Origin of the sequence: Sulfitobacter sediminivivens, assembly GCF_042611115.2 — a bacterium.
Taxonomy (GTDB): domain Bacteria; phylum Pseudomonadota; class Alphaproteobacteria; order Rhodobacterales; family Rhodobacteraceae; genus Sulfitobacter; species Sulfitobacter sediminivivens.
In genome coordinates this window covers 1-115,343 of record NZ_JBHGAR020000002.1, presented here as the reverse complement: position 1 = coordinate 115,343, position 115,343 = coordinate 1, and the positions used below count along the sequence as shown (strand labels likewise).

At 56.3% G+C, this 115,343-nt stretch carries 96 protein-coding genes (1 of these 96 running past the window's edge); 43 read left to right on the top strand and 53 right to left on the bottom strand.

Features of this window, described 5'->3' with window-relative positions; all coding sequences use genetic code 11:
- Together ACEWL3_RS02855 and ACEWL3_RS02850 are read right to left on the bottom strand one after the other, a co-directional pair.
- Window positions 1-669, bottom strand: partial view of a DUF3131 domain-containing protein gene (locus ACEWL3_RS02855; protein ID WP_386177518.1) — the start only. Its footprint begins 1,905 nt before the window's first position; the window shows 669 of its 2,574 coding nt (coding positions 1-669); its start codon is at window positions 667-669; its stop codon lies beyond the left edge, outside the window.
- On the bottom strand, window positions 666-3,587 hold the full coding sequence (locus ACEWL3_RS02850; protein ID WP_386177517.1) for a polysaccharide deacetylase family protein: 2,922 nt from the start codon (window positions 3,585-3,587) through the stop codon (window positions 666-668). Before ACEWL3_RS02850 ends, ACEWL3_RS02855 begins: the two co-directional genes overlap by 4 nt.
- Window positions 3,588-4,827: 1,240 nt before the next feature.
- Between ACEWL3_RS02850 and ACEWL3_RS02845 the strand changes: the two genes are divergently transcribed.
- On the top strand, window positions 4,828-5,361 hold the full coding sequence (locus ACEWL3_RS02845) for a hypothetical protein (protein ID WP_386177516.1): 534 nt from the start codon (window positions 4,828-4,830) through the stop codon (window positions 5,359-5,361).
- A gap of 29 nt (window positions 5,362-5,390) precedes the next feature.
- On the opposite strand, the gene araD is transcribed toward ACEWL3_RS02845, so the two are convergent.
- The 7 genes from araD to iolD all read right to left on the bottom strand — a co-directional run bounded on the left by araD (window position 5,391) and on the right by iolD (window position 13,580).
- Window positions 5,391-7,124, bottom strand: a complete 1,734-nt coding sequence (araD, locus tag ACEWL3_RS02840; RefSeq protein WP_435000525.1) for an L-arabinonate dehydratase — start codon at window positions 7,122-7,124, stop codon at window positions 5,391-5,393.
- An 80-nt stretch (window positions 7,125-7,204) separates the two neighbouring features.
- Window positions 7,205-8,191, bottom strand: a complete 987-nt coding sequence (iolG, locus tag ACEWL3_RS02835; RefSeq protein ID WP_386177515.1) for an inositol 2-dehydrogenase — start codon at window positions 8,189-8,191, stop codon at window positions 7,205-7,207.
- Window positions 8,192-9,034 (bottom strand): class II fructose-bisphosphate aldolase, encoded by an 843-nt coding sequence (locus ACEWL3_RS02830; RefSeq protein ID WP_386177514.1) that lies wholly within the window; start codon window positions 9,032-9,034, stop codon window positions 8,192-8,194.
- Window positions 9,031-9,885 (bottom strand): 5-deoxy-glucuronate isomerase, encoded by an 855-nt coding sequence (locus tag ACEWL3_RS02825; RefSeq protein WP_386177513.1) that lies wholly within the window; start codon window positions 9,883-9,885, stop codon window positions 9,031-9,033. The genes ACEWL3_RS02830 and ACEWL3_RS02825 overlap by 4 nt, the downstream gene beginning before the upstream one ends.
- Before the next feature lie 10 nt (window positions 9,886-9,895).
- The gene (gene iolC, locus ACEWL3_RS02820) at window positions 9,896-10,867 is read right to left on the bottom strand and encodes a 5-dehydro-2-deoxygluconokinase (RefSeq protein WP_386177512.1); all 972 of its coding nucleotides are present in this window, start codon (window positions 10,865-10,867) and stop codon (window positions 9,896-9,898) included.
- An 8-nt stretch (window positions 10,868-10,875) separates the two neighbouring features.
- On the bottom strand, window positions 10,876-11,715 hold the full coding sequence (locus ACEWL3_RS02815) for a phytanoyl-CoA dioxygenase family protein (RefSeq protein WP_386177511.1): 840 nt from the start codon (window positions 11,713-11,715) through the stop codon (window positions 10,876-10,878).
- Window positions 11,715-13,580 carry a 3D-(3,5/4)-trihydroxycyclohexane-1,2-dione acylhydrolase (decyclizing) gene (iolD, locus tag ACEWL3_RS02810; protein WP_386177510.1) on the bottom strand — a complete coding sequence of 622 codons (1,866 nt, stop codon included), beginning with the start codon at window positions 13,578-13,580 and terminating at the stop codon, window positions 11,715-11,717. Before iolD ends, ACEWL3_RS02815 begins: the two co-directional genes overlap by 1 nt.
- 117 nt (window positions 13,581-13,697) lie before the next feature.
- On the opposite strand from iolD, the gene ACEWL3_RS02805 reads away from it, so the two are divergent.
- The 3 genes from ACEWL3_RS02805 to ACEWL3_RS02795 are packed head-to-tail and all read left to right on the top strand — an operon-like array spanning window position 13,698 to window position 16,854.
- Window positions 13,698-14,795 (top strand): Gfo/Idh/MocA family protein, encoded by a 1,098-nt coding sequence (locus tag ACEWL3_RS02805; protein WP_386177509.1) that lies wholly within the window; start codon window positions 13,698-13,700, stop codon window positions 14,793-14,795.
- Between the two features lie 19 nt (window positions 14,796-14,814).
- Window positions 14,815-15,705: a sugar phosphate isomerase/epimerase family protein gene (locus ACEWL3_RS02800; protein WP_386177508.1), complete on the top strand. Its 891-nt coding sequence runs from the start codon at window positions 14,815-14,817 to the stop codon at window positions 15,703-15,705.
- 12 nt (window positions 15,706-15,717) lie between these two features.
- Window positions 15,718-16,854 carry a Gfo/Idh/MocA family protein gene (locus ACEWL3_RS02795; protein ID WP_386177507.1) on the top strand — a complete coding sequence of 379 codons (1,137 nt, stop codon included), beginning with the start codon at window positions 15,718-15,720 and terminating at the stop codon, window positions 16,852-16,854.
- 1 nt (window position 16,855) lies between these two features.
- Here ACEWL3_RS02795 and ACEWL3_RS02790 read toward each other — a convergent pair whose 3' ends face one another.
- The gene (locus ACEWL3_RS02790; protein ID WP_386177506.1) at window positions 16,856-17,854 is read right to left on the bottom strand and encodes a LacI family DNA-binding transcriptional regulator; all 999 of its coding nucleotides are present in this window, start codon (window positions 17,852-17,854) and stop codon (window positions 16,856-16,858) included.
- Window positions 17,855-18,040: 186 nt separating this feature from the next.
- On the opposite strand from ACEWL3_RS02790, the gene ACEWL3_RS02785 reads away from it, so the two are divergent.
- The 8 genes from ACEWL3_RS02785 to ACEWL3_RS02750 all read left to right on the top strand — a co-directional run bounded on the left by ACEWL3_RS02785 (window position 18,041) and on the right by ACEWL3_RS02750 (window position 27,067).
- A complete protein-coding gene (locus tag ACEWL3_RS02785) occupies window positions 18,041-18,991 on the top strand; it encodes a sugar ABC transporter substrate-binding protein (RefSeq protein ID WP_386177505.1) in 951 nt (316 codons plus the stop codon).
- Window positions 18,992-19,072: 81 nt separating this feature from the next.
- Window positions 19,073-20,185 (top strand): ABC transporter permease, encoded by a 1,113-nt coding sequence (locus tag ACEWL3_RS02780; protein WP_386177504.1) that lies wholly within the window; start codon window positions 19,073-19,075, stop codon window positions 20,183-20,185.
- Entirely contained in the window at window positions 20,185-20,961 is a 777-nt protein-coding gene (locus ACEWL3_RS02775) for an ATP-binding cassette domain-containing protein (protein WP_386177503.1), read from the top strand. Before ACEWL3_RS02780 ends, ACEWL3_RS02775 begins: the two co-directional genes overlap by 1 nt.
- A gap of 112 nt (window positions 20,962-21,073) precedes the next feature.
- Window positions 21,074-21,742 carry a cupin domain-containing protein gene (locus ACEWL3_RS02770; RefSeq protein ID WP_386177502.1) on the top strand — a complete coding sequence of 223 codons (669 nt, stop codon included), beginning with the start codon at window positions 21,074-21,076 and terminating at the stop codon, window positions 21,740-21,742.
- A 466-nt stretch (window positions 21,743-22,208) separates the two neighbouring features.
- On the top strand, window positions 22,209-24,665 hold the full coding sequence (locus ACEWL3_RS02765; protein WP_386177501.1) for a Lon protease family protein: 2,457 nt from the start codon (window positions 22,209-22,211) through the stop codon (window positions 24,663-24,665).
- Complete coding sequence (locus ACEWL3_RS02760) at window positions 24,665-25,462, top strand: hypothetical protein (protein WP_386177500.1); 798 nt, start codon at window positions 24,665-24,667, stop codon at window positions 25,460-25,462. Before ACEWL3_RS02765 ends, ACEWL3_RS02760 begins: the two co-directional genes overlap by 1 nt.
- 220 nt (window positions 25,463-25,682) lie before the next feature.
- Entirely contained in the window at window positions 25,683-26,111 is a 429-nt protein-coding gene (locus ACEWL3_RS02755) for a hypothetical protein (protein WP_435000492.1), read from the top strand.
- 32 nt (window positions 26,112-26,143) lie between these two features.
- Window positions 26,144-27,067 (top strand): helix-hairpin-helix domain-containing protein, encoded by a 924-nt coding sequence (locus ACEWL3_RS02750; RefSeq protein WP_435000491.1) that lies wholly within the window; start codon window positions 26,144-26,146, stop codon window positions 27,065-27,067.
- Between the two features lie 116 nt (window positions 27,068-27,183).
- Here the strand turns inward: ACEWL3_RS02750 and ACEWL3_RS02745 are convergent, their stop codons facing one another.
- Genes ACEWL3_RS02745 through ACEWL3_RS02700 form a run of 10 tightly spaced genes read right to left on the bottom strand, consistent with a single transcriptional unit; the run spans window position 27,184 to window position 34,695 of the window.
- The gene (locus tag ACEWL3_RS02745; protein WP_386177497.1) at window positions 27,184-28,077 is read right to left on the bottom strand and encodes a F0F1 ATP synthase subunit gamma; all 894 of its coding nucleotides are present in this window, start codon (window positions 28,075-28,077) and stop codon (window positions 27,184-27,186) included.
- A complete protein-coding gene (locus ACEWL3_RS02740) occupies window positions 28,061-29,599 on the bottom strand; it encodes a F0F1 ATP synthase subunit alpha (RefSeq protein WP_386177496.1) in 1,539 nt (512 codons plus the stop codon). The genes ACEWL3_RS02745 and ACEWL3_RS02740 overlap by 17 nt, the downstream gene beginning before the upstream one ends.
- A complete protein-coding gene (locus tag ACEWL3_RS02735; protein WP_386177495.1) occupies window positions 29,589-30,359 on the bottom strand; it encodes a F0F1 ATP synthase subunit B family protein in 771 nt (256 codons plus the stop codon). Before ACEWL3_RS02735 ends, ACEWL3_RS02740 begins: the two co-directional genes overlap by 11 nt.
- Before the next feature lie 3 nt (window positions 30,360-30,362).
- A complete protein-coding gene (locus tag ACEWL3_RS02730; protein ID WP_386177494.1) occupies window positions 30,363-30,650 on the bottom strand; it encodes a F0F1 ATP synthase subunit C in 288 nt (95 codons plus the stop codon).
- Window positions 30,647-31,342 carry a F0F1 ATP synthase subunit A gene (locus ACEWL3_RS02725; protein WP_386177493.1) on the bottom strand — a complete coding sequence of 232 codons (696 nt, stop codon included), beginning with the start codon at window positions 31,340-31,342 and terminating at the stop codon, window positions 30,647-30,649. Before ACEWL3_RS02725 ends, ACEWL3_RS02730 begins: the two co-directional genes overlap by 4 nt.
- Window positions 31,339-31,638, bottom strand: coding sequence for an ATP synthase subunit AtpR (locus ACEWL3_RS02720; protein WP_386177492.1), 300 nt, complete (start codon window positions 31,636-31,638; stop codon window positions 31,339-31,341). The genes ACEWL3_RS02725 and ACEWL3_RS02720 overlap by 4 nt, the downstream gene beginning before the upstream one ends.
- Entirely contained in the window at window positions 31,635-31,922 is a 288-nt protein-coding gene (locus ACEWL3_RS02715) for an AtpZ/AtpI family protein (RefSeq protein WP_386177491.1), read from the bottom strand. The genes ACEWL3_RS02720 and ACEWL3_RS02715 overlap by 4 nt, the downstream gene beginning before the upstream one ends.
- The gene (locus tag ACEWL3_RS02710) at window positions 31,919-32,329 is read right to left on the bottom strand and encodes an ATPase (protein WP_386177490.1); all 411 of its coding nucleotides are present in this window, start codon (window positions 32,327-32,329) and stop codon (window positions 31,919-31,921) included. The genes ACEWL3_RS02715 and ACEWL3_RS02710 overlap by 4 nt, the downstream gene beginning before the upstream one ends.
- On the bottom strand, window positions 32,326-33,720 hold the full coding sequence (atpD, locus tag ACEWL3_RS02705) for a F0F1 ATP synthase subunit beta (protein ID WP_435000490.1): 1,395 nt from the start codon (window positions 33,718-33,720) through the stop codon (window positions 32,326-32,328). The genes ACEWL3_RS02710 and atpD overlap by 4 nt, the downstream gene beginning before the upstream one ends.
- A gap of 9 nt (window positions 33,721-33,729) precedes the next feature.
- A complete protein-coding gene (locus tag ACEWL3_RS02700) occupies window positions 33,730-34,695 on the bottom strand; it encodes a carbamate kinase (RefSeq protein WP_435000489.1) in 966 nt (321 codons plus the stop codon).
- Window positions 34,696-35,142: 447 nt separating this feature from the next.
- On the opposite strand from ACEWL3_RS02700, the gene ACEWL3_RS02695 reads away from it, so the two are divergent.
- From ACEWL3_RS02695 to ACEWL3_RS02650, 10 genes are all read left to right on the top strand, one after another.
- The gene (locus tag ACEWL3_RS02695) at window positions 35,143-36,324 is read left to right on the top strand and encodes an acetate/propionate family kinase (protein ID WP_386177488.1); all 1,182 of its coding nucleotides are present in this window, start codon (window positions 35,143-35,145) and stop codon (window positions 36,322-36,324) included.
- 273 nt (window positions 36,325-36,597) lie between these two features.
- Complete coding sequence (locus ACEWL3_RS02690; RefSeq protein WP_386177487.1) at window positions 36,598-38,376, top strand: peroxidase family protein; 1,779 nt, start codon at window positions 36,598-36,600, stop codon at window positions 38,374-38,376.
- Window positions 38,377-38,412: 36 nt separating this feature from the next.
- Entirely contained in the window at window positions 38,413-40,080 is a 1,668-nt protein-coding gene (locus ACEWL3_RS02685; RefSeq protein WP_386177486.1) for an amidohydrolase family protein, read from the top strand.
- Between the two features lie 44 nt (window positions 40,081-40,124).
- On the top strand, window positions 40,125-41,369 hold the full coding sequence (locus ACEWL3_RS02680; protein ID WP_386177485.1) for a hypothetical protein: 1,245 nt from the start codon (window positions 40,125-40,127) through the stop codon (window positions 41,367-41,369).
- Between the two features lie 29 nt (window positions 41,370-41,398).
- Window positions 41,399-43,618, top strand: coding sequence for a S8 family serine peptidase (locus ACEWL3_RS02675; protein ID WP_386177484.1), 2,220 nt, complete (start codon window positions 41,399-41,401; stop codon window positions 43,616-43,618).
- A complete protein-coding gene (locus ACEWL3_RS02670) occupies window positions 43,615-44,748 on the top strand; it encodes a trypsin-like serine peptidase (protein WP_435000488.1) in 1,134 nt (377 codons plus the stop codon). Before ACEWL3_RS02675 ends, ACEWL3_RS02670 begins: the two co-directional genes overlap by 4 nt.
- A gap of 221 nt (window positions 44,749-44,969) precedes the next feature.
- Window positions 44,970-46,544: an inorganic phosphate transporter gene (locus ACEWL3_RS02665; protein WP_386177482.1), complete on the top strand. Its 1,575-nt coding sequence runs from the start codon at window positions 44,970-44,972 to the stop codon at window positions 46,542-46,544.
- A 13-nt stretch (window positions 46,545-46,557) separates the two neighbouring features.
- Window positions 46,558-48,390, top strand: coding sequence for a Na/Pi cotransporter family protein (locus ACEWL3_RS02660; RefSeq protein ID WP_386177481.1), 1,833 nt, complete (start codon window positions 46,558-46,560; stop codon window positions 48,388-48,390).
- Between the two features lie 65 nt (window positions 48,391-48,455).
- Entirely contained in the window at window positions 48,456-48,707 is a 252-nt protein-coding gene (locus tag ACEWL3_RS02655) for a hypothetical protein (protein WP_386177480.1), read from the top strand.
- Between the two features lie 393 nt (window positions 48,708-49,100).
- Window positions 49,101-50,048, top strand: a complete 948-nt coding sequence (locus tag ACEWL3_RS02650; protein WP_386177479.1) for a formylglycine-generating enzyme family protein — start codon at window positions 49,101-49,103, stop codon at window positions 50,046-50,048.
- A 4-nt stretch (window positions 50,049-50,052) separates the two neighbouring features.
- Here the strand turns inward: ACEWL3_RS02650 and ACEWL3_RS02645 are convergent, their stop codons facing one another.
- On the bottom strand, window positions 50,053-51,189 hold the full coding sequence (locus ACEWL3_RS02645; RefSeq protein WP_386177478.1) for a mandelate racemase/muconate lactonizing enzyme family protein: 1,137 nt from the start codon (window positions 51,187-51,189) through the stop codon (window positions 50,053-50,055).
- Window positions 51,186-51,914 (bottom strand): GntR family transcriptional regulator, encoded by a 729-nt coding sequence (locus ACEWL3_RS02640; RefSeq protein WP_386177477.1) that lies wholly within the window; start codon window positions 51,912-51,914, stop codon window positions 51,186-51,188. The genes ACEWL3_RS02645 and ACEWL3_RS02640 overlap by 4 nt, the downstream gene beginning before the upstream one ends.
- Before the next feature lie 104 nt (window positions 51,915-52,018).
- On the opposite strand from ACEWL3_RS02640, the gene ACEWL3_RS02635 reads away from it, so the two are divergent.
- The 7 genes from ACEWL3_RS02635 (at window position 52,019) to betC (ACEWL3_RS02605) (ending at window position 62,511) form a co-directional block, all read left to right on the top strand.
- Entirely contained in the window at window positions 52,019-53,650 is a 1,632-nt protein-coding gene (locus ACEWL3_RS02635; RefSeq protein WP_386177476.1) for a GMC family oxidoreductase, read from the top strand.
- Window positions 53,640-55,028 carry an aldehyde dehydrogenase family protein gene (locus ACEWL3_RS02630; RefSeq protein ID WP_386177475.1) on the top strand — a complete coding sequence of 463 codons (1,389 nt, stop codon included), beginning with the start codon at window positions 53,640-53,642 and terminating at the stop codon, window positions 55,026-55,028. Before ACEWL3_RS02635 ends, ACEWL3_RS02630 begins: the two co-directional genes overlap by 11 nt.
- A gap of 4 nt (window positions 55,029-55,032) precedes the next feature.
- Window positions 55,033-56,655 carry a choline-sulfatase gene (betC, locus tag ACEWL3_RS02625; RefSeq protein ID WP_386177474.1) on the top strand — a complete coding sequence of 541 codons (1,623 nt, stop codon included), beginning with the start codon at window positions 55,033-55,035 and terminating at the stop codon, window positions 56,653-56,655.
- 126 nt (window positions 56,656-56,781) lie between these two features.
- Window positions 56,782-57,981: an ROK family protein gene (locus ACEWL3_RS02620; protein ID WP_435000487.1), complete on the top strand. Its 1,200-nt coding sequence runs from the start codon at window positions 56,782-56,784 to the stop codon at window positions 57,979-57,981.
- Window positions 57,974-59,917, top strand: a complete 1,944-nt coding sequence (locus tag ACEWL3_RS02615) for a TRAP transporter permease (protein ID WP_386177472.1) — start codon at window positions 57,974-57,976, stop codon at window positions 59,915-59,917. Before ACEWL3_RS02620 ends, ACEWL3_RS02615 begins: the two co-directional genes overlap by 8 nt.
- On the top strand, window positions 59,914-60,885 hold the full coding sequence (locus ACEWL3_RS02610) for a TAXI family TRAP transporter solute-binding subunit (protein ID WP_386177471.1): 972 nt from the start codon (window positions 59,914-59,916) through the stop codon (window positions 60,883-60,885). Before ACEWL3_RS02615 ends, ACEWL3_RS02610 begins: the two co-directional genes overlap by 4 nt.
- A gap of 63 nt (window positions 60,886-60,948) precedes the next feature.
- Window positions 60,949-62,511, top strand: a complete 1,563-nt coding sequence (betC, locus tag ACEWL3_RS02605) for a choline-sulfatase (protein ID WP_386177470.1) — start codon at window positions 60,949-60,951, stop codon at window positions 62,509-62,511.
- 327 nt (window positions 62,512-62,838) lie between these two features.
- Here betC (ACEWL3_RS02605) and ACEWL3_RS02600 read toward each other — a convergent pair whose 3' ends face one another.
- Complete coding sequence (locus ACEWL3_RS02600; RefSeq protein ID WP_386177912.1) at window positions 62,839-63,297, bottom strand: Lrp/AsnC family transcriptional regulator; 459 nt, start codon at window positions 63,295-63,297, stop codon at window positions 62,839-62,841.
- Window positions 63,298-63,410: 113 nt separating this feature from the next.
- On the opposite strand from ACEWL3_RS02600, the gene ACEWL3_RS02595 reads away from it, so the two are divergent.
- The 4 genes from ACEWL3_RS02595 (at window position 63,411) to ACEWL3_RS02580 (ending at window position 69,415) form a co-directional block, all read left to right on the top strand.
- Complete coding sequence (locus ACEWL3_RS02595; RefSeq protein WP_386177469.1) at window positions 63,411-64,616, top strand: methionine gamma-lyase; 1,206 nt, start codon at window positions 63,411-63,413, stop codon at window positions 64,614-64,616.
- A gap of 11 nt (window positions 64,617-64,627) precedes the next feature.
- Window positions 64,628-67,003 (top strand): thiamine pyrophosphate-binding protein, encoded by a 2,376-nt coding sequence (locus tag ACEWL3_RS02590; protein ID WP_386177468.1) that lies wholly within the window; start codon window positions 64,628-64,630, stop codon window positions 67,001-67,003.
- A gap of 397 nt (window positions 67,004-67,400) precedes the next feature.
- The gene (gene yghU / locus ACEWL3_RS02585) at window positions 67,401-68,270 is read left to right on the top strand and encodes a glutathione-dependent disulfide-bond oxidoreductase (protein ID WP_386177467.1); all 870 of its coding nucleotides are present in this window, start codon (window positions 67,401-67,403) and stop codon (window positions 68,268-68,270) included.
- Window positions 68,271-68,398: 128 nt separating this feature from the next.
- Entirely contained in the window at window positions 68,399-69,415 is a 1,017-nt protein-coding gene (locus tag ACEWL3_RS02580) for a Fe(3+) ABC transporter substrate-binding protein (RefSeq protein WP_386177466.1), read from the top strand.
- Window positions 69,416-69,517: 102 nt separating this feature from the next.
- Here the strand turns inward: ACEWL3_RS02580 and ACEWL3_RS02575 are convergent, their stop codons facing one another.
- The 9 genes from ACEWL3_RS02575 to ACEWL3_RS02535 all read right to left on the bottom strand — a co-directional run bounded on the left by ACEWL3_RS02575 (window position 69,518) and on the right by ACEWL3_RS02535 (window position 80,370).
- The gene (locus tag ACEWL3_RS02575) at window positions 69,518-69,718 is read right to left on the bottom strand and encodes a hypothetical protein (protein ID WP_386177465.1); all 201 of its coding nucleotides are present in this window, start codon (window positions 69,716-69,718) and stop codon (window positions 69,518-69,520) included.
- 89 nt (window positions 69,719-69,807) lie between these two features.
- A complete protein-coding gene (locus ACEWL3_RS02570) occupies window positions 69,808-71,472 on the bottom strand; it encodes an ABC transporter permease (RefSeq protein WP_386177464.1) in 1,665 nt (554 codons plus the stop codon).
- A gap of 64 nt (window positions 71,473-71,536) precedes the next feature.
- The gene (locus ACEWL3_RS02565; RefSeq protein ID WP_386177463.1) at window positions 71,537-72,742 is read right to left on the bottom strand and encodes a phenylacetate--CoA ligase family protein; all 1,206 of its coding nucleotides are present in this window, start codon (window positions 72,740-72,742) and stop codon (window positions 71,537-71,539) included.
- Window positions 72,743-72,788: 46 nt separating this feature from the next.
- On the bottom strand, window positions 72,789-73,625 hold the full coding sequence (locus ACEWL3_RS02560) for an ABC transporter ATP-binding protein (protein WP_386177462.1): 837 nt from the start codon (window positions 73,623-73,625) through the stop codon (window positions 72,789-72,791).
- Between the two features lie 69 nt (window positions 73,626-73,694).
- The gene (locus tag ACEWL3_RS02555; protein ID WP_386177461.1) at window positions 73,695-74,978 is read right to left on the bottom strand and encodes an ABC transporter substrate-binding protein; all 1,284 of its coding nucleotides are present in this window, start codon (window positions 74,976-74,978) and stop codon (window positions 73,695-73,697) included.
- 76 nt (window positions 74,979-75,054) lie between these two features.
- Window positions 75,055-76,008: a branched-chain amino acid ABC transporter permease gene (locus ACEWL3_RS02550; protein ID WP_386177910.1), complete on the bottom strand. Its 954-nt coding sequence runs from the start codon at window positions 76,006-76,008 to the stop codon at window positions 75,055-75,057.
- Between the two features lie 496 nt (window positions 76,009-76,504).
- Window positions 76,505-77,512: a branched-chain amino acid ABC transporter permease gene (locus ACEWL3_RS02545; protein WP_386177460.1), complete on the bottom strand. Its 1,008-nt coding sequence runs from the start codon at window positions 77,510-77,512 to the stop codon at window positions 76,505-76,507.
- A gap of 48 nt (window positions 77,513-77,560) precedes the next feature.
- Window positions 77,561-78,379 carry an ABC transporter ATP-binding protein gene (locus ACEWL3_RS02540; RefSeq protein ID WP_386177908.1) on the bottom strand — a complete coding sequence of 273 codons (819 nt, stop codon included), beginning with the start codon at window positions 78,377-78,379 and terminating at the stop codon, window positions 77,561-77,563.
- Window positions 78,380-78,384: 5 nt separating this feature from the next.
- Window positions 78,385-80,370 carry an AMP-binding protein gene (locus tag ACEWL3_RS02535; protein ID WP_386177459.1) on the bottom strand — a complete coding sequence of 662 codons (1,986 nt, stop codon included), beginning with the start codon at window positions 80,368-80,370 and terminating at the stop codon, window positions 78,385-78,387.
- Window positions 80,371-80,538: 168 nt separating this feature from the next.
- Between ACEWL3_RS02535 and ACEWL3_RS02530 the strand changes: the two genes are divergently transcribed.
- Together ACEWL3_RS02530 and ACEWL3_RS02525 are read left to right on the top strand one after the other, a co-directional pair.
- The gene (locus tag ACEWL3_RS02530; RefSeq protein ID WP_386177458.1) at window positions 80,539-82,449 is read left to right on the top strand and encodes a PAS-domain containing protein; all 1,911 of its coding nucleotides are present in this window, start codon (window positions 80,539-80,541) and stop codon (window positions 82,447-82,449) included.
- The gene (locus ACEWL3_RS02525; RefSeq protein ID WP_114877062.1) at window positions 82,446-83,147 is read left to right on the top strand and encodes a response regulator transcription factor; all 702 of its coding nucleotides are present in this window, start codon (window positions 82,446-82,448) and stop codon (window positions 83,145-83,147) included. Before ACEWL3_RS02530 ends, ACEWL3_RS02525 begins: the two co-directional genes overlap by 4 nt.
- Here the strand turns inward: ACEWL3_RS02525 and ACEWL3_RS02520 are convergent.
- Window positions 83,144-84,334 carry a Zn-dependent hydrolase gene (locus tag ACEWL3_RS02520; protein ID WP_386177457.1) on the bottom strand — a complete coding sequence of 397 codons (1,191 nt, stop codon included), beginning with the start codon at window positions 84,332-84,334 and terminating at the stop codon, window positions 83,144-83,146. The genes ACEWL3_RS02525 and ACEWL3_RS02520 overlap by 4 nt on opposite strands.
- 115 nt (window positions 84,335-84,449) lie before the next feature.
- On the bottom strand, window positions 84,450-87,218 hold the full coding sequence (gene fdhF, locus ACEWL3_RS02515; RefSeq protein WP_386177456.1) for a formate dehydrogenase subunit alpha: 2,769 nt from the start codon (window positions 87,216-87,218) through the stop codon (window positions 84,450-84,452).
- A 207-nt stretch (window positions 87,219-87,425) separates the two neighbouring features.
- Between fdhF and ACEWL3_RS02510 the strand changes: the two genes are divergently transcribed.
- The 3 genes from ACEWL3_RS02510 to ACEWL3_RS02500 are packed head-to-tail and all read left to right on the top strand — an operon-like array spanning window position 87,426 to window position 89,769.
- Window positions 87,426-88,079 carry a histidine phosphatase family protein gene (locus ACEWL3_RS02510; RefSeq protein WP_386177455.1) on the top strand — a complete coding sequence of 218 codons (654 nt, stop codon included), beginning with the start codon at window positions 87,426-87,428 and terminating at the stop codon, window positions 88,077-88,079.
- Between the two features lie 11 nt (window positions 88,080-88,090).
- Window positions 88,091-88,711 carry a glutathione S-transferase family protein gene (locus tag ACEWL3_RS02505; RefSeq protein ID WP_386177454.1) on the top strand — a complete coding sequence of 207 codons (621 nt, stop codon included), beginning with the start codon at window positions 88,091-88,093 and terminating at the stop codon, window positions 88,709-88,711.
- A 2-nt stretch (window positions 88,712-88,713) separates the two neighbouring features.
- Complete coding sequence (locus ACEWL3_RS02500) at window positions 88,714-89,769, top strand: saccharopine dehydrogenase (RefSeq protein WP_386177453.1); 1,056 nt, start codon at window positions 88,714-88,716, stop codon at window positions 89,767-89,769.
- 4 nt (window positions 89,770-89,773) lie between these two features.
- Here the strand turns inward: ACEWL3_RS02500 and ACEWL3_RS02495 are convergent, their stop codons facing one another.
- The 5 genes from ACEWL3_RS02495 to ACEWL3_RS02475 are packed head-to-tail and all read right to left on the bottom strand — an operon-like array spanning window position 89,774 to window position 94,385.
- Entirely contained in the window at window positions 89,774-90,505 is a 732-nt protein-coding gene (locus ACEWL3_RS02495) for an SDR family NAD(P)-dependent oxidoreductase (protein ID WP_386177452.1), read from the bottom strand.
- Entirely contained in the window at window positions 90,505-91,065 is a 561-nt protein-coding gene (locus ACEWL3_RS02490) for a DUF3833 family protein (protein ID WP_386177451.1), read from the bottom strand. Before ACEWL3_RS02490 ends, ACEWL3_RS02495 begins: the two co-directional genes overlap by 1 nt.
- Window positions 91,065-92,300, bottom strand: coding sequence for an MFS transporter (locus tag ACEWL3_RS02485; RefSeq protein ID WP_386177450.1), 1,236 nt, complete (start codon window positions 92,298-92,300; stop codon window positions 91,065-91,067). Before ACEWL3_RS02485 ends, ACEWL3_RS02490 begins: the two co-directional genes overlap by 1 nt.
- Window positions 92,297-93,055, bottom strand: coding sequence for a DUF1365 domain-containing protein (locus ACEWL3_RS02480; RefSeq protein WP_386177449.1), 759 nt, complete (start codon window positions 93,053-93,055; stop codon window positions 92,297-92,299). The genes ACEWL3_RS02485 and ACEWL3_RS02480 overlap by 4 nt, the downstream gene beginning before the upstream one ends.
- A gap of 10 nt (window positions 93,056-93,065) precedes the next feature.
- Window positions 93,066-94,385: an NAD(P)/FAD-dependent oxidoreductase gene (locus tag ACEWL3_RS02475; RefSeq protein WP_386177448.1), complete on the bottom strand. Its 1,320-nt coding sequence runs from the start codon at window positions 94,383-94,385 to the stop codon at window positions 93,066-93,068.
- Between the two features lie 271 nt (window positions 94,386-94,656).
- On the opposite strand from ACEWL3_RS02475, the gene ACEWL3_RS02470 reads away from it, so the two are divergent.
- Together ACEWL3_RS02470 and ACEWL3_RS02465 are read left to right on the top strand one after the other, a co-directional pair.
- Window positions 94,657-95,163 carry a sigma-70 family RNA polymerase sigma factor gene (locus ACEWL3_RS02470; RefSeq protein WP_386177906.1) on the top strand — a complete coding sequence of 169 codons (507 nt, stop codon included), beginning with the start codon at window positions 94,657-94,659 and terminating at the stop codon, window positions 95,161-95,163.
- Between the two features lie 8 nt (window positions 95,164-95,171).
- Window positions 95,172-95,816: a ChrR family anti-sigma-E factor gene (locus tag ACEWL3_RS02465; RefSeq protein WP_386177447.1), complete on the top strand. Its 645-nt coding sequence runs from the start codon at window positions 95,172-95,174 to the stop codon at window positions 95,814-95,816.
- Here ACEWL3_RS02465 and ACEWL3_RS02460 read toward each other — a convergent pair.
- The 4 genes from ACEWL3_RS02460 to ACEWL3_RS02445 all read right to left on the bottom strand — a co-directional run bounded on the left by ACEWL3_RS02460 (window position 95,813) and on the right by ACEWL3_RS02445 (window position 100,665).
- Window positions 95,813-97,051 (bottom strand): DNA recombination protein RmuC, encoded by a 1,239-nt coding sequence (locus tag ACEWL3_RS02460; protein ID WP_386177446.1) that lies wholly within the window; start codon window positions 97,049-97,051, stop codon window positions 95,813-95,815. The two genes, ACEWL3_RS02465 and ACEWL3_RS02460, sit on opposite strands and share 4 nt — an antisense overlap.
- On the bottom strand, window positions 97,048-98,889 hold the full coding sequence (mutL, locus tag ACEWL3_RS02455; protein ID WP_386177445.1) for a DNA mismatch repair endonuclease MutL: 1,842 nt from the start codon (window positions 98,887-98,889) through the stop codon (window positions 97,048-97,050). Before mutL ends, ACEWL3_RS02460 begins: the two co-directional genes overlap by 4 nt.
- A 184-nt stretch (window positions 98,890-99,073) precedes the next feature.
- Complete coding sequence (locus ACEWL3_RS02450; RefSeq protein ID WP_386177444.1) at window positions 99,074-100,048, bottom strand: LysM peptidoglycan-binding domain-containing protein; 975 nt, start codon at window positions 100,046-100,048, stop codon at window positions 99,074-99,076.
- The gene (locus ACEWL3_RS02445; protein ID WP_386177443.1) at window positions 100,045-100,665 is read right to left on the bottom strand and encodes a rhodanese-like domain-containing protein; all 621 of its coding nucleotides are present in this window, start codon (window positions 100,663-100,665) and stop codon (window positions 100,045-100,047) included. Before ACEWL3_RS02445 ends, ACEWL3_RS02450 begins: the two co-directional genes overlap by 4 nt.
- Before the next feature lie 260 nt (window positions 100,666-100,925).
- Here ACEWL3_RS02445 and uraH point away from each other — a divergent pair, with 260 nt between their 5' ends.
- Window positions 100,926-101,285 carry a hydroxyisourate hydrolase gene (gene uraH / locus ACEWL3_RS02440; protein WP_386177442.1) on the top strand — a complete coding sequence of 120 codons (360 nt, stop codon included), beginning with the start codon at window positions 100,926-100,928 and terminating at the stop codon, window positions 101,283-101,285.
- Here the strand turns inward: uraH and ACEWL3_RS02435 are convergent.
- The 7 genes from ACEWL3_RS02435 to ACEWL3_RS02405 all read right to left on the bottom strand — a co-directional run bounded on the left by ACEWL3_RS02435 (window position 101,265) and on the right by ACEWL3_RS02405 (window position 108,359).
- Window positions 101,265-102,194 carry a metal ABC transporter permease gene (locus ACEWL3_RS02435; RefSeq protein WP_386177441.1) on the bottom strand — a complete coding sequence of 310 codons (930 nt, stop codon included), beginning with the start codon at window positions 102,192-102,194 and terminating at the stop codon, window positions 101,265-101,267. The two genes, uraH and ACEWL3_RS02435, sit on opposite strands and share 21 nt — an antisense overlap.
- Window positions 102,191-103,396, bottom strand: coding sequence for a metal ABC transporter permease (locus ACEWL3_RS02430; RefSeq protein ID WP_386177440.1), 1,206 nt, complete (start codon window positions 103,394-103,396; stop codon window positions 102,191-102,193). Before ACEWL3_RS02430 ends, ACEWL3_RS02435 begins: the two co-directional genes overlap by 4 nt.
- A complete protein-coding gene (locus ACEWL3_RS02425; RefSeq protein WP_386177439.1) occupies window positions 103,393-104,193 on the bottom strand; it encodes a metal ABC transporter ATP-binding protein in 801 nt (266 codons plus the stop codon). Before ACEWL3_RS02425 ends, ACEWL3_RS02430 begins: the two co-directional genes overlap by 4 nt.
- A gap of 3 nt (window positions 104,194-104,196) precedes the next feature.
- Window positions 104,197-105,177 (bottom strand): metal ABC transporter solute-binding protein, Zn/Mn family, encoded by a 981-nt coding sequence (locus tag ACEWL3_RS02420; RefSeq protein ID WP_386177438.1) that lies wholly within the window; start codon window positions 105,175-105,177, stop codon window positions 104,197-104,199.
- Between the two features lie 70 nt (window positions 105,178-105,247).
- Window positions 105,248-106,192, bottom strand: coding sequence for a sensor histidine kinase (locus ACEWL3_RS02415; RefSeq protein WP_386177437.1), 945 nt, complete (start codon window positions 106,190-106,192; stop codon window positions 105,248-105,250).
- Window positions 106,177-106,875 (bottom strand): response regulator transcription factor, encoded by a 699-nt coding sequence (locus ACEWL3_RS02410; RefSeq protein WP_386177436.1) that lies wholly within the window; start codon window positions 106,873-106,875, stop codon window positions 106,177-106,179. The genes ACEWL3_RS02415 and ACEWL3_RS02410 overlap by 16 nt, the downstream gene beginning before the upstream one ends.
- Window positions 106,872-108,359, bottom strand: a complete 1,488-nt coding sequence (locus ACEWL3_RS02405) for a DUF4153 domain-containing protein (protein ID WP_386177435.1) — start codon at window positions 108,357-108,359, stop codon at window positions 106,872-106,874. The genes ACEWL3_RS02410 and ACEWL3_RS02405 overlap by 4 nt, the downstream gene beginning before the upstream one ends.
- A gap of 178 nt (window positions 108,360-108,537) precedes the next feature.
- Here ACEWL3_RS02405 and deoC point away from each other — a divergent pair, with 178 nt between their 5' ends.
- Both deoC and ACEWL3_RS02395 read left to right on the top strand, forming a co-directional pair.
- Window positions 108,538-109,551 carry a deoxyribose-phosphate aldolase gene (gene deoC, locus ACEWL3_RS02400; protein WP_386177434.1) on the top strand — a complete coding sequence of 338 codons (1,014 nt, stop codon included), beginning with the start codon at window positions 108,538-108,540 and terminating at the stop codon, window positions 109,549-109,551.
- Window positions 109,552-109,561: 10 nt separating this feature from the next.
- Window positions 109,562-111,904 carry an aldehyde dehydrogenase family protein gene (locus tag ACEWL3_RS02395; RefSeq protein ID WP_386177433.1) on the top strand — a complete coding sequence of 781 codons (2,343 nt, stop codon included), beginning with the start codon at window positions 109,562-109,564 and terminating at the stop codon, window positions 111,902-111,904.
- A gap of 105 nt (window positions 111,905-112,009) precedes the next feature.
- On the opposite strand, the gene ACEWL3_RS02390 is transcribed toward ACEWL3_RS02395, so the two are convergent.
- The 3 genes from ACEWL3_RS02390 to ACEWL3_RS02380 form a co-directional block, all read right to left on the bottom strand.
- Window positions 112,010-113,326: a M16 family metallopeptidase gene (locus ACEWL3_RS02390; protein WP_386177432.1), complete on the bottom strand. Its 1,317-nt coding sequence runs from the start codon at window positions 113,324-113,326 to the stop codon at window positions 112,010-112,012.
- Window positions 113,323-114,636, bottom strand: a complete 1,314-nt coding sequence (locus tag ACEWL3_RS02385) for a M16 family metallopeptidase (protein WP_386177904.1) — start codon at window positions 114,634-114,636, stop codon at window positions 113,323-113,325. The genes ACEWL3_RS02390 and ACEWL3_RS02385 overlap by 4 nt, the downstream gene beginning before the upstream one ends.
- Before the next feature lie 135 nt (window positions 114,637-114,771).
- On the bottom strand, window positions 114,772-115,278 hold the full coding sequence (locus ACEWL3_RS02380) for a DUF3035 domain-containing protein (protein WP_386177431.1): 507 nt from the start codon (window positions 115,276-115,278) through the stop codon (window positions 114,772-114,774).
- Between the last annotated feature and the right edge of the window lie 65 nt (window positions 115,279-115,343).

The following is a 115,343-nucleotide window of genomic DNA, read 5'->3' as shown; positions in this document are numbered from 1 at the left end:
TTTTGCAGACAGGTACAAAACTTGTTCAACGCGACGCGGCTGCGCAGTACCCACGTTGCCCCTTGCTCGGCCAAGTGTCACGCGGCGGCCACCGATCATTCGCAGAACGCCGTCGTCCCATGCTTCTGGCCGTACCTCTTGAGTTTCAGACGGGCGCATCAGCACATTCCGAAAACCACCTGCCCGTATGCCAGACGGAGCGAGCGGGTCAGTTGCCATGTCACAGGCGATGGTGCGCAGATGCATGACATTTGCAATGCCTGCGCCGTCGCCCCAAATACTGGTGGCCAAATCAATCCGCGCTTGGTGGGCTGCGCGTGCCTGAAAGTAGGGGTTTAGAGTGGCCAGATCCTTTGCAACTGGCACAACCTCAAAAAGGCCCGGAAGCGTTTGAAGATGCGTGCGCAGCGCGCTTGCAACGAGACCTTGAGAATGGAGCCGGCCCGTCTTGTTCTTTGGCACCTCAATCAAACAGGTCAGCGGCACGCCAGCCTTGGCAAACGTATTAAGAACGATTGCCAATCGCTCTGCATCCGTGTCCGGACCGACTCCGTCCATAACCAAAACAGTGTTTTGTGTCAGTGATGTCGCACCAATGGCTTCACCTGATGCAGTAAGGAGGATCGGTGAGGCGCTGCCCCACTTCAGGAATGTGCGACGTGAAATCATGTCAGTCTTGAATGATCAAATTCGAAACCCAGTCGGTTCGCGCGACCCCATTTTGCCAATGAACCAGTGGCCGCACGCCAAAGGGCCCGGATGACGGAATAATAAAGCAGCTGGCGATAGAATATTCGCTGCAAGGGGATCAACCACATCAAACGACGATCTTCTCTGGGATCCATTCTAAAGGCGAGTGCCACAGTCAAGATTTCAAACATGGGTAACGCAAGATAAGCCAACAGCATTGAACCTGATGTTGATGCAGGGACGCCCTGTGTCGGTTGGTCTGAGCCGCTAAAGAAGTTGTAGATCAGGATAATCAGAAAAATATCAGCCAGAGGTGCCAAGAGCGGCATAAGATACCCAAAGATGGCCAAATCGGGCAGCGAAATCAGGCCAAGTTTGCGGCCCTCAATTATTGCGCCACGATGTTTCCAACCGGCCTGCATCATCCCCAATGACCAGCGTAAACGCTGCGCCAGCAAACCTTTGACGGTGCTCGGGGTTTCGGTCGTCGCGATCGCCCTTTCTTCGTAGGCGACGCGGTAATCCGTTCGGATGATTGCCATGGTCATGTCAGCATCCTCGGTCAGTGTTTCGGTCGAGAATATGCCCGCCTCCATCAAGGCTGTGGTCCGCCATGCCCCGATTGCACCGGGCACGACTGTGATGGCGTTAAGATATTCTTTCGCACGCCGCTCAATGCTCTGAGCTGTAATATACTCAAGCGCCTGAAGGCGCGTCAGGATATTGGTCCGATTGCCAACCACAACCCGTCCTGCAACGGCACCGATTGCAGGGTCTTTGAAATGCGCGGCCAAATATCCGACGGCCCGGCGGTGAATATGTGAATCAGCATCAATGCAGATCAACACGTCGCTGTCCGTTTCAAACAACGCCGCGTTTATCGCACTGGCCTTGCCCCTGTTTGGTTGCTTCAGAACTGTGATCAGCGAGTGATCCGCAAATGCCATCGCCGCTTCATAGGTGCCATCGGTTGACCCATCATCAATAATGATCACGTCAAAATCAGAATACTCTGTCGCCAGAACATTCTCGATGCATGCACCAATCACGTCCGCCTCGTTGAACGCGGGAATGACAATCGTGACAGATGGCGCATGGCCATTAGGTGGCAGGTGCCGCTGGCGCGCGGCAGTCAGGATCAAAAGGAACACCGACCGCAGCAAACCAATTGTCAGAACTGACCAAAAAATGATTTCAAGCACGGACCAGCTGTTGCCAACTGCCTGAAAAGAGAGCTTTTGAAATGTTGAATTCAGGCCGCCGGTATCATGCAGCAGGCTTTGTGGTGACGTCTCAAGAAAATCAGCTATGGACGTAAATACATATCCTTTGTCGCGCAGTGTCTTGATCACCATTGGCAAGGCTTTGACCATGTGAGTTTGATCACCGCCACCATCATGCAAGAGAATAATGCCACCTGCATTTTCTTCTACTTCGGCAACAATTTTTCTAACCAAAAGTTCGGGGGCTTGTGGCACCCAGTCATCAGGCACGATATCCATGCCCGCGATCACATATCCCAACTTCTCCAGCGGCAATAACGATGCGACCTGCTTGGAAGATACAGGTCCGCCGCTGACCATGTATGGCTCCCGGTACAGACGCATTTCCTTGCCCGTAAGACCGTTAACCAATTGTTGGACTGAGTTGATTTCGATCGTTGCCCGCCCGGCGGAAATGTCACCCATGCGAGGATGGGAATAGGTATGCGATCCTAATTCATGCCCCTCTGCCAGAATGCGCTCGACCAATTCCGGAGATTTCAAAACATTATTGCCCAACACAAAAAATGTTGCTGGCGTGTCCGTACTTTTAAGGATGTCCAGTGTCTTGGGCGTAAAGGCTGGATCAGGTCCATCATCGAAAGTCAGCACAACCTTGTTTGCCTGCCCCTGTCCATAAAGGCGAACGACACTGGCCTGTGGCATTTTGGGATAGCTGAGCGACACTATTTGGTTGCTCTGTGGATCAACAGACACGTCACGTTGGCCAACGATCGGCATTGAAATCGGCGATACAAACGCGCCATTTCCAAAACGTTCAACGTAGTTGGAAAAGACGACGTTACTCAAGCTGTCGGCGGACAGTGGTTGTGATTTCCGTTTTTGATCCAGCACTGCCCAAATTCCCGGATCTTCGTACCCCAAACCCCAAACTCCGATGGAAGCCACATCTTGGTCATTCAACAGCAAAAGCTGGTTATGCATCGTTACCGCATCCAGCATCCAGAGCCGGTGTTGAAATCCCTTGGCATCTACAAAGACGGCACGCGCATTGCCAACGGTCGGTTCAAACTGCGGCGCTTTCTCGGCCTGCGCCAAGGCGGACATGGCTTTGGCGTATGGAACGGTTTGCGGCTTTGGCGTGCCTGATACCCAATCGACCGTGAACGTGCCAAGCGCAATCACCAGCTTCTCTGGCACGACCGTCTTCTGCAACATTTCGACATGACGTTCGAACCAGTCGGTCGCCGCGAGCGGTTGTGGTGCCGATCCTATCCAGGGTTCGGCAAATGCCTTGGCCACAATGATATCAGCAAAGCGATCTGCTATCCTGAATAAACGACGGTCGGCCGCCCATGGCATTATGATGCAGGTTTGAAGTCCCTGTTCTCGCAGGCTCCGTCCGACCTGACTCAGCAGGGACGCAAACGCAGCCGTGCTTTGTTTGGATAAATTGGTCACATCCAGACACGCACCGGCCACATCGCTGTCAGGGTTCCATCGATCAAAGAAACGGGCCAGTGACACATTGATTTCAGCCTGCCCTGGCGCGGTAAGATATAGCCGTGCTGCGGTTTCCCCGAATGAGATCGCCGGCAAAACCTCTATCTGACGGGGATGGCGCGCCGCATCTTCAAGCAACGTCGCCCGCGCCTCAGCGTTGGGGTCGTGCATTGCAAGCCCCTGGGGACCGCCGCCCAATTCGTACCATTCAGGAACAAGAACATCGATCGTATCACAACTTTGGTCAAGCGCATCGCCGCTCCAGGAATGCGTGCTGGGAACAAAGCCATATATTTTTTTTACGGGTGCCGCCGCGCCCTCCTTTGCTTGCCCGTTGGTCGGCAGGCATCGATATTCTGCGGCAGCTTGTCGATGATACGTTTCGATTGCAGTAGTAAATCCATCAATTCGGTCTAGCGCATTTCGATCATTTTCTGATCCGGTTTGGGTGAACTGTCCCTTTATGTGGACAAGATCGTCTGGAAGAGCCGCTTCCAATTCGTGGGTCGACATGAGCCCCACTGAAAAAATTATCACCCATAAAAAAACGGCAACCAATAATGTTGCCCCGGAATACAAAATTCGCCCGCGCCGGCGATTGCTCGGATCGAAAAAAACTCGTTCAGACAAGCCGCGTTCGATCCTCGGATCGCGAAATGAATGTGACGTTTTGTGCAAACTTCACTCCGGAAAAACGTTAATAAAACAGTGAATTTCTCACTGCTGAGGGCATGAATTCCCAGGTACGATTTGGGCACACGAAGAATTCGAATGAAATTTTATAAAAATAGCCAACAATTAATCAGAAACAGCACCCCACCCAACAATTCACCAATCACCTAATTCCAGTACGGCGCGCTCAGCGCAGTTTCGCAGAAAATGGATCCGCCCAGAATTAACAACTTTAACCGGATTCAGCAGCCTCACAAATGCCTGCTGACCCAAAGTAGCCCCCAATAATATATGATGATATCCAATGTCGTGTCACGGATTGCGTTGCAATTTCCTACAATCTCAACCGACAGTAGAAAGGTTGTTCTAAAAAAGAACATGATCTTCATAGAAAACCGATATTGGTGCTCTTACGATCACCTTCAACGTGACTTCTTTCAATAAAGACAATTACAAGTTGAATAGATATCCAATTACCCTACCTGATTCTAAATTCTGCTTCTGTTGAATTTGGTTTCCTTGAGATCGCGCTGACTCAAGTTGATCCTGAGGGGCTGTAAAATCGACCGACTTCTCGATCCACTTCAGTGCAACCATAAGAACCTTCATATTTCTAACTGATTTTCGCCCCCACTTCTTAAGCATTCATCAACCATTTCTGTCCACCTTTGCATGATCGCTCGGCCTCTCGCACGTGGCGGCCAGACACGCGGTTTAATTTGAAAAGGGGACAATCGAGATGGAGTTTGGTCAGCACTTTCGGATTTTGGCATGTGCTGTTTTTGCGGCATGTGGTGCCAACATGGTATCGGCGGAACAGCAGTTTAATGCATTTCTGACAGGGTACAGTTATTGGGACAACACACCCAGAGGATCAAGCCAGATCGCGCGCCCAGTGGTACACCATCAGGCTGGTGGCTCCGGGACGTACCGCGATCCGGTCACGCTCGCCGTGGGTCATGTCAAACATGCGGGGCGCAGCGTGATGGACTTCCCGGCAGGCACTCGGTTTTACATTCCCCGCCTGCGAAAATATGCAATTGTCGAAGATCTCTGCGGGGACGGCAACACACCACAATATGGTCCTTGTCACAGTGGATATAATGGTCATGTCTGGCTTGATATCTATGTGGATGGCAAAAATGCAGGTGGACAGGCGGCCGATCAGTGTATGCGCAATCTGACGGGTATTCAAAGAGTGATTATTAATCCCGTTCCCGGCCGCCCTGTGCAACGCGGGCCAATCACTGAGAGTGGTTGCCGAATTTTCTAGCGGTTAAACCGGACCCTTACGCGAATCGGTCAATGGATGTCAGGTTCAGGAACAGGCGCACCAAATTCGGTCCCCAGAAAATCGAAATCACAGCCCTTGTCAGCCTGTTCGATATGTTTGGAAAATATCCAGCCATAGCCCCTTTCATATTTTGGCTCGGGCTGCTGCCACCGTTCCCGCCGCTGGGTCAGCTCATCTTCTGAAAGTTCGACTTCCAGACGGCGGTTCGGGACATCCAGCGAAATAATGTCTCCGGTTTCGATCAATGCCAAGGGTCCTCCGACAAACGCTTCCGGGGCAACATGAAGGATACAAGCGCCATAGCTTGTCCCGCTCATCCGTGCATCAGACAGCCGGACCATATCGCGATGACCTTCGTTCAAAAGCTTTTGCGGCATGGGGATCATGCCCCATTCCGGCATCCCCGGTCCCCCCTGTGGCCCCGCATTGCGCAAGATCAGCACGTGATCGGCTGTGATATGGGCCAGCGAATCATTGATGATTTTGGATAGTTCCGGGTAGGAATTCGCCACAATCGCCGGGCCACGGTGGGTCATGAATTTTGGGTCCATTGCAACCGGTTTGATCACCGCACCATCCGGGGCGAGATTGCCTTTCAGAACCGCCAGTGATCCTTCATGATAGACCGGATTGGTCAGGGGCCGGATCACATCCTCGTTGTAATTTCTTGCATCCTTCAGGCCTTCGCCTAGACATTCACCAGTCACCGTAAGCGTGGTTAAATCCAACTTCGGCCCCAGTTCTTTCATCAAGGCAGTAAGGCCACCCGCATAATAGAAATCTTCCATTAGGTATTGGGTGCCAGAGGGGCGAATGTTGGCGATCACCGGAGTTGTGCGGCCAATCGCATCCAGATCATCAAGGGTAAGGGCAATGCCGGCCCGTCGTGCCATGGCGACCAGATGAATGATGGCGTTGGTCGAACATCCCGTTGCCATGGCCACCGTGACGGCATTGCGGGTGCTGGCCGAGGTCATGATTTTGTCAGGGGTCAGATCCTCCCAAACCATATCAACGATCCGCCGCCCGCATGCAGCGCTCATGCGTTGATGGTTCGCATCTGCCGCTGGGATTGAAGAAGCACCCGGCAGGCACAGACCCCACGCATCAGCAAGAGCGGTCATCGTGCTGGCCGTGCCCATTGTCATGCAGTGGCCGTATGACCGCGCAATACCACCTTCGACACCTTGCCATTCTGATTTGGATATATTGCCAGCGCGCCGTTCATCCCAATATTTCCATACGTCGGCACCGGAACCCAAAGTTCGCCCCGCATAATTTCCGCGCAACATCGGTCCGGCTGGCAGATAGATAAACGGCAATCCCATCGACACCGCCCCCATAATCAATGCAGGTGTGGATTTGTCGCAGCCACCCATCAAAACAGCACCGTCAACGGGGTTAGACCGCAGAACTTCTTCGACCTCCATCGCGACCATGTTTCGATAAAGCATTGCAGTGGGTTTCAGCAGTTGTTCGCCCAGAGAATGCACTGGGATCTCCACAGGCATGCCGCCTGATTGTAAAATTCCCTTCTTCACAAACTCCACACGATCTCGAAAATGCATGTGACAAGGTTGAAGGTCGGACCAAGTATTCAATATCGCGATGATGGGTTTACCTTCCCAATCCTCGGCAGATAACCCCATTTGTAAAGTGCGAGAACGATGCCCAAAGGACCGCAGGTCATCAGGTGCGTACCATCGGGCAGAACGAAGATCTTTGCTGTCTTTCATGGCCATCTGGGTCAACCTCATTCCTCGGCAAATTGTATCATCGCTTCCGAGTTTGACCTAACTTCGTGGGATCCAAATTCAATCCGCTAGACAAAAACGGGTTGCCCTTTTTCAAGCGAAAGTGCTGCGGCATCTGCCAGCAATTGGGCCTTGAGCCCATCGTTGATCGAAGGATTTGGCGCTTCACCCTTGCTCACTGCCTCAACGAAATGAGTTATTTCAGCCAGATACGCTGCCTCATACCGTTCCAGGAAAAAGTGTTGCGCAGGTGCCCGGACGTATCCGGTCTCTGTGGCCTGCTCTACCGTGTTTTCAAGGATGTTATCAGCGCGCAGCATCCCCTTTGCACCGTGGACTTCGATCCGCTGGTCGTAGCCATAGGTGGCCCGGCGTGAATTGGATATTTGGCAGATTTTTCCGCCCGCCGTGGTCAATGTCACTGCCGCAGTATCCACATCCCCCGCCGCGCCTATTTCAGAATCAACCAAGGCCGATCCGACGGCATAGACGCTGGTCGGCTCCTCGCCCAAAAGGAAACGCGCCATGTCAAAATCGTGGATCATCATGTCGCGAAATATCCCGCCAGAGCTTTTGATATACGAGATTGGTGGTGGGTTTGGGTCTCTGGATTGGATGGTCACAATTTCGACCGCACCAATGGCACCTTCGGCAATGCGTGCCTGGACATTGGCAAAGTTCGGATCGAAGCGGCGGTTGAACGCAGTCATGAACGCCACGCCGCTGGTGCGCACAACGTCTATACAATCGCGAATACGCGCAGCAGACAGGTCTACAGGTTTTTCGCAAAAGATCGCCTTGCCAGCTTGTGCAGCCGCGTGAATCAGATCGTAATGTGTGTCGGTCGGAGTGCAGAGGATGACCGCGTCAATATCCTTTGATCCGATAATCGCCTGAGCGTCACGCACTTCGGCACCCGTTTGTTCTGCGAGTGATTGCGCTGCCTCGGGGAATGCATCTGCAACTGCGACCAGTGATGCATCGCGCAGCCGCATGAAGGAGCGGGCATGTACTTGACCAATTCGGCCACACCCCAATATTCCGATTCGCATCATTCACGCCCCTTTTTGATAATGGCCGAAGGCAGATAGAACAGTTCTTGCTGCCCTCACCATCGGTTCGTGGGTTTCTTTCAATATCGCAACGCGGTCAAACCGCTCGGGATCACTGTTAACAGCGTGGCGCAAAGCATCCCCAAACGCCATTCTTAGTTCTGTACCGATGTTGAACTTGCAAATTTTCGACCCCGTTGCCAGCGCCCTGCGCTGTGAGACGGGCACGCCAGAGCCGCCGTGAATGACAAGCGGGACATCTGACATCGCTTCAATTTCTGCGATGCGTGCAACATCCAAACCGCCTTGTTTATCTTGTTGCAGATGCACGTTTCCGACCGAGATTGCCATTGCATCCACACCGGTCTCACGTGCAAATTGCGCCGCTTCTTTTGGATCAGTTCCCGCCGAACTTTCGCCTTCGGCGTAGCCAACAAAGCCGATTTCACCTTCGCAAGAGATGCCAGCATCATGGGCCATCCTTGCAACCGTAGCGGTTTCGTCAATGTTTTGGGCCAACGGCTTGCGGGAACCATCGTACATCAAGGACGTAAATCCGGCGTCCAATGCGGCGCGGCATTCTTCGAGCGTATAGCCGTGATCCAGATGCGCCACCACCGGGACACTGGCCGTTTCCGCCAGATGGCGGAACATCTTGCCCAGTATCGGCAAAGGTGTATGGGCCCGGCAGGATGGCCCGGCCTGAAGTATCAGGGGGCACCCTTCGGCCTCAGCTGCTGCAACAAACGCGCGCATGTCTTCCCAGCCCAATGTCACCAGACCGGCAACCGCATAATTGCCTTTTAGAGCGGGCTGAAGAACCTCAGCAAGTGTGGCAAGTGTCATTTGAACTTGGCCACCATGTCTTTGATGCCGGGAATGGTTTCAACCTGATAGGCATGGGTTGGTTGGAAAAACTGGACCAGTGACCGCTGCGATAGGCCGCCAAGGATGGTGAAATAATACATCTCATATCCCGGCATAACGGCGCAGGGATGGTAGCCATTGTCGATACAGATGGTCGAACGGTCCATCAGTTGATAGGCGTCGCCTGGCTTTCCTTCTTCACGTTGAAGAATTTGCACGCCCGCCCCATGGTTTGGGCGAAACCGAAAATTGTAGGTTTCGTCATGGCGCGTTTCGATGATGTTGCCGTTTTCGTCTGTGCGGTCCGTGTCATGCTTGTGTGCAGGAAAACCCGACCAGCCACCTTGGCCGACCGTGTACAATTCCGACACCAGCAGACGCCCTACTTTGCCATGCTGCTTTTGGCCGAGGATATGTTTGATCTTGCGATGTGTTTTGGTGTCATCGCTGCCATATTGGACCTTGTCCAACTCGGCCACGCGCACATCAAAGGGGTCGAGCACTTTGTGATATTTGGCTCCGGCGACAAAGGTCTCTGTGTCCTTTGTGGCAACGATCGTGACCTTGGCACCGACGGGAACATAAACGCCTTCGGGTTCACCGTCCCAGACATCGCTGCCCCGCTTTCCAAGGGCGGCAAACGAGACCCCTTCAACAGACACATCAACGGTCCCTGTTGCAGGCACGATGCAGGTTTCATACCCTGGGACCTGATATTCAAAGGCGTCGCCCGCTTTTAATGTGACGATATTGAAGTAGTTTAGGGGGACCGTAGGGTCATTCGCATCAACGATGGCTTTGTTCTTGTTGTCGTGCGGCGCAATATGCATGGATTTTCCTTTAGGCAACGTCAGTTGGGCCGGGATGATCGGCAAGAAAGGTGTCGAGTTCGACCGGGTATGGCATCGCAGGCGCGCAGCCCGGCTTGGCCACAACAATGGCCGCGCAAGCAGAGCCGCGAAGGACGGCGGATTTTATCTGATCCCCGGCAGCCAGGCTCGTCAGAAAACCAGCCATAAAACTGTCGCCGGCACCTGTGGGTTTCAAAGCATTGACCGGGTAAATGCCGGTGCGCAGTTCCTGACCACCTGAGAATGTCACAGCGCCTTTTTCGCCCATTTTATAGACCACGATCCGTCCGCTATTGGCTGCCAACTCGCGGGCCTTGGCCATGCCATTTTCGATCCCGCCAGCCATGAATCCGAATTCCTCATCATTGCCGACGATTACGTCTGACAAATCCCCCGCCTTAGATAGAACTTCTTGTGCGACTTGAGATGAGGGCCAGCTATACGGTCGATAATCAACGTCGAAAATGATTGGCATTCCCGCTGCTCGGGCCAGCGCGAACGCGCGAAAAGCTGCCGTGCGGGAAGGCTCTGCCGCGAAAACGGTGCCTGCTGTGACCAACGCGCCAAATCGGCTGTAATCCACCGCCTCTACATCTGCTACTGTCATCTCAAAATCTGCAGCACCGTTTCGGTAAATCACCGACTGATGATCCTTAATCCGGCTTTCATACAGCGCGAGCGAATTGCGGGCCTCGCCGCCAACGGATTTCACGTAACTGGTATCGACACCATAGTGGCGCAGTTTATTGGTGCAAAATCGGCCCACGGCGTCGTCTGATACGCAGGTCACCAGCGATGCAGTGCCGCCTAGTTTGACAATGCCAGCAGCAATGTTCGCAGATGACCCGCCCATGTCGGCAGTAAAACTGTCGGCGTGTTCTGTCGCAACGCCGGGTGCGGGGTACAAATCCATGCCAACCCGTCCGACGACGACAAATGCGTTGCGCTTGATACCTGCCATGACATTGGTCATTTGCGTCCTTCGGTGTTTCCAGCCTTGGCCGCGTCCAGGACTTCTGGATAGGGATAGTTGAAGCCCATTAACTGGCGGATATCGTCGCTGGCACCATCGACGAACGACTGCGGCAGGGCGGCGGGAATATCCTCCATCGGTTTGACCCACTTGGGTAGATATTGAATCAGGATCGCGCTGCGGTCGTGATCAGAATTGTTAGGCATCGCACAATGCCAGGTCACGCCGTAAAACAGTGCCACATCTCCCGGCTCACCCGTCATCTGGGCACAATTGTCGTAAAACTTGTCCTCTGGCGTCGGGTAACGCAGCTTTTTCTGACTGCCGGGATAGTATCCAGTGGCACCGCTTTCGGCGGTGAATGGATCAAGGATTATGGAAACCTGTGCATTCATCGGAAACGATCCATTAAAGCCAACGGGGTGCGTTTCAGGTTTGTGAAAGTCCCAATAAGGATAGTCCACATGCGGTTCCTGACCCGGCCCACCGGGCAATATCCGGTTCGCAGCAATCGAGCCCATGATGAACTCGGTCCCCAGAAATTTGCGCAAGATATCCATCAGAACAGGATGGGCGGCCATCTGCGAAAACACCTCGCCCTTGGCGAGCAGGTTCCAGACACGGCGTTGGAGGTTAATTTTGCCTTCTTGTTCAGCAGCACCCTGGAAGTGCGTAACTTTCTCCGCGTTCTGTTCGGAATGTTCCATAATGATGGCGCGGGCTTCGGCGATTTGCTCGGGCGTAAACAGTCCAGAGATTTTGACGGCTCCACCACCATTCAGCAACTCATCAACGATGACATCAGGATTTGCTGTCTTTGCTGTGAAACTCTTCATCAAACACCCTTTCGTTGTTTGTTGCGTGTTGCTTCGATCTCTTTGTGTTTTTCGGTGACATTGTGATTGTCAGACAGATGCGGCGTGCCGACTTCCCACCACGTGTGCCCTTGGGTCGTCCAACCCTCGTAAGCGTCAACTTTCATGACGATAACGCTGGTTTTGTCGGCGGCCTTGGCACGTTTGAATGCCTCGCCAAATTCGCCCGGATTTGCGACAGTTTCGGCATGTGCACCCATCGATGCCGCGTGCGCCTCAAAGTCGACGGCGAAGGCATCGGGCACCGTCGGACAATCCGCGATCAGGTTGTTAAAGCTCTCATTGCCCGTATTGTTTTGCAGCTTGTTGATCACGGCAAATCCACCATTGTCGAGCACACAGATGATCAGCTTGCGACGCGTCAAGACGGATGAATAGATGTCTGAATTCATCAGCAGATAGGAACCGTCGCCAGTGAACACGATGGTATCCTTGTCGGGTTCCCGTTCAAATTGGGCAATGCGCGCACCCCATCCACCGGCAATTTCATATCCCATGCAGGAAAAGCCAAATTCGACGTCGACCGTGCCAATGTCCTTGGTTTGCCAATGTGCTGTGACTTCGGCAGGCAGGCCACCAGCGGCGGCCACAACACGGTCACGCGGATCACACAAATCATTCGCCACGCGGATCGCTTGGGCATATGAATTGGGTCCATTGCCCGGTGCGGTGACCTTATCAGTGTAGGCAACCCATTTGGACCGCGCGTTTTGGGCAAATCCCGTCCAGTCGCTCGGCGTTTTGTAGCCGCTCAGCGCCTTACCCAGCGCCGTTAACCCAAGTTTGGCGTCCCCCACAACCGGCAGTGACAAATGCTTCATGGCATCATGCCGCCCGACGTTTAGCCCAATGATCCGCGCATCTTTGGCAAACGCTGTCCATGACCCGGTCGTGAAGTCCTGAAGCCGCGTGCCGACTGCCAAGATCACATCCGCTTTTTCGGCCACCGCATTGGCGCTGTCTGACCCGGTGACGCCCACAGGGCCGATGTTAAGCAAGTGATTTTGAGTAAGGTTCGCGCGGCCCGCGATCGTTTCGAGCACGGGAATATCATGCGCCTCTGCAAAGGCCGTCAGTTTCGCAACCGCCCCGGAATACTGAACACCGCCGCCTGCAATGATGACCGGGCGTTTTGCACCTGCCAACAGCTTCGCCGCATCAGCAACCTCAGACGCATCCGCCGGCTGGCGTCTGATCCGGTGAACGCGCTTTGCAAAGAAACTTTCAGGATAATCAAAGGTCCATCCCTGCACATCCTGCGGCAATCCGATAAAAGCAGGGCCGCAATCGGCAGGGTCCAGCATCGTTGCAAGTGCGGCAGGCAGCGATTGAAGGATTTGAGCGGGATGGGTGATGCGGTCCCAAAAGCGGCTCACGGATCTAAAGGCATCGTTCACCCCCAACGTCGGATTTCCGAAATGCTCAAGCTGTTGCAGCACTGGATCAGGCAACCGCGTCAGAAAGGTATCGCCGCACAACATCAACATTGGCAGACGGTTGGCGTGCGCCAGTGCTGCTGCGGTCAAAAGGTTCGCTGTACCGGGTCCTGCGCTGGCAGTGCAAAACATAAACCGCTGGCGCAACCATTGCTTTGCATAGCCCGCAGCTGCAAATCCCATACTCTGTTCATTCTGACCCCGATAAAGCGGCAGCGCATCGCGGGCATCATAAAGCGCCTCACCCAGACAGGTGACATTGCCGTGACCAAAAATGCCGAAACCACCACCGCAGACGCGCCACTCTTGGCCATCAACCTCAATATACTGGTTCGCCAGGAACCGGATGATCGCCTGTGCGGTCGTCAGTCGAATTGTGCTGTCGGTCATTGCTGATGAAATCCCATTTTTGGCCACCTTGAGCGATTGCAGCTTGCGTGTTTTCGAATCTGACGATACTTATTTTGCAACCGGTTGCAAACCTAAATTCATGGAAAGCGCAGTGCAATGACTGAAATAGGCATTGGTATTATTGGCGGCGGCTATATGGGCAAGGCCCACGCGGTTGCTATGTCAGCCGTCGGCCCGATGTTTGACACAACGCTGCGTCCCCGTCTTGAAATGGTCTGTGCCCGCAGCGCCAAAAGTGCTGAAATATACCGTAAAGCCTTTGGCTTTGCCCGTGCAACAGACAATTGGGAAACGCTTGTTGCCGACCCAAAGGTCGAAGCGATCATTATCGCATCCCCGCAAGGAACCCATCGCGCAATTGCCGAGGCCGCGTTCGCCCTGAACAAACCGGTGTTTTGCGAAAAACCCCTTGGCGCATCACTTGCCGACAGCAGAGCCATGGTGAAAGCCGCCGCTGGCCAGATTAGCATGACGGGTTTCAATTACATCCGAACGCCTGCCAGCCAATTCGCGCGGCAGCTGATTTCCGATGGCACGATTGGCGATGTTACGTGGTTTCGCGGTGAACACACCGAAGATTTCCTGGCGGATCCCCAATCGCCTGCCAACTGGCGCACCGAGGGGGATGCAAACGGCACAATGGGCGATCTCGCCCCCCATATGGTGAACGCGGCACTGGCCCTGATCGGACCGATCAAGTCCCTGATTGCCGAAGTTGAAACGGTACATGACAAGCGACCGGGAGGCAATGTGACCAACGACGACCACGGTCAGATGATGTGCCGATTTCATAACGGTGCCATGGGACAAATGTATTTTAGCAGGATCAGTCATGGGCGCAAAATGGGCTATGCCTACGAAATAACCGGGACCAAAGGTGCCATTCGGTTTGATCAAGAAGATCAAAACGCACTTTGGCTCTATTCGATGGACGAGCCTGAAAAAACCCGTGGTTTTCGCAAGATCCTGACCGGCCCCGCACACCCGGACTATGAGGCGTTTTGCCAAGGCCCTGGGCATGGCACAGGGTATCAAGACCAGATCATCATTGAAGCGCGGGATTTTCTGCGCGCGATTGAGACCAAATCCCAGGTTTGGCCAACATTTCAGGATGGCATGGACGTGAACCAAATTATCGCTGCTGCAATGGCGTCGTCCCGCAGTAAAACATGGATCGACGTGGCCAGCGTCTAACTCTGCGAAAGGCATCAAAATGACAATAAGAATCGGCAATGCCCCTTGTTCTTGGGGCATCGAATTTCCCAGCGATCCTTCATATCCATCCTGGCAGTCTGTTTTGGATCAATGTGCGGCTGCCGGATATACAGGGATTGAACTGGGGCCGATTGGCTATATGCCCGAGGACCCCAATGTGTTGGCCCCCGAGCTGAACGCACGCGGTTTGGAAATCATCGGTGGCGTTGTCTTTCGCGCCTTTCATGATCCGGCAAAGTGGGATGATGTGATGGACGCCTCTGTGCGCACGTGCAAAGCGTTGTCTGCTCACGGCGCGCAGCATCTTGTCTTAATCGACAGCATTTCACCGCGCCGCGCGCCCACCGCAGGCCGCGCGCGCGAGGCCGAACAGATGGACAAAGCCGAATGGACAGCATTCCGGGACCGCATCGCCACCATCGCCAGACTGGGTACTGACGACTACGGGCTGACCGTTGGCATTCACGCACATGCGGCGGGCTTTATGGATTTTGAACCTGAGCTTGAAAGACTGCTGGATGAAGTTGACGACAGAATTCTGAAAATCTGCTTTGACACCGGCCACCATTCTTATGCGGGCTATGATCCCGTCGCATTCATGGATCGGCACATGGATCGGATTTCGTACATGCACTTCAAAGATATTGACCCGGCCATAAAGGCGGATGTGGTGGAAAACCGCACCGATTTTTATTCGGCCTGCGGTCAGGGAATTTTCTGCAATCTTGGTCAGGGCGATGTGGATTTCCCAGCCGTGCGTCAACGGCTGCTGGATGCGAATTTTGAAGGATGGTGTACCGTCGAGCAGGATTGCGACCCGGCGCTGCCCGGCAGTCCTCTGGAAGATGCGCGGGCTAACCGCGAATACCTTCAGTCAATTGGTTTCTAAGGATAAATTCATATGAAAAAGCTGAAATGGGGTATGATCGGCGGCGGCGAAGGCAGCCAGATTGGACCTGCGCATAGATTGGGGGCGCAAGCGGATGGGCGTTTCGAATTTGTGGCAGGCGCGCTTGACCACCGCGCGGATGCGGGGCGGGCCTATGCCACGCGTTTGGGCATCGATCCTGATCGTGCCTATGGCGACTGGCGCGAGATGCTGGCAGGGGAAAGAAACCGTGCCGATCGTGTTGACCTTGTTACCGTGGCAACACCAAATGCCACTCATTTCGAAATCACCAAGGCATTCTTGGAGGCTGGTTTCAACGTCTTGTGTGAAAAACCCATGACGATGACGGTCGAACAGGGTGAAGATATCGTGCGTGTTGCCAAATCCGCCGGAAAGGTCTGTTCGGTAAATTATTGCTATTCTGCCTATCCAATGGTGCGTCAGGCGCGTGCGATGGTGCGGGCCGAGGAACTGGGGAAAATTAGGCTGGTTGTTACAAACTTCAGCCATGGCCATCATGGCGACGCAACGGACGCGGATAACCCGCGTGTACGCTGGCGGTATGATCCGGCAATGGCGGGCGTGTCCGGCCAGTTCGCGGATTGCGGCATCCACGCGATGCACATGGCAAGCTTTGTGTGCGATGACGAGGTCGAAAAACTATCCGCTGATTTTGCGTCCACCATCCCCTCCCGCGAGTTGGAAGATGACGCAATGGTCAACTTCCGCATGACCGGAGGCACAGTTGGTCGCCTGTGGACATCCTCAGTCGCGATTGGCCGCCAGCATGGGTTTGACATCCAGGTTTTCGGGGAAAGGGGCGGACTGCGTTGGGCGTCTGAACAGCCCAATCAGCTGGTCTATACACCTGTGGGCGGACGTACGCAGATCATCGAAAAGGGCGAAGCCGGGCTGCATGAAGATGCGCAGCGCCTGTCGCGCGTTTCAATTGCGCATCCAGAGGGTTTCCCATTGGCGGTCGCGAACATCTACTGCGATCTGGCGGATGTGATTTCGGGCGAGGTGCGCGATAGCCTGCCAAGTGCCGCTGATGGCGTCAGATCGATGGGGGCAGTTTATGCCGCTGTGGCGTCGGCACAGCAAAATGGCGCTTGGGTGGATGCCAGACCACCGATGTTTCGAACATAACCTAAGGGCCGGGCCGCAATGTGTTCCGCTCTATCACCCGACACGGAAAAAGCCGCGCTTCGGGATAGCGGTCGGGCTCGTCCAACATCGCTTCCATCAATTCAACCGAAGAGTTGATGATCTGTTTGATTGGTTGATGAATGGTCGTCAGCGAGATGTTTTCCCAACTCGACATTTCCATATCGTTCAAGCCAATCAGCCCAACATCCTTGGGCACGCTCAAACCGAGGTCCTTGACCGCGCTCAGAGATCCGATGGATAGAACATCATCACCGCAAAAATAGGCCTCGGCCAACTTGCCCTTTGCCAGGCGCATCATTTCGGCCCGTCCCGCTTGGAACGAATACTGTGTGGCGAACGAAAAACTGACGTTGATATCTGGATATTTTGAGACCTCTTCCAGAAATCCTTTGAGGCGATCCTGCGTCGAGGTCGCCTCTTCTGGCCCGCCCAGAAACGCGATGTTCTTGTATGCGCGGGCAATCAATTCGCGCGCGGCCATACGCCCCGCCTCGGCATTATCAATCCCCACCACATGAACTTCGGGGCTGCTGGAATACCGACCAAATGTATTTACGACAGGGATTCGCTTGTCTCGAAACGCTTTGGAAAATGCTGGTGGTAAGGTTGAGGACGCCACGACAACCCCATCAACTGAATATTGGCGCAGCATCTGTACTGATTGTTCAGGGTCGGTTTCGTTACTGAGGTTGACCAGCAACGGGCGCAGCCCTCTGTCCTGAAGCCCTCGTGTAAAGAGATCAAACACTTCCAGAAAGATAGGATTGTGAAAGTTGTTGCTGACCAAACCAATCAACTTGGTACGGCGTGTTGTCAGGCTGCGCGCAAGGAAATTGGGGCTGTAACCCAACTCATTCGCAGCTTTTTCCACTTTTCGACGCATCTTGTCGGACACCGAAGCGCCATCCGTAAAAGTGCGTGAAACAGCCGAGGTCGAAACCCCAGCTTTTAATGCCACATCCTTTAACGTTGCTGACATGCGGTCATCCTGTCGGTCAATGTTACCCGGGCCTGATTACAGCCTAATCCATGAGGTTGCAGTAAAATTCCATTCGATTCCTTTTGCAACCGGTTGCAAAAAATTCGAATCCATGGTTCCCTCCTGCTCAGAGACAGCTCAAGCCTGCTCTGTAAACAGCAAGTTTGCTTTTGGGAGGAAGAAAATATGAAATCTATTTTGAAGAAATTGATGCTGACAGCGGCGGTGGTCTTGTCACCACTTATGGCCTCTGCAGATGGCCATGGCGATGACCTGAAGTATGTTCTGGTCAGTCACGCCCCTGACAGCGACAGCTGGTGGAACACGATCAAGAATGGCATCGCACTTGCCGGCGAACAGATGGGCGTAACTGTCGAATATCGGAATCCGCCCACGGGTGATCTGGCTGATATGGCGCGCATCATCGAACAGGCCGCAGCGTCAAATCCGAATGGGATCATTACAACGCTGGCGGACTTTGACGTCTTGTCCGGCCCAATCAAATCTGCTGTCGACCAAGGCATCAATGTGATCATCATGAATTCCGGCACACCAGAGCAAACGCGCGAAGTTGGCGCATTGATGTTCGTTGGTCAGCCCGAATATGACGCCGGCTTTGCTGCGGGTCTGCGCGCCAAGGGCGATGGTGTCGGGTCTTTTGTTTGCGTCAACCATGTGATTTCGAACACAGTCGTCGCCGAACGCTGCCGTGGCTTTGCGGACGGTCTGGGGATTGAACTGGGATCATCCATGATCGATTCCGGCCAAGACCCTGCCGAAATCAAGAACCGTGTGATCGCTTATCTGACGGCAAACCCCGAAACGGACGCGATTTTGACGCTTGGTCCAACTTCTGCTGACCCGACCATTCTGGCGGTCAAAGAAATGGGTATCGCAGGCGACATCTATTTCGGGACATTTGACCTGGGAACAGAGATCGTGAACGGTATCAAAGATGGCACAATCAAGTGGGGCATTGACCAACAGCCGTTCCTGCAGGCCTACCTGCCGGTTGTCGTCCTGACCAACTATGACCGGTATGGCGTTCTGCCCGGCAACAACATCAACTCTGGCCCGGGCTTTGTGACAGCTGATGCTCTGGAAATGGTTGAAAAGTTTGCAGGCGAATTCCGCTAAAGCGATCTGAATCCGGGCGGCCCTGATAAACCATCAAGGCCGCCCTTTTTTCGAAATCACATCCGAATAAAGGTCAAGACGATGTCAGACGCCACCAACACAGATGAACGAATAAAGGAAATGTCGGGCCTGCGGCGCGCCTTGATCCGCCCCGAATTGGGCGGCATGGTCGGTACCGTTGCTGTCTTCACATTTTTCATTCTGTTCGCTTTCGACAGCGGGATGTTCAATGCGCAAGGTGTGATGAACTGGTCCATTGTATCCGCGCAATTCATGATCATCGCGGTGGGTGCGTGCCTTTTGATGATCGCTGGCGAATTTGATCTTTCCGTTGGTTCCATGATTGGATTTGCGGGCATGATGATCGCCATCTTTGGCGTGGTCATGGCGTGGCCGATGTGGCTTGCAATCATTGTGACTTTTGTCATCTGCATCGCGTTTGGCTGGCTGAACGGCTACATCGTGGTGAAAACTGGGCTACCCAGTTTTATCGTTACTCTGGCGACGCTTTTTATTCTGCGTGGTTTCACGATTTTTATTCCCCAGACAATCGAATCCAAAACCATTATCGGCGGCATTCGAGAAGCCGCTGAGGGCGATTGGCTGGCACCTCTGTTCGGTGCCAAGATCGGTGGCCCGTTCTTTCAGTGGCTGGGGGACATCGGCGTCATTGGTGTTTTTACCCGCGGCAACCGCGCAGGTGAACCGGTTGTTGATGGTATCCCGATGCTGATGATCTGGGCCATCGCATTGGTGATCTTTGGGCATGTGTTGTTGACCCGCACACGCTTTGGAAACTGGGTTTTCGCCGCCGGAGGTGACGCCCAGGCCGCGCGCTATGCGGGTGTTCCTGTGGACCGCGTCAAAATCAGAATGTTCATGTTCACAGCCTTTTGCGCGACCGTATTCGCGGTCTGCCAGGTAATGGAATTTGGATCAGCGGGGGCTGATCGCGGCCTGCTCAAGGAATTTGAGGCGATCATTGCGGTCGTCATCGGCGGCGCTTTGTTAACGGGTGGATACGGGTCGGTCATCGGCGCGGCCCTTGGCGCATTGATCTTTGGGGTCGTGCAACAGGGCCTGTTTTTCGCCAATGTAGAAAGCTCGCTTTTCCGGGTGTTTCTGGGTGTGATCCTTTTACTCGCGGTCATTCTGAACACCTATATTCGCCGATTGATCACAGGAGAGCGCTGATGGAACCGATCATTCAAATGCAAGACATCCAAAAGCACTTTGGCTCTGTCATCGCGCTCGCCGGTGTCACAATCGACTTCTACCCCGGAGAATGTCACTGCCTGCTGGGTGACAACGGTGCGGGGAAATCGACATTCATCAAGACCATGTCGGGCGTTCACAAACCCACTTCGGGTGAGATCAAGTTTGAAGGCAAACCCATGCACTTTGACGATCCGCGGGATTCCATTGCGGCCGGGATTGCCACGGTTTATCAGGATCTGGCGATGATTCCACTGATGTCAGTGAGCCGTAATTTCTTTATGGGAAACGAGCCGATCAAGAAAAAGTTCGGTTTGCGGTTCTTTGATCATGACCACGCCAACGCAACGACAATGACAGAAATGCGCGAAATGGGCATCAACCTGCGTGGTCCCGATCAGGCGGTTGGAACCCTTTCGGGCGGCGAACGTCAAACCGTTGCCATTGCGCGTGCAGTGCATTTTGGCGCAAAGGTTCTGATTCTTGACGAACCCACTTCTGCACTTGGCGTCAGGCAGACGGCCAATGTGCTTGCCACTGTCGACAAAGTTCGCAAACAGGGCATCTCAGTTGTGTTTATCACTCACAATGTTCGACACGCGATGGCTGTCGGTGATCGGTTCACTGTTCTCAATCGCGGCACAACCTATGGCACCGCCAGTAAGGGTGAAATAACGCCAGAGGAGTTGCAGGATATGATGGCTGGCGGGCAAGAGTTGGCTACGCTTGAGGGATCGCTTGGCGGTACCGTTTAGCGCCCTGCAATTATAGGTGGAACGCCCGCGGATGTCGGGTTAAGAAACGAGCGACGGAAGCGAACTCCTCGCTGATTGAGAACCGCCGCCGACCACACCGAAGGGACACGCAATGGAATTGAATGCAGATTTCCGCGAACGCGTGGTTGTTCATTCCGATCAGCTTGAATGGAACGCCTCGCCGATGCCCGGTGTCGACCGCCGCATGCTGGACCGCATCGGGGGTGAAGTTGCGCGTGCGACCAGCATCGTGCGCTATGCCCCCAACAGCAAATTCTCGGCACATACCCACACGGGTGGCGAAGAGTTCATCGTGCTTGATGGCGTGTTTCAGGACGAACACGGCGACTTTCCAGAAGGCACTTATGTGCGCAACCCGCCTACAACATCACACACCCCAGGTTCTGAACTTGGCTGCATAATCTTTGTGAAACTTTGGCAGTTCGACATGGATGATCGGAACCAGTTTCGCAAGGATATGGCTGCGGAATTGAAAGCGCCGATTGATGGCGTTGCAACTGCTGTCTTGCACAAAGACAGCCGCGAAACGGTCACTTACAGCCACCTAGACGCAGGCGCTTTATTGGTCAATGCGGATGCTGGTGGGATTGAGGTGCTGATCATCGCGGGCACTGTCAGCGTAGATGGGGATACACTTGGCAAGCATGCTTGGTTGCGCCTGCCAGAAGGTCAATCGCTGACCGCAGTGGCAGGTGAGGATGGCGCAAAAGTCTGGATGAAGACGGGCCACCTGCCCGATGCAAAACCGCCATCCATCTGATGGTGCCGTGTGGGCCATCAAACAGAAGGCCTTGGCGCACGATACCTCCGGCGATGCGTCCCCTCAGCCATGCAGGCGCAAGCTGTTGACCTATGGCTGCTGTCTTTAGAAATCACGCTCCGCACGGACACTGGTTCGTGTAATTCTATCTCAACGCTTTTGACCTCCATCCTCAAGAAATTATCTCGGTGTTCCCCAAACCCAAGAACAACTCAATGCATTGATACGCATCAATGAAGTTCGCGTTGATATGTGCAGTCTGGTGGTACAAATGGGCGGAGCATTGCCATGCAGAACAATACGCAAGAGGTCATCCGGCGTCTTCCAAGCGCAGCCTTGCTGGAGGGAGCGATCAGGGGCCGAGACGAATGCATTGAAATTCTTCAGGCTGGTTCGGTGCCCGCCCCCTGCCCAAATAATGGCCCTAAGTTTGCCGATCATATAAGAGCCTGGGGAAGGTGATGTGATGCGCAAAACATCCAACAAGTCAGGCATACCAACGGGCTTGCCCCCCCGGCGCCTGCGCGCGGAATGCGACCCCGGGACACTAGGCTTTACAACGACTGCCAAGCTCAAACCCGCGCCGGGACTCATTGGCCAGGATCGGGCCATCGGTGCGATTAAACTGTCCGCCGAAATCGCCTGCAAAGACTTCAATTTATATGTCTTGGGGCGCGAGGGTACGGGGCGTCATACGGTGGTTGATCAATTGCTATCAAAAGCCGCAGAAAGCCGCCCGAAACCTTGCGACTGGGTGTACGTCAACAATTTTGAGGCCCCGCATAAACCGAACGCGATGAAGCTGGACCCCGGCACCGCCGCCACGCTGAAATCAGCGATGCAGCGTTTGGTCGATGATCTTGCAATTGAAATTCCGGCATTGTTCGAATCCGAGGAATATCAGACCCAGCGGCGCGCCATTGAAGAAGAATTCGGGCAAAAGCACGAGGTGCCAATTGCCGAATTTGCAGAACGTGCACAGGCTGAGAATGTGGCGCTGTTGAGGACGCCGATGGGGTTCATGCTGTCGGCGATTGTTGATGGCAAGCCGATTAAGCCAGAGGTCTACGAAGCGCTGACGCCCGAACAACGGTCTGAGATCGATGCAAAAATCGAAGAACTGCAAGAACATCTAGCCAGCATTCTGAAAAATGGATCGCAGTTGGAAAAGGAGCACAGGCAGAAGGTAGAGGCGCTGCACGCGGAAATGGCCGAACGTGTTGTTTCTCTTAGGGTGCGTGAAGTCGAAGCTGAATTTTTGGATAATGCAAATATCGGCTCCTATCTGGAACAGGTGCGCACAGACATGGTGTCAAATGCCGATCTGTTTCTGGTGTCCAAAGGGGCGGGCAACACCGGCCCGTTTCCGGAAGTCATCCGCAAGTATCACAAAGATCCAATATTTAACCGATATGCCGTGAATATCATGGTTACTCATGACGCGGGTCCACGATCCGCACCAATTGTCAGGGAAGACCTGCCTTCGCTCAACAACCTGACCGGTCGGATCGAACATGTTTCTGAAATGGGAACTCTGGCCACCAATTTCACCCTGATCAAGCCGGGTGCATTGCACCGTGCGAATGGCGGCTATCTGGTTCTGGATGCCCAGCGCCTGTTGTCGGAACCCTATGCATGGGATGGTCTCAAACGTTGTTTGCAAAGCCATTCGATTTCGATCACATCGCTCGCGGATCGCCTTAGCCTGTCCTCTACCATTACGCTTGAACCTGATCCGATCCCGCTGGATGTCCGCGTGGTGCTGGTCGGCGATCGACGGCTTCACATGCTGCTGGTTCTTCTTGATCCCGAGTTTGGTCAGCTTTTCAAGATACAGGCTGATTTTGAGGACGACCTGCCCCGCACCGCCAAAAACACGCGCGCACTGGCAAGAATTGTGGCCGGACATGCAAACAGTCAAGGTTTGAGGCCAATGACGGCCGCGGCCGTCGCGGCGCTGCTTGATCACGCCGTACGGCTTGCCGACGACGCCAAGAAGCTCACGCTTGAACTGGGCGCATTGGCAGATGTTATGCGCGAAGCCGATTTTTATGCAGCGCAGCAAAAACGTAGCTTGATTGCAGACAGCGACATCAAACAGGTGATCCAACAGGCAACGCTCAGATCGTCGCGCATCAAGGAGCGCATGCAGGAAGCCATCACACGCGAAATAGTTCTGATCGATACAAGTGGCCGTGCGGTCGGTCAGGTTAATGGCCTCTCGGTTGTCGGAATTGGTACGCACCATTTTGGCCGTCCTTCACGGATTACGGCGCACGCGCGTATGGGCGCGGGCAAATTGATTGATATTGAACGCGAGGTAGAGCTTGGCGGCCCTCTGCATTCAAAGGGTGTGCTCATTCTGAGCAGCTATCTTGCCACCCGATTTGCGCTGGATGTCCCGATGTCTTTGCATGCAAGCCTGGTCTTTGAACAAAGCTATGGCGGTATTGACGGTGACAGTGCGTCATCGGCTGAACTTTATGCGTTGCTGTCGGCCCTGTCAGGTGTTCCGATCCGTCAGGCGTTCGCCGTTACCGGGTCAGTGAACCAGAACGGAGAGGTGCAGGCGATTGGCGGCGTAAACGAAAAGATTGAAGGGTTCTATGACGTATGTCATGCGCGCGGATTAACCGGCAAACAGGGGGTTCTCATTCCAGCATCAAATGTCGATCATCTTATGCTGCGTCGTGATGTCGTCGACGCTGCCAAGGCCGGCACATTCCGGGTCATTCCGATCAAGACGATTGATCAGGGCATAGAAGTGCTGACGGGGACGTCCGCTGGAAAACGTGGACGCAGCGGTGAATTCCCTCCTGACAGCATCAATGGTCTGGTCGAAGCACAGTTGCGCAGCTTTGCCGAAAACCGCCGCCGTTTTGCGGCTCGGGATCACAAGCAACCTGACAGGGGGGCGGACTGATGGCAGAAACACCTCGTCCGGGCCTGCGCATTCTCGTCGGTGCAGGCTCTTTTGCTGACGCCGCCGCGGCGCTGCGTGTTGTCGCGCAATTGCCCAATGCGTTCCAAGCCGGACTTGGTGGCATTTTGATTGAAGAGGTCGACACACTTGCCTCATGCCAAATACCAAATCAACGCATCGTGCTGGTCAGCGGCGCAACAAGTCTGGCACCCACTCACTCGCAGATGCGCACACTTCTAAAAGCGGATGCGCGGGCGTTTCAGAGGTCTTTGGCACACACCGCGGGTCCAACAGGCGCTGATTGGGTTTTTGCACAAGACAGGGGCGAGCTTGTCGGTACGGCACTTCGTGCTGCCACAGGTTGGGACATTCTTGTGATTGGATACCGCCAGGTCCACAAGATACCGGGAAAAATTGTCGTTCTCGAAGCAACCCATCATCCAAGTGACGCCGTGAGAGAGGCGTCCAATCGCCTGGCACAACAATTATCAGCAGATCGAATGGTATTTTCAGTCGATAAAGGCGTCGACCGGCCAACTGCAAAGCGGCATCCAGAAGTGTTTCAGTTTAAGACTTTTGATGACGCGCTAAAGGCCCTCACACGCACAAATGCGCAAGCCGTGCTTGTGGATCTGACACAAGGACCCATTCACAATCTGGATGATCTTGCGCGACTTCTTGAAGTCGCCCGCTGCCCTCTGCTGGTGTTTGGCATGTCCGGAATGAACGCAATGCTCGAACACAGCACACATATTCCGCCCCTCGCCGATATGGCAGGTCGCAATGGTGGTTCATAAGTTCTAAAACCGCGTGCACTTTGCGGATGCAAGCGCAACTCCGACCCTGAGACGCGCCATCACCCTTCCGCTTTTGATCTTTTACGGGCTGGGCATCGCAATTGGTGCCGGTACAATTGTGCTTGTCGGCACAACCGCCGCTCGGGCATGACAAAAAGCTCCATCGTCATTTCTGTTGGCCGCTCTCGTCAGGTTGCTTGGCTCAGGCAGCATTGCCGAATTGTCAGACCCCTTTCAGCGAAGCGTTGGAGAAACGGCGTTTGTCGAGGCTGCGTTTAAGGTACCTTCGCTGACGGTCAGCACCGGAACTTTAATGATTTCTGCAGCAGTTATTTTGACCTCAGCAATCGCTATGGGGTGCACGGGCCAATTTCCAACAAACGTGTCGTTGCCGTTTTGGTTCTTCCTGGTAATGATCATTCTATTCACCCGATTGATTGCGGTCTGGGGGATTGTCGGGAAAGTCAGATTTGCGGGGAAATGGCACCAACCCGAACTCATTGGTGATCTGCCAACTGTTTTGCAGTCATTCAAGGATGCTCCTGCTCTGATTGCGATTGCGTTGACCAGCTTGCTGGTTTCTTCCGCCTTCATCAGGCTGGTCACGTGTGTTGCGACCCTGGTCGGTCCCACCCTTTTTATGAACTAAGACTGTCATTTGCGCCGATTTGACAACGATCAATGCGCACACAGATCATCGTTTTAAGCTGCCTGAAGTATATGGAAAGGCAACCACCAATGGCAGCGCAGCTTATTGAAACCAGCCCGATTGCGGAGAACGTCTTTGTCGCGGAAAAGCTGAGAGAAGTCGCCGACCTGCTTGACCAACAGGCCGCTGCGCAATTTCGCGTGAGGGCCTATCGAGAGGCCGCAAACTATGTCGCAACACTGCCTGATCCGATCCGCACTGTCTATCAAATACAGGGCGGACGCGGGCTGGAGGATCTTCCGACAATCGGCGTGTCTATCGCCGCCGCTATTGCCGAGTTGCTTGATACCGGTGCCTTGGGCGTTCTGGACCGGTTACGTGGGTCTTTAGACCCCGAAAAACTGTTTCAGACCGTCCCAATGATTGGCCCGACACTTGCACGCGCAATCCATGATGAGCTGCATATTGACACGTTGGAAGCTCTGGAAGCCGCGGCCGTCGATGGTCGACTGAAATCAGTCAAGGGAATGGGCCAGCGGCGTGTCGACAGCATCCGCCATTCCCTGAATGATCTGCTGGCGCGACGGCGACCATCGGGACCAAGAAAGGGAACTGCAGAGCCGTCCATTGCCGATATTCTGGCTGTGGATCAGGAATACCGCAGCGCGGCGGATGCCCTACCTGCCATCAAGCCGCGCCGCTTTAACGAAACCGGGAATCGCCGCATCCCCATATTGCACACCGAGCGCGGCCAATGGCAGTTCACCGCGCTCTATTCCAACTCGGCTTCGGCGCATCAGTACGGAAGAACCCGTGACTGGGTCGTCATCTATTTTGAACGCGACGGCCATGCCGAAGGTCAGGCCACCGTCATCACGCAACACGGTGGCGCATTAGACGGGCGGCGCATTGTGCGCGGGCGGGAAAAATTCTGCGCGGAATTCTACGGAGTTTAAGCCTCGCCTCAAGCGCTGGCGCACGCCGGATAGGGTATGGCTGCGAAAATAATTGGTTCCTGATTCAAGTGATAAGCATGACAAGTCAGAGGTCTCTAGTGCTCACAGTGTCTGCGTTAGTTTATCGGTGCTCGCTTTTTTAGGGCCTCATACCCGATTATCACATCAAGAAGCTCGGTGGTTATTTCGGATTGCCGCACAGCGCGCGTATCTGACTTCAATTCTTCCAGCCTGTCGTCGACCGATTGTTCCGCCTGCTGCATCAGCGCAAGCCGCGCTGCATTCTCAGTCACCATCGCTTCTGCAGCAGCCCGGAAAATGCTGGCAAACAGATGGCCCCTGACCAGTGCCCTCAAAAGATCGTCTTGCGGCATTGAAAAGTATGGCAGGCTGCGCGAGACCCAGGGCTTTGACCCGAGATCCCGTACAAGTGCGCTATCAAGAGGCAGCAAGGGCATTAATTCAGGGGCCTGCATTCCGCCATCCTTGCGCGCGAAATAAGCAAGCGAGACGGCGATGTCACGCGGGTGACTGCGACGCTGCAAATCGTCCAGTTTCTGGGTCAGAAGGTTTGCCAGACGTCCTATCCCGTCGACGGATGCTGGCGGAAAGAACGCTTTTTCCACGCTAATGCCATTGCCCGCCAGCGCATCCGTCATTTGCGCTCCAACACAAAGAACGGTCGTTGCCTTGTCACTGCTTGTATAAATGTATTGCGCAACATGCGTGGCAAGTGCCTCATTATAGTTGCCGCACAAACCATGATCCGATCCGAATACGACCACCACCCGCTGAGCCACGGCCGCAGTCGCACGATCCAACGGCCCTGATTGCGACAGCAGGGCATGCAAGCCGTCCAGCACCGTGTGATGATAGGCTTCGATAGCGCGGGCCGCGTGCTCATAGGGCGCAGAATTGATTGCCGATAAGGTTTTCATTGTGTGAACAACGCTGCGAATGCCCTGCATACTGGTTGTGCGCCGTGACAGCGCCTCAAGCGTCTGCGCCATTTTGCCCTCCCATTGTTTCACGGACTTGCTTTCCAAGTGCGACGACCCGGGCGCGGACGTTGTCGTCAAAGGGCTCGTTCCGCCTGATCAATTCGGCAATATCTTCCAGATCACGTGCAGCAGCGGTTCTGAGGGAGACCATGGTCGCAAGGGTGTCAGCCTCGCTCAACCCATCGAATTGGCCGTCCATCGCGGCAACCAGAACGGTCAGCTGTTCGATGGCGGGGGTTGGGTCGCGTTCGGTCTGTCGTAACGAGGCCCGGACCGCGGCACCCCGTGTCAGTCGGGCGCGTGTTGCGTCGTCCAGCCGTGTACCAAAACGGGCAAAATCCTCCAGCTCTTCAAATTGTGACAGGGTCACGCGTAGATTTCCGGCCACGGATCGAAACGCCTTGCTTTGTGCCTTGCCGCCAACCCTTGAGACTGACACCCCCAGATCGACAGCAGGAAACTGATTTTTGCGCACAAGGCGTGGCGACAGATATATCTGACCATCGGTTATCGAAATGAGATTGGTCGGAATATACGCGGACAGGTTTTCCGCCTGCGTTTCGACAACCGGCAGAACCGTGATCGACCCACCGCCAGCGGATTCCGTGAACTGGCCCGCACGCTCCAATAAACGCGCGTGGATGTGAAAAATATCGCCAGGAAAAGCCTCCCGCCCCGGCGGACGGCGCAGCAATAGCGACAATTCCCGGTAAGATCGGGCGTGGTGGGTCAGATCGTCAAGCACAACCAGCACATCGCGACCCTGACCTGAGAAATACTCCGAAATGGTCAGCGCGGCATAGGGCGCGATATAGGCAAGCCCTGTCGCATCTTCATCGCTGGCCGATATGATGACAGATCGCGCCATCATACCGCCCTCGCGGATCGCACCGATCACCTTGGCAACCGCGTCGCCGCGTTGCCCGATGGCACAATAGATGCAGATTATGTCGGTGCTTTTCTGGTTCAAGATCGCATCGACCGCCAATGATGTTTTGCCGGTCTGCCTGTCCCCGATCACCAGTTGCCGCTGCCCGAGGCCAATTGGCACTGCGGCATCTACGGTTTTGATGCCTGTCGCCAGAGGCCGAGTAATGGCCTGTCGATCAAGGATCTTCGGTGCCTCGGCTTCAACAGGGCGCGAGGCCTCTGCCTTGATCGCGCCTTTGCCGTCTTGTGGTTCACCAAGTGCATCCACAACCCGCCCCAAAAGTGCAGGGCCAACCTTGGTGCTGACCACAGAGCGCGTCCGTAGAACGCTTGAGCCCACCGCAACACGATCAGACGGTCCCAATAGAACAACGTCCAGACGTCCCGGTTCAAGATCAAGCACGATGCCTTGCACGCCTCTCTCAAAGCGCAGCACTTCGTCCGACAAGGCCCGTTCCAGCCCCGTTACAATGGCAATTCCGTCAGCCAACTCGGCAACCTGCCCGATTTCACTGAGCGTTGGCGAAGGGGCCGGACTGTCCAGAAGAACCTTCAAGAGGGCCTCAGGACCGGCACCCTGTTTGATGGTGTCACTGCTCACGAGGCTGCACTTTCAACTCGGAACCTCCGGCGAGCCGCTTGCCAATCAGCGATTCAAGTTCATCAATGTAAGAGTCCACAGTCCAAGCCAACTGCGCCCCACCCATGCGAAGCACCACACCCGGCGCTTGATCTACATCCGTGGCGAATTCCACTGAAACATCAGGGAACACAGCCTTCAGTTCGGTAGCAAAGCCATCTTGCGCCGATTTCGGCAACGGCTCATGACTTGTCATCACAGCAACAATCACCTCACCGGCCGCATGTTGCAGATCTGCCGCCATCGGTTTGATTTGCTGAACAAGGTGCCGCGCCATCCGTTCTTCCAGCGTTTCATCCGACAGATCAATGAGCGCCTTGCGCGTGAGTGACAGTAACGCACCGGCCCCGGCATGATGCATCTTGGTGGCATATTGACGGGCTTCTTCGTCCAGATGCGCCTGCAAGCTGACATGTTCCTGTTCCATCCGCTGGCGCGCTTCGGCCAACAGTGCATCGCGCTTTTCCTCGGCGGTTTTGCGGATCGTTTCAGACATCTCGGACTGCGCAACTTGCAGAGCCCGCTTCTTTTCGCGGTACTCTGCTTCGATTGCCGCTGCCTGATCCTTGGCCTCGACAGCCTCTTGCATCCTATTGGTGATCTCAGCCTCTCTTGCGTCAATACCGTCCAGAATCGGGCGGTAGAGAAACCGCTTCAAGAGCCAGACCAGAACCAGAAAGTTGGCGATCTGTGCAGCAACAGTGATCCAGTCGATGGACATGGCTCAGCCACCTGCCGCTTTTGCCGCAGCCACAGCCGTGTTCCAGAAAGGATTTGCAAAAATCAGGATCATGGCAACGACAAAACAATAGATCGCTGTCGACTCGATCATGGCGAGGCTCACAAACAGGGTCCGCGAGATATTCGAGGCGGCGTCGGGCTGCTGGGCAATCGCGCTCAGTGCCGTCGCGGCGGCGCGTCCTTCGCCGAGCGCTGGACCGATAGCGCCGAATGAGACGGTCAGTCCCGCTGTGAAAATGGAGATGGCGGCGATGATTCCAAGGTCTGTCATGGCGTGTCCTTTTCGGGCTGGGAAGGGGTCGGCGCACCGGTAGCGCTGGAGATGTAGACCGTCGCTAAAATCGCGAAGATATAGGCCTGAATGATCCCGGTCAGAAGGCCAAGCACATCCATCACCACCGGGAAAAAGAATGGTGCCACGCTAAGCAGGATCGCCGCAATCACGGCACCGCTCATGATGTTCCCGTAAAGCCGGATGGCAAGTGAGATACCACGCGAAAACTCTGCAATGATATTGAAGGGAAGCATGACGAAAGACGGTTCCAGATAGGTCTTGAGATACCCACCAAGACCTCGGCTGATCACACCAAAGAGCGGGACCGCAATGAGAACTGAAATCGCCAGTGCTGTTGTCGTCGACAGGGATGATGTGGGCGGATCAAAGCCCGGAATAACCAAAAGCAGATTTGAGACGGCGATGAACAGAAACAACGTCCCTGCGAAATACAACAGGTAGCGTGACGGGCCGGGGGCGATTTCCTGAATCTGTCCTTGGATGCCTTGCACAATCACTTCGAGCATTGTGCGCCATCGGTTTGGCGGTACATCCGGCTGCAGTTTGCGGGTAATGACCATTGAAGCGACCGTCAGCAGCGCCATCACGACCCAGGTGAAAAAGATGGTCGCGTTGATGGGATATCCCCATACGTCGAATATGATCGTTTGATCGGGCGACAGATTCACGGCGCGCCTCCGGCAGGTGCGCCTGTGCCTACAAAGGTCGTGGCGATGAAACGCGCGAAAAAGAACGCGGTTGCGTACCCAAGAGCGGCCCATAGCCCGCCCAGCCCTACGACGATCCAACCAACCCCAAGCAAGCCAGAGATCCGCAAAGCTGCGCTGAGTGCCAGAATTTTGATCGGGTTTCGGGCCTTTAGGGCAAGCCGCATCCCAAAAGCCAGCCCGATGAAAAAGGCGGCCCCCATAATGCTGCCGACCGCAAGGCCAAGCATCATGGTTAACCAGTCAATGTGTATCATCGTTCGCCTCCTTCTTTGTTGATCCACGCAGCGGCAATGAACGCGCCCAGGACGACGCCGCCTAGGATCAAAGCGATGGTCCAGGAAAAACTCTGTGGGGCCACACGATCCAGCCAAAGGCCGAGAAATGCTCCGCCGACCGTAGGCACCGCGACGGACCAACCGATCATGCCGAATGTACCGATGCCGCGCAGCGGGCTTGGCGACGGATGATCGCGTGTGGATTTCATTCGCCTGGCCTGGCGGGCGATTTCTTCGGTGGCTTTGTCGGGTTTCGGTGTCATTGCCACGACCTTTGCAATTCGGCGAACCGCCGGACCATATTGGCTTCAAGTCGCGACAGGGCGGATCGGGCCTGACGCTCCTCTTCATCCATTTGGACGAAACTTGCCTCAACAGTTTCTCGCAGATTGCCCAGATCATCACCACGGACTCCGCGCAGGGTGGCAACAGAAACCTTTTGTCCTTTCTTGACCAGCAGACCTTCGTCGATGCCAAAAATTTCTTCAGACCCGTCGACTAGGCGCAGCGTCATGACCGACGGGACCAGTACAGTGACGAAATCCACATGATTGGGCCAGATGCCGAATGCGCCGTTCTGTCCCATCGCTGTCAGGCGTGTTGCCTGTCCCTCAAATAGCGTGTGGGTTGGCAGGCGCAGCGTAACTTTCATGTCAGGTGCCATACTCATGGGTTGGCCTCTAGATCATCAAGGCCACCAATCATGTAATAGGCGCTCTCAGGGCGATCGAATTGCGTCTGCGCGAGGATGGTCTCGCAACCGGTCAGCGTGTCCTCGATCGCCACCCGCTTGCCGTCCATTCCGCTGAACGACCCCGTCGTGAAAAAGGGCTGCGTCAGAAACCGCTCCAGCCGCCGCGCCCGCGCCACAGTGGCGCGATCGGCCGACGACAATTCCTCAAGTCCGAGCATGGCGATGATGTCGCGCAATTCTTCGTATTCGGCCAGCGTCCGGCGCACGGCGCGCGCAATGTCGTAATGCCGCTGTCCCACGACCGAAGGCGTCAACATCACCGATGCAGACGCGAGTGGATCAACCGCTGGATAGAGCCCCTCACTTGCCCGTTTGCGCGACAGGACCACGGAGGCGGACAGATGCGAAAAGATATGCGCCGCTGCCGGGTCGGTAAAATCGTCGGCGGGCACGTAGACCGCCTGAATGGATGTGATGGCACCGCGGATTGTGGATGTTATGCGTTCCTCAAGTGCCGCCAGTTCTGTGGCCAGCGTCGGCTGATAGCCAACACGTGACGGCATCCGCCCCATCAGGCCCGACACCTCGGACCCGGCCTGGACGAACCGAAAGATGTTGTCGATCAGCAGCAAGACGTCTTGCCCTTTGTCGTCGCGGAAATATTCGGCCATCGTCAGCGCAGTGTTGCCCACCAGAAATCGCACGCCCGGGGCCTCGTTCATCTGGCCGAAAAGCATCACTGTTTTCTCTCGCACGCCTGCCACACCCATTTCGCGGTACAATTCCTCGGCTTCGCGTGAGCGTTCGCCGATGCCACAAAACAGGCTCACGCCCTTGTGGCGCTCTACGGTGTTATTGATCAATTCGGTGATCAGAACGGTCTTGCCCACGCCCGCCCCGCCGAACAATCCGGTTTTACCGCCCCGTTCGATGGGAGAGAGCAGATCAATGGCCTTGATTCCAGTTTCGAGGATCTGGGAATGCAGCACACGGTCGCTGAGCTTGGGTGGAGATTGATGGATCGATCGGTATTCGGTTGCCATCGGGGCCGGACGATCATCAATCGGCGCGCCGAAGACGTCCAGCATTCGGCCCAAAACAGCGTCTCCAACCGGAACGTGGATCGGCCCCCCTGTCGCCCGCACTGTCATGCCAAGGCCAAGCCCACGCACCGGTGCCATGGCAATGGCCCGGACCATACCGTTGCCGATCAACCCGGCCACTTCCAGCGCGATCTTGCCCACATAAAGCAAGTCATGGATGCTCGGAACTGGCCCATCAAACTTTACATCAACAACGCCACCACGAATGGCCGCGATGCGGCCATCGGTCATTGAGTCGGGATTCAAAGGGGTCTTAAGTGCCATCCGTTTGCCTCAGTTTTTCTGGGACACGCAGGTGCCCGCCGTGCCATCAAGGATTGCCAGCGCATCTGTCAGCCGGCCAATGCCGGAAACGCCGCCACGATCCGCAAGATCGCATGCAGCCGCCAGTTTGGGGCCCATCGACCCCGCCGGCACATCAAGCGCACGGCCCTCATTTGGTGTCAGATGGCGGAGCGGAATGGCGGCGTCAGTTCCAAAGCCTTGGTAGACAGCATCCACATCCGTCAACAGTAACAAGGCGTCCGCGCCGATATCGGCAGCCAAAAGCGCACTGGCAGCATCTTTGTCGACCACTGCCTCGACCCCGATCAGGCTGCCGTCAGCGCGGCGTATCACCGGGATCCCACCGCCGCCTGCGCAGATTACGATCACGCCCTGATCAAGCAGCATTCGCACCACCCGCAAATCAGGGATTTCGACCGGTTCGGGTGACGCAACGACGCGTCGCCAGCATGCACCATCCTGTGCGATGGTCCAGTCCGCTGCCTTGGCCCGCGCCTCCGCTTCGTCCTTGGTGTAAGTTGGGCCCACGAATTTGGTCGGCGTGCCAAAAGCGATGTCGTGAGCATCCACAATCACCTGCGTCAAAAGTGTAGCAACCGCGTGATCGTGACCAAGCGCATTTTCCAGTTCCTGTTCGATTAGGTAACCGATCATCCCTTCGGTTTCGGCCCCCAGCACATCCAGAGGGTAGGCTTCAGCTTGGCTATAGGCAGCGCCCTGCGACGCCAGTAACCCCACCTGCGGGCCATTGCCGTGGGTGACGATTAACTGATGACCGGCCTGCACAATCTGCGCCAGCGACTGCGCCGCCGTTTTGACATTGGCCCGTTGCGTTTCTGCGGTCAGAGGCTGCCCCCTTTGCAAAAGTACGTTTCCACCGACAGCAGCGACAACCAACATCTCACGCCCCCGATGTGGCGAAAAGAACCACCGTGATTGTGTGCATCCGGTCATGCGCCCGACTACAAAAGATCGAGACGCCCGTTTGTGCTATGGATATGGTCAAATCTTTTGGCATTGGCCTTCTCCTTCGGTCCACAGGTGACACCTGCGTTCCAATTCGGTCTTTGAACTGTTCGGCCCAAAGTCACAGGGTCGGACCGACAAGATCTGCTTAAACTCAGGAGTGCCACATGAGACCTGCGATTGATTGACAAAGGTCAATAATCAAGTGTCTGGTCCATATAAGATGGACATGAATTTACTTTGCTGTAGAACGGTTTGCATGATGGCGGGCGGCATCTTACCTTGTAACGCGACTTCTTTGTTCCAGATGTCCCCGCAGACCTGTGGACAGTCTCCCAATAGTTTTGCCACTGTCTGTTTTGGTAGGGCGATGTGTCTGGCCTCAGCGGTGACAGCGCGGGTGTCTGTCCAGCACCCTTTTGCTGGCTGCACTGCATGAGCAGGGTTCTACTGACGCTCAACGCTGGATCATCGAGCGTAAAATTTGCAGTATTCGAGGGCGATACTGGCTCAACTGAACCCGTGATTTTCGGCAAGATCGCGGGGATCGGTAATGCCCCCATATTTTCTGCGCGGGACAAGAACGGCGCGCCCCTCGACAAAGGAATGCTCGAAACGCTCGAGGTGTCGGCCGACCATGATCAGGTGATCGCACGTCTGTTGCCATGGCTTGAAACGCACCATGGTCAGGGGGCGCTTGCCGCAGTAGGACACCGCGTTGTGCACGGCGGTCGGGACTTCACTGCACCAGAACGCATTTCCGACAAGGTGTTGCAGAAGCTGGAGACCCTTGCGCCGCTCGCCCCGCTGCACCAGCCGCACAATATCGCGTCCATCCGCGCGGTTGCGAACTGGAAACCCGACCTGCCTCAGATTGCGTGTTTTGATACAAGCTTTCACCGTGACCAGATGCGGCCGGCAAAGCGCTTTGCCCTGCCCCGCTCCCTCACCGACGAGGGCATCATCCGTTATGGGTTTCATGGTCTGTCTTACGATCATATTGCCAGTGTCCTGCCAGAGCATCTTGGCAAACAGGCGGATGCGCGGATCATTATCGCCCATCTTGGCAACGGGGCCAGCATGTGTGCGATGAAGGATCGCAAGAGCCAGGCAACCACCATGGGCTTCACAGCTCTGGATGGGTTGATGATGGGCCGCCGCTGCGGCACGCTTGATCCCGGCGTGGTGTTATACCTGATGCAATCCAAAGGTATGCAAGCCGCAGAGATTGAGAAACTGCTCTATAAGAAATCCGGGCTTTTGGGTGTCTCAGGGCTGACCAACGACATGCAGGTGCTGCAAAACAGCGACGATCCACATGCAAAGGATGCTATCGAACTTTACTGCTATCGGGCCGCAAGCGGTCTGGCGGGACTTGTGCCTTCCATTGGCGGTCTGGACGCCGTGGTGTTTACTGCGGGCATCGGTGAAAATTCGGCCCTTGTCCGCAGGCAGATCTGTGATCAGCTTGGCTGGCTTGGCGTCACGCTGGACGACGCCGCCAACACCCGCAACGAGGTCGTGATCAGCACAGCGGCATCCAAGGTAAAAGTCCTCGTGATACCCACAAACGAAGAGTTGGTGGTGGCGAAAGCCTGTCGCAATTTCCTGTCCTGATCGGCATTGAAATAAGGTCCGACGATGTCATTGTAATCAGCCATACGCAGGTCACACCAGCAGGATTGGTGGCCGCAAGAATATCGATCTTTTAACCAAACGAATCATGAACTTCGCGCTCGATGAGGCGGTCTTTTCGCGCGAAGCGAGAACTGAGAGACAAAATAATCTAATAAATACAGACGTTTTGGGCAGGCATGGAATACCACCATAGCTAGAAAGCTGCCGTTACGTTAACATTATAAGTATTTTATTACATAGATGGAGTATTTCATGTCCATATTTTTCCAATCGCATGGCGGTTCTAACCGCGTTTCAAAACCCAAGACCAGAGCCGCGGCTGCGCCATCTGCACTGGTTCCCGCAACAGGCGATGTCGCCGTCGATGAAGCGGCTGATTTCGGGTATCTGTTTCCACCATCCGGCAATCCCGGCGATTATCTTTCTGACGATGTTCTGGGTGAACTGGATGAGCTGGGCAACCTGATGGTGCCCGACGAAGATCCTGGCAATTTGCATGTTACACCAGATTCGACCCTCCCCCCGATCTTGACCTATTGGGGTCAGTTTCTGGACCACGAATTGACAGCGCGTACGGACCGCGAGACGGATATTTCCAAGATCGATACGGCAGTTCCGTTGATGTCAGCCGCAGAAATTGAGACCAAACTCAAGAATGCACGGACACCACGCTTTGATCTGGACAGTGTCTATGGCGGTTTGCCGGTGGGCGTCGATATCACGCCGGATGTCGTCAAGGTCATCTCCGGCATGCGGCATCCGGCGCATCCTGCGAAGATGCGTGTCGGCACGGCAGAGGCGATAGGACCTTTGCCAGATGAGCTGGACCCGCACCGTGATCTGCCCCGGTTTCAGCAGGTGCAGCCAGAAGTGCGCGACGCCTATCTGAACATCTTGCGCGACAGACTGTCCCCGGCGGATTTTGCCGCCTTCGAAGCTGGTCTGCCGCAGCGGGCCATCATCGGGGACATGCGCAACGACGAGAACCTCATCATCGCACAGTTCCATCTGAGCTTTCTGCGTTTTCACAATCGCGCGGTGGACTTTCTTGAGGCCAATGACACCGGCTGGATACCTGACTTTCATGCAGCGCAGGCGCTTACTCGGCTGCATTATCAATGGCTGATCGTCGACGGATATCTCAAGAAAATTTGTGACCCTGCGGTGGTCGACGCCGTTCTGGCGGCCAAAGCGCGGCACTTCTTTGAATTCCGTGCCGCCCATGCCGATAGGGTCGGTGCCAAGACGTTGGGCAACGCGATGGCGCTGGAATTTTCCGTGGCGGCGTTCAGGTTCGGGCACACCATGGTACGCGATGCCTACGATTATAACAAAAACTTTGGTCGCTCGACCGGCGGAGCGTTCCTGCCCTCCGCTCCGTTCGACCAGATATTTACCTTCACCGGTGGCGGTGGATTCAGAGGCGGTGCCCGGGTACCTGAAAACTGGATCATCGACTGGACCAGATTCGTAGAGGCCGACGGCAACAGTGCCGATGGACATCCTGCCAAAACGGCCCGCAAAATTGATACGCTGCTGGCACCACCATTGGGCGATTTGCACAACGAGGCAAAGGACGAAGCCGACCCCAACATCAAAGCGTTGTTCCGGCACCTTGCGCGGCGCAACCTTCGGCGCGGGTTAAGCTTGCGGTTGCCAACCGGCCAAGCGCTGCATGCGCATCTGAAATCCGTTGGCGCGGTGACCAGCGATCCTGTCGCAAATGTCGCCGACCTCCTGGACGGAAAACCCAACCTAAAGGCGTTTCTGGAAGGGTCGCAGTCGCGCATGTTCGAGCGAACACCATTGTGGTTCTACTGCCTGGCCGAAGCCGAAGCGACAGGCGGCGATCATCTGGGCGAGCTGGGCAGCTGGATCGTAGCAAGCACGTTCATTGCAACCCTGCTCGCGGACCCGGATTCTGCGCTGTCGCTTGATTTCACGCCGCAGGACAGCCCATTGAAGGCACCCGATGGCACCCCCATCGACAGCATTGCCAAATGGATGAAATTTGCACTGGTAATGGAGTAGCGGAACCGCAGGCACTCGGATGAGAGGGAGACGATAATGATCACCCGCAGACGGCTCTTGCAACGCGGCCTTGGCTTTGTTGGGCTGTCGCTTATGCCGGGCTGCGGGCGGATCAAGAGCTTTTTCCAGCCCGAGGTTTCCCGTACCGCGATCGACATTCACGCGCATATTTTTAATGGCCGGGATGTGCCGCTGGTGGGCTTTTTACAGCAGACCGTATTACGCGACCCGCACCAGCCGGTCGAAAGCGCGCCCGTCACCGGCGCTTTCCTGAAACTGCTCAAAGCCATCATGTTGTCAGGAACACCGCGCGCTGGACCGGAACTTGAGACGTTGGCTACGCAAGGTTTCGTCTCTGCGCCAGAACCAGAAGTCCTGAAGCGCGACGAACGCAACGTGGCCGCGGGGCTGGCCGCGTTCAGCCGCAATCTGGGTCAGCAGACCGCCGGGTTGCGCACTACACGAACCGAAGAGGAACAAGTGCTGGACCGCATTGCCGCAGAGGTGGGGCAGCCAAATTTGCGAAACTCGCTTCAAACACCAGAAAATCAAGGGCGCACCCTGGCCGCCGAGATCTTCAGGCAAGGAAATACCGGCGCGTTGTCACAAGGCGAAACGCGCAGCTATGTCCATTATTCACCCTTCATGCAAACGATCCGTTGGGCCGGCCTATTGACGCGACCGCGCGTAGATATACTCGCAGAGTTGGGGCGGCTTTACGGCGGGTCATCGGGCATCCGCATATTCTCGCCTTCGCTGGTGGACTTCAGCGCCTGGTTTTTGACCGAAGAAACGGTCACTCCGACAGAGGATCTGATCATGCTGTTTTCTGCGATTGCCAAGGGTTATCCGGATGCTGTGATCTTGAACTTTGCACCGTTCTGTCCGCTCAAGGCCGCGCTTGAAACTGAGGATGATCCGAATGCCGACACATTGCGCCACGTCAAGCGGGCGGTTCTCGAATTCGGGTTCGCCGGTGTGAAACTCTATCCGCCGATGGGGTTCGTTCCGGCCGGAAATGACCGGATCGACATCACATGGGCACCACGCAAGCCCAAGGCAGGCGGCGCAGCACTGGATGTGGAGTTGTTCAAACTTTATGAATGGTGTGTGGCGAATGACGTGCCGATCAAGGCGCATGCCAACAATTCAATTGCCGCCGGTCTGGATACTGGTGCGTTTGCTTCGCCCGATGGTTGGCGCGGCGTGCTGGACCAGCCTGGACTGAAAAACCTGCGCCTTAACCTCGCGCATTTTGGCGGCTTTGATGAGAGCGCACCAGCCGGGGCATTGGCGACCGGGGTGGACTGGGAAGAAACCCTTGCAGGCATGCTGGAGACCTATCCGAACCTCTTTTTCGATCTAAGCTATTGGACCGACGCCGCTGATCCAGAGTCTCCATCAAGGGACCGTGTGATGCAACGGGTCGCAACATTGCTTGGGCGGACGCCCAAAATGCTGGACCGGATGATGTATGGGTCGGACTGGTCAATGATCGGGCGGGTGCCAAGCCATCCGCAGTATCTTGCAGGTGTGCGACAGGCACTGGATGAGCTGGCACTGGATGATGTCACCCGAGAAAGCGTCATGGGAGGCAATGCCGCGCGATATCTGGGGTTGGAGGCTGATGGCGCGCAACAGTCCCGGCTTTCACAATTTTTTGCCGGGCATCCGGTTTTTGAGGACATTTTCAACGGCGGGTGATCGTTTCCAGAGTTTGATCGCCACAATCATTAAGGGGATTTCAGATGACAACAAGGATACTCATTGCAGCCTTACTGGCACTAACGCCGCATCTTGCCTCGGCACAGCAGGCCACACCGGAAGAGGCCCAAGAGGCACTGAAATCCGCGGCAGAAGCGGCCAGGACGCAAGCGAAACAACTGACCTTCGAAGAATTTCGCGACCAGACGCCTTTCGTGCCCGAGACTGGAAAGTACTACGTCAATGGCGACACGCCGATACGCAACGAGAAGCTGTTGCGCGAGTTTTATGAACAGAACATCGCAAACACACCGCCAGTCACCAGCGGCAATGTCCCCGAATTTACGATCATCACCAACGGCGGCCTTGACCAGCTTTGGGGTGCCACTCAGCAACGTCAGCTGAGCTATTGCGTCAGTACCGCCTTTGGCGGGCGTCATGCTGCGGTGGTGGCAGACATGCAAGGTGCAACGGCAGCGTGGGAGGCCGTGGCAGATTTGGATTTTATCTATCATCCCAGCGAGGATTCAATCTGTGATACATCCAATGACAGGGTGCTATTTGACGTGCGTCCGGTCAATGCTGGCGGTCAGTTTTTAGCCGCGGCGTTTTTCCCGAACGACCCACGCGATGACCGCAGCGTTGTGATTGACCCTTCGTCCTTTGGGTTGGATCCGAATGGCAACCTGACGCTGCGGGGGATACTGCGGCATGAACTGGGGCACGTCATCGGTGCACGACACGAACATGTTCGCCCTGACGCCGGGGCCTGTTTTGAAGATACCGATTGGCGACCCGTGACTGACTATGACGCCTTTTCAGTGATGCATTATCCGCAGTGCAACGGGTTGGGCGACTGGACTTTGCGCCTGACCGAGACGGATAAGAACGGCGTCGCCTGTATCTACGGTGCGGCGGCAGGGTTTGTCATCGACACCTCGGTCTGTACGCCTCTGCATGGCAGCGGCGGCGCGGCCGTTACAGAAAGCTTTGGGCCCATGGATGTGGCACAGGATGATTTCATCCTGATTGGCCAGTTTCCTGTCGCGCCGGGAACCCCTTTCAGCGCCGTGATGACAGGGGATGGTCCCGCGTCAGGTGATCCTGATCTTTATGTCAAATTTGGCGGTCCAGCGCTGATCTCAAACTTTGACTGTCGCCCATATTCCGATGGCGCAGATGAAACCTGTGCTGTTGACGTGCCCGCGGGGCAGAGCACTGCGTTTGTGGCTGTCCACGGGTATGACACGGGACGGTTCGCCATCACCGTCACCCACACGGGCCCATGACCTGCGAAGCTCAGTAAGGAGGAATGACCATGAAAGTGTTTTCCCTAGTTATTGCACTGCTGCTGTGGGGTGCGGGGCCAGTGTGGGCCCAAAGTGCAGTGCCGGTTGCAGAGCTGGAGTGGCGCTCTGCCAGCCAGTCAGACGCAGAATTGGCGATTGAACTGAGCACGCTTTATGTCGTGCTCTACAACTCAGGCAATCTGACAGTCCGCGAGGCGACCACGGCAAAATCACCCTTTGTCGAGATTCTGCTTCGCGAAGAGGGCGTGTTCATGGGATCGTTCTTTCCCGAGGCGCTGGACGCGCTCTTGTGTGATCTGAACCCAGATGTCTGTTCGCGAACCCGCAAAGCCGTGTCGGAAAAGACGATATCGGACGTTGCCGCTCATATTGGTGGGTTTACCATCAGCCGAGGGCGATGGGCGACCCGGGCAGGCACGACAATCCTGATCCCGGATTACCTGTTCGAAAGCGTGACGGTCCTGTCACGCATCGAAGTGCCGGCGGACTGGCGCGCTGAGGATTATGTGGTACCGGCAGGGGTGGAGTGTTCCGCCTGGAAAGCAAGCTGTGAAGACCTCGTGAAACGTTTCAACCCCACGACGATTAAACGGCCCACGGGCACGATCAAAGTTACGGTTCCACAGCTTCGGTTGGCAACAACGGTTGCACTCAAAGCAGACGGCAAGTCCAGCTTCAGCAAAGCACTGACAGACCTCGGCATGGCGCAACCCGGCAGCAAGACGGAACGCGAATTTGTGAGCGTCACGGAGCGCTCAGCGGAATGGAACCAGATCATCACCACCGAGTCGCCCAATGATCTAGCGCTGGATGCCATGCAGAAAAATCTGCGCCCTGTTGGGTCCGTGTCCAAGTACGCGGCCGAAGATGAGCCATACTTTGACCAACAGATTGATCTGTTCAAGCTGATAAACCATCCGTTTGCTGCGTCTGGGGATATGCCAGATGAATATAAGCGCCCCATAGGTGTTGTGGTGATCGACAGCCGGTTATTGTCAGGTCATTGCGACTGGCCAAATGTATCGACAACAGACGGGACCGAACTGGTTGCCCCGGTTGAAGAGTTTACAGCAGATGTTCTTGAAGCCTCCAATGACAACACGACTGCGGCCATACCCAGGGTGGACTGTGCCAAGATCGATGAGCTGGCGCTGAGTGACAGTGATCACGCAGCATCGGTTGGTGGGCTGATCGCATCGCAGGAAAATGGCAAGGGCATGATCGGCCTCAATCCTGCGGCGCAGTTGCGGTTTTTGGAATTCGACAAGAATGCTGTGGCAGAAACCCAGATCGAAAATCTGGTAAACCAGTTGCAGCAGGATATTCCCGAAGGGACCCGCGTTGCCAACATGAGCTTTGGTATCCTGCAAATCTGGGGCAATTTCGATGAGGTCGAAGCCGCCTTGGCAGCGCAAGGTAGCCGGATGTTGTTTGTTGCGGCGGCCGGCAATGAAGGCCAGGCGATGGACGATGAAAGCTGCCGTATCTTGCCCGCCTGCCTGAACGGGTTGCCCAATGTTATCACGGTCGTCGGGCTGAACGCTGATCTCGCTGATCCGCGCCCATGGCAAACCGATACGGCGGCGACCAATACCAATCCAGAATTCGATGTGGGCGCAATTGCGCAAAATGTCCTGTCCACAGTTTCCAACAACCGTTTCGCGCATAAATCGGGCACGTCGATTGCAGCCCCACAAGTTGCCGCCGCCGCCTCACTTATCTTTTCTGCCGGGGAATTTATCTATCGGGACGCTCAGGGCGGCGCGCAGTTGGCCCCCAAGATCGTCAAGGATCGGCTGATCTATACCGCTGACTTTTTTGGGGAGTTGAGCGGTAACGTCAGTGCCGGACGGCTGAATATCGGCAGGTCGATGCATCTTGGTGACGCCCAGTTCGAGCTTTTCGATGGCCGCAGAATCGTCGGACAGGTCAAGCAGGCCCCAGACGAATTCTCCTGTCGCACGCCACATGAGAACCAGAAGTTTCAGAAGTGGTGGAATGTCCGGCGGCTGGTCTTCAATGAGGCCCGCAATCGGCACATCATTTTCAGACACATCGGCGGTGATCTGGGTGACCGATATGGGACCCTGGAAAGGTATCCTTCGTGCAATGTGACCACAGCGTCAGCTCCAGTGAAAGTACAAACCAGCGTTGCGGACGGGTTCAAGATTGTGGAATTCCGGTTTGCCGACATCAAAGATTATACGTCGCCGTTGTTCGACGAATGAAACCTCTGTTGATCCTCATCTGTTTTGCGCTCGCGGCACCATTGGCAGCACAACAAGCGCCGGTCATGGAAGCCCATGTTGACGGTGAGGTGCGCGGCAGCGACATCCGTGTGGGGCCAGATCGCATGACCGGCCAACCGCCGGTTCTGTGGACTGGTGAGATCAGCCAACCCGGTGCGGACTATATCCGCCTGCTCTTGCGGATCGAGGGGGAGGGGTTTGACCCCGCCGCTTTTGTCCGCCTTGTATCTGCACTTGACCAGAGCTTTGACATTCCTCTGTCCACAATCGGGCCTGAGGGATACTGGACCAATCTGATGCCGCTTGGCCGGGTGCGGCTGGCGCTGGTTTCTCAGAGCGTGCCGCAGGAGGCGGCGCTGATTATTGAAAACCTCGCGGTGCAAAGCGCCAAAGGGTCGCTCTATTCTACCTGGGGCGAAAATGAGATCCTGCCAATCAACGCGCAGGAAGTCCCTGAGGCTATTCGTGCGCTGGCCGCCCCCGTCGCATTCCTATCATTCATCGACGGCGGTTTTGCCCGCACCTGCACCGGATTTCTGATCGAACCCGATCTGCTGGCGACGAACGAACACTGCATCAACAGCGCCGAGACCTGCCGGAGCATGACCGCCGTATTCGGCTATGAATTCGATCCGCAGAACCGGCTTGTCATGGGGCCGCAACTGCGCTGTGCCGAATATGACGATACACGCAGCTCATTTGATCTGGACGTGTCGGTGATCCGGCTGAACCGCCCCGTCGGGCCCGAGTATGTGCCGGTGGATATCACAACTGACATGCCAGAGCCTGTCGGCCCGCTTTTCATTATTCAGCACCCTGGGTCACAGCCAAAACAGGTTTCCTTCATCAACTGCGCCGCAGTGCAGACAGGCGTGGACGGGCGCGCGTCAGGCAGCGACTTTACCCATACCTGCGATACCGCAGGTGGGTCGTCGGGGTCGCCGGTTTTCAATGCCGATGGGGTGCTTGTCGGGGTGCATCATTTCGGTTTCATGGATGACACCGACGGTATCTGGTCGGAAAACCGCAGCACCCATGCGGATCAGATTGGTGCGTGGTGGAAAGGCTGCTGCCAGCCAGTGGATCCCACAGCACCGCCCGCTGATTAGGTGATCTAACTCCAGTGCGGCTCCGCCAGCACTTGAGGGAACACACCGAACCTCCTTCCCTTTTTGAGCTTTCAGTCGATTTACCAACGCTGAAATTGATCCATCTCATGGTCCGCTTTTCTGACCGTGTTCAGATTAGCGCAACAGCGTGACCCGCCCGCTCGACCATTGAGCGTGCTGGGTTGTTTTGCGCGGATTGAAGATACCGGGGGGGGTAATCAATGAAGATCAAGGACTATTTAAAGATCGAAAGTGCGACTGATTTAAGCCGTACAGAAGTGGGGCGTTTGGGCACCGCGATATTGTTTGTTGTTGGCGTGATGGTCTATGCGGGATCTAAATTTGCCCATGTAGAACAGTCGTATTTGCTGGTTGCTGCTGCAGTAATCGGTGCCTACATGGCCATCAACATTGGGGCCAACGACGTTGCCAACAATGTCGGGCCAGCAGTTGGTTCTTTTGCGCTGACATTGACCGGGGCGATCATCATCGCTGCGATTTTCGAAGCCGCCGGGGCAATCATTGCCGGCGGCGATGTGGTCAGCACAGTCAAGAAAGGCATCATCAATCCGGCCGATGTTGCCGACCCGCAAGTCTTTGTCTGGGTCATGATGGGTGCCCTGACCGGCGCGGCGATCTGGCTTAACGCCGCTACATGGCTTGGCGCGCCGGTATCGACAACGCACTCAATCGTGGGCGGTGTCATGGGTGCAGGCATCGCAGCGGCTGGATGGGATATTGTAAACTGGGACGCGATGGCAAAAATTGCGGCAAGCTGGGTCATTTCGCCGATCACCGGCGGTATCATTGCCGCGTTGTTCTTGTATTTTCTAAAGCGGACGATCTTTTTCAAGTCCGAGCCTGTGGAATCGGCGCGCAAAGTCGTGCCGTTTATGATCGGTATCATGGCATGGGCGTTTGCCACATACATTGCGCTGAAAGGTATTGCGAAACTCGTCAAGATTGACTTCACCAATGCGATTTTGATCGGTCTGGTTGCCGGTCTGCTTGCCATCGTCATCGTTCGCCCGCTCATTAACAATGCGGCCCCCAATCTGGAAAACAACCGCGAAGGGGTGAACCAGCTTTTCACCATCCCGCTGATCATCTCAGCGGCCCTGCTCAGCTTTGCGCATGGTGCCAATGATGTTGCCAACGCTGTTGGTCCTCTTGCCGGCATTGTCGATGCTCTCACCGCCGGTGAGGGCGGCGCGTCAAAAGTCGCGATCCCGCTTTGGGTCATGGTTATCGGCGCGATGGGCATCTCGGTGGGCCTGGCGCTGTTCGGGCCCAAGCTGATCCGCACCGTCGGTTCGGAAATCACCGAACTGGACCGCAGTCGCGCCTTTTGTATTGCGCTGTCGGCCGCGATCACCGTGATCATTGCGAGCCACCTCAAATTGCCGGTCAGTTCGACCCACGTCGCACTTGGGGCCGTGTTCGGGGTTGGCTTCCTGCGCGAGTTCCTTGAGTTGCGGCTGGGCAGGGTCGTCGAAGATGTGCTGGCTCAGCACAAAGGCGAGCCAAACTTTGAGCAGGCCGAAAAGGTGTTGATGGATTTTCAGAACGCACCACCCGAAGACAAACAGCGCATTCTGAAGGAACTTCAAAGAATGGGGTCCGAGGCCGTCATTGATGCCGCTCAGAGAAAGGAATTGCAAAAGGCGTTGAAACGGCAGCTGGTCAAGCGGTCGTCGCTTTTCAAGATCGTGTCAGCATGGATCATCACTGTTCCGGTGTCGGCATTTCTGGCCGCCATGTTCTATTTCGTTTTACGCGGGATGATGTTGCCATAGGGGGTCACAGGTGATGTTTAAGAGACTGCTTTTGCCTGTCATCCTATTGGTGCTTACCCTGGGGTTTTGGGCCAGCTCCAACTTTCAGGAGATTGCCGCAGGCGTGGCCATCTTTCTTTTCGGCATGTTGATGCTTGAAGACGGGTTCAAGCTTTTCAGTGGCGGATTTCTCGAACGCGCGCTGGAGAAAGCAACCGGATCGATCGCAAAATCTGTAGGCTTTGGCGTTGTGTCCACAACGATCATGCAATCAAGCTCTCTGGTCTCAGTGATCACGATCTCGTTCCTCAGTGCGGGTCTGATCTCACTTTTGGCAGGGGTCGGCATCATATTCGGTGCCAATATCGGAACAACGACCGGAGCCTGGCTGGTTGCCGGTTTCGGGATGAAGGTCAACATTTCGGCCTATGCCTTGCCTATGCTGGCGATTGCGATCGTTTTGGTGTTTCAAAAGTCGAAATACCTGCGCGGTGCCGGCTATGTTCTGGCGGGGCTTGGTTTTTTGTTCCTGGGCATTCACCACATGAAGGAGGGCTTTGAGGCCTTCAAAGACCAGTTCGATCTGACCCGTTTTGCGTTGACCGGGCTGCTTGGGCTTGTCGTATATACGCTTGTGGGGGCCACGGCGACCGTTGTCATGCAGTCAAGCCATGCCACGATGGTGCTGATTATCACGGCACTGGCCGCCGGGCAGATCAGCTATGAAAACGCAATTGCGCTGGCAATCGGTGCCAACATCGGCACCACCGTCACCGCGATCATCGGCGCTTTTACCGCGAATTTTCAGGGTAAACGGCTGGCGCTGGCACATCTTATCTTCAACCTTGTCACTGCAGGCGTGGCGCTGATTTTCATCAGCCAAATTCGTTTGGCGGTAGATTACATAAGTGCCGGCGTCGGTATTCCAGACACCGATTACGCGCTGAAACTGGCCGTGTTCCACTCAATCTTTAATGTGCTGGGCGTCGTTCTGATGCTCCCACTCATTCATCAGTTGATCGCATTCCTTGAATTCGCCATCGCACAACCAAAGGAAGACCTGAGCCAGCCGAAATATCTTAGCGAAGCGGTAGACGAGTTTCCGCAAACTTTCCGGACAGCGATGCGCCGGGAAGTTCAGCATCTTTACGACAATGCGGTCGAATTGATCACCCATGGTCTAAACCTTCACCGGAGCGCATTGTTCGAAACCAAGGATATCGCTGCAACTGTCGCAGCCAGCCGTGCATCCTTTGAATTCGATATCGGTGAACGCTATGAAAAACGGGTCAAGACACTTTATTCCGCGATCATCGAATTTGCGACACGGGTCGGGGCCAAGGACATGCCCGAGGATGTAATGCAAGACATTTACACCATGCGAGATGTTGCCGGGCGTATCGTCAGGGCCGTGAAAGCGATCAAACACCTGCGGCGCAACGCCACCCATTACACGGTGCGCAAGCAGGGTGTGATCACGGACCTCTACAATGACTTGCGTACAGAGATCGCCCGCATCCTTGTGGAAATCCGCAAGCTTGAGCTGGCGGATCCAGAACACCGATCAAGCCTTTGGCTGGATCAGGAACGCATTCAGGTCGAACAGGACGAACAGGAAACCAACAGCAAGATCGACAGGCTGATCCGCGCCCGAAAGATCGACGCAAAAATGGCAACTTCATTTCTGAACGATTCAAATTACGCCTACAGCGCCATGCGCGATCTTCTCGGCGCGGCGCGGGCCTATTACATCGAAACCGAAGACGCGATGGCAGAGGTCGAACGCATCTTGGAAGTAGAGGACGATGAATTGAACGATCTGGTGGCTGCCGCACCATTTGTGACTGTAAAGCAGCGGAGATTGTGATGCACACAGGTGTAACATCGCTGCTTCAAGGTGGCGATATGTTGGTCTGACAACGGGAGAAAAAAATGAGACTCGAGAAAATCGGCGAGAAACTGGACAGATACTTCAACCGTCTTGAACAGGGCAAAGCGGCCAAGATTCAACCCAACCATGTAGAGAAAGTGATTTCAAAGCTTCGTGCAAAGCAAAAGCTGCTGCAAGAGGAGCTAGATAGTGCGGAAAAGCCATCGAAAAAGACCCGTCTTGAAAGCAAGCTCGCGATCGTAAGTGAACAAATTGAGCGTGCGGAGTGGCTGTTAGAAAAGATCGTTGTTTAGGTATCTGACGACGAAGCCGGTCATTCCCTTGGGCGAGGATTATGTCCTCCTTCGAAACCACAGAGGCCGGAGCGTGATCATGGATTGATACTGCTACAGGTATATTAGCGGGGCCGAGATCGCGCCAAGCTTTTTAAGTTATTGCACTTCGTATCTGATGCCTTTGCAGGCAGTCCGCTGGTTCTGCCACCAGTTTGTCTCGGGATATTCGAAGCTGTTACTTGGACCCGGACGCATGTTCGGTGTTTTCAGGTAGTCTAGTCAAAATTAGTCCGATACAATTTCGGTGCAGCGTTTCTTTCTTGTCCACTGCCCATACGACTGCCCCCCTTTTCACCAGATGTGGGAGCGGATAGCCAATGGTTCATTTCAGAAGACTGCCGTGGGGTGTTGATGCAAACTATCAAACAAGAAACGAAAAAGACCTGCTGCACACCCGCGAGGGGCGGATCGCTCAAGCATCCACAATTGGACTTCAAGGATGGCGGAAGTCACAGCGGTACAGAGACCGTAGTTGTCCCCGCCGGGTCTGCCTTCGTCGGCACCGACGCGCCGCAGATCCCGGACGACGGAGAAGGGCCGCTGCGCAAGGTCGCGGTCAAATCCTTTCGCATGGCCGTCACCACCGTCACCAATACCGAGTACCGCGCTTTCGTCGAGGATACCGGCTATGTGACCGAGGCGGAGCGCTTTGGCTGGTCTTTCGTGTTCTGGAGCCAGGTCCCACAAAGCGTCGGCCCCACCCAGGCGGTCAGCGAGGTTGAATGGTGGCGAAGGGTCGATGGTGCCTGCTGGTTCGCCCCAAACGGTCCCGAAACCGAAGACAATTGTCTGCCGGATCATCCTGCTGTCCACATCTCGTGGCATGACGCCCGCGCCTATGCGGCCTGGGTCGGTGGACGGCTTCCGACCGAAGTCGAATGGGAACACGCCGCCCGTGCCGGTCAGGGTGACGTCAGGTTTCCCTGGGGCGATGACGAGCCGAATGACGCCACGTTCACCCCCTGTAACATCTGGCAGGGTGATTTTCCAAAAGTGAACAACGCGACTGATGGGTATGTCACGACGGCACCTGCCCGGTCGTTTGAGCCGAACCCCTGGGGCCTCTACAATCTGGCAGGCAATGTATGGGAGTGGACCGCTGATCCTTACCGCGTCAAGTCGCTGAAACGCTCGGTCAAGGCGCGGCTGGCTGGGATGAAGCGGTATAAACTGTCAAAGGGCGGATCGTTTCTTTGTCACCGCAGCTATTGCTATCGATACCGCATCGCCGCCCGCTCCGGCTCGTCACCGGACAGTTCGACAACCCATCACGGCTTCCGCGTGGTCTGGTCGGTCTGAGCGCCTAGCGCATCTCGGCACAAAGAGTCTCGAACTGCGCCAACCCCTCGGGGATCCCACGAATGCCAAGCCCAGGTCCGTCAGAACACCGCCACATGCCGCCCGACACAGGCTCACCACCCTCAAAAAACATCGAACGGAGCGGATTTTCATTGACGTCGACCTCCAACAGGCCGTCGCCGCCAGCACCCGCGAGCAGTTCTGCCGATGCCGCCATGCCGATGCCTGCGCCAAGGAAGTGCGGGAAATAGCGGCGAGAGTTGGCAAGCGCATTGCGGGCCACCGCAAGATTACCTGTGACGCCGCCCCATTTCGCGACGTCCGGCTGGATCACGGACAGAACGCCTGCCTTGATCGCCCCGTCAAAGCCGGCTCGCCCGATGATGTTCTCTCCGCCTGCCAGCGGTACGGTTGCGTGATCCGCAAGACTCCGCCAGTCGGCGGCATCGCTGTATACCGGCAGCGGTTCCTCAAGCCAATGCAGCGGTACGCCCGCAATGCCTGACAGGAAGTCCTTGGCTTGTTGCAGGGACCAAGCTTGATTGGCGTCGCAGGCGATCAGTTCATTCTGCGCCAGATCCACCTGTATCCGGTGCACTGCGGCGATGTCGGCGTCCATATCAAAGCCGACCTTTAATTTGAAACGCTGGTGCCCCTCAACCCGTGCCCGCGGCATCAGATCCTGCGCTGCTGAAATCTGGATGCCGCTGGCATAGGCCGGCACACTGTCAGCCGCATCCTTGCCGATCAGACGGCGCAGCGGCAGCCCTTCGCGCCGCGCGGCCAGGTCCCAAAGCGCGATGTCCAGCCCGGCGATGACTTGCGCAAAAGGTCCAACCTCGCCGCATTGCACGGCGCGGATTCGGGTCTGCGCGTCGAGCTTTTGAAAGAAGTCGGTTGGTGAGGCGAAGGAAACGCCCAAGACCAGATGTGCGACATCCATTTCCAGCAGGCGCACCCGATGCTCGGCCCCTGCGGCGGGCCAGTTGGCCCAGACCTCACCCCAGCCAAAAGCGCCGTCCCGATCCTCGATGCGGACCAACACAGCCGGGCGGTCATGCATGACGCCAAATGATGTGGCGACAGGCTTTTTCGTCGGGCTGCGAAAGGCCCATGCCTGAATGCGGGTGATTTCGATCATGCAAGCAGGTCCATTTCCAGTCGCACATAATCGCTGCGATAGGTAACGTCGGCGAGGTAAATGATCCGATCCTGCGCGTCGCAGATCACGCGCCGGACTTCGACTACCGGGTCGCCAACCGCAAGGCCCAGCAGGCCCGCGGTGTCATAATCGCTTTTGCCAATGGTGAGCGACTGGCGCGCGCGGGCAATATCAATGTCGCCTGAATCAACCAGCACCGGCAGGGCAAGCTGGGTTCGGAACTCAGCTTCGTGGCGGGCAAAGACATCCTTTTCGAAGTAGATCGAGATGACACAATAGGTCTCGCCATCGCGCGTATGGGTGCGCCGCAACAGGTGATAGCCACGCTCTGACACCGTGCCGATCAACAGTTCGCCCGCCACATCCGCGTCCCGATCCTCCAAAAGGTCCAATGCCGGTTTGTCACCGCGATAGAGATCCGCCAGAGTTGAGAGGCGTGTGCCAAGATGCAACCTGTCCCTCGATGGAGGGGGCGGCAGCACCGTTGTGCCGCGGCCGCGCCGCGATTCCAGCAGGCCCTCTTCCTCAAGGATCTTCACAGCTTGCCGCACGGTAATCTTTGCCACCGAATATTGTGCCGAAAGAGCTGAAATTGTTGGCAAAAGTTCGCCCGCAGTCCAAACGCCCCGATCCAGATCCTGTCTCAGGATCTCGGCGATCTGAAGATAAAGCGGGGATCGGCTTTGCCGGAGCGTGTCTGTCATAGCGGAGGTCGTCCATATTAGTTCTAAAGTCCTATATATAGAATTTTTATTGCATCACCAGAGCTTTTGGATTAATCCCATTATTAGAACTTTTGGGGTGGATCGTGGCGGGCTTTGATTACATCATTATCGGATCGGGAACGGCAGGGTCGACATTGGCGTCCCGTTTGTCTGAAAACGACGCAGCGCGCGTTCTGGTCCTGGAGGGCGGTGGTGCTGATCGCGGTTTCTGGCTGAAGCTGCCGGTTGGGTACTACAAATCCATCTACGACAAACGCGTCTCGCACCTTTATCGCGGTGATCCGGACCCTGGCATCATGGGGCGACAGATGGATTGCCCGCGCGGACGTGTTGTGGGCGGGTCAAGTTCAATCAATGGTCTGATCTATATTCGTGGACAACACGCAGATTTCGACGATTGGGCCTCGCTTGGCGCGGATGGGTGGTCGTTCAACGATGTCCTGCCACACTTCCGCGCGGTCGAGACCTATGCCGGCCCGCCCTCGCAACTCCGCGGCGCACATGGGCCTTTGCAAATCTCGAACCTGCGCAACGACAATCCCGCCTGCAAGGACTGGCTGCAAGCGGCCAAGGGTCACGGTCTGCCGCAGAACGACGACTTTAACGGTGAAAGCGCGCATGGCGTCGGCGCGTATCAATTGACGCTGCGGGGCAAGTGGCGCGACAGCGCGGCAACGGCCTTTCTGCATCCCGCATTGCAGCGCCCGAACCTGACGTTGGAAACCCATGCCCACGTTACCCAGATCCTCTTCGATGGTACGCGCGCAACCGGCGTCCGCTATGTCAAGGACGGCAATGCACACGAGGTTCATGCCGATTGCGAAGTGATCCTGTGTGGTGGGTCCGTCCAATCGCCGCAGCTTCTGCAGTTGTCCGGTATAGGGCCGGCAGAGTTGCTGCGTGACCACGGCATTTCGGTGCGCCACGACGCGCCTGAGGTGGGTGAGAACCTGCAGGACCACCTGCAGATGCGCACAATTGTCGAGCTGGACGCGCGCGGTGCCTCTCTTAACGATCACATGCGCAACCCCATTAGCATGGCAAAAATGGGGTTGGAGTGGCTGTTGCAGTCGCGCGGGCCACTGACTGTGGGTGCCGGTCAGGTCGGGGGTGCGGCCTGCACAAAGTACGCCGAAAGTGGGCACCCCGATCTACAACTATTCGTCATGCCATTGTCCGTCGACAAACCGGGCAAGCCGCTGCATCGTTATTCCGGCTTTACGACCTCGTTCTGGCAGTGCCACCCGGAAAGCCGTGGCTCGATCCGGATCACCACGACCGATCCTTTTGCCGATCCGCGCATTTGCACGAACTATCTGTCGGCTGAGAAAGACCAAAAGGTCATCGTCGAAGGTGTCAGGCTGGTCCGCGCACTCTACAACCGCCCCGAATTTCGCCATCGCTGGCGGCGCGAGGTGATCCCCGGTGTCGAGCATCAAAGCGACGCAGAGGTGTTGGCCGCCGTGCGCCAGATGGCCGGAACGGTTTATCATCTGGTCGGCACCTGCCGCATGGGGTCGGATACGCGCGCAGTTGTGGACCCTCAGTTGCGGGTCAACGGCGTTGAGGGGCTGCGCGTCGTTGATGCCTCGGTCATGCCCAAAATCACGTCGGCAAACACAAACGCCCCCACTTTCATGATCGCCGAAAAGGCTGCCGCGATGATCCGCGATGCCGCCTTAGGTGCAAGACAGGACAATGCCCATGCCCATTGAAATCCGCAACCCCGCCGCCCCGGACCAGATCGTGGCGAGTTATGATGAAATGCCCATGGACGCTCTGGACGACTGTGTTGGCCAAGCGCGTCAGGCTCAGGTTGACTGGGCAAAGAAACCGCAGCCGGAGCGCGGTGCGCTGGTCGCCAGGTACATTGATGCGCTGGAAGCCCGCACCGAGGACATCGCCTTGTCCATCACCCGGGAAATGGGCAAGCCCATGGCAGAGGCGCGGGGCGAGGTCGGCAAGGCAATAGGCGAAGCGCGGGCCTGTATTGGCCGGGCCAGTGCACCGATTGGCGAGGTGTTTCCGTCGCAAATCCCCGGCACCGTCGCCTACTCGACGCGCCGCCCGCGTGGCGTGATCCTTGGCATCAATCCCTGGAACTTCCCGTTCAGCACACCGATGCGCAAGGCAATCCCTGCCCTCATCTATGGCAACGCAATCTTGCTTAAACCTGCATCTCTCACGCCGGGGGCAGTTGCCCTGATGGCCGAAATCGCCACCGGCATTCTGCCTGCGAACCTTTTGCAGGCCGTGATCGGCAGCGGTACGTTGGGACATGCCCTGACCGGGCACAAGGGTGTCAATGCCGTCAGCTTTACCGGATCGGTCGACGTCGGCAAACGGGTTGCCATCGCGGCGGCGGAACATCTGGCGGAAGTGTCGCTTGAACTTGGCGGCAAGAACCCGGCGATTCTGAACGACGCCAGCGATCTGGACGCCGCACTTGATCAGATCATGGCGTCGGCATTCGCGGTATGTGGCCAGAGGTGTACCGCAGTCAGCCGTGTCATCGTGCGCCGCGCGCTGGAGGCGGACGTCGTCGCAGGACTGGCACGGCGCGCAAACATCATGGAACCAATGGACGGCACGGCAGAGGGCGCGAAAATTGGCCCGCTGTCCAGCGCACAGCAACTTGAGGATGTGGACGGCTTTGTCGCCCGCGCCAGGTCCGAGGGCGCGACGGTCGCGGCGGGCGGGCACATGCTCGACACACCCACTGGCGGTTATTTCTATGCGCCGACCATTCTTTCCGGCGTCACGCGCGACATGGAGGTTGCTCGCGACGAGGTCTTTGGCCCGGTCCTGTCGGTGATCGCTTATGACACGGTGGACGAAGCGATGAGCATCGCCAATGATGTCGCTTTTGGTCTGTCGTCCTGTCTGTACTCGGAACGCACAGACGTGGTGGAACGATTTGTCGCCGAAAGCGAAAGCGGGATGATTCATGTGAACGCGGGCAGCTTTCCGGAAAACCACCTGCCTTTTGTGGGCGTCAAGAACAGTGCCATGGGCGTCGGCGGATCGAACGGCCCGTCGACCATCCAGTTCTATACCACCGAGCACACAGTCTATCGCCGGGCAAAGGTGTAACGGCGTGACCGACAAACCAAACATCCTGATGATCATGGCCGACCAACTGGCCCCGCAAGCCTTGTCGTTCTATGGCAACACGGTCTGCAAGACGCCGCACCTTGATCGGTTGGCAGCCGCCAGCGTGGTGTTCGACAATGCCTATTGCAACCATCCCGTCTGCGTGCCCTCGCGCGCCTCGATGATGTCAGGACGGCTCACGCCCGCGATAGAGGTCTGGGACAACGCCTGCGCCTTGGCCTCCGGCCAACCAACACTGGCACACCATCTGCGGCACCTGGGATATCACACTGTTCTATCAGGAAAGATGCACTTCATCGGACCCGATCAACTGCACGGGTTTGAAGAGCGCACGGTGACGGATGTGTACCCCTCAGGCTTTGACTGGGTTGCCGATTGGGAGGCCGGACCGGCCTTTGTGCCATCGGCCACAGGATTGAACGGTGTCGTCGATGCCGGACCCGCCGCACGCACCCTGCAGGAAGATTTTGATGAAGAAGTCGCGCATGCTGCGGTGCAGACGATCTACGATCTGGCAAGGCGCGGCAAAGATGCAGGCCCGTGGTTTCAGATTGCGTCCTTCACCAGCCCGCACACACCTTTCGTTGCAGGCCGGAAATATTGGGATCGTTACGATCCTGACGAGATTGATCTGCCAAAGGTCGGTACCCTGCCCTTCGACGATCTTGACCATGCGTCGCGCGCGCTGTTTTTTGCCCACGGGCGGCATCGGCATCGGGTGACAGAAGATGACCTGCGTCGTGCGCGCCACGGATACTACGCCATGATCTCGTTCCTTGATGACAAGGTCGGTGAGATCCTCGCGGCTTTGAAGGCCAGCGGACAAGCCGACAACACAGTCGTCCTCTTCTGCGCGGATCATGGCGAGATGCTGGGCGAGCGGGGCATGTGGTTCAAACAAAGCTTTTATGAATGGTCCGCGCGAGTGCCTTTGATGGTGTCCGCACCTCAACGATACGCGCCCAGACGGGTCCAAGACTGTGTGTCGCTGGTTGATCTGTTGCCAACGCTTGTGGGCATCGGGGGCGGCGAGGTGAGTTTGCCATGCGATGGTGAAAGCCTTGAACCTGCTTTGACCGGGGGCGCAACCCGCGATCTGGTGATCTCGGACTACTATGGCATCGGGCCTTGTGTGCCCTACCGCATGGTCCGTCAAGGACAGTTCAAGCTGATCTATACCCACAATCACCCAGACCTGTTGTTCAATCTCAAGGCGGACCCGGACGAATTGCAAAACCTTGCGGTCGATCCGACCCATGATGAGACGTTACAGCGGCTGAAATCCATTCTGCTGGACGGATGGGACCCCGACGAAATCGACCAACAGATTCGCACCAGCCAAGCCGAAAGGCTGTTTCTGAAAACAACGCCCGGCACGCCCGAGGACTGGGATTTCGTCGCCCGCATCGGCGACGAGACGCGCTATGTGCGGCGTGGATCGGGCGGCGTAGACGGGACCAAGGCCAATCGCCGTTTGCCCAAAGTTGAACCGATCGCAGCGCATTTTCCTGAGCTTTCTCAAGAAGATGTGGCCGCGATTATTGCCGGCCGCGTGACATTGCCAAGCTACCTTTCAGAAGACCGGCAGGATGTTGGCAACTCCTGAAATACACCCGTCTGGCCGAGAAATGATTGACAGAATCAATTCACCACAATTACAAACTAACAGATGGTTAATAAAGAATCCTCCAGCGCCACCCCCGCCAGTCTCCGTCGCACGCACCGGGGTCTTGTGTTAAGTCGTATTCAGGCAGAACCGGGTGTGTCCCGCGCCGAACTGGCACGACGCTTTGGCTTTTCCGAGATGGCCGCAACGCGCATCGCGCGGGATTTGCTTGGTGCCGAGATCATCGAGGAATTCGATCTCCCTGACGAAGACACCGGCAAGCAACGCCGTCTTGGACGTCCGCGCAAGGGCCTGCGGATTAATCCGCAAGGGGTCTTTGCGGCTGGCATAACTGTCTCGGCCTATTTTTCGGAAGTGTCGATCTGCGATGCGAACGGGCAGACGATTGCCCGAAGGGAGGTCAACAACAGCTCTTTTGAAGACGCCGCCGAAACTGCCCGCCTCTATTCAAACGCACTGAACGCCCTGATGAAGGATACGGACATCGACATCAGCCGGATCGTTGGTGTCGGCGTCGCCCTGTCCGCCAAAACTTCGCCAGATCGGAGCGAAATTGTCCGATCGGAATATTTTGGCTGGGAAAACGATGGCGGTCAGTTTTGGGACGAAGTGCGCCGCAACACCGGCCTGCCCGTCGTGATCGAGAACATCGCCAACGCGCTTGCACTTTCGGAAATGCGGTTCGGTGCGGCCCGTGGCATTTCGGAATTCGCTTTGGCCCATGTTGCGACTTTTGCAGGCGTGGGAGCCGTTTCGGAAGGGCGCGTTGTGCGTGGCGCTTCTGGTGACGCCGGGCGCATTGGCCACTTCCGCTCGCACCAACAGCCGTTGCGCTGCACGTGCGGACGAGACGATTGTCTGAACCTTTCCGCTACGGGGTTCGGTGTGCTGGCGAAGCTGAGCAAACTGGACCACGACACGTTTGATCGCTCGAAACTTCCGGTCTATGCCACATCACTTCTGGCAGTGATCGATGACGACGCGAATACCCGGTACTTGCAAGAAGCAGGGGCGGGCCTGGCCGATGCATTGGATCCGGTGGCCAAGATCTTGGCACCTGAGCTGATCATCCTGAGCGGAATTCTTGGATCCAGCAACGCTTACTTTGAAGGTGCTAAGCAAAGATTGACGGCCGCTTACGGCTACGGGCCAAACAACAGCTTCCAACTGGTGAAAGGCGAGGTTTCTCCTTCGGAGGCAGCAGCACTTCTGGCGCTGCATACGTTCTGTTATTCGGACCGGCTCGATTTCGAACGCCTGAACGACAATGCGTCAAATCATGACAAAGGTGCAGCCTATGCTTAGCGGATTACCAGACAGGTTTTTTGACTGGACCATCGGCATCGTGTCTTTGCTGCTGGTCAGCCTGACGCTTTACACTGCGTATTTCGGGGTTTTCCCGGACGGGCTTCAGCGCAGTGCTCATCTGCTTCTGGTGATGGCGCTGGTGTATGTGGCGGCCCTGCGTACGTCACTTAAAGACGAAGGGTCAAGCAGCCCATCGCGGACCCTGCAAACGCTTTGGATTGTGGTTGTTCTGACCGCGGGCATTATCGCGACCGGGCATCACATCATCAATTTTGACGCCATCAACGACCGTTGGGGCGAAATCACCGGGCTTGAAATCATCTTTGCCGTTATTCTGGTGATCGCGCTTTTTGATGCCTGCCGCCGGACCATTGGCTGGCCCATCGTTATCCTGGCGGCGATCTTCATCGCCTATGGGCTGCTTGGGTCTTATCTGCCTGATGGCCTGGCGCATCGGGGCTATTCCCTGAAACGGGTGGCGGCACAACTTTACTTGGGCGGCGGCGGTATCTTCGGTACACCTTTGGGCGTCAGCGCCACTTTTGTCACCGGGGTCGTTGTGTTGGGTGCGCTTTTGGAAAAGACCGGCGCGGGGCAGGTGCTGATGGACTTTGCCACTGGGCTGACGGGCCGGATGCGCGCCGGGCCCGCGAAAGCCGCCGTCGTCGGGTCCAGCCTGATGGGGATGATCTCGGGCACCGCCGTGGCCAATGTGTTGACCACCGGTCCGATCTCGATCCCACTGATGCGCAAAAGCGGATATCGCAAGGAAGCCGCCGGAGCCATCGAGGCTGTCGCCTCCACCGGTGGACAGTTGATGCCGCCTGTCATGGGTGCCGCTGCATTCATCATGGCCGAATTCACCTCGACCTCCTACCTGACCATCGCCAAGGCGGCCTTTCTGCCTGCGGTGATCTTCTATGCGGTCCTGTTGGCAATGGTGCATTTCGAAGCAGTCAAACGGAACATTCCCCTCCTGCGCGACGCAGATTCGATCACCGACTGGCAATCCATTTTAAGACGGTCCTACCTGTTGGCTCCGCTGCCAGTCTTTGTCGGCATGCTGCTGAACGGCTATTCGATCATGTTGTCATCCTTTTGGGCCGTGGCGGCGTCGGTGATCGTCAGTTTCTTCAGCCGGGCATCGGCACAAACACCGCGCCGAATGGTCGAGACGGCTGTTGCGGCGGCCAATGCTGTTATCCCTGTGGCGCTGGCTTGCGCGGCGGCAGGGTGCATCATCGGGATTATCACACTCACCGGCGTCGGACTGAAATTCTCGACCCTCGTTGTGCTGCTGTCTGGCGGGCATCTTCCGCTGGCACTGGTGCTGACCATGCTCACCTGCCTGATCCTTGGGATGGGTCTGCCCACGGCAGCGGCCTACATCCTTGTGGCGACGTTGGTCGCACCTGCGCTTGTTGATCTGGGCGTCGGGCTTCTGGCGGCACATCTTTTCGTGCTCTATTCGGCGATGTTGTCCTCGATCACGCCTCCTGTCGCGCTCGCGGCCTACGCGGCGGCTTCAATCTCGCAGGGTAATCCGCTAAAGATCGCTGTTCTGGCCTGCCAGTTCGGCATGGGTGCCTTCGCCGTGCCCTATTTCTTCGTCTATGATCCCGCCCTTCTGGGGATAGACGTCACCTGGGTCCAAGTCATATTGTCGTTCCTCACCGCAATTGCAGGCGGCGTCTGCGCCAGCATCGCGATGATGGGCGTTTTCGCCTACCGCCTGAGTATCATTGAACGGCTTGGCTTTGCCTTGGCAGCTTTGTTGTTCGTAAGCTCGGACTGGCGATTAGACGCTTTGGCGGTGCTGGTCGCAGCGGGGCTGATCGTCTGGCACATGCGCAAGGGCACAACTCACACATTCACAACAACAGAAATCGGATCAGAACCGGTCAATTCAACCTCAAAGGGAGATATCCAATGAAATATACGCTTAGAAACACCCTGCTTGCGGCGGCCACAGTTCTTGCACCGGTCGCGGCCCACGCCGAATTCCTGTCCATCGGGTCCTGCCCCGTCGGCTGCACGGCCTACACGTGGTCGGCTGGCATCGCCGATGTCATCAACAAGAACGTCGAAGGCATTGAAGCCACGGCGGAGGAGACCAAAGGCTACGTCGCCAACATCAAACTGCTGCAGGATGGTGAGATCGAGGCGTCGATGGCAACCTCGCTGTCCTCTTACGAAGCTTGGGCGGCAACCGGGCCATATGAGGGTACCGAGCCCGGCAAGATCATGTCATGGATGTCCATCGCACCAGTTGGGATGCATATCATCGCCCTAGAAGGTGGCCCAATCAATTCGGTCGAGGATCTGAAAGGCAAGCGGGTCGGCATGGGTCAGCCCGGTGGCGTGTCGATGCTGGACGCAAATGTGCTGATGGGCATGGTGGCTGGCGAAGACTTCGAAGCCTTCCGCGTGCGTCTTGGCGACATGGTGGACATGCTGAGCGATGGCAACATCGACGCGGCGCTTTGGAACGGCTCCTTCCCGCTGCCGCCCGTTATCAAACTGTCCGCGCAGCGCGACATGAAGTTGATCCCGATCTCCGACGCGTTTTTCGCCGAACTCAACGCCAAGTATCCACCCTATTTCCGCCTCACAATTCCCGGAGGCACCTATGAAGACGTGCCGAGCGAAACGCCCAGCTACGGACTTGCCAACGGGTTGGTGATCTCGGCGGATGTTTCCGAGGATCGCGTTTACGAGATGACCAAGGCAATTTTTGAGAACCTCGACATGTTGGCAGGCGTGCATCCTGCGTTTAGCCGGGTGTCAAAGGAAACTGTCTTGAACGGTTTTGGTGCCCCACTGCATCCCGGTGCGCTGAAATACTACCGCGAAATCGGTGTGCCCGGCATCGAGGAATTCGTGACCCGCACCGGCGGCTGATCCACCCCTCCCAACTCCGCCCGGACCCACTTTCGGGCGGAGACACTTGCGCAAGGAAATCCCATGAAACGCCCCAACATCCTCGTCATTCAAGCCGACCAGATGACCGCACTTTGCCTATCTGCCTATGGCAAGCCCTATGCGATAACACCGAACATCGACAAATTGGCTGCGAATGGGACGACCTTTGCCAACAGCTATTGCAACAACCCGGTCTGCGGCCCCTCGCGCGCCTCGATGATGACCGGGCGGCTGCCCTCGGATGTCGGCGTCTTCGACAACGGGGCCGAGTTTCTGCCGTCTGAACCGACCTATGCCCATTACCTGCGTACCCTTGGCTACAAGACGACGCTTTCGGGCAAGATGCACTTTGTCGGGCCGGACCAACTGCACGGGTTCGAGGAACGCCTGACCACCGATATCTACCCGTCCGATTTTGCCTGGACGATGGACTGGGACAAAACGGACGAGGCCTATGCCCCATCGGTTATGAGCCTGCTCAGCGTGGTTGAATCCGGTTCTTGCGAACGAAACCTGCAATTGGATTATGACGAAGAGGTTTTCATCGCAGCCCGTAAAGAGCTTTATGATCACGCGCGATCCACCGACGACCGCCCGTTCATGCTGCACGTCTCATTTACACAACCGCACAACCCATTCGTCGCGGGCCGCAAATACTGGGACATGTACGAAGGCCGCGACATTCCCGAACCAGAAGTGCCCTTTATCCCCTACGAGGAGCGGGACCCCTGGTCGCAGCGTTATTTCATGACCATCCGGCAGGACGAATTCGACATCACACCGGAACAGCTGCACAATTCACGCCGCGCTTATTTTGCCATGGTCACGCAGATTGATGAACTCGTCGGCGGCCTGATCGGGACATTGAAAAGCATTGGGCAGTTGGACAATACGTATGTTTTCCTAATCTCGGATCACGGCGAAATGCTGGGTGAACGTGGCATGTGGTTCAAGTTCAACCCTTACGAGGCCTCAATTCGTGTGCCAATGATCATGCAGGGCCCCGGCGTCAAGGCCGGTCATCGCGAGGAGGCATTGGCCTCGCTTGTTGATCTCATGCCGACATTCACCGATATCGCCAGCGGCGGCAGCTTCGACGGGTATGTCGCGCCTCACGATGGCCAAAGCCTGCTGGACCGACCCGAACGCAACGGACCCCACGACCGGGTTTTCATCGAATCTACTGGCGAAAGCCTTTATGGCCCTGCGTTCATCATGATCGAAGGATCAAAAAAATTGGTCTACACGCGTACCGATCCCAAGATGTTCTTTGACACGGAAGCTGACCCACTGGAGCTAACCAACCTTGCGGACGCGCCTGAGCATCAAGCTCAAATCGAACGCATGTTCACGGCCATGATGGAGCGATGGGACGAGGCGGACCTAGAGGTGCGGATACGCAACTCGCAGAAGAAGCGCATGTTCGTTCATGAAGCCATGAAGCACGGCCGCTTCCCGACATGGGACTTCGGGCCCGATTATGATCCCGGCAAAGTCTATGTCCGTGGCGGCACCGACCCCAGCACAACCGCAACTAAGCAACGCGGACGTTTCCCTTATGTGCCAGTCACACCGCCGCAGTTTCCGCGCGACGCCAAGAAGTGAAGCTTTATGCAGACGGGAAACTTGAACTTGCCCGCAAGTTCACGAGAGTTGCACATTACTATGCGGGCCAAACAAGGCACTGAATCCCATCGCGCGTAGGTTAATTCATGATGGCGGCCAATTCAGAGACTGGTAATTTCCAATCCACTCGGGCCGCATTGCCTAGGTGTTCCACCCGCCGCCCCTGTCATGTCGGGCACTGGGTGTTCAGTCCCGGCATCCGGTGGATCGGATCAAAGATGAACAGTCCGGGTCTGATGTCCAGGTTTGGAAGATGTATTCGCAGGGCGTAAGACCGCCTTTTCATCAAGTCGGGTTAAAGCGGTTCTACCTGATAGATGGAAACACGTTTGTTTTCTTAACGACACCATAGACAAAACTGCTGTCGATGGATGCGATACTGCCAATAGAATGCAACTTTCGACGTACGAAATTTTCGTAATCTGCAAGGTCGACCACAACCACGCGAAGCAAGTAGTCCGACGCGCCAGTCATGACAAAGCATTCCAGCACCTGATCTACGCGCGCGATGTCTGCTTCAAATTGCCTGACCTTAGCCTCTGTGTGGCTTTCCAGTTTGATATGAACAAATACGGTGACCGGCAGCCCATAGGCATCCGCATCAATGTTGGCACTGTAGCCCGTGATAACTCCGCTTTGTTCCAGCAGCTTGAGCCGCCTGAGACAGGGAGAAGGTGACAGATTTACCTCTGCCGCCAAGTCTTGATTCGTAATGCGGCCATTTCGCTGCAGGGCTCGGATGATCCGTTGATCTTTACTGTCAATTTTCTTCATTCATTAGCATATAGTGCCAATATACGAGCTATTCAAAGCATAATTTGAAATCGCTGTGCTGTGGTGTTGCAATATTTTGATCCTTGAAACTAGGGAGCAATCCAATGCGCAATCGACCAGACAGCTTTTCGACACGTGCCATCCACCATGGTTATGACCCAATGGCAAACGAAGGCGCTTTGACGCCGCCATTGCATCTGACATCAACCTTTGCCTTTGAGACGGCGGAGGCGGGCGGAGAGATGTTTGCCGGGGACCGCGCAGGGCATATCTATTCTCGGATTTCCAACCCAACATGTGATTTGTTGGAACGTCGTATTGCAGTGCTGGAGGGGGCCGAGGCCGGATTGGCGCTGGCATCGGGCATGGGGGCGATCACTGCGACCATGTGGACACTTCTTGCCCCCGGAGACGAGGTGATCCTGGACAAGACCCTCTATGGCTGCACGTTTTCGTTCATGCAGCACGGGTTGGCCAAATTTGGCGTGACGGTGACCCATGTGGACCTGACGACGCCGGAAAACCTGACAGCGGTGATCAGCGCCAAGACCAAGGTGGTGTATTTTGAAACCCCCGCAAACCCCAACATGCGGCTGGTCGATATTCAGGCGGTGTCTGATATCGCGCATGCACATGACGCTTTGGTTGTGGTCGATAACACCTATGCAACGCCCTATCTGACGCAGCCAATCACACATGGCGCGGATATTGTTCTGCACTCAGCCACCAAATATCTGGGGGGCCATGGCGATGTTGTTGCTGGGCTGCTGGTTGGTTCTGCCGAACTGGTATCGGAAATTCGCCTTTATGGCATGAAGGATATGACGGGTGCCGTGATGGCACCGTTTAATGCGATGTTGATCTTGCGAGGCCTGAAAACGTTGGAACTGCGCATGGACCGCCACTGTTCCAGTGCCGCGACCATTGCCGAGATGCTGGAGCAGTCACATGGCGTGCAGAAGGTCTGGTATCCGGGGTTGACCAGTTTTGAGCAGCATGACGTGGCCCAAAGACAGATGGCGCAGTTTGGTGGTATGATTGCGTTTGAGCTGGAGGGCGGCCTGGAAGCAGGGCGCGCGATGATGAACAGGCTGCAACTGATCACCCGCGCGGTGTCACTGGGCGATGCGGAAACGCTGGTGCAGCACCCCGCCAGCATGACCCATTCCACCTACACACCCGAAGAACGCGCCCTGCACGGCATCAGCGAAGGGCTGGTACGCCTGTCCATCGGGCTCGAGGGGATTGATGACGTGATTTACGATTTGGAACAAGCTTTGCCCAAACCGCAAACGCGCAACGCTGCATAAGGAAATTCGACATGTCCAAAGACCTCAAAGCCATTGAACAGCGTCTGCTGTGGCTGTCGCATTGGATGATCCACCACGCCAACCACATTCGCCCCAAGGCCGATGGTATCAAGGTGGGTGGGCATCAGGCATCTTCGGCGTCGATGGTGTCGATCATGACGGCGCTCTATTTCTCGGCGCTCAAGCCCGAGGATCGGGTGGCAGTCAAACCGCATGCCTCGCCCATATTTCACGCCATCCAATACCTGATGGGCAACCAAACGCGCGAGAAGATGGAAAATTTCCGCGGTTTTGGTGGGGTGCAAAGCTATCCTAGCCGTACCAAGGACGTGGATGACGTGGATTTCTCGACCGGCTCAGTTGGGCTGGGTGTGGCCATCACGTCGTTTGCGTCCATCGTGCAGGACTATATTCAGGCCAAAACCTGGGGCAAAGGGGTGCCGATGGGGCGCATGGTGGCGCTGGTTGGCGACGCCGAATTGGATGAAGGCAACATTTATGAATGCCTTCAGGAAGGTTGGAAGAATGATCTGCGCAATTGCTGGTGGGTGATCGACTATAACCGCCAATCGCTGGACGGGATCGTGCGCGAGGGGCTGTTCCGCCGTGTTGAGCAGATATTTGACGCCTTCGGCTGGGATGTCGTGCGGGTCAAATACGGTGTGCTGCAGCGGGCGGCCTTTGCTGAGCCCGGCGGCGACAAATTGCGTCAGTGGATTGATGATTGTCCCAATCAGCTTTATTCCGCGCTGACCTTCATGGGCGGTGGGGTGTGGCGGCAACGTCTCATGGATGCTTTGGGTGATCAGGGTGATGTGACCGCGCTGATCGACGGGCGTAGCGATGATGAGCTGGCCGCTTTGATGGAAAACCTTGGTGGCAACTGCGTCGAGACCATGGCCGAAACGTTTGCGTCGATTGATCACGACCGCCCGGTCTGTTTTCTGGCCTATACGATCAAAGGCTGGGGCACGCCAATCGCAGGCCACAAGGACAATCACGGCGGATTGATGAACAAGGCCCAGATGGCCGAATGGCAGAAATACATGGGTGTGGCCGAGGGTGAGGAATGGGAAAAATTTGCCACCATTGCGGACACCGCAGCCTTTCAGGACATGCTGAACAACGCGCCCTTCTTCGCCAAAGGCCGCCGTCGTTACACGGATGATATTATTGATGTTCCGGCGATTGCGCTGTCCTCGGATCGAGAAATCTCAACCCAGATGGCGTTTGGCAAGATCCTGGATGATCTTTCCAAAGGCGACACTGTGCTGGCGCAGCGTATTGTCACCACCTCGCCCGATGTGACCGGCACAACCAATCTTGGCCCGTGGGTCAACCGGCGCAAATTGTTTGCCCGTGCCCATCAGGAAGACACGTTCAAGGCGGAAAACATCCCCTCCACGGCAAAATGGGAATTCACGCCCGAAGGCCAGCATATCGAATTGGGCATCGCCGAGATGAACCTCTTTTTGCTGCTTGGCGCGGCAGGGCTGTCGCATTCGGTTTTTGGCAAAAGACTGATCCCCATCGGGACGGTCTATGATCCGTTTGTGTCGCGTGGCCTCGATGCGCTGAACTATGCCTGCTATCAAGATGCGCGCTTCATGATCGTGGGTACGCCATCGGGTGTGACGCTGGCCCCTGAAGGTGGCGCGCATCAATCCATCGCCTCACCGCTGATCGGCATGAGCCAGGACGGTCTTGCAGCGTTTGAGCCTGCCTTTGCAGATGAATTGGCGGTGATCATGGAATGGGCCTTTGCTTACATGCAAAAAGATGGCGAAGGCGACCCGGATGAGCGCACCTGGCTGCGCGACGAAACGGGTGGGTCGGTGTATTTGCGGCTGACCACCAACCCGATTGAGCAGCCCGGCAAGCGAGTCGACGATGCCTTTCGCCGGGGAGCCATTGATGGTGCGTATTGGCTGCGCAAGCCGGGCCCGAACTGCGAGATCGTGATTGCATATCAAGGCGCTGTGGCACCTGAGGCGATCAAGGCTGCAGGTCAGATCGCTCAGGGCCGACGAGACGTTGGCGTTCTGGCCATAACATCGGCAGACCGACTAAATGCCGGCTGGACGGCTGCGCAACGGGCGCGTGCAAACGGCATTCAGGATGCTAAGTCACACATCGAAACGTTGCTGGCAGATGTGTCGCGCAGTTGCGCCCTGATCACGGTGATCGATGGTCACCCAGCCACACTGTCATGGCTGGGCTCGGTTCTTGGACATCAAACGATCCCGCATGGCGTCGAACATTTTGGTCAAACTGGAACCATTGCCGAGCTGTATCATCATTTCCGCATCGACGCATATGCGTTGGCACAATCCGCCAGTGAACTGTCGCATGGTCGAAAAATTTCCCTGATCTCGGCTGTAGGATAGCAAGAGCAAACATGGTTCACCGCGCAGCATCTGTCAGATTGGGTTCTATGCGGTCATCCGACTGTTTTGTTCAAATGACCACTTCATCAAGTCAAGCAGTCCTTGCAATCCATCGTTCGAAAACCCTCACTTCGACAGCAGCTTCTACCAGCACCGGGCATTCAGCAAAAACTGCCGGATGACCGGATTGCGGACTTTGCCGTCTTTGCTATGAACCACAGCACCCGTCACTTTGGCCTCAAAGCAGACATCGGCTCATAATGTCGGGCACCTCGGTACATCTTGCTGGCCCGTCTGCCTGCATCCTCCCATCACAAAGCCCTGATCCCTCTGGCCCTTGCGCCCGCTTCAGGTCAACATATCTCCAAGAGATCACCCCAAATGAAGCGAGACCCATATGACCGATATCTACACACCGCCCAAAGTCTGGACATGGGAGGCCGAAAGTGGCGGTCAATTCGCCAGCATCAACCGCCCCATCGCCGGGGCCACGCATGACAAAGACCTGCCCGTTGGCAAACATCCCCTGCAGCTTTACTCACTGGCCACCCCAAATGGCGTCAAGGTCACTATCATGCTTGAGGAATTGCTGGCCGCTGGTCACCCCGGTGCCGAATATGATGCGTGGCTGATCAAGATTGGGGACGGGGATCAATTTGGGTCGGGATTTGTCGATGTGAATCCCAATTCCAAGATTCCGGCGTTGATGGACCATTCCGGTGACACGCCCCAACGCGTTTTCGAATCCGGGGCAATCCTGCTCTATCTGGCTGAAAAGTTTGGGGCGTTCCTGCCTACGGACCCGGCCCAGCGGACAGAGGCACTGTCGTGGCTCTTCTGGCAGATGGGCAGCGCGCCGTATCTGGGCGGTGGTTTTGGCCATTTCTACGCCTACGCCCCCGAGAAATATGAATATCCGATCAACCGGTTTTCCATGGAAACCAAACGACAGCTGGACGTTCTGGACCGCCATTTGACCGACAATGAATACCTTGCAGGCCCGTATTCCATTGCCGATATCGCCATCTGGTCGTGGTACGGGCAACTTGTGCTGGGCCGGCTTTATTCAGCGGCTGAATTTCTCGATGTGACTTCTTATAAGAACGTGCTGCGGTGGGCCGAGGCGATTGATGCACGTCCCGCCGTGAAGCGAGGCCGCATGGTCAACCGGACCTTTGGCGATGACCTCTCAATGCAGTTGCACGAACGGCATGATGCCGAGGACTTTGAAACCAAGACCCAAGATAAAGTTGCGCCGCAAGAATGAGGGTTTCGCCCCACCGCCAAAGTGGTGGGGCGATAAACCAAGTAAAATAATCAGGAATACCTTGCATCCCAGACGAGAATCTGTTTCTTACTGTTTTAGTCAGATTAACTTAACACTCAGGTTCCCCCATGGCTCTTTTCAAAACAACCACCACAGCAATTGCTCTTATGACAGTCGCGCTGCCCGCTTTCGCCGAAGGTGAGGTAAACCTTTATTCATCGCGTCACTATGACACTGATGAACGTCTCTATTCCGATTTCACCGAACAGACCGGCATCACCATCAACCGCATCGAAGGCAAAGCAGACGAGCTGGCCGCACGCATGCAGGCCGAAGGGGCAAATTCACCCGCTGACGTATTGATCACTGTTGATACAAGCCGCCTGAAACGCGCCAAGGACATGGGACTGCTGCAGCCAATCGACAGCGAAACCCTTGAAGCGCGTATCCCCGCGAACCTTCAGGACGTCGACAACATGTGGTTCGGCTTTTCGCAGCGCGCGCGGATCATCTTTTACAATCTCGAAACCGTAGGTAATCCGCCGAAAACCTATCTCGAACTGGCTGATCCATCCTACAAAAACCAAGTGTGTATTCGGTCATCAACCAACACATACAACCAGACCTTGCTTGCCGCCATCGTCACTCATGAAGGCGAAGAGGTTGCAACAAAGTGGGCGCAAGGCGTGGTCGACAATATGGCGCGCGCGCCTCAGGGCGGCGACACCGATCAGCTGCGCGGCATTGTCTCTGGCGAATGTGATATTGCGGTGTCCAACACCTACTATTTCGCCCGTGCGATCCGCACCGATGTGGACGGCGTAAGCGCCAGCATCGGCAAAATCGGTCATGTCTTTCCCGATCAGGACGGCAACGGCGCGCATATGAACCTGTCGGGCGCGGGGGTCGCAGCCCATGCGCCAAACAAGGACAATGCGGTGAAATTCCTTGAATATCTCGCCTCAGATCAGGCCCAGCAATACTTTTCAGCAGGAAATGATGAATACCCCGCTGTCCAAGGTGTCACCTTGGCTGCATCGGTGGAACAGCTTGGCACATTCAAGGCCGACGAGGTCAACCTGTCTGAGGTGGCGGAAAACCTGCCAAAAGCACAGAAAATCTTTGATGCGGTTGGCTGGGAATAACGCGGCCAAAACGCTGGTATATCTCTGGTTGAAAGACGAATGACGGGCCATCGTGGTCCACCATTTTTTAGTGAAGAATTGATCGGGTGCCAGGCCTGATGGTCACCTGTTCCCTCCCGATGCGTGCCCTTCCAGGATGCTGCGCGCAATCGCAGCTCGATCATAGCCTGTTTCCGGGCTATGGGCGGCATGCTCTTGCGGCGGGACTTTCATCGCCGCACGCCGCCTTAGGTGCCACACCCACAGGGCAAACGCCAGAATCATGATGGGCAGGGATAACATGATGGCTGCGCTTGCACTCATATTCAATTTCCATTGTTAAACTGATCTCAGACCATAGGCCAAACCGCTGCAAAATTCAACTTTCCGTTCTACGGCAGTGGTTTACATGTCTATTTCTGCCGCCCAACCTGACGGCAAATCAGGATCACAGGCAGAAGCCCCATGGCGACAATTACCAGTGACGGTACCGCTGCACCGTCCAGCCGCTCGTCGCTCGCTAACCGATAGGCCTGCACCGCCAACGTGTCATAATTGAACGGTCGCATGATCAGCGTTGCGGGCAATTCTTTCATCACATCGACAAACACAATCAGCAACGCCGTCAGCAAGCTGGGTGCGAGGATGGGCAGATGCACCCGGCGCAAGGTGCCCATCGGGGTCTGACCCAGCGACCTTGCGGCCGCGTCCATATTGGCATGGACCATCGCCTGCCCGCCCTCGTACGCACCCAGCGCCGCCGCGAGAAACCGCACCAGATAGGCGGTCACCAGCAACCAGATCGATCCGGTAACAAGCAGCCCTGTCGAAATATCAAAAGTACTGCGCATCCATGCATCAAACGCGTTGTCAAACGCGGCAAACGGCACCAGCAATCCCACGGCAATAACGCCCCCCGGTACGGCATATCCCAACCGCGACACATAGGCGGCACTGCTCGCCAACCGTCCGGGTCGCGACCGTTGGAAAAACCCGACGCAGATCGCCGCGAGAACCGTCAGTATCGCGGCAACCCCGGCCAGCGTGACAGAATTTCGGATGAACCCCAGATAGCGCGGGCTCAGCAGATCCTGCTCTGAGCCCAGGCCCATCGCCAGCAAAATCACAATCGGCAGCAAGGCCCCGAAAAACACCGGCACACCACACAGCACCGTGGCTGCAAGCGCATGCCACCCTTTCAGTTGCACGGGCGGCATCGCTTGGCTTCTGCGGGCCGGATCATGGTACTTGGCACGGCCGCGCTGCAACCGTTCCAACATGGCCAGCAAAAGCGCAAAGCTCAGCAAACACAACGCCAGCTGCGCGGCCCCGGCCCGGTCAAACAGCGAAAACCAAGAAGTGTAGATGCCCGTGGCAAATGTCTGAACCCCAAAATACGCAACGGTGCCAAAATCCGCGATGGTTTCCATCACCGCCAGCAATACGCCACCAGCAATGGCCGGGCGAGCGAGGGGCAGGCTGACCTTGAAAAACGCCGCCCAAGCACTTGATCCCAAGGCACGGGCCGCCAAAAAGGTCGTGCCGCTTTGTTGAAGAAACGCCGCACGGGCCAGCAAGTAAACATAGGGATATAAAACGAGGATCAGCATCACCGCCGCACCGCCCAGCGATCTGATCTCAGGAAACCAGTATTCGCGCGGGCCCCACCCTGTCACATCGCGCAACATGGATTGCACAATGCCCGGATGATCAAGCACATGGGTATAGGCATAAGCCAACACATAAGCCGGAAAGGCCAGCGGCAGAACCAGTGCGATTTCCAATACTTTGGCACCGGGAAAGCGTGTCATTGTGACCAGCCACGCGGCCCCCACGCCAATGGCAAAGGTCCCGATCGACACCATGACCACCAGCAACAGCGTGGTCGCCGCATACCGTCCCAATACCGTGTCGATGAGGTGTTGTACTGTCTCCGTGCCGCCACTGAGTGCGGCAATCAGGACGGCCAGCATCGGTAATGCACAGATGATCGCCACACATACCGCCGCAACGGCAAGGCCATTCACCCCATCGCGGGGTTTTGCTTTAGACAAGGCTGGCGCATCGTTTCGGGTCATGCCCCTATTTCGACTATTTCAGTCGGGATTTCCAGTGCGGCTTTGTCCAATGATTTCGCACGGATTAATCGTATGTCCGCTGATCCTCGATCACCAAGCCATCGCGGGGCAGGCTGCCGGGTTCTACGACCACAACCTTGCCTTTCAGCTTCAGCAATTGAACGACCGACTGGGCATAGGCATCTGCATCACCGCCTGCACTTTCGATCTGCACAGTCATCACATCCTGCTCACCTGCGCGGCTGGCAATCACCCGTACCTTGTTGACCTCTTCATGATGCGCGACCAGTGCGGCAACCTGTTCGGGCCGCACGAACATACCCTTGATCTTGGTGGTTTGATCGGCACGGCCCATCCAGCCCTTGATCCGCGTATTGGTGCGCCCACACGGGCTTTGACCCGACATTACCGCGCTCAGATCGCCCGTCGCAAACCGGATCAAAGGATAATCCGGGTTCAGCGATGTGACCACAACTTCACCCACTTCCCCTTGCGTCACCGGGATACCAGTTCCGGGGGTCACGATCTCAACAATCACGCCTTCATCTATGATCATGCCTTCCATCGCGGAGGTTTCATAGGCGACATTGCCAAGGTCAGCGGTGGCGTAACACTGCAGGCAGGCAATGCCGCGGTCCTGATAATACTGACGCAGAGACGGGAATAACGCCCCACCCCCAACGGCAGCTTTGGTGATGCCAAGGGACACACCCATTTCATCGGCTTTCTCAAGTATGATCTTGAGGTAATCGGGCGTCCCGGCATAGGCGGTTGTCCCGACATCCCGTGCCGCCGCGACCTGCAATTCGGTCTGGCCTGTGCCAGCGGGCAACACCCGTGCCCCCACCGCCCGCGCGCCACTTTCAAACATATGCCCGGCAGGCGTGAGGTGATAGCCAAAGCAATTCTGCACAGTATCTGACGCGCCAATCCCCGCAGCATACAAGAACCGCCCCATCCGAAACCAATCATTCTCCAGCGCGCCGGGTTCATAGATCGGTCCAGGCGATTGGAACACATGGGTGACATTACCAATTTCGATCCCGCCAAACGGCGGTCGGGCCTTTTGCCACTCAACCAGATCGGATTTGCGCAGCACCGGCAACTGCACCAGATCGGCAGCAGTTTTGACCTCAGCCGCCGCATCCCGCCAGTCTTGCGGTGCCATCGTGATGGCCGCCAGTCGGGTGCGCAACAGCGCCGATTGCTCGGCCTCGCGCTGATCGGCGCTGCGGGTCTCTAGATCATCGAAAAAGGAGGAGGTCGGCATACAGCAGACTTTCTATGTTAGCGTATCGCATGATGGGTGGTGCGGCTTAGCTCAACCAGCGTTTGCGGCGGCGGTAACTGCGTACATCGCGAAATGATTTGCGGCCCTCATCGGACATGCCGAGGTAGAATTCTTTCACGTCCTGATTTTCGCGCAGATCCTTGGCGGGACCATCCATGACCACACGGCCAGATTCAAGGATGTACCCATAATGCGCAAACCGCAGGGCCACGTTGGTGTTCTGTTCAGCCAAAAGAAAGGTCACGCCTTCCTTTTCATTCACCGATTTTACAATCTCGAATATCTGTTCCACCAACTGCGGGGCCAACCCCATTGAAGGCTCATCCAGCAAAATCGTTTCAGGCCGCGACATCAACGCCCGTCCAATCGCACACATCTGCTGTTCACCACCTGATGTGTATCCGGCCTGTGATTTGCGCCGTTCGCGCAGGCGCGGGAAATACTCATAGACCATCTCAAGATCAGCGGCGATAGCCGCCTTGCCTTCGGTGCGCGTGTACGCCCCGGTCAGCAGGTTTTCCTCAACCGTCAGATGTTCAAAACAATGGCGGCCCTCCATCACCTGAACGACACCGCGTTTCACGGTTTCGGCAGGATCGGTGTGCTGAATTTCATTGCCGCGATACTTGATCGATCCTTTGGTCACCTCTCCACGCTCGGAGGCCAACAACCCCGATATCGCTTTTAGCGTCGTGGTCTTGCCGGCCCCATTGCCGCCAAGCAACGCCGTGATCCCACCCTTGGGCACGTTCAAACTCACGCCCTTCAAAACAAGGATCACGTGGTTATAGATCACCTCGATGTTGTTCACCTCAAGCAGGTTCGTGGCAGTGGCGTCAACAGTGGTGGCGGTGTCCAGCATGGGCTTCACCCTTTTGAAAATACCTTAGAACTCTGGCGGCAACACATGCTGCCGCCAGAGAAGTTTCATTTATTTGCAGTTGGGTTCGATGTTGTTTTCTGCCGCAAACGCAGCGGAATCTTCATCAATCAGCGGCTGGATGATCTCCATATCTGATTCCTTGAATTCAGAGATCAGGCTCCATTCTTTTGCTGTCGCATCCCACTGACCCACAGCAACCAGACCCGGCCCACCGTGGTTTTCACAGCTCACCTGGAACGATGGTCCAAAGTTCGGCATCCCCAACGCGGCCATCCGCTCTTCGGTGATGTTCAGGTTTTCCATCGCATCGCGCATCATGCCGCCGGTGATGTCTGTGACACCATTGGCCGCCTGCGCGTCTTTAGCCGCTTCTGCGGCGAGCATGGCAGCATAGAGACCACGGTTATACAGCACCGTGCCGACCTGATCGCCGGCCCCAGCGGCCTTGCCCGCATCAACGACATATTTACGAATGTCGTCAAACACCGGATAGTCATCGCCAACCGCGTGGAATGTCACAGCCTTGTATCCATTCGCCGCGTCACCAGCAGGCAGAACGTCATGCTGCGCGCCAGACCACCAAACACCAATGAACTGATCCATAGGATAACGGATGTTAGCGGCTTCCTGAATGGCAACCTGGTTCATTACGCCCCAGCCCCACATCACCACATTGTCCGGCTTTTCGCGGCGGATTTGCAGCCACTGTGACTTCTGCTCCTGACCGGGGTGATCAACTGGCAGCAGGCTCAACTCGAAACCATGCTTCTTGGCCAGTTCTTCCAGCGTGCGGATCGGTTCCTTGCCATATGCTGAGTTGTGATAGACCAACGCGACCTTCTTGCCCTTGATGTCGCCACCATTGATCTCAAGCAGATGGTTGATGATACCCGACGCCGCGTTCCAGTAGTTACCGGGATAGTTAAAAACGTGGCTGAACACATTGCCGTTCGCGGCGGACGTACGACCATATCCCATCGAGTGGATCGGAATGTCGTCAACTGTGGCTTTGGGGATCAACTGATAGGTGATGCCAGTGGACAGCGGTTGATAGATCAACGCGCCTTCGCCCTTGGTGCTTTCATAACATTCCACACCTTTTTCGGTGTTATAGGCGGTCTCACATTCGATGACATTGGCCTTAACGCCGCCAATGCCACCATCGCGCTCGTTCAGCAGGGTAAAGTAATCTGCATAGCCATCGGCAAACGGAATGCCGCCCGCCGCGTAAGGTCCGGTGCGGTAGCTGAGTGATGGGAATACAAGATCCGCCATAACCGGGCTTGCCGCCATCATGGCCGCTACGGCCATTGTTCCTAGTTTATATTTCATCGGTGTTTCCTCCCTTGGATTTTATCCGATTTGGTTTCGTCGAGCGGGGTGCACCCCACCTTCTTTTCGCGGCCCCCTAATGCGGGAACGGCCACAATCTCAGTTTTTCTTTGGCAACGCGCCACAGTTGCGCAATGCCGTGTGGTTCCGCGATCAGGAATATGATGATCAACGCGCCCACAATCACCAACTGCAGATGCGCCACGATGTCCGTGGGCCAACCCAGCCAATCAACCCCAACCACCTTAAGCACCACAGGCAACAGCACCAGAAATGCCGCCCCGGCAAAGCTGCCAAAGATGCTGCCAAGGCCACCGATGATGATCATGAACAACACAAGGAACGACTTGGTGATGCCAAACGCCTCACCCACTTCCACAGCGCCCAAATAAACAGAAAAGAACAGCGCGCCGGATATGCCGATAAAGAACGACGAAACCGCAAAGGCGGTCAGCTTGGCACGCAGGGGGTTCACCCCAATAATCTCGGCCGCAATATCCATATCGCGGATCGCCATCCATTTGCGCCCCGATGCGCCGCGCGTGAGGTTGCGCGCAATGACCGCACAGGTGATCGTAAAGAACAGACAGAACAGATAGGTCGCCCAAGGTGCCGTGCTTGGTCCGGTGATCAGCACCCCCAGAATATCGCGTTCCGGCGCGTTAATCTGACCTGAGGCAGAATAGTTGTAGAACCAGGACACCCGGTTAAAGAGCCAAACCAGAAAGAACTGTGCAGCCAGTGTCGCCACCGCGAGGTAGAACCCCTTGATCCGCAAGCTTGGCAAGCCAAAAAGCACACCAACGATCGCCGTCATGACCCCGCCCATTAACACGCTCAAAATGATGTTGAATTCCGGCAGCCGGAACAGCAATTCACCGCCCCACCAGATATCCACCCCGGTCATGAATTTATAACAGGAGTACGCGCCCACCGCCATAAACCCGCCGGTGCCAAGGCTGACCTGTCCGCAATATCCGACCAATATGTTTAACCCAATCGCCGCAATCGCATAGATCAGGAACGGCATCAGCAGCGAGTTGACCCAGTAGTCATTGACCACAAACGGCACAACAAAGATGGCGATGAACAGCACGACGTAATAGCGGTAACGATCAAACTTGATCGGGAATGTTTGTTGGTCCTCGGCGTAGGTTGACGAAAAGTCGCCTGCTTCACGGTAGAACATTTATTTAACCTTTTCGCTGCGTTGCGTGCGTCTGGTTCCGAGCCAAGTTGCAAAGCTCCACACCAATAACATTCCTCCGAAAAGGCTCGAAATAACACCTATGGCCCAGAATGGGCCAGCTGTGACAAGCAAAACCAACTCCATCCACCCGCTTCCGTTTCCTGCTTTTCCTGTGAGGACTGCGACTGGCCCATGGCTGTCCCCACTGACCAGAAGGGTTATGAAAAAAGCAATTATCAGACAGATAATGCCACCCAAAAAACTCTTCATTCCGAGAAGACCTTCGCCACGCGCCTTCTCCCAAAAAGGTTTCCGCGCGGGTCTGAGGAAAAAGCTCTTAAACCCGCTCAATGATCTTCTCCCCAAACAGGCCTTGCGGACGGAACACCAAGAACAAAAGCGCTAACATGTAGGCAAACCAGTTCTCAGTCGCGCCACCAAGGAACGGGGCACCGATCAGGAATTCGAATAGCTTTTCACCAACCCCGATGATCAACCCGCCAACAATTGCGCCGGGGATTGACGTGAACCCACCCAGCATCAGCACCGGCAACGCCTTCAATGCGATCAGTGACAGCGAGAATTGCACGCCAGACTTAGCGCCCCACATGATGCCCGCGACCAGCGCGACGAACCCGGCCAACGACCACACCAACACCCAGATAAAGTTCAGCGATACACCAACCGACAGTGCTGCCTGATGGTCATCCGCCACCGCCCGCATCGCGCGACCCTGCTTGGTGTATTGCGCGAACATCACCAGTCCGATCACCAGAATGGCGGCGACAATGCTGGCGACGATATCAAGGTTATCAATAAAGAACCCATATCCCAGCGCCTCGTATGTCGTGCTTTCAAGCCAGACATTCATGCCCTGCGGCAAACAGGTGCCTTCGGCCGCACAGACATTCAGCGACTTGATCTCGGACCCCCACATCAGGTCGGCCACCCCTTCGAGGAAATAGGCCAGACCGATGGTCGCCATGAACAGGATGATCGGCTCCTGGCCCACCAGATGTTTGAACACGAACTTCTGCACCATCCAGGCCAGCGCAATCATCACAATAACCGTCAGGGCGATGGCGAGGAACGAATGCACATGCCAGCCAAAATGGTGCACCTCCGTTCCAAAAATCGCATTGATCAGATGCGCAAACGGCACCTGCCCGTTTTGAATTCCGACCAACGTCATCGCCGCAAACAGCGCCATCACCCCCTGGGCATAATTGAAGATCCCGGACGCTTTGTAGATTAGGACAAACCCAAGGGCGACCAGCGCGTAAAGCACCCCCGCCATCAGGCCGTTTGCGAACACTTCAATGGTATAGGCCAGCTGTTCATTCATTGGTCATTCTCCACTGACGCGATACCGACAACATACCGACGAATAAAATCAGTCATGGGCCACCCCCAGATAGGCATCAATGACCTCCTGATTATTGCGCACGTCTGATGGTGTCCCATCGCCGATCTTCTTGCCGTAATCCATCACGACCACACGGTCGCTCAGGTCCATCACCACGCCCATGTCATGCTCTATCAGCGCAATCGTGGTGCCAAATTCGTCGTTCACATCCAGAATAAAGCGGCTCATGTCCTCTTTTTCCTCGACGTTCATGCCCGCCATCGGCTCGTCCAGCAAAAGCAACGACGGCTCCGCGGCCAGCGCCCGCGCCAGTTCAACCCGCTTTTTCAGGCCATAAGGCAGGCGGGCGACGGGCGTCTTGCGGATCGCCTGAATTTCCAGAAAATCAATAATCTTTTCAGCGACTTCACGGTTTTCTATTTCTTCCCGCTCCGCTTGCCCCTTCCAGATCGACTGGGCCAGCATGCCGGTTTTCATGTGGGTCAATCGCCCGGTCATGACGTTATCCAGCACTGTCATCCCTTCGAACAAGGCGATGTTTTGAAAGGTCCGTGCAATCCCCTGTTCGGCCACTTGAAACGGTTTCATCGGCGGTCGGCGGGCACCCTGATACCAGACCTCGCCCTCCTGAGGGATATAGAAGCCACTGATAACATTCAGCATTGATGACTTTCCGGCACCATTTGGGCCGATAATTGCGCGAATTTCACCTTCGCGAATATCAAAGGAAATATCCTTGATCGCCTCCACCCCACCAAAGCGCAGGGTGATGTTTTTCATCTCCATCAGAACAGGTCCGATGGTGCGGCCATCTGCTGTGGTAAAGCTTTCATTTGCCATGTTCATATCACTCATTCCGCTGCCATCTTTGCGGCAACCGGTACGACCTTGGCTTCCCGAATTTCCAGCGTTGCTTTGATGCTGCCCTTGCGGCCATCCTCATATGTCACTTCGGTCTCCGTGCTCACAGATTTGGACCCATCATAAAGTGCGGCGATAATGTCAGCATATTTTTCGCCAATGATCTTGCGACGCACCTTTCGGGTGCGGGTCAACTCGCCATCGTCCGCGTCCAATTCCTTGTGCAAGACCACAAAGCGATGAATCTGACAGCCCGACAACATTTCGTCCTCGGCGACAGAGCGGTTCACGTCTTCGACGTGGGACTGAATTGTGTCCATTACCTGAGGGTGACGCGCAAGTTCCTGATAGGATGCATAGCCGATGTTCTTGCGCTCTGCCCAATTGCCCACGGCTGTCAGGTCGATGTTGATAAACGCCGTGCATTCCGTACGGCCGTTGCCGAACACAACTGTCTCAAGAATATTCGGAAAGAATTTAAGCTTATTCTCAACATACTTGGGCGCAAAGAGCCGTCCATCGGCCATCTGGCCCACATCCTTGGCCCGGTCAATGATCCGCAAATGGCCACTGCCTTCTTCGATGAAACCAGCATCCCCGGTGGCGACCCAACCTTCGGCATCTTTGGTGTCTGCGGTGCTTTCGGGGTTCTTGTAATACTCAACAAAGACGCCGGGCGACCGGTAAAAGACCTCGCCATTGTCAGCGATTTTCAACTCGACGCCGGGACAGGTCACGCCGACCGTATCCGAGCGCACCTCACCATCAGGCTGCGCCGTGATAAACACAGTCGCTTCGGTCTGACCGTAAAGCTGTTTCAGGTTGATCCCCAGGGATCGATAAAAATCAAAAATTTCAGGCCCGATTGCCTCGCCCGCCGTATAGCCGACACGCACCCGGCTGAACCCCAATGTGTTTTTCAGCGGCCCATAGATAAAGACTTCGCCCAGTTTGTATTTGAACCGATCCCATTGAGACACCGATTTGCCATCAAGAATGTCGGGGCCAACTTTGCGGGCATGCGCCATAAACACGTCAAAAAGCCATTTCTTGAAGCGGCTGGCATCCTCCATGCGGATCATCACATTGGTCAGTTGCGTTTCGAAAACACGCGGCGGCGCGAAATAATAGGTCGGACCAATCTCGCGTAGGTCCACGTGCAAGGTATCGGCACTTTCCGGACAGTTGGTGCAGAAACCAGTCCACAGCGCCTGCCCAACAGAAAAGATGAAATCGCCCACCCATGCCATCGGCAGATAGGCGAGAATATCGTCGGTTTGCCGCAGGTCATCAAATTGAGAGCTCGATTTCGCAGTCTCAATAACGTTGCGATTGCTCAGCACGACGCCCTTGGGCTGACCGGTTGTGCCGGATGTATAGAGCATGACGCCGATGCTATCGTAATCCAGCTTTTCCTGCCGCGCGGTCAGCTCCTCGGTAAGCTCGTCGCGCTTGGCCCTGCCTGCATCCTGAATATGGGAATACTGGTGCAGATGGCTGTGGTCATATTTCCGCAAGCCCCGCGGGTCGAGATAGATCATATGCTCAAAATCGGGCAGCCCTTCTTGCACCTCAAGGATCTTGTCCACCTGCTCCTGATCGCCGACGATGGCAAACCGGGCACCGCAGTGGTTCATGACATATGCCATCTCTTCTGCGTTGGCATCCTGATAAAGCGGCACAGGCACCGCGCCACACATTTCCGCAGCCATCATCGCCCAATAGAGATAGGGACGGTTGCGCCCAATTATCGCAACAAAATCACCCTCATTTACGCCCAGATCAAGCAAACCAAGCGCCAGGGCTTCGACCTCATCACGGGTCTGTGCCCATGTCCAGCTTTGCCAAATGCCATATTCTTTTTCACGGTACGCTGGCGCATCCGCGAATTGCTCTGCGTTGCGGTGCAAAAGCGCTGGAACCGATTGTGGTCCATCAGCGTGCGTTTCAGGCGTGGCCAATTGTAGTCCTCCCATGTCTGCCTTTTCGGCAGATCCGACCGCTCGTGCGATTCTGTTGTTGCACAAGGATGTTCTCTTTGGTGTGAAGGTCAACTTTTTCCTGATGTTTTCTCAATCCTTACGAATTGTAACAGTGTGCACTGCGCTCTTTTCTGACCCCGCGCCGGGTGCTAGCGATAGAAGATGCAGATCACCGACAATCAGACCAAGGCAATGACCAGCGCAGGATTGAACCTGATTGCGCAGGCGTTGACCATCTATGATCAAGACCTGCGGCTCGCCGTCTGCAACGCGCCCTTTCAAACCATGTTCGACCTGCCAGCGACCCTTGTCACCCCCGGTGCCACGTTTCAGGATACCATCCGTCACCTCGCCAGTCGCGGCGAATATGGACAGGTTGATGACATCGACACGTTTGTCACTGAACGCGTTGAAATCGCCCGCGCATTTGAACCGCATTACATGGAACGCACCCGCGCCAATGGCCGCACAATCAGCGTCGAAGGGTCGCCGCTGCCTCAGGGGGGGTGGGTGACGGTTTATACCGATATCACCGCCACCAAACAGCAAGAGCTGCTTTTACGCGCCCGCTCTGATGCGCTGTCTACGCAAGTGCTGACCCACGCCGAACAATTGTCCGCAACCAACCGCGAACTGGCCGCGATGATCACCACGCTTGAAGAAACCAAGCGCCAACTGACTGAATCAGAGGCGCGCACCCGGCTCACCACCGAGATGATGCCTGCCCACATCGCGCATGTGAACAGCGCAGGGCATTACACCTATTCCAACCGCCGCCTGTCGTCGGTTATTCCCGGACGGCCCAGCAATATCGTTGGGCTGCATATCAGTACGGCTTTGGGAAAATCCGCGCACAGCCGTATCGCCCCTGCACTGGCGCAAGCCTATGGCGGGACGGCGGCAGTCAAGGAATTCACCGACAATGACAGTGCGCGCCGCATCCGGGCCGCGTTTACCCCTGACACCCGGGGTGGCGTTTACATCTTGTCGATGGACGTCACCGAAGAAACGCAAAATCGCGTGGCCCTGCAACAAACCCGCAAACGCGAATTGGCCGCCCAAATGATCTCGGGGCTTGCCCATGATTTCTCAAATCTACTGACCATTATTCTCGGGATGCAATCCCGCCTTGGCCGCCTGCATGATTTGCCGTCCGAGGCGGCACCGCTGATTGAGGGTACGTTAACCGCAGCGCGCCGCGGCGGTACACTGCTAAGCTCTATCGCAGATGTCACGGGTCCGCGTGCAATGCGGCCCACTGCAACTGATCTTGGTATCCTTCTTGACGATTTAGTGACGCTCGCCACGCCAACGCTGCCGCCTAACGTTCTTTTATCTGTGCAAAACCTCGTACCCGATACACCTGTCCTGATCGACAAGGGCAAGGTGCAGGACAGCTTGCTTAATCTCATCCTCAATGCCCGTGATGCGTGCGGTGCGTCAGGGACAATTAGGCTTTCGCAACATCTGGTGCATGACACCTGGATCGAATGGCGGATACAGGATTCAGGTCCCGGATTTTCGGCCTCGGCCCTCGAACACGGATTTGATCCATTTTTCACCACCAAGGGCAGTGAAGGATCCGGGCTTGGCCTTTCCATGGTCTATGACATGACCAAAACTGCAGGCGGCGACCTGCGACTGGCCAACGCATCCGAAGGCGGTGCCAAGGTGATCCTACGCTTGCCGTACCGCGTTGCCTTGGCCGCTACGACCGGTCTGGTACTGCTCGTGGAAGACGAAGATGACATCCGTGCCACCGTCCGCGACATGCTGATGTCGCTGGGTCATTCAGTGATTGAGGCGTCAAGCGCGGATGAAGCCACGGCTCTGCTTGCCGATCTGCCCGATATTGCCAGTGTTGTATCCGACATCCAGTTGACTGGCGAGGCGACCGGTCTGGACCTGGCGGCACGCATCGGCACGAACATGCCGCTTGTGTTGATGACTTCGCTGCCCGCGGATCATGCATTGTTTCACACCGCCCAAACGCTGGCCCCGGTGCTGCGCAAACCCTTTGATGCCGTCGATCTGGCCGCGCTTATTTCTACGGCAAAGGATGTCCCGGAATGACCCGCCCGCTTGTCACGATCCTTGATGATGAACCTGAAATCCGAACCATGCTGGCGGATGTGCTGGAGGAAGCGGGGTTTGACACGCTTTGCTTTGGTCGCGCCCGCGCTTTTGAGGCGGCATTGGCCACGCATCAGCCTGACGTCTGCCTTGTTGACCTGTCACTACCTGACACGGACGGGTTGACCTTGGTCCATAGGCTGGCGCTGGAACAGGGTGCAATCGTGATCATTATTTCTGGCCGCGCACAGGTTCAGGACCGCGTGACCGGTCTGGAACTTGGTGCCGATGATTACATCATCAAACCCTTTGATCCCGCCGAAGTTGTCGCCCGTATCCGCGCCCGCCTGCGCAGCCCGAAATCAGCCACCCACGCAGGGAACACGGCATCATTCAATGGGTGGAAAGCGCATTTTGACAGATATGTACTGGAGGATTCAGCCGGGATCGAAACCGGATTTTCCCATGCGGAAGGCGAGGTGTTGCGCCTGTTCCTTGAAAGCCCGAAACGCCTGATCAGCCGCGATCAAATGCAAACCAGTCTGGGTGGTGCTGCGTCCGAAAGCTTTGACCGCGCGATGGACGTCCGGATCTCGCGCCTGCGCACAAAACTGCGCGAGGACCCTAAGAATCCACAGCTTATCAAGACAATATATGGGGCGGGTTATATTTTTCTGGGCGATGTCATGTGGAGTTAGGCCAGATGCTTGATGGCCCGCACCAAAACCGAAACCCCAGCGACCAAATCCGCCTCATCAGTGTCTTCTTCAAACGCGTGACTTATGCCGCCGATTGAGGGCACAAACAGCATCGCCACCGGCATAAGACGCGACACATTTGTTGCATCATGCAGCGCGCCGGATGGCATTTCACGCCATTGGCCGGGGGCAATGTCCTGCGCACCCTGCATCAGCGCCTGACGCAATCGGGCGTCCATCGCCACAGGCTCCAGCCCCAACAGCGGTCCAAAAGTCAGCGCCATGTCACGCTCTTGCGCGATTTCTTCTGCTGTGTTCCGAATGATCTGCTCCATCCGGGACAGACGTTCCACATCACCATCGCGCCACTGCATGGAAAACACGGCTTTGCCCGGCACAATTGACGACGCATTCGGGTGCAGGCTGAGATGGCCAACCGTCCACACGGTGCTGGGCGTCACAACATTGCGAAACCGCTCGTTCAGTGCCGTGTTAAACGCCGAAACCGCCTGAAAGGCGTCTTTACGCAGGTGCATTGGCGTGGTGCCAGCGTGGTTCTGCTGGCCCTCAAATGTTATCTTCATATCGCGGATACCGACAATATCCGTCACAACGCCAATCTGTTCCCCACTTTGATCCAGCGTCGGGCCTTGCTCAATATGCAGTTCGATAAACCCCTGAAATTGAGTTGCATCCACCGGTCCGGTCACCATACCAGCAATGGCCTGCCGCGCCTGGGCAAGAGGAATGCCTGCATGGTCCGTCAGCAAATCAGCCTCTGCCAAAGGCAAATGCCCCGCCCAGACTGCCGATCCGGTCGTCACACCAAAGCGACCTTCTTCATCCTGAAAAGACACCACCGAAATTGCAGGTCCCCCTGTCTCACGGCTGCTGCGCGCCACTTCCAATGCGGCGATCACGCCCAGCGCACCGTCCAACCAGCCGCCCTCAGGCTGGCTGTCGGAATGCGACCCCATCAAAAGAGAAGGTGCATCAGCAAGGCCAAAGAGATTGCCCATTTCATCGGTTTCCACACGTAACCCGGCTTCGGCAAATCGTTCTGCAAGCCATCTGCGTGCAGCAATGTCAGACTCTGAATAGGCGGGTCTGACAACACCCTTTCCCACACCCGATGCGCCAAAAGAACGCAAATGGTTCAGATCTTTCAAAAACCGTTCTGCGTTCATGCTCGTTCCCTATTGCCGGTTGCTTTGGTCATAAATCGCAGGAAGTAACTAAGAGGATTATCACTCCCTCATCAACATCGCAGTCCCGCAGGAGTGTAAGAGATGCGCTTTACTATTACTCCGCTGCAACCTGCTGTGCGACCGCCTCGACCTTCACCGCTGAAAACTTGAACTCCGGGATTTTCCCGTAAGGATCGACCGCTGGATTGGTCAGGATATTTGCCGCGGCCTCGACATAAGCGAATGGTAAAAACACCATGTCGGGTGACACAGCGCGGTCCTCACGTGCCATGATCTCAATGGAGCCGCGTTTGGTGGTCAGGCGCACATGGTCGCCGGGTGAGACGCCCAACTTGCGCAGGGTGCTTGGATGCAGCGAACAATTCGCCTCAGGCTCCAACCCATCCAAAACCGACGCACGCCGCGTCATGGATCCTGTATGCCAATGTTCCAATTGCCGACCGGTGGTCAAAATCATTGGATATTGCGCGTCTGGCACATCGTCAGGTGCAATCACGGATGCAGGCGTAAACTTTGCCCGGCCATCTTTGCGGGGAAATCCATCGCTGAACACAATCGGCTGTCCGGGGTCCGTGGCGGAAAGCGACGGATAAGTGACCGCGTTCTCGCGTTCCAACCGTTCCCACGTGATGTTCTTCAATGATTTCATGTTGAGCTTCATCTCGGCAAAGACATCTGCCGGATTTTCATATGTCCACCCAAGTCCCAGCCGTTTGGCCAGTTCAACTTCGATCCACCAATCCTCGCGTGCTTCACCGGGAGGGGCCAGTGCGGCGCGGCCCATCTGAACTTGCCGATTGGTGTTGGTCACAGTCCCGGATTTTTCGGCAAAAGCGGACGCAGGCAAGATCACATCAGCATAGTTTGCCGTTTCGGTGATGAAAATATCCTGCACAACCAGATGTTCCAACTTGGCAAGTGCATCACGCGCATGTTCCACATCCGGGTCCGACATCGCCGGGTTTTCGCCCAGCACATACATGCCGCGAATATCACCGTCATGCACCGCATCCATGATCTCGGTGACGGTCAGCCCTTTTTCATTGCTGAAATCCTCAGACTTCCAAACATCCGTAAAGGCCGAGCGCACACCGTCATCCGTCACCGATTGATAATCTGGCAAGAACATCGGGATCAGGCCGGCATCGGACGCGCCTTGCACATTGTTCTGACCGCGCAGCGGGTGCAGGCCCGCACCCGGACGCCCCACCTGACCGGTCATCAGTGCCAGCGAAATCAAGCAGCGTGAATTGTCTGTCCCGTGGATGTGCTGGGAAATACCCATACCCCAGAAAATCATCGCCGCATTGGCCCCGGCAAAGGTGCGCGCCACGTCACGCAGCACGTCCGCTTTGATCCCGCATACTTCGGCCATTTTCTCTGGTGAGAAGTCTTTCAGATGTTCCTTCTCGGCTTCCCAATTCTCTGTATAAGCCGCTATGTATTGCTCGTCGTACAGCTTCTCTTCAACAATCACGTGCATGATCGCGTTCAGCATCGACACATCTGTGCCGGGGCGGAATTGCAGCATATGTGACGCAAACCGACGCAAGCCGACACCGCGCGGGTCCATAACGATCAGCTTGCCACCCCGCTTGGTGAACTGCTTGAAATAGGTCGCAGCGACGGGATGGTTTTCAACCGGGTTCGCCCCGATCACAATCGCCACATCGGAATTTTCGATCTGGTTAAAGGTCGCTGTCACAGCACCCGAGCCCACATTTTCCATCAGCGCCGCAACAGATGAAGCATGGCACAGACGCGTGCAGTGATCGACGTTGTTATGACCAAATCCCTGGCGGATCATTTTCTGGAAAAGATAGGCCTCTTCGTTGGTGCATTTGGCTGAACCAAAGCCCGCAACACCGCGCCCGCCAATGTCTTTCAGACCCTTGGCGGCGAAATCCAGTGCTTCATCCCAGGATGCTTCCCGAAAAAATTCAGCCCAGTTGCCGGGATCCACATTCAGCCCCTTGGCAGGTGCATCCTTACGCCGGATCAGCGGTTTGGTCAGACGGTGATCATGGTGGATGTAATCAAACCCGAACCGCCCTTTAACACACAAACGCCCCTCGTTCGCGGGGCCATTGATGCCATCCACGTACTTAACTTTTCCGTCTTTCACCTTCAGCGAAATCTGGCAACCGACACCGCAGAATGGGCAAATACTTTCGACTTCACTGTCAAAATCGGCGCTGTCGCCCACCTGATTTTCATCCATCACAGCAGCGGGCATCAATGCCCCGGTCGGGCAGGCCTGCACACATTCACCGCAGGCCACACAGGTGGACGCCCCCATCGGGTCCGCTATGTCAAAGGTCGGGTATGTATCATGCCCACGACCCGACATACCGATCACATCGTTGACCTGAACTTCGCGACAGGCCCGCACACACAGCCCACATTGGATACAGGCATCAAGGTTCACCGACATCGCGACGTGGCTGTCATCAAGCAGCGGAATACGGCCTTCTTCCAACTTGGGAAACCGGCTGGCCTCAACGCCGTTCATCGCCGCCATGTCCCACATATGGCTCGACTTGTCATGGGCAACCTCTTGGTCCGGATGATCGGCCATCAACAGCTCAACCACCATCTTGCGCGCATTCACAGCACGCGCATTGTTTGTGGTCACGACCATGCCATCGCTGGGCTCGCGGATACAAGACGCGGCCAATGTGCGCTCGCCCTCGATCTCGACCATGCAGGCGCGGCAATTGCCATCAGGGCGGTATCCCGGCGCAGGTTTATGGCACAGATGCGGAATGATCAGCCCCCTGCCATTCGCCACCTCCCAGATAGTCAGGCCCGCCTCGGCTTCGACTTTTTCGCCGTCCAGCGTAAAGGTGATCTTGTCTGACATGGTATACTCCCGGGATGTCTTGCTTCACCCTATACCTAATTCCAGACAAGATCAGGAGTCCCAATCCCGACACCCTGCCAAAGTTTTGCGCCAAACAGATCACAATCAAGAAGACGCCTTTTTCATTTCACTCTTTTACAAATACCGATCCCGCACTTTCATTGCGTCACCACCTCACCTATCAAAGCACCAAAGGAGCTGCACTTCATGTCTCACATCACTCTTATCCGTCACGGTCAGGCCAATTCAGCGGCCAAAGACGAGGTGAGCTACGATAAACTGAGCGATCTTGGCCATGAACAGGCGGTATGGCTGGGCAGTTATCTGCGCGACACCGGCACCCATCATACGCGGCTTTATACCGGCACATTGACCCGCCATATTGAAACGGCAAATGGCATGGAAACAGGGCTTGAGCCGATCCGCGATGCGCGACTTAACGAGTTGGAGTATTTCACGCTCGCCACATTGATGGAAGAACAGCATGCAATCCCGTTTCCGACTGAACAGGGCGCGTTTTCCAGCCATTTGCCGCAGGTTTTCGATTTCTGGAAATCCGGAAAAATAGAAAACCCGCCCGAGAGTTACAGCAATTTCGAAGAGCGGATTCAAACCGTGTTGCACGACATATCCGCAGGCCACGGCCCCGCGCTGATCGTTACCTCGGGCGGGTTGATCTCGATGGTGATGGCACAGGCGATGGGGCTTGGTATTCCGGCCATGTCACGTATCGCCCTGGCAATAATGCATACGTCGATGCATCGTCTTTTCCCGATCGGCGGTCACTGGTCGCCGGTATTGTTCAATGCCGTACCGCATCTGGACACGCCCGAACGGCGCGTAGCGCAAACGCATATATGAAAGGCATCCCGATGCTCAAACTATTTTACGCCCCCGGAACGATTTCCATCGCTGTTGCCATCGCCTTACAGGAGGCCGGGCTCGATTATGAACCGATCAAAGTTGACTTCGCAGCGGCGGCTCAGACCAAGCCGGACTATCTGGCGATAAACCCAAAGGGCCGTGTTCCGGCACTGGTGACATCCAAAGGCACGATACTGACCGAAACCGGGGCGGTGCTTGACTATATTGCCACCCTTACCCCCGCTGCGGATTTGGTCCCTCAGGATACTGAGGTCGCCGCACATATGCGCAGCGTGATGTATTATCTGGCCTCAACCATGCATGTCGCTCATGCCCACAAAATGCGCGGCAGCCGCTGGGCAGATCAGCAATCCAGTTTTGATGACATGAAAGCGAAAGTCCCCCAAACCGTTGCTGCCTGTGCCGCTTATGTTGAGGCCGAATGCCTGCGCGGTGACTTTGTGACAGGCGACCAGATCAGCCTCGCTGACCCCTATCTCTTTGTGGTGTGCAATTGGATGGAAGGTGACGGCGTACCACGTGCTGGTTTTCCCAAGATCGACGCCTTTTTGAACCGTATGGAAACCCGCGACAGCGTTAAGGCCGTCCGCAAATTGGGAATGTTGTGAGCATGACACATATCTGGGTACGCGCTGAACAACGCGCAAATGAGACACGGGTTGGCCTGACACCTGACGGCGCAGCGACGCTGCTGAAAGCCGGTTTCAAGGTCACTGTCGAAGCATCAGACACACGCGCCATCGCAACCCAAGGCTACGTCGACGCAGGCTGTACTATTGCACGCGAACACAGCTGGCCTGACGCACCAAGCGACGCCGTGATTTTTGGCCTCAAGGAATTGCCCGACGATGGCACTGCCCTGCCGCATTGCCACATCATGTTTGGCCATGCCTACAAAGGACAATCAGCCGGACGCACGCTGTTGCAACGGTTCAAGGCGGGGGGCGGCACCTTGCTTGATCTGGAGTATCTTACCAATGACACCGGCCGCCGCGTCGCCGCGTTCGGGTATTGGGCCGGATTTGCCGGTGCCGCTGTCACGCTCAAATGCTGGGCCGCTCAACAGCGCGGTGTGGTCGCGGCGCACGTCGCTCCTTATCCGAGCGCTCAAGCACTCAAACTTGCCCTGGCGGAAGAACTCAAGGCCGCCGGGGCACCCCCAAAGACGGCGCTGATCATTGGCGCTTTGGGCAGGGTTGGCACCGGGGCTGCAGACTTATGTCGCGCGATGGGGGTGACGGTCACGGAATGGGACATGGCCGAAACAAAAAGTGGCGGTCCATTTCCTGAAATCCTCGACCATGATTTGTTCTTCAATTGCATTCTGGCCGGTCCAACCACGCCTGCCTTCGTGCGCCCGGATGCGCCCAAGGCAGCACGCAGATTGCGGGTGATTGGCGACATTGCCTGCGATCCTGACAGCGACTTCAACCCGGTCCAGGTCTATGACCGTGCAACCACTTGGGCGGCACCCGCGCTGCGCGTGCACGACGATCCGCCGCTGGATGTCATGGCCATCGATAACCTGCCTTCGATGTTGCCACGTGAAAGCTCAGAGGACTTTGCGGGACAACTGCTGCCGACGTTGCTGGACTTTGGGCAGGATCTCGGTGGCACGTGGTCACGCGCCAAACGCCTCTTCAACGATCATGTCAAACGCGTCTGACCAATCAGGCGAAAATTCGATAATATAGCCAATCTGGCAAGAACTGTGCGCCTCGGAACACCAGTGAAAAGAGCCATGGAAAACTCTTTTTGAAGCTGTCACCACTCATGTGCTCAAACACCTCTTGGGCGGCGGCGTCGGCTTCCATCAGAAACGGCATTTTGAAGTCATTCTTGTCCGTAAGTTGTGTCTTGATAAAGCCGGGATTGATGACCTGCACCTGCACGCCGGTCTTGTGCAGATCGGCATACATACATTCCGCCAGTGACATCGTCGCGGCCTTGGATGCGGTGTACCCGATCGAACCCGGCAGCCCTCGAAATCCGGTCAGGCTTGAGGTGATCACGATGTGACCCTGATCACGGGCGACCATATCGGGTACGATCTGCCCCATCACCCGCAACAGCCCGGTAAAGTTAACGTCTGCCATTGCCGTCGCTTTTTCGGCGTCCCATTCCGTGGCCCCAAATGGCCAATAGACACCTGCCAAAAAGACAATCCCGTCGATCTGGCCTACTGCCTTGGCCGCCGCAGCGACGCTCGCATCGTCAGCCACATCAATGGTTTGCGCAGAGGCGCGACCGGGCAATGCAGCGACCAGGTCATTCAGTTTATCCTCTGAGCGCGCAGAGACGATCACCTCGGCGCCAGCCCGGCTGAGTTTATGGGCAAGGGCCGCACCCAACCCATCGCTCGCCCCCACAAGCCAATACCGCTTTGATTGCCAGTTCTTCATTACTTCTCCTTGGGGCGGATCGTGGCCACCAGTTCAGCGACCTTAAATCCGAATTTCCGAAACTGGCTGCGATTAACAATTGTTCCGTCTGGGGTAAGATACATCCAGTCGACCGTGTTCAGGACATGTCCGCCCACATCTTCTGGCAGCTTGATCTTATACCGCATTTGCACGGCTGACCCGGCCTGAACACCGCGCCCCTTGCCCGGAACGTCAGGTGCGGCGGCTGTAAAGTGCCCATCCTCGCCCATGGTGATCGTCCATTGGCGAAGCTGGGTCGAGCCGTCGTTGTATCGAAACTCTTCAGCCATCACGCCGGTATCGCCATCCCAGGTGATGTTGAAATCCGCGACAAACGAACTTGTCATCCTGCCCATCGGACCAAAAATAATACCTTCACAGATCATCTCACCATTGAGATGTTCCTTTAGGGAAAACGCGGGGAAACCATCGTCATAGTCTTGCGGGCTCTGGCCGGGAAATTCTGCATATCTCCGGCGCACGAAAACAAGCGAGACTGCAATGCACAGACCGATCATGAACCACAAAAAAGCTTCCATCAGCTATCCCCAATCTCTTTGACGCTGCCCAACAGCGCAATGGCAATTAGTTTCAGCATGCAGGGTACACCGGCATAAAGCCAGATCAGCAGTTGCACTGCTTCTTGAGGGCTTTCGCCAGACCCAGACTGCAATCCCGCACCCTCCAGTAAAGGAAGTAGGGCAACAGCCGCCAAAGCCAATGTGAACTTTGAAACAAACGACCATAAGCCAAAGCCGATGGCCGCTGAGGGTGATATTTTGGCCATACGCGTCGCAAAAAGCGCGGGCAACAACGTCATGTCAGCCCCCAGCACCGCACCAGAGGCCGCGCAGACGATGACGAACAGCCAAACATCCCCTGGACCCAGAAACAGCGCCCCGCCGAATGCCGCAATGCCAAGCACCATCGCAACAAGCAGAATCCGCTTGCCGCCAAATCGCTCGGCAACCAATCCCCAGAACGGTGCCGCAACAGCAGCGCTCAGAAAGAACAAAAGCAGCAAAGGCCCCTCAAAACCAGGTGCCTCCAGCGCGATCTCAACGAAGAAGAGAAAGAGTGTTGAGCTAACGGCAACCGGTGCCGCGTTAAACAGTGCGATCAGCAACAGTGTCCGTGCAATCGGATCGCGCAGGACGGTTGCGAAACCCGTTGTCGTTGGCAGATCGGCGTCCCGCCATTCATCGCGCATGGACCAGACGGCTGCCCCGGCCAGCACGATGAACCCTGCCGCAAATCCGGCAAAGGGAGCGTCAAGCCAAACCCCCAGTCCCACAGGTGTCACAGACGCAACGCAAATGCCCAAAAGCGCGCCCGTTTCGCGCCACCGCGCCAGTTCAAGATGCCCTTTGCCGGGCATCAGATCGGCCTTTGCCACACCTTGGGCATAAAAACAGATTGTCAAAAAACTGAACGCAGAAAAGACCAGGGTCAGCATAGCGCCAAACCAGATCAATGGTGATCCCAAGGGGTTGAGGGCGAACAAACCAAACATCGCCATGGCCATGATGGCGGCGGCAATCCCTACCGCCAATCCGCGTTGGTGGCGCAAAGCTTCTGACAACCTCCCGAGCAACGGATCTTGCACCACATCAAGCAGTCGCAAGCCAAAAAGAACGGCCCCGAGTGCTGCCAACGACACGCCATATTCATCGACAAAGAATTTGGGCGCGTGAATGTAGATCGGCAAACCCGCAGCAGACAGCAAAGCGGCGAACAACGCATAAGACGGCAATCGTTGTGAACGTGCCGTCATCCCCGCGTGACTTCTTTTTCCGGGGGCGTGGGGCGGGGTCGGAAGGTGGCACCCTTCCACCAGAGTTTGACCGCTTGCCAGTGGATCAACGTCAACACCCGCCGCGCCCCAAAAGGACGTCGCCAGAGTGCGTGCAATATTCCCGAATTTGTCAGGGGCTTACGGGTGCCGGTGAGTGTTGCGATCAGGCCGCCATTGCCCGCGGTATAATCGATCCATATCCCAATGCGGTCGTCTCGAATATCAAATCGAAATGTATAAGACCCCGTCACCGGCTGGAATGGCGAGACATGAAATATCTTTGTTGCATGCAGATGATCATCAGCCGCGATGGGGCGCAGATCGTCGTGATGACAGAGATAGCAGTGACGGTCCCCATACGTGTTGGAAACCTCGGCGATGACCGCAATCAATGCCCCGTCACGGCGACAGAGCCAAAAACTGACTGGGTTAAAGACATGGCCCAGAACACGCGGTTGGGCCAAAAGTTCAATCTTATCTACACCCTCCACATTATGTACCAGCAGTACGTCACGCACCCACGGTGCGCCCCGCCCCTGCTTGGGCGCACCGCCATGGTCCACGTCCTGAAGCGATGAAACACCCGCTTTGTTGCGGCCAAACAGCAGGGGCGTGGTTACAGGCACCTCTGCATCGCAAAGCACATAGTCAATGGAATATCGAAACGCATTTTCAACCGCGCCTTTGCGGCCGTGAAACGTATGACCTGCGATATGATCGACTGTTGCCGTCATGGTTCCATCATCACTCTGCTGCCATCGTCAGGCCTGCCGCACCTTCGATGCTGTGTGCAACTTCGACGGCACTGGCCAGCCCGTCTTCGTGGAACCCATTGCGCATCCATGCGCCGCAGAACCAGGTGTTATCTGTGCCATTGAATGTCGCGATTTCCCTTTGTGCCGATAGTGCCGCAAGGTCATAGACCGGATGGCGCAACGTTGTCTGATCATAGATCAACTCTTCGCGGATGGTGCGTTCTGTGTTGAGGGTCACAAAATGCAAGTCGTCCATGGGGATCGGTTGCAGGGAATTCATCCAATAGGTCAAGTCAATCTTGTCAGATTTCGCATTGCCATCTTCGGTATAAACCCAAGAGGCCCAGGTGGATCGGCGTTTGGGCATGATGGAAGTATCGGCATGCAGGGTGATCTCATTCGGTTGATACTTGATCGCACCCAAGCTGCGTTGTTCGTATGGTTTTGCGTCTGTCAGCATCCCGAGCGTGTCATCAGAGTGGGTTGCGAAGATGACCTCGTCAAATTGTTCCCATTCCCCACCCCACGTCTTGATCTCGGCGCCCAATGGCATGCGGCGCACCCCCTGCACAGCGGCGTTCAGGCGAATGTCGACACCCTTGTTGCGCATCGCATGATCCAACCGCGTCACATATTCCTGGGAGCCGCCTTTGACGGTGTACCACTGATGCTGACCCGAATAATTCAGCAACGCGTGGTTTTCGAAAAAATTAATCATCGCATGGGCGGGGAAATCCATGATCTTGTCGGTGGGTGTGGACCAGATCGCGCCTGACAACGGTGCAAGATAATAATCTCGGAAATAGCGCCCAGTGCCCAATAGCGACAAGAACTCGGCGATGGTGAGGTTCTGATCCTTGGCAATTTTCAATGCGTGTTTGTTGAAACGAAAAATATCCCGCAACATGCCTATGAACGCCGGGTTCAATAGATTTCGGCGCTGCGCAAAAACAGCGTCGAGGCTGGTCAGCGCATATTCAAACCGCCCGCCGTCAATGGAGGCCCCAAAGCTCATGTTTGATTTAACCACAGGGACGTCAAGTTCGGCAAAAAGTCCGGCTAGATATGGATAATTGGCATAATTAAAAACGATAAACCCGGTATCTACTGGTTGATCACCGTTTTTTCCCGCTATGACTGTCCTTGCGTGACCGCCAATTTTTTTGCCTGCCTCAAACAATGTTACGCGGTGGTTGCCACCCAACAGATGCGCCGCCCCCATCCCTGAGATGCCGGCACCGATCACGGCGATGTTGCGTTGTTTTTTGGAGGAGGCAAAGGGACCATTGGTCGCTGCTTCGATTGGCATAAGCTATTTTATTCCCGTGCATTCTTAGTCTTTTGCTTAATATACGCACCAACCACACGGATGGATGCAAAAGAGTTTGAAAGAAATTGATCCATCCCGCGATGTGTCACGTATTCTGGATATGAACGCCTCGACACATACATTGCAATCTCGGCCCCGGCCCGCCACTCTGACTGTTGCGGGTCCCTGTGCGTCGTGGGGCGGCAAGTTGTCGGGGTTTGGAAAATTGTCGGTGGAGCAGAAGTCACAGAACGCAGATTGGGTCGCCGAGATGCTGCGCGTTCGGGACCAGAAAGATCGCAAAGCGTTTGCCGCGCTCTTCACCCATTTCGCGCCGCGCATCAAAGGGTTCTTGATCAAGTCCGGTGCCGATGCCGCAATGGCCGAGGAATGTGCACAGGATGTAATGACAACCCTTTGGCACAAGTCGGGTCAATTCGACCCGACGCGCGCCTCGGTTGCCACGTGGATTTTTACCATCGCCCGAAATCGCCGCATCGACATGTTGCGACGGCAGCGGCGTCCTGAACCGGAAGAATTGACATGGGGACCTGAGCCGGAACCGGATCAGGCTGACACGATTACGCTGATGCAAGAAACCGAACAACTCAAGGCGGCGATGATTGCCTTGCCTGATGCGCAGCGTGAGCTGATCGAAAAGGCCTATTTTGGCGATCTTAGCCAAGCTGAAATTGCGAAAATCACCGGTCTGCCGTTGGGCACGATCAAATCCCGTATTCGACTGGCGCTTGAACGTTTACGCCACGCTATGAAGTGAAGGTAACTATGACTATCAGACATCATTTGGATGACGCCACTTTGATGGCTTATGCCGCAGGTACTTTGCCAGAGGCGTTCAACCTCGCCGTTGCGTCACATGTGTCGCTCTGTGATGAGTGCCGGGCAGCTGTCGCAAGTTTTGATGCGGTTGGGGGTGTTTTGATGGACACCGTTCAGGTTGCTGATCTGGCGGATCAAAGCCTCGCACATGCACTGGCACGGTTGGATCTGCCCGAGGCGCAAACGCCACCGCGCAGGGCAATGAAAAAGGGTACGCTGCCGGGCCCGTTGCAAGACTATGTTGGCGGCGATCTGGAAAGCATCAAATGGCGTCCGATTGGCATGGGTGTAAAGCAGGCGATATTGACCACCTCGTCAGAGGCGGTTGCAAGGCTGCTTTTCATTCCGGCGGGTGTTGCGATGCCGGACCACAGTCACGGCGGCACTGAATTGACCTTGGTGTTGCAAGGGGCATTCTTTGATGAAGACGACAGATTTGCCCGTGGTGATATTGAGGTCGCGGATGGCAGCGTAACTCACACACCCATCGCTGACATTGGCGATGATTGCATCTGTCTTGCGGTAACGGATGCCCCGTTGGAATTCAAAAAGTTGTTGCCGCGAATCGTTCAGCGCTTCGTCGGCATCTAACCTTCGGGTTTGGTCAGAGGCACAACATTGACGGAATCCTCAGGGGTCAATTCCTCAAAATCGAAATTGTCCAGACGGGCGGCGCGTTTGCCGGCCCGTTCTGCGGCAGTGCCGATGCCGTCAAGATCGGCACGGGCCTGACCAAAATGCGTGTTCAGCTTGTCCACACGCGAGACCACAAGTTCTACGTCGCGGTGCAATTGCTTGAGCGTCTTGCGGATGGCCCCAGCCTGTTCACGCATGCGGGCGTCTTTGAGGATCGCCCGCATGGTGTTAAGGGTGGCCATGCAGGTGGTCGGCGATACAATCCACACCCGGCAGTCAAAACCATACCGCACCAGTTCAGGAAAATTCGCGTGCAGTTCGGCATAGACCGCTTCTGACGGCAAGAACATCAATGCGCCGTCGGCGGTTTCGCCCTCAAGAATGTACTTTTCCGAAATGGCGTTGATGTGAGCGCGCACCGCAACCTTCATCTGCGCAGCAGCGGCTTTTAGTTCGACTTCGGTCTTGGCCCGGCGCAGTGCCTCGTAGGCCTCTAGTGGAAATTTGCTATCGATCACGATCGGACCGGGCGGGTTCGGCAAATGGATCAGACAATCGGCACGTTTGCCGTTCGACAGAGTCGCCTGAAGGGCATAGCTGTCTGTTGGAAGCGCTTTGGACACGATATCGGTCAACTGGATTTCGCCGAATGCCCCGCGCGTCTGCTTGTTGCTCAGAATGTCCTGAAGGCTCAGCACATCACCGCTCAATTTGGTGATGTTGTCCTGCGCCTTGTCGATAGAGGCCAGACGTTCCTGCAACTGGGTCAGACTTGTCGTTGTCTGTTTGGATGACCCGTGCAGCGTCTCACTCATCCGTTCCTGCATCTCGGCCAACGAGCGTGCGGATTTTGCGGCATTGTCGGCCAGCCGATCCTGCATGTTTTGCTGAACACTGGCCAGCCGCGCCTCCATGCTTTGGATCATCTGCGCCTGGGCATTGGCCTGGGTGTCAGATACGGTTTGCAGCCCCCCCCGCAATTGTTCCTGCCCCGCGCCCAATTGCTGCACGTGGCCGCCCATGATTTGCATTTGTTGGCTCAGCGGGGCCGCCATTCTGGCAGAGCGACCGGCGGCACGCACCGCCATGATCAACAGGATGAAAATGAGCGCCAAAATTGCCGCGCCGCTTAATGCGGCGATTACAAGGGGATCACCCCATTCATATCTTTGCCCTGCGATTTCAATCATGTGCGTCCGAAAAGGCGTTCAATATCGGCCAATTTGAGTTCAACATATGTCGGGCGACCATGGTTGCACTGACCCGAATGCGGTGTCGCTTCCATCTCGCGCAAGAGCGCATTCATTTCCTCGGCGCGCATCCAACGTCCGGACCGGATCGAGCCATGGCACGCGATGCGACTGAGGATCGATTCGATCTTGGCCTGCACGATATTGCTTTCGTTTTGATCTGCAAGTTCATCGAGGACATCCATGATCAAGGCCCGCGCATTCACCGGGCCAAGAATGGCAGGCGTTTCGCGCACGGCGATCGCATCCCCCCCAAATGCTTCGATGCCAAGACCCAAGCGCGCCAGATCGTCAGCACATTCCAGCAGCCGGGCGGAATCGCCGGCGGAAAGTTCAACGATCTCGGGGATCAGCAACGCCTGCGCGGCGACACCATTTTCCGCCATCTGGTGCTTGAGCTTTTCATAGACCAGTCGTTCGTGCGCGGCGTGTTGGTCAACGATTACCATGCCAGTGGCGGTCTGCGCGATGATGTAATTTTCATGCACCTGGCCGCGCGCGGCCCCCAGCGGGTGATGTGTCGCGTCATTTTCTGTCTGTTCTGACTCTTGTGCCGCGCCTACGACCCGCCCCCACATGCCGGCCGTTTCCGCAAAGCCGGGCGCTTGCGTGGTATAGGCTGTGATCCGTGCGCCAGCGCTGGGGCGTTCCATCTGGTAGACACGCGCGCCAGTCGGCTCTGGCCTCATTGCGCCCAATGTGGCCCCGGCAACCGTCGTTGAGGCACGATGTCCGGCCTCGGCCAACGCATGGCGCAGTGCCGACACAATCAGCCCCCGCGCCAACCCGGGATCACGAAAGCGGACCTCGGATTTTGCCGGATGGACATTCACATCGACCAGTTTCGGATCGCAATCCAGAAACAACGCGGCAGCAGGATGGCGATCGCGGCTCAGGAAATCGAAATAGGCACCGCGCAATGCGCCAACCATCAGTTTATCCCTGACCGGACGGCCATTCACGAAGAGATACTGCATCACTGCAGACCCGCGTGAATATGTCGGTAGGGCGGCAAAACCGGTCAGGTGAAGCCCCTCGCGCGTTGCATCAATGGGCAGCGCGTTATCTGCAAATCCGCGCCCCAGAACCTGTGCCAGCCGTCCCTGCAATGCATCGAACATATCACCTTGTTCTGCCGCGGCGCGGAACACCTCGCGTCCAGAACCGTCGCCCGATACATCGCGCAACACAAATTGAACGAACGGTTCCGCCATCGCCAGACGTTTGATCACATCACCAATTGCCTGCGCCTCTGCGCGGTCCGTGCGCAAGAATTTCAACCGCGCTGGTGTGGCAAAGAATAGATCGCGCAGCGTCACAACGGTGCCCCCGTTTAACGCAGCGGGGCGAACGGGTGTGGCCTGACCCCCATTCACCGCAATTTCGGCACCGTCATGGCCGGCGGCCCGGCTGGCAATTGTAAGACGACCAACAGCCCCAAGGGACGGCAACGCTTCGCCCCTGAATCCGAACGAGTGAATGTTCAGCAGGTCAGATCCGTCGATTTTGGAGGTCGCATGTCTGGACATCGCCAGCGTCAGATCACCCGGTGCCATCCCGCATCCGTCGTCTGTCACCCGGATCAGGGTCTTGCCGCCATCGCTATATTCGACGGTGATCCGCTGGGCACCCGCATCGATGGCATTTTCCACCAGCTCTTTGACGGCAGATGCCGGGCGTTCAACCACCTCGCCCGCTGCAATGCGGTTCACGGCGGCTTCATCCAGTTGACGGATGATGGGCTGCGTTTCGCTTATATTGGGGTTTGGACGGGCCATACCGCTAGACCTAGCATATCTATTGGCGATTCTTCCAGCGGTGGAACATAGTTATCCACGGCTAATTTGGCGGCAGATCCGCAACAGTCTGGCCTTTGGTCTGACCGCGCAATAGCCATCGGGCCGACCCTGTTAAGGATCGGCCCGATGCCAGAATGGCTGCTTTTGCGCGCTGTGTTTTTTATTATCCTGGAATTATCAGGCGCTGGCCAATCTGAATGAGATCAGGTGATTTGAGAAGGGGACGGTTTGCCTGAAAAATACGGTGATAGTCACTGGGACGCCCGTAAAACTGGAGCGAGAGATAGGCAAGACTGTCACCCGGCTCGACCACATAAATGCGCTTGCCTTCGATCTCGCGGGTCTTGGCGCGTGACGCGGCAAAGGCACGGCGGCTCATTTCCCGAGCAGCCTCTGCGCCCTCCTCAGTACCATCCTCGGCCAATGAGGTCTGAACCAGATTGAACAGCAGCGTGTCCATATCGACGTTGCCGTCCGCCGTGTTCAATGACGCAGGGAGTTCGATACGGCCCTCGTCCGCTGCTTTTTGCAGCAGATTTGCCATTGTTTTGCTGGTCAGGTCAGCATTGATTGTTTTAAGGACGATCCGATCCTGAGCGTTCTCAGTGTTGACGCTGACGGTGTATACACCTGCCAGAACACCCTCACGCAGCATACGCAACTTGTTGCGGCTGACGATGGCCAATGCTTCACGGGATTTGGCTTTGCGTTCATCCTCAGTCAGCTTACCCACAGTGCGGATTGGCATCAGACCTTGCAGAATTGAGGCCTCAAGGTTCGGGAACTGAGGGTCGTTGCGCAATGCATCGCCCGTTGGTGACAGCAGGTCTGGGGACTGCTGACGTGTCACTTCCTGCTCAAGGCTGGCCGCGACAAATATTTCAAGGTCAGAAGGTGTCGGGTCGGTCGGTGCAACAAAGGCAATAGATGCGACAGGTTCGCTTGGTCCGGCAAATTGCACTGAGGACATGATGCCAAGCACGAATGTCAGAACCGCTACGAGACTGACCGCCGCGATTGTTCCGTTAAAACGCATTGCCCGACGGTATGCCGCATTTTCATCCAACGTTTCGGGAACATCGTAGCTTTTAAAGATGATGGGTGGCGAGGTCGGATCAGGAAGGCCATGCATGCTCATGAGGTGACTTCTTTTATACTAAAGCCCAAGATCGCCCAAACCTGCATGCCACCGCGATAATATCGGATTTTGCTGGCAGGATACCCTTCGTCCAAGAGATTTCTGACCAGTTTTCCTGCGTCATCCGCGCTTGGCCCATTGTCATACACCAGCAGTTCGCGGGCATCTGCAAACGTGAACACGCCGTCGAGTTCGTGCGCACCAAGGGCTCTCAGGATCTCGTCCTTGAATTCATTTTCTGGCGAAAGCGTCGCAAAAGGAAGGCTTACAGTGCCGGGAATGAAACCCTTGGCCCGATCAGCCGGCATGCGTGCATCCACCATCAATCCGGTGTTGCCTGCGACTTCATTCACCAGAAAAGCAAGCACATCGAGCTCGCCAAACGTTTCTATCCCATCTGCGATAACCATCGGCGCGATACAGGGCTCGCCACATTCTGCACCATTGGTCGAAAAACGTGTGGCAATGCGAGCAGGCTCTTGGTTTTCTCGACTGATGTTCACACGTTCGCCGTTGAAAATGAACGACGCTTTGGCTTCTTTGAATATGTCTTGTGCTGTAACTACGCCGCTGGCGAGGCAAAAAATTGCAAATAGCGTTGCCGCCAACCTTAACATGATATCGTCCCCCCAGACGCACTACCAGATATAGTTGCGCTGGCCAGCAAGCCGCGCACCCCTTGGATTGTGGGCTACATATAGTCAAATGATGATTCGGAGGTCAAAGCAAAAACGAATCACTTTGGCAAAAATGTCGAATCAGCGGAACAGTGAGTCGAATTGGCATCTATATTCGTCAGTGTGACGACATTGACCTTGGCTCGATGGCCTCTAACATGCCCCTTTCAACTTGACATGGCCAAGAGGAGGAAACCGAGATGTCTGCTGGATATTTGACCACTCATGTCCTTGATACGGCCCGTGGGCTGCCTGCGGGCGGGATGACAATCACTCTTTATCGGATTGACGGGGCGAACCGTCTCAAGCTTGCGACGGTACAGACGAATTCTGATGGGCGCACAGAAACGCCAATCTTGCCAAAGGGGCAATGCGTCACCGGCACGTATGAGTTGGTTTTTGATGCCGGTGCCTATCTCGATCGATCCGGGGCCACGCCGGAAAGCCCTCGGTTCCTAGACGAAATACCGATCCGATTTGGGATATCTGATACGGAGGCGCATTATCACGTGCCGCTTTTGTTGTCGCCGTTCGGTTTTTCAACCTACCGGGGCAGTTGAACCGCGCAGACGATGCGGGCCAAAAAGCGCTGCGCACCCCAAAAGAACACCTGAGACCGTGGCAATCATACCTGCCGCAGAAACACTGTCGGCAAAACCGATCCACAAAGGGCCGTACCCCGCCAGAACATACCCTATAACTGCCGCCACTGTGGCAAAGACCACAGACCATGCCACCTGATGTTCCAGTCGATTGGTCATCAGCCGTGCTGCTGCTGGCGGACAGATAAACATCGCGATCACAATGATGCTGCCAACTGCATCAAAGGCCGCAACCGCCGCGATTGCCGCCATGATCACCAGCGCCAGCCCCAGTGGACTGGTGCGCAGGCCGATGGTCCGCGCGAAGCCTTCGTCAAATGTGCTGATTTTGAGCGGCCGCCAAAACACGAAAATAAACAGTGCAACAGCCACCAGTGTGATGGCCATACGTGGCAGTTCAACCGGCAAGCCAGCCAACGCAACAGGATCCAGCAAGGATTGCCATCCGGTCGCGTCCAACCAGATCAGGCTTTCCAGATTACCGTAAAGCGCATGTTCAACATCAAGATGGACGCTGCTGGTATCAGACTGCTCCAGCAGCAGGACGCCACCTGCGAACATGGATGTAAAAATAACGCCCATCGCGGCACCGGCTTCGATCTTGCCCAGACGCCGGACCGCCTCAATCGCGATAACCGCCACCACGGCGGCCCCGGCGGCCCCCAGCAACATGGGCCATGTGGTCACAACCCCCGTCACAAGAAACGCAACAACGATACCCGGCAGGACAACGTGGCTGATCGCATCCCCGATCAACGCCTGACGTCGTAACACCAGAAAATTGCCCGGCAATGCGCAGGCCACAGCAACGAAAATGCCCGTCAGCATCGGCACCAGCGACAGGGGAACAAATTCCACGCCGCTCATGCCGGCACCACGGCGCGCAGGTCAATGCGGCTGTCCACTTCGGTGATTTGGTCGGGGGTGAGCACTGTTTCGATCTCGGTCAGCCCGTCATAGAACGATGCGGCAGCTTCAAAGGCGGGATCCCTGCGGATGATCTGCCACCGGGTTTCGTCACGCAGCGCCTTTGTCGCACGTGCGCGTCCTTCCTTTGTCGCAACGCCATCGGGCAATGCCCACCCTTGGGCCCGCAGCAGCCGAAGCGTGAGGCGCTCGTATATCGGTTGCCCATGCGCCAGCGCCAGCAACCCCTGCCGCAAATGAACCCTGCGTTGATATGCGGTGTGGCGCAGCACTGCCGACGCAACGCCGCGACCGGGGGCCAGCAACAATGATACAGCGAAAAAGCCGAACCCAACCAAAACGATAATGGGTCCGGTTGGCATGTCTGGCAAAGATGCAGAGAGTGCGGCACCAATGTAGGCCGACATGCCCCCCAGCACCCCAGCAATCAGCACGACATGATCGGTCCGTTCGGTCCAAAAGCGGGCCGTCACGGGCGGGATGATCAGCAAGGCCACAATCAAGATCAGTCCAACTATTTTCAGCCCCACAACTGTCACCGCCAGCACCAGCCCCATCATCGCGAGATCAGTGCGCCTCACATTCTGCCCTAATGAAATGGCAAAATCGGGATCAAACGACGCAAGTGTGAGCGGGCGACGCATCAAGAGTACCAGCGCCAGTGTGACCGCAGCGGACCCCGCAATCACCAATGCGTCGGCGCGTAACATCCCCGCAGTTGAGCCAAGCAAAAACCCTTCAAGCCCGGCCTTTTGTCCCGCGCTCATCGTCTGGATTACCGTCAACAACACGATACCAAATCCGAAAAACACCGACAGAACAGATCCAATCGCCGCGTCTTCGGCCAATCGCGTGCGCGTCGTGAGCCAGGATACCAACAGCAATCCAGTTGCCGCAGACAGGGCCGCACCACCCAGCAAGCCCACCAGATTGCGTCCCTCGCCGCCCAGCGCCACCATCAGCATAAACGCCAGCGCGACACCCGGCAGCGTGGCGTGGCTGATTGCATCACTGACCAGTGCGCGTTTGCGCAAGAAAAGGAATGTTCCACCTACACCGGCCGCCATACCCAAAAGGGCCGCACCAAGCGTCACCAGCGTGGCGTTATACCCCAGTTGAAGCGTCAGCGCGTCCCAGATCATATGAGCTTCAGCGCCTCCATCTGTGGGGCGGCCAGACGCCCGCCATAGGCGTCTTGCAACGTCTGGGTCGTGAATGTTGTTGCTACTGGCCCTTCGGCCACACGGCGGGTGTTGATCAGAAAAACATTGTCAAAATACTCCGTAACAGTGCTGAGGTCATGATGCACTGCAACAACCGTTTTACCGGCATCACGCAAGGATTTCAGGACGGCGATAATCGCTTTTTCGGTGGCGGCATCGACCCCTGCAAAAGGCTCGTCGAGCAAATACAGATCCGCATCCTGCGCCAGCGCGCGTGCCAAAAAGACACGCTGTTGCTGACCACCTGAAAGCTGACCAATTTGGCGCGTGGCAAAATCCTCCATTCCGACACGGTCCAGACATCCCTTTGCCTTTTCGCGATGGGCGGGCCGTACCCGACCCAAAAGACCAAGCTGTGGATACAGCCCCATCAGCACCACGTCGATCACCCGCGTGGGGAAATCCCAGTCCACAGAGGCCCGTTGCGGCACGTAAGCGATGCGGTGGCGCTGGTCTTCAACTGGTTTGCCGTAGATCGTGGTCGTCCCAGCCAGAGGTTTGAGGATGCCCAATGCCGCCTTCAGCAAAGTGGATTTCCCTGCCCCATTCGGCCCGATGATCGCTGTCATCTTGCCTGTCTCGACCGTCATATCTACTGAGAAAACAGCGGGCTTCTGACCATATGAAACCGTCATGCCACGTAGTGCCAGCGGGCTGTTCTCGCGGTTCACTTTAACGGGGTCTGCGTCTTGGGTTGTGGCCAGTTCAACACTCATTGATCAGCTTCCCTGCGCCAGTTTTCCCTGCATCCCAGATGCCGGGATATCAGCGCCCAACGCAGTCGCGATGGTGGTGACGTTGTGGTCAATCATGCCAATATAGGTGCCCTCATAGGTGCCATCGGACCCCATTGCATCACTGAAAAGCGATCCGCCAATCCGCACCTCGTGCCCCTGTGCGCCAGCCCCTTCGATCAAGGCCCGCATGTTGCGGTCCGAGACTGAGGTTTCCACAAAAACGGCCCCTATTTTGCGGGCCACTAGGTCATCAACCAACTCGCTGATCCGGTTCAGGCCAGCTTCGCTTGCTGTCGAAATGCCCTGAATGCCAATCACCTCAAACCCAAACGCCCGTCCGAAATAACCAAATGCATCATGGGCAGTGACCAGAACACGCTGATCTTCAGGTACTTTGGTCAGCGCGTCATCAGCATAGGCCGCCAGCGCCGTCAGTTCTGACTGATAGGTGCTGGCATTTTGCGCAAAGGCATCCGCATGCTCTGGGCGCGCCGCTGACAAGGCCGCAGTAATTTCGCTTACAACACCCTGCCACGTGGTGGGGTCCATCCACACATGCGGATCAAATCGCCCGTCATAAGACGGATGGCTCAGCAAACTATCCTTTGGCAAGGCTTCTGCGACCGCCACGACGGTGCTTTTGCCAGCGAGCTCTTCAAAGAACCCCTCCATCTGCGCCTCAAGGTAAAGTCCGTGCCAAAGCACCAGATCGGCGCGGGTCATGGCAACGATATCACTGCGGGTCTGGCGGTATCCGTGCGGATCGACGCCCGGCCCCATCAGGGCACGAACTGTTACCAGATCGCCGCCGATCCGGCGGGCGGCATCGGCAATCATGCCCGTGGTCGCCACGATCGCAAGGGTATCAGCGGCCCGGACCAGCGAGGCTGAGCTGATCAAAGCCATGCCCCCCAACAGGGTGGCGCGTCGGGTCAACATAGGTGATGCAAAATTTCTTTTCATGATCTCTATATGAGAATAATTCGCAACTAAGTCAATCTAGTTGCGAATTATTATCAATCTCGATTGGCAGTCAGAACGAGATATCAAACCGCGCGCCCTGATCCGATGGCACAAAGACGATCTTACCGCCGTGTGCGCCCAGCAATGCTTGCGCTATCGGCAAGCCCATGCCCGTACCACCTTCGGTCCGGGTGGTGGTGAAAAACGGATCAAACAACCGCGACTGGTTGCCGGGGGCCACGCCCGTGCCATCATCTGTGACCCGCAGAACCCCTTCAGCCCAGCATAGATCAAGGCGTGACGCCCCGTGACTTGCTGCGTTCTGTGCAAGCTGGGTCAGAACCGCCCGGAGATCATCCGCAGAAATGGGCAATGTGCCACACTGCACGACATTTGTGTCGATACCAGTGAGCGTTGCCGCCACCTCGGCAAGCTCCGCATGCCCTCCCGCACGTTCCGGCCCTGCGGCGGCATGTGCGCGCATATCGCTCAGCAAATGTTCCATCCGAGTCGCTGCTTCTTCAATCGTTGCGGCCAGCGCTACGCGGTCCTTTTTGTTCACATCGCCCTGCAGCAATTCTGCCGCCCCGGTAATGGCGGTAAGCGGTGATTTAAGCTCGTGGGTCACGTGGTTTGCGTAGGCCCGCAAGCCAGAGGCGCGATTGTGCAAGGTATTGCCCATATCAATGACACTTTGTCCCAAATCGCTGAACTCCGGCGTGCCAAAATGCACCGGCAACGGCGCATCCACCCGTCCCGCCTTCATGGCGCGGGCATGGGCCGTCAGCGCATAAACCGGTCGCAACACCAGACGCCACTGCAGAAAGCCTAGGATTGTCGTCGACAGAATCGCCATCCACGCAATCAGCCAGGCCGTTTCTGCCCAACCCAGCACATTCCCCGCAACCCTGAAATACCCGATACCGATAAGCGGCACGCCCAGCACAGCGGCCAGAGTGCCCCCCACCACCAAAGCCAGGGGCGGGCGCCATTTGCGTCTCACGCGCTGCGGCATGGTCCCATCCTGATGCCAACGCCATGTATCGTCTCGATCGCATCAACGCAGCCTGCATCCGCTAGTTTGGCACGTAAATTGCGCAGATGGCTGTCCACAGTTCGGTCCGAGACATGAACATACACGCCATAAACGGCGTCAGTCAGCGAAGGCCGAGGAACAACCTGATCGGGCCGCATCATCAGATGGTTCAAAATGCCCATCTCGCGAGCGGTCAAAGCAACCGGAGCACCATTCACGAGACACCGATGGCGCGCCGGATCAATTGCGAGGCTACCGGTCTGCAACACACCCTGCCCGTTCGTGTTGACCGGTCCCGCGCCGCTGCGCTTGAGGATCGCTTTGATCCGGGCGACCAGTTCGCGGGGTGAAAACGGCTTGGTCACGTAGTCATCACCGCCTAGTTCAAACCCCAAAACGCGGTCGATCTCGTCATCGCGTGCCGTCAGGAACAGAACAGGAGTCTGGTCGCTGACCCGCAATGTGCGGCAAACCTGCAGCCCGTCCATTTCCGGCAATCCGAGGTCCAGCACGATCAGATCAAACCGCCCGGACCCTGCCTTTGCCAATCCTTCGGTGCCATCGCCTGCCTCACTTGTTTGCATCCCCGCCTGTCGCAGGGCGATCGAAATCACATTTCGGATGTGTGGATCATCATCGACAATCAGAATGTGCGACTTCACGGGGCGACCTCGGCTTGCATGTCCCGCAGGCTACTCAGGGCGCGCCAATTGCGAAAGCCCCATTCGCGCCAGTCTTGCGGGGCTCTGACCCGGTATCGTGCGTGGCAAAGGGGTCGGCCAAGCTTGAACTCATGTGCTGCAATGATTGGTTGGGCCGCATCTCCCAGCCAGCACAGGTGATAGGTGTCGCGTTGCACCGGATGGCTCAGATTGTAACGCGCGATCACCGCATCGAAACTGACCAGCGCACAGACATACAGCACAACACCCGCCATTGCCCCGCCGCGCAGCATCAGCCAGCCGTTGCGATGCCGCCGCCAGACCTGCCAAAGGATCAACGCCAGCCCCCCTGCGACCAGACCCATCCAGATCGCGGCGGCGACCCGCAGATGCGTCAGACCGTACACCTCTACGTAAAGCTCAAGGCGCACCAGTGAACTGACCACCAGCATCACGTTTTGGGCAACCCAAAACATCAACAAGGCGCGAAGCATCCGATTGCCATCGGTCCAGCGTCGCGTCAGCAGGGCAAATCCACCCGCCAGCAAGGCGGTGATCACCAAAGGATAAGCGCCCCGATGCGCATATTCTGCATAGGTGATGCCCTCTGGCAGGCCCACGCCGCCATAAAGATAGATCACATCCATCGCGGTCTGCAGCGCAAAGACAGCGTTGAACAAAACCAACGCCCGCGTCACCGATGCCGGATTGATGATGCCCTGCCGCGCTGGGCCCATCTTGTGGGCACGTGGCACGGCCCGCAGACGCTCGCGCATATTTGTCAGCGATAGGGCCGTCCAGATCACCGGCAGCAGGCAAAGCCAAAAGAGCAGCCTGTCTTCATTTGGCAACGCGATGTCTATGCGCCAAACCGCATCTGCCCAGCCTTGGGCAATCGGGTTTGCCTCAAGCAACAACAGCAAAAAGACCAGCCCAAGCGTGATCGGCACAAGCCATCCCATCAGCATCCGCTGAACCAGCGCGGCCAAGCCGGCACCATCTTTGTGTCGCAACATATGCCCGGCATCATCGAATGTTTGCCGCAAACCCATTGGCCACAACCGCAACGCACCGCTGCCAAGTTCCGCCGGGTTCAACCCCGCCAGCAGCGCCAACATCGCTGAAATGCCACAGATCGCGATCAACAACGACAGGGGCTGGACAAGCTCGACCAACGGCAACAATGCCAGCACGCTGCCACCGGCCACCAGACCAAACCTTTGGCCGCTGATCTGTTTACCGGCAACCCATAACGCCGCCACTAAAATTGCCGCACCAAAAACCGCCAGCGACAGGCCGGGAAAAACCTGCCAAACCAACACGTCGCCGAGCGCGATCAAGGGTATCAGCAGGGCAAGCCGCCCCGTTTGCGGTGTTTTTGATGCTGCCTCTGGATCCCGCGTGTCGGCCCGAGTATTGCCATTCATCCACCAACCATCCTGCTGCATTGCCAGCGGCACACCCCGGATCAAAAAAGTTTTCATAATTCACTGCCTTCATTGTCGAATTTCTGATCTTTGTTCTGACAATCCGATGTGCAGGAGCTGAGGCGCGCTTGCGCATTTTTCGTGCAAATGACATCGCGGCAGTGCACGGCAGAGGCATTGCCAAAGGGGGCGTTTGCGTGGCACTTTGAATACCTGACCGACCCGGAGATGCCCCATGGCCACCCAGATCACCACCGCCCAATCCGCTGCTGCGACCACAACCCAGTCGCATCTGCCGCAAGTGACAGAACCCCGCAATCCGGGCATGCCTCTTGATATGGATTGGGTCCGCACTGTGCAGGCGAATACATCTGCCATCGAACGGCGCGCGGCATCGCTGCCTTCACGCAGGTCCGTGAAAAAGCAGCATCAGGCGGCGTGGCTGTTGCGCGCAATCACCTGCATTGATCTGACGACGCTGTCTGGCGATGACACCGCGCGCCGGGTTGCACGCCTGTGCGCCAAGGCCCGTCAACCGGTGTCACCGGCCCTGCTTGATGCCCTTGGTATGGGGCCGATCACCACCGGTGCGGTCTGTGTCTATCATGAGATGATCCCGGCCGCGAAAGCCGCCCTGAGCGGTACGAATATTCCCATCGCGGCCGTCTCAACGGGCTTTCCTGCGGGATTGTCGCCGCTGGAACTGCGGATCAAAGAGATTGAAATGAGCGTGGCCGCAGGAGCGTCTGAGATCGACATCGTCATCTCGCGGCGGCATGTTTTGTCGGGCGATTGGCAGGCGCTCTATGACGAAATGCAGGCTTTCCGGATCGCGTGCGGCGATGCGCATGTCAAAGCGATCCTTGCCACGGGCGAATTGGGCAGCCTGCGCAATGTCGCACGGGCATCGCTTGTCTGCATGATGGCTGGCGCCGATTTCATCAAGACCTCAACCGGCAAGGAAACGGTGAACGCGACGCTGCCTGTCAGCCTCGTGATGATCCGCGCCATCCGCGACTATCATGACCGCACCGGGGTGCGCGTTGGGTACAAACCTGCGGGCGGCATTTCCAAGGCCAAGGATGCGATCACCTATCTTGCGCTGATGAAAGAAGAACTGGGGAACCGGTGGTTGCAGCCGGATCTCTTCCGTTTTGGTGCCTCGTCCTTGCTCAATGACATTGAACGCCAACTTGAACACCACATTACCGGCAACTATTCCGCCGGGTATCGCCACGCGACAAGCTGAGGGCTGTAACATGACCATTTCCGACATTTTCGAGACCATGGACTATGGCAAGGCCCCGGAATCGGCGGCTGATGCACTGGCTTGGCTGGTCGATATGGGCGACCGCTTTGGTCATTTCATTGATGGGGCCTTCACCGATCCGGCCAATGGTTTTGACAGCAAGAACCCGGCGACGGGCGAGGTGCTGGCAACAATAAGCCAAGCCACACAAGCGGATGTGGACGCCGCTGTAAAAGCCGCAAGAAAGGCGCAACCCAAGTGGGAAAAACTTGGCGGTCACGGCCGCGCGCGGTATCTTTATGCGCTCGCACGGCTTTTGCAAAAGCACAGCCGCCTCTTTGCAGTTCTCGAAGTCCTCGACAATGGCAAGCCGATCCGCGAGGCGCGTGATATCGACGTGCCATTGGCGCAACGGCACTTTTACTACCACGCGGGCATGGCGCAGTTGATGGAAAGCGAACGGCCGGATGCAGAAGCCCTGGGTGTCTGCGGTCAGATTATCCCTTGGAATTTCCCGCTGCTGATGCTCGCATGGAAAGTCGCACCTGCCTTGGCGATGGGCAATACAGTGGTGCTGAAACCCGCCGAATACACATCTTTGACCGCCCTGCTGTTTGCAGACATCTGCCGTCAGGCGGGCCTGCCCAAGGGGGTGGTGAACATCGTCACCGGTGATGGCACGGTGGGCGAGATGATCGTGAATTCGGATGTCGACAAGATTGCCTTCACAGGCTCCACCGCCGTGGGCCGCCGCATCCGCGAGGCAACTGCTGGCACCGGCAAGGCTCTCACCTTGGAGCTGGGCGGGAAATCCCCCTACATCGTGTTTGACGATGCTGATCTGGATTCCGCTGTCGAAGGATTGGTTGATGCCATCTGGTTCAATCAGGGGCAGGTCTGCTGTGCCGGATCGCGCCTGCTGGTGCAGGAGCCCGTTGCCGATGCTTTCTATGCCAAATTGCGGGCCCGAATGGCCAAACTGCGCGTCGGTGATCCTTTGGATAAATCCATTGATGTGGGTGCCTTGGTGGATCCGGTGCAGTTGAAATCGATCAGCGATATGGTCAGCGCCAATACGGCTGGCGAAAAATTCGTGGCTGACACGGCGATGCCCGGACAGGGATGTTTTTATCCTCCGACGCTGATTACCGGACTGAACCCCGCTGATACGCTGATGCAGGAAGAGATATTTGGCCCTGTGCTGGTTTCGACCACCTTCCGCACCCCGTCTGAGGCCGTGGAACTGGCCAACAACACCCGCTACGGGCTGGCGGCAACGGTCTGGTCCGAGAACATCAATCTGGCGCTGGATATCGCCCCGAAACTGGCCGCGGGCATTGTCTGGGTCAATGGCACCAACCTGATGGACGCCGCAGCCGGGTTTGGTGGCGTGCGCGAAAGCGGGTTTGGACGTGAAGGTGGTTGGGAAGGTCTGGCGGGATACACCCGTCCCAAGGGCCAGCAAAAGCCGCTGAAGCCGATTGAGCCGATGGCAGGTGACGGCACCCCTGCCGATCCGATTGATCGCACCGCGAAACTCTACATTGGTGGCAAGCAAGCGCGTCCCGATGGCGGCTATTCCGCGCCGGTTTGGGGCAAAACCGGTGCGTTGCTGGGGCATGCATCGCTTGCCAATCGCAAAGACGTGCGCAACGCGGTTGAGGCGGCGCATGCGGCGAAGGGTTGGTCCAAAACGACCGGGCATCTGCGCGCCCAAATCCTGTATTACATCGCCGAAAACCTTGCCGCACGGGCCGACGAATTCAGTCACCGACTGGATGCGATGCAAGGCGGAAGGCACGGCAAAAACGAAGTCGAAGCCAGCATCAAACGCCTTTTCACCTATGCCGCATGGGCCGACAAATTCGATGGGCAGGTCCACGGCGTTCCGATCCGGGGTGTCGCGATGGCGATGAAAGAACCCATTGGTGTAATTGGCGCAGTTTGCCCCGCCGAGGCCCCCCTACTGGGTCTGATTTCGTGCATGGCACCGGCCATCGCGATGGGCAACCGGGTGGTGCTTGCCGCCTCTGAACCGTTCCCCCTGTCCGCCACTGATTTTGCGCAGGTGATTGAGACTTCTGATGTGCCCGCAGGTGTGGTCAACATCCTGACCGGTCCGCAAAGCGACATTGCAGAGGCGATGGGCCGTCACATGGATGTCGATGCGGTCTGGTGTTTTGGGCCTGCCGACTTAAGCAAAACGATTGAACACGGCGCTGCGGGCAATCTAAAACGCACATGGGTCAACCATGGCTTTGCGCGTGACTGGATGGGGCAAGCGGGCGAAGGGCGCGCATTTCTTGAAGCCGCGACAGAGGTCAAGAATGTCTGGGTGCCCTACGGGGAATAAATCTAGGCCCAAGCTGGCGAATAAATGCAAAACGGCCTTGGCCTACTCAAAGCCAGGGCCGTATTTAACACAGCAAATTCCCCATTAACCGATGGTCGTAGGGCATCAATTTCCGGCAGTGGTTTCAAGACCGACCGGCTGACCCACGACCACAAAATGTAACCCCTCTGGGTCAAGCAATTCATCCGCCAGGCGTTTCACATCATCCAGCGTGACCGCCTCAACCTTTTCGTTGCGGGTCGCAATGTAATCAATCGGCAGCCCCAGCATCTGCATCCCAACGAGGATGCTGGCAATCGGACCGTTGCCATCAAAACGCAACGGATAAGACCCGGTGATAAAGGTCTTGGCATCGCGCAATTCCGTTTCTGTCACGCCGTCACGGGCCAGCTTGGCCCATTCATCGCGGATCACGTCAATGGCGTCGGCGATCCGGTCATTGGCCGAACTGACCGACCCCATATACGTCTCTGCCAAATCGCGAGGCACCAGATAGGAATAGACCCCATAGGTCAGCCCGCGCTTTTCGCGCACCTCGTTCATCAGGCGGCTTTCAAAGGATCCGCCACCCAGGACATGATTAAGGATGGTGGCCGCGAAAAAATCAGGGTCGCTTTGTTTGATCCCTTTTTGGCCAAACAGCGCCACAGATTGCGGTGTGGCAAAATTCACTACTGTGACACCGGGTGGGATGGTGACCTCGGCACGCGGCGGCATTGGCGCACCTGTTTGCGGCAGATCGCTCAACAGATCATCCATCAGCACCCCAAGTTCTTCGGGCGTGATGTCCCCGACGGCACCAATGTAAATGCGGTCACGTGCCAATACCGCATCATGGGCTGCGATCAGATCATCACGGGTCAGCGCCGCAACGCTGTCCGGTGTTCCGTTGAGCGATGAGGCATAGGGGTGATCGCCAAATACGATACGATTGAAGGTTTCACTGGCAATATCATCAGGGTCCTTTTGATCCGATTGGATGATTGACAAAACCTGCCCCCGCACACGATCAATGGCTTCCTGATCAAAGCGCGGCTCTTGCAAAGCAGCCCGCAACAGCGCGACAGACGCCTCACTATTTTCCGTCAGAAACCGGGCCGAGATCGATAGGGAGTCATCAGACACATCAAATCCAAAGCTTGTGGCCAGCGCCTCGGATGCGCGGCTGAACGCGCGCGCATCCATGTCGGCGGCACCTTCCTCAAGTAATCCGGTCATCAGATTGATGGCACCGCGTTTGCCGGGCGCATCCAGCGAAGCACCACCGCGAAAACGCAGTTCCAGCGCGACAAATGGGATTGAATGTTCCTCAACCAGCCAAGCGGTCAGGCCACCGGGGCTGGTGACCGATTGAATGTTCACCTCTGCACGGGCTGGCAATGCCGCGATCAACATTAGGAAAAGTGTCGTTACCACTCTCATTGCGCAGCTCCCTCTTTCATTAACCATCCAGTGACGGACGCACGGCGGTCAAAAACAGCGGCGGCGGCCTGCATGATATCTTCGGCACTCACAGCTTCGAGGATCTTGGGCCAATCCTGCACGTCGCTCACTGTCAGTCCGATGGCCAGCGCCCGACCATACCGGCTGGCAACCTGATCTGCATTGTCGCGCGCATAGATCTGCTCCGCGCGGATCTGCAACTTGATCCGGTCCAACTGCTCTGCATCGACGCCTTCCTGAAGGAAAGCGGTCAGCGTCTCGTCCAAGGCATCTTCGGCATCCTGCAGGCTGGTGCCGGCGGTCGGGACCACGACCAGATCAAAGGTCGTGTCATCCAGCGCTGTCCCATCATAAAAAGCACCGGTATAGGTCGCGATTTGCCTGTCAAACTGCAGCTTTTCGGTCAGGTAGGATGTCGTGCCACCCCCTAAAATCTCGCTGAGAATGGTCAGGGCGGCCGCCTGTTCCTGCGCGCCTGTGTCACGCTCTGGCGCAAGGTAGGAACGGCTGACATAGGGCTGCGCCACCCGTGCGTCCCGAAACAGCAAACGGCGTTCTGCGGTTTGCGGAGGCTCCTCGGTCCGCAACCGTTCCGGCAAATCAGGATTGGCGGGGATCGCACCATAGTATTTTTCGGCGAGCGCTTTCACCTCGTCCGGTCTCACATCACCGGAGACCACCAAAATCGCATTATTGGGGGAATAGTAGAGCCCATAAAATGACAGCGCATCTTGCAGATCGAGCTGCTCCATCTCGTGCTTCCAGCCGATAATAGGTGTGCCATAACGATGGTTAAGGTATTGGGCTGCCTTCAGTTGTTCATTAAACAGCGCGCCGGGACTGTTTTCAGTGCGTTGGTTGCGTTCTTCCAGGATGACATCGCGTTCCGTTTCGATGTTCTCCGGCGTCAGTCGGATGTTTTTCATCCGGTCGCTTTCCATCTCCATCATCAGTTCCAACCGGTCCGCCGCGACACGTTGGTGATAGGCAGTGAAATCATAGCTGGTAAAGGCATTGTCTCGTCCGCCATTGGCCGAAACCGTTGCCGAAAATTCACCCGACTCCAGCTTGTCCGTCGCCTTGAACAGCAAATGTTCCAGAAAATGCGCAACGCCCGATGATCCTTTTGGTTCATCAGCAGACCCGGCACGGTACCAGACCATCTGCTGTACCACCGGTGCGCGATGATCTTCGACCACTACCACGTCCATGCCGTTTTCCAGAGTAAAGTATGTCACAGCTTCGTTGTCGCTCGCAAAAGCGCTGACAGGCACAAGGACAAAGGCCATCAGGGCCGCAAAAATCGGCGATCGGAACATCATCAATCCTTTGGTGTATAACATTAACAATTAGGTACGCCGTTGCCCCCCACATTCAACCCACTGCGCAAAAATGTGAGCAAGCAGGTGCTCACCACTGGCTGTCTAGCGGATAGGAGGTGGCGAGGAAGGCGTGCGTGCACCCGCGCGGCGCCAACGTGCGGCCTCAACCTCAGCATTCAGCGTTTGACGGCGATAGACTTTGGCATAATTGTCGGTGGGGAAAATGCGGTACTGGGTAAGGCGCGCCTTGCGCCTGCGGAAATCAGCATCCGTTTTGGCCAATTGCTGTCGTACACCCGGCGTCACACCCAATCGGCTGGCATGTTGTACCAATGCGCCGTCGCTTGCGGGAATACCTCCGCCTGCGGCTTCGGGCCGGCCCCCAAATGCCGCGATCCCTTCATTCAGCGCTGAGCGATCTGTGAGGTTCGCCTGACCCGGCGTTGGTGCGGGCAGGCTGGCATAGTTGTTTGGTGCCTCAAGGGCTTTGACAGGGGCCACACGGAACTCATCGGGACCGCTTGAATTCGTACGCAGGTCTCGCAACCCGGTGCTGGCACATGCCGCAAGGGTCAGTGGGATCAGGACTAATATGAGCGTACGGCGCATGGATCGTCTCCTTTGGGTCTGCCCCTCAATATCTCAGGCAGGTGGTCAATGTCACTGTCGTTTTT

Coding starts and splice junctions, on each gene's coding strand:
- ACEWL3_RS02530 (WP_386177458.1), top strand. CDS start 80,539: ATGCAGATCACCGACAATCAGACCAAGGCAATGACCAGCGCAGGATTG.
- ACEWL3_RS02685 (WP_386177486.1), top strand. CDS start 38,413: ATGATCACCCGCAGACGGCTCTTGCAACGCGGCCTTGGCTTTGTTGGG.
- ACEWL3_RS02565 (WP_386177463.1), bottom strand. CDS start 72,742: ATGCCGACCTCCTCCTTTTTCGATGATCTAGAGACCCGCAGCGCCGAT.
- ACEWL3_RS02550 (WP_386177910.1), bottom strand. CDS start 76,008: ATGCCGTTCCTGATCTATGCGATTGCGGCGATTGGGTTAAACATATTG.
- ACEWL3_RS02385 (WP_386177904.1), bottom strand. CDS start 114,636: ATGGCCTTTGTCCTTGTGCCTGTCAGCGCTTTTGCGAGCGACAACGAA.
- ACEWL3_RS02475 (WP_386177448.1), bottom strand. CDS start 94,385: ATGCCAATCGAAGCAGCGACCAATGGTCCCTTTGCCTCCTCCAAAAAA.
- ACEWL3_RS02700 (WP_435000489.1), bottom strand. CDS start 34,695: ATGACCGGATGCACACAATCACGGTGGTTCTTTTCGCCACATCGGGGG.
- ACEWL3_RS02815 (WP_386177511.1), bottom strand. CDS start 11,715: ATGAAGAGTTTCACAGCAAAGACAGCAAATCCTGATGTCATCGTTGAT.
- ACEWL3_RS02390 (WP_386177432.1), bottom strand. CDS start 113,326: ATGAGAGTGGTAACGACACTTTTCCTAATGTTGATCGCGGCATTGCCA.
- iolD (WP_386177510.1), bottom strand. CDS start 13,580: ATGACCGACAGCACAATTCGACTGACGACCGCACAGGCGATCATCCGG.
- ACEWL3_RS02520 (WP_386177457.1), bottom strand. CDS start 84,334: ATGAACGCAGAACGGTTTTTGAAAGATCTGAACCATTTGCGTTCTTTT.
- iolG (WP_386177515.1), bottom strand. CDS start 8,191: ATGATGCGAATCGGAATATTGGGGTGTGGCCGAATTGGTCAAGTACAT.
- ACEWL3_RS02495 (WP_386177452.1), bottom strand. CDS start 90,505: ATGAAGAACTGGCAATCAAAGCGGTATTGGCTTGTGGGGGCGAGCGAT.
- ACEWL3_RS02660 (WP_386177481.1), top strand. CDS start 46,558: ATGTTTAAGAGACTGCTTTTGCCTGTCATCCTATTGGTGCTTACCCTG.
- uraH (WP_386177442.1), top strand. CDS start 100,926: ATGTCTGCTGGATATTTGACCACTCATGTCCTTGATACGGCCCGTGGG.
- ACEWL3_RS02460 (WP_386177446.1), bottom strand. CDS start 97,051: ATGATTGAAATCGCAGGGCAAAGATATGAATGGGGTGATCCCCTTGTA.
- ACEWL3_RS02850 (WP_386177517.1), bottom strand. CDS start 3,587: ATGCACGACCCCAACGCTGAGGCGCGGGCGACGTTGCTTGAAGATGCG.
- ACEWL3_RS02510 (WP_386177455.1), top strand. CDS start 87,426: ATGTCTCACATCACTCTTATCCGTCACGGTCAGGCCAATTCAGCGGCC.
- ACEWL3_RS02845 (WP_386177516.1), top strand. CDS start 4,828: ATGGAGTTTGGTCAGCACTTTCGGATTTTGGCATGTGCTGTTTTTGCG.
- ACEWL3_RS02485 (WP_386177450.1), bottom strand. CDS start 92,300: ATGACGGCACGTTCACAACGATTGCCGTCTTATGCGTTGTTCGCCGCT.
- ACEWL3_RS02470 (WP_386177906.1), top strand. CDS start 94,657: ATGCTGCGCGTTCGGGACCAGAAAGATCGCAAAGCGTTTGCCGCGCTC.
- ACEWL3_RS02780 (WP_386177504.1), top strand. CDS start 19,073: ATGTCAGACGCCACCAACACAGATGAACGAATAAAGGAAATGTCGGGC.
- ACEWL3_RS02465 (WP_386177447.1), top strand. CDS start 95,172: ATGACTATCAGACATCATTTGGATGACGCCACTTTGATGGCTTATGCC.
- ACEWL3_RS02545 (WP_386177460.1), bottom strand. CDS start 77,512: ATGAATGAACAGCTGGCCTATACCATTGAAGTGTTCGCAAACGGCCTG.
- fdhF (WP_386177456.1), bottom strand. CDS start 87,218: ATGTCAGACAAGATCACCTTTACGCTGGACGGCGAAAAAGTCGAAGCC.
- ACEWL3_RS02540 (WP_386177908.1), bottom strand. CDS start 78,379: ATGAACATGGCAAATGAAAGCTTTACCACAGCAGATGGCCGCACCATC.
- ACEWL3_RS02690 (WP_386177487.1), top strand. CDS start 36,598: ATGTCCATATTTTTCCAATCGCATGGCGGTTCTAACCGCGTTTCAAAA.
- yghU (WP_386177467.1), top strand. CDS start 67,401: ATGACCGATATCTACACACCGCCCAAAGTCTGGACATGGGAGGCCGAA.
- ACEWL3_RS02380 (WP_386177431.1), bottom strand. CDS start 115,278: ATGCGCCGTACGCTCATATTAGTCCTGATCCCACTGACCCTTGCGGCA.
- ACEWL3_RS02645 (WP_386177478.1), bottom strand. CDS start 51,189: ATGATCGAAATCACCCGCATTCAGGCATGGGCCTTTCGCAGCCCGACG.
- ACEWL3_RS02610 (WP_386177471.1), top strand. CDS start 59,914: ATGAAATATACGCTTAGAAACACCCTGCTTGCGGCGGCCACAGTTCTT.
- ACEWL3_RS02655 (WP_386177480.1), top strand. CDS start 48,456: ATGAGACTCGAGAAAATCGGCGAGAAACTGGACAGATACTTCAACCGT.
- ACEWL3_RS02680 (WP_386177485.1), top strand. CDS start 40,125: ATGACAACAAGGATACTCATTGCAGCCTTACTGGCACTAACGCCGCAT.
- ACEWL3_RS02830 (WP_386177514.1), bottom strand. CDS start 9,034: ATGACACTTGCCACACTTGCTGAGGTTCTTCAGCCCGCTCTAAAAGGC.
- ACEWL3_RS02745 (WP_386177497.1), bottom strand. CDS start 28,077: ATGGCGCAGACGCTTGAGGCGCTGTCACGGCGCACAACCAGTATGCAG.
- ACEWL3_RS02640 (WP_386177477.1), bottom strand. CDS start 51,914: ATGACAGACACGCTCCGGCAAAGCCGATCCCCGCTTTATCTTCAGATC.
- iolC (WP_386177512.1), bottom strand. CDS start 10,867: ATGGCAGGTATCAAGCGCAACGCATTTGTCGTCGTCGGACGGGTTGGC.
- atpD (WP_435000490.1), bottom strand. CDS start 33,720: ATGGCACTTAAGACCCCTTTGAATCCCGACTCAATGACCGATGGCCGC.
- ACEWL3_RS02670 (WP_435000488.1), top strand. CDS start 43,615: ATGAAACCTCTGTTGATCCTCATCTGTTTTGCGCTCGCGGCACCATTG.
- ACEWL3_RS02425 (WP_386177439.1), bottom strand. CDS start 104,193: ATGAGTGTTGAACTGGCCACAACCCAAGACGCAGACCCCGTTAAAGTG.
- ACEWL3_RS02710 (WP_386177490.1), bottom strand. CDS start 32,329: ATGAGTATGGCACCTGACATGAAAGTTACGCTGCGCCTGCCAACCCAC.
- ACEWL3_RS02505 (WP_386177454.1), top strand. CDS start 88,091: ATGCTCAAACTATTTTACGCCCCCGGAACGATTTCCATCGCTGTTGCC.
- ACEWL3_RS02795 (WP_386177507.1), top strand. CDS start 15,718: ATGAAAAAGCTGAAATGGGGTATGATCGGCGGCGGCGAAGGCAGCCAG.
- ACEWL3_RS02735 (WP_386177495.1), bottom strand. CDS start 30,359: ATGTCCATCGACTGGATCACTGTTGCTGCACAGATCGCCAACTTTCTG.
- ACEWL3_RS02560 (WP_386177462.1), bottom strand. CDS start 73,625: ATGCTGGACACCGCCACCACTGTTGACGCCACTGCCACGAACCTGCTT.
- ACEWL3_RS02575 (WP_386177465.1), bottom strand. CDS start 69,718: ATGAGTGCAAGCGCAGCCATCATGTTATCCCTGCCCATCATGATTCTG.
- ACEWL3_RS02770 (WP_386177502.1), top strand. CDS start 21,074: ATGGAATTGAATGCAGATTTCCGCGAACGCGTGGTTGTTCATTCCGAT.
- ACEWL3_RS02675 (WP_386177484.1), top strand. CDS start 41,399: ATGAAAGTGTTTTCCCTAGTTATTGCACTGCTGCTGTGGGGTGCGGGG.
- ACEWL3_RS02555 (WP_386177461.1), bottom strand. CDS start 74,978: ATGAAATATAAACTAGGAACAATGGCCGTAGCGGCCATGATGGCGGCA.
- ACEWL3_RS02580 (WP_386177466.1), top strand. CDS start 68,399: ATGGCTCTTTTCAAAACAACCACCACAGCAATTGCTCTTATGACAGTC.
- mutL (WP_386177445.1), bottom strand. CDS start 98,889: ATGGCCCGTCCAAACCCCAATATAAGCGAAACGCAGCCCATCATCCGT.
- ACEWL3_RS02800 (WP_386177508.1), top strand. CDS start 14,815: ATGACAATAAGAATCGGCAATGCCCCTTGTTCTTGGGGCATCGAATTT.
- ACEWL3_RS02590 (WP_386177468.1), top strand. CDS start 64,628: ATGTCCAAAGACCTCAAAGCCATTGAACAGCGTCTGCTGTGGCTGTCG.
- deoC (WP_386177434.1), top strand. CDS start 108,538: ATGGCCACCCAGATCACCACCGCCCAATCCGCTGCTGCGACCACAACC.
- ACEWL3_RS02615 (WP_386177472.1), top strand. CDS start 57,974: ATGCTTAGCGGATTACCAGACAGGTTTTTTGACTGGACCATCGGCATC.
- ACEWL3_RS02805 (WP_386177509.1), top strand. CDS start 13,698: ATGACTGAAATAGGCATTGGTATTATTGGCGGCGGCTATATGGGCAAG.
- ACEWL3_RS02730 (WP_386177494.1), bottom strand. CDS start 30,650: ATGACAGACCTTGGAATCATCGCCGCCATCTCCATTTTCACAGCGGGA.
- ACEWL3_RS02595 (WP_386177469.1), top strand. CDS start 63,411: ATGCGCAATCGACCAGACAGCTTTTCGACACGTGCCATCCACCATGGT.
- ACEWL3_RS02760 (WP_386177500.1), top strand. CDS start 24,665: ATGGCAGAAACACCTCGTCCGGGCCTGCGCATTCTCGTCGGTGCAGGC.
- ACEWL3_RS02420 (WP_386177438.1), bottom strand. CDS start 105,177: ATGAAAAGAAATTTTGCATCACCTATGTTGACCCGACGCGCCACCCTG.
- ACEWL3_RS02525 (WP_114877062.1), top strand. CDS start 82,446: ATGACCCGCCCGCTTGTCACGATCCTTGATGATGAACCTGAAATCCGA.
- ACEWL3_RS02450 (WP_386177444.1), bottom strand. CDS start 100,048: ATGAGCATGCATGGCCTTCCTGATCCGACCTCGCCACCCATCATCTTT.
- ACEWL3_RS02435 (WP_386177441.1), bottom strand. CDS start 102,194: ATGAGCGGCGTGGAATTTGTTCCCCTGTCGCTGGTGCCGATGCTGACG.
- ACEWL3_RS02535 (WP_386177459.1), bottom strand. CDS start 80,370: ATGGGAGGACTACAATTGGCCACGCCTGAAACGCACGCTGATGGACCA.
- ACEWL3_RS02430 (WP_386177440.1), bottom strand. CDS start 103,396: ATGATCTGGGACGCGCTGACGCTTCAACTGGGGTATAACGCCACGCTG.
- ACEWL3_RS02650 (WP_386177479.1), top strand. CDS start 49,101: ATGCAAACTATCAAACAAGAAACGAAAAAGACCTGCTGCACACCCGCG.
- araD (WP_435000525.1), bottom strand. CDS start 7,124: ATGGCCATGAAAGACAGCAAAGATCTTCGTTCTGCCCGATGGTACGCA.
- ACEWL3_RS02490 (WP_386177451.1), bottom strand. CDS start 91,065: ATGGAAGCTTTTTTGTGGTTCATGATCGGTCTGTGCATTGCAGTCTCG.
- ACEWL3_RS02790 (WP_386177506.1), bottom strand. CDS start 17,854: ATGTCAGCAACGTTAAAGGATGTGGCATTAAAAGCTGGGGTTTCGACC.
- ACEWL3_RS02720 (WP_386177492.1), bottom strand. CDS start 31,638: ATGATACACATTGACTGGTTAACCATGATGCTTGGCCTTGCGGTCGGC.
- ACEWL3_RS02825 (WP_386177513.1), bottom strand. CDS start 9,885: ATGCATATTGCGCCGCACGACAACAAGAACAAAGCCATCGTTGATGCG.
- ACEWL3_RS02630 (WP_386177475.1), top strand. CDS start 53,640: ATGCCCATTGAAATCCGCAACCCCGCCGCCCCGGACCAGATCGTGGCG.
- ACEWL3_RS02775 (WP_386177503.1), top strand. CDS start 20,185: ATGGAACCGATCATTCAAATGCAAGACATCCAAAAGCACTTTGGCTCT.
- ACEWL3_RS02500 (WP_386177453.1), top strand. CDS start 88,714: ATGACACATATCTGGGTACGCGCTGAACAACGCGCAAATGAGACACGG.
- ACEWL3_RS02405 (WP_386177435.1), bottom strand. CDS start 108,359: ATGAAAACTTTTTTGATCCGGGGTGTGCCGCTGGCAATGCAGCAGGAT.
- ACEWL3_RS02715 (WP_386177491.1), bottom strand. CDS start 31,922: ATGACACCGAAACCCGACAAAGCCACCGAAGAAATCGCCCGCCAGGCC.
- ACEWL3_RS02570 (WP_386177464.1), bottom strand. CDS start 71,472: ATGACCCGAAACGATGCGCCAGCCTTGTCTAAAGCAAAACCCCGCGAT.
- ACEWL3_RS02765 (WP_386177501.1), top strand. CDS start 22,209: ATGCGCAAAACATCCAACAAGTCAGGCATACCAACGGGCTTGCCCCCC.
- ACEWL3_RS02750 (WP_435000491.1), top strand. CDS start 26,144: ATGCGCACACAGATCATCGTTTTAAGCTGCCTGAAGTATATGGAAAGG.
- ACEWL3_RS02415 (WP_386177437.1), bottom strand. CDS start 106,192: ATGCCGCAGCGCGTGAGACGCAAATGGCGCCCGCCCCTGGCTTTGGTG.
- ACEWL3_RS02695 (WP_386177488.1), top strand. CDS start 35,143: ATGAGCAGGGTTCTACTGACGCTCAACGCTGGATCATCGAGCGTAAAA.
- ACEWL3_RS02480 (WP_386177449.1), bottom strand. CDS start 93,055: ATGACGGCAACAGTCGATCATATCGCAGGTCATACGTTTCACGGCCGC.
- ACEWL3_RS02445 (WP_386177443.1), bottom strand. CDS start 100,665: ATGTTAAGGTTGGCGGCAACGCTATTTGCAATTTTTTGCCTCGCCAGC.
- ACEWL3_RS02665 (WP_386177482.1), top strand. CDS start 44,970: ATGAAGATCAAGGACTATTTAAAGATCGAAAGTGCGACTGATTTAAGC.
- ACEWL3_RS02395 (WP_386177433.1), top strand. CDS start 109,562: ATGACCATTTCCGACATTTTCGAGACCATGGACTATGGCAAGGCCCCG.
- ACEWL3_RS02785 (WP_386177505.1), top strand. CDS start 18,041: ATGAAATCTATTTTGAAGAAATTGATGCTGACAGCGGCGGTGGTCTTG.
- betC (WP_386177470.1), top strand. CDS start 60,949: ATGAAACGCCCCAACATCCTCGTCATTCAAGCCGACCAGATGACCGCA.